General features: G+C 52.2%; 84 protein-coding genes and 1 pseudogene (1 of these 85 running past the window's edge). 32 read left to right on the top strand and 53 right to left on the bottom strand.

Going from position 1 to position 92840, the window contains the following annotated elements; genetic code table 11:
* Window positions 1-1248: the 3' portion of a phosphoenolpyruvate carboxykinase (ATP) gene (pckA, locus tag FQZ95_RS08190; RefSeq protein ID WP_001298201.1), read on the top strand. It extends 375 nt beyond the left edge of the window; the window shows 1248 of its 1623 coding nt (coding positions 376-1623); its start codon lies off the left edge, out of view; it ends in the stop codon at window positions 1246-1248.
* Window positions 1249-1300: 52 nt separating this feature from the next.
* Here pckA and FQZ95_RS08195 read toward each other — a convergent pair whose 3' ends face one another.
* The 5 genes from FQZ95_RS08195 to ompR all read right to left on the bottom strand — a co-directional run bounded on the left by FQZ95_RS08195 (window position 1301) and on the right by ompR (window position 6007).
* Window positions 1301-1927, bottom strand: coding sequence for a hypothetical protein (locus FQZ95_RS08195; RefSeq protein ID WP_032303923.1), 627 nt, complete (start codon window positions 1925-1927; stop codon window positions 1301-1303).
* Window positions 1924-2454 (bottom strand): hypothetical protein, encoded by a 531-nt coding sequence (locus tag FQZ95_RS08200; protein WP_000617565.1) that lies wholly within the window; start codon window positions 2452-2454, stop codon window positions 1924-1926. The genes FQZ95_RS08195 and FQZ95_RS08200 overlap by 4 nt, the downstream gene beginning before the upstream one ends.
* A 37-nt stretch (window positions 2455-2491) precedes the next feature.
* Complete coding sequence (locus FQZ95_RS08205; protein ID WP_160530069.1) at window positions 2492-3775, bottom strand: SMI1/KNR4 family protein; 1284 nt, start codon at window positions 3773-3775, stop codon at window positions 2492-2494.
* Between the two features lie 163 nt (window positions 3776-3938).
* On the bottom strand, window positions 3939-5291 hold the full coding sequence (gene envZ, locus FQZ95_RS08210) for a two-component system sensor histidine kinase EnvZ (RefSeq protein ID WP_001253709.1): 1353 nt from the start codon (window positions 5289-5291) through the stop codon (window positions 3939-3941).
* Complete coding sequence (gene ompR / locus FQZ95_RS08215; protein WP_001157751.1) at window positions 5288-6007, bottom strand: osmolarity response regulator transcription factor OmpR; 720 nt, start codon at window positions 6005-6007, stop codon at window positions 5288-5290. The genes envZ and ompR overlap by 4 nt, the downstream gene beginning before the upstream one ends.
* A 227-nt stretch (window positions 6008-6234) precedes the next feature.
* On the opposite strand from ompR, the gene greB reads away from it, so the two are divergent.
* From greB to rpnA, 6 genes are all read left to right on the top strand, one after another.
* Window positions 6235-6711: a transcription elongation factor GreB gene (gene greB / locus FQZ95_RS08220; RefSeq protein ID WP_000856744.1), complete on the top strand. Its 477-nt coding sequence runs from the start codon at window positions 6235-6237 to the stop codon at window positions 6709-6711.
* 96 nt (window positions 6712-6807) lie between these two features.
* On the top strand, window positions 6808-9129 hold the full coding sequence (locus FQZ95_RS08225; RefSeq protein ID WP_000980750.1) for a Tex family protein: 2322 nt from the start codon (window positions 6808-6810) through the stop codon (window positions 9127-9129).
* A 456-nt stretch (window positions 9130-9585) separates the two neighbouring features.
* Window positions 9586-9813: a ferrous iron transporter A gene (gene feoA, locus FQZ95_RS08230; RefSeq protein WP_001200455.1), complete on the top strand. Its 228-nt coding sequence runs from the start codon at window positions 9586-9588 to the stop codon at window positions 9811-9813.
* Window positions 9814-9829: 16 nt separating this feature from the next.
* A complete protein-coding gene (gene feoB, locus FQZ95_RS08235) occupies window positions 9830-12151 on the top strand; it encodes a Fe(2+) transporter permease subunit FeoB (protein WP_000737014.1) in 2322 nt (773 codons plus the stop codon).
* A 10-nt stretch (window positions 12152-12161) separates the two neighbouring features.
* Entirely contained in the window at window positions 12162-12398 is a 237-nt protein-coding gene (gene feoC, locus FQZ95_RS08240; protein WP_160530070.1) for a [Fe-S]-dependent transcriptional repressor FeoC, read from the top strand.
* Window positions 12399-12599: 201 nt separating this feature from the next.
* Window positions 12600-13493 carry a recombination-promoting nuclease RpnA gene (gene rpnA / locus FQZ95_RS08245; RefSeq protein WP_032303926.1) on the top strand — a complete coding sequence of 298 codons (894 nt, stop codon included), beginning with the start codon at window positions 12600-12602 and terminating at the stop codon, window positions 13491-13493.
* A 219-nt stretch (window positions 13494-13712) separates the two neighbouring features.
* Here rpnA and bioH read toward each other — a convergent pair whose 3' ends face one another.
* Complete coding sequence (bioH, locus tag FQZ95_RS08250) at window positions 13713-14483, bottom strand: pimeloyl-ACP methyl ester esterase BioH (RefSeq protein WP_032185313.1); 771 nt, start codon at window positions 14481-14483, stop codon at window positions 13713-13715.
* 37 nt (window positions 14484-14520) lie between these two features.
* On the opposite strand from bioH, the gene gntX reads away from it, so the two are divergent.
* The 3 genes from gntX to gntT all read left to right on the top strand — a co-directional run bounded on the left by gntX (window position 14521) and on the right by gntT (window position 17506).
* The gene (gene gntX / locus FQZ95_RS08255; RefSeq protein WP_160530071.1) at window positions 14521-15204 is read left to right on the top strand and encodes a DNA utilization protein GntX; all 684 of its coding nucleotides are present in this window, start codon (window positions 14521-14523) and stop codon (window positions 15202-15204) included.
* Window positions 15205-15262: 58 nt separating this feature from the next.
* The gene (nfuA, locus tag FQZ95_RS08260; RefSeq protein WP_000619389.1) at window positions 15263-15838 is read left to right on the top strand and encodes a Fe-S biogenesis protein NfuA; all 576 of its coding nucleotides are present in this window, start codon (window positions 15263-15265) and stop codon (window positions 15836-15838) included.
* A gap of 351 nt (window positions 15839-16189) precedes the next feature.
* A complete protein-coding gene (gene gntT, locus FQZ95_RS08265; protein ID WP_001131758.1) occupies window positions 16190-17506 on the top strand; it encodes a gluconate transporter in 1317 nt (438 codons plus the stop codon).
* 44 nt (window positions 17507-17550) lie between these two features.
* On the opposite strand, the gene malQ is transcribed toward gntT, so the two are convergent.
* Together malQ and malP are read right to left on the bottom strand one after the other, a co-directional pair.
* The gene (gene malQ, locus FQZ95_RS08270; protein WP_160530072.1) at window positions 17551-19635 is read right to left on the bottom strand and encodes a 4-alpha-glucanotransferase; all 2085 of its coding nucleotides are present in this window, start codon (window positions 19633-19635) and stop codon (window positions 17551-17553) included.
* A gap of 9 nt (window positions 19636-19644) precedes the next feature.
* Window positions 19645-22038, bottom strand: coding sequence for a maltodextrin phosphorylase (malP, locus tag FQZ95_RS08275; protein ID WP_160530073.1), 2394 nt, complete (start codon window positions 22036-22038; stop codon window positions 19645-19647).
* Window positions 22039-22661: 623 nt separating this feature from the next.
* Here malP and malT point away from each other — a divergent pair.
* Window positions 22662-25367 carry an HTH-type transcriptional regulator MalT gene (gene malT, locus FQZ95_RS08280; protein ID WP_160530074.1) on the top strand — a complete coding sequence of 902 codons (2706 nt, stop codon included), beginning with the start codon at window positions 22662-22664 and terminating at the stop codon, window positions 25365-25367.
* A gap of 42 nt (window positions 25368-25409) precedes the next feature.
* Here malT and rtcA read toward each other — a convergent pair whose 3' ends face one another.
* The gene (rtcA, locus tag FQZ95_RS08285) at window positions 25410-26426 is read right to left on the bottom strand and encodes an RNA 3'-terminal phosphate cyclase (protein WP_160530089.1); all 1017 of its coding nucleotides are present in this window, start codon (window positions 26424-26426) and stop codon (window positions 25410-25412) included.
* A 3-nt stretch (window positions 26427-26429) separates the two neighbouring features.
* Window positions 26430-27656, bottom strand: coding sequence for an RNA-splicing ligase RtcB (gene rtcB, locus FQZ95_RS08290; protein ID WP_105271518.1), 1227 nt, complete (start codon window positions 27654-27656; stop codon window positions 26430-26432).
* A gap of 187 nt (window positions 27657-27843) precedes the next feature.
* Here rtcB and rtcR point away from each other — a divergent pair, with 187 nt between their 5' ends.
* Window positions 27844-29442 carry a DNA-binding transcriptional regulator RtcR gene (gene rtcR, locus FQZ95_RS08295; protein WP_160530075.1) on the top strand — a complete coding sequence of 533 codons (1599 nt, stop codon included), beginning with the start codon at window positions 27844-27846 and terminating at the stop codon, window positions 29440-29442.
* Here the strand turns inward: rtcR and FQZ95_RS08300 are convergent.
* The 3 genes from FQZ95_RS08300 to glpE are packed head-to-tail and all read right to left on the bottom strand — an operon-like array spanning window position 29424 to window position 31400.
* Complete coding sequence (locus FQZ95_RS08300) at window positions 29424-30182, bottom strand: DeoR/GlpR family transcriptional regulator (protein WP_160530076.1); 759 nt, start codon at window positions 30180-30182, stop codon at window positions 29424-29426. The genes rtcR and FQZ95_RS08300 overlap by 19 nt on opposite strands.
* 16 nt (window positions 30183-30198) lie before the next feature.
* Window positions 30199-31029 (bottom strand): rhomboid family intramembrane serine protease GlpG, encoded by an 831-nt coding sequence (gene glpG, locus FQZ95_RS08305; protein ID WP_032185321.1) that lies wholly within the window; start codon window positions 31027-31029, stop codon window positions 30199-30201.
* Window positions 31030-31073: 44 nt separating this feature from the next.
* On the bottom strand, window positions 31074-31400 hold the full coding sequence (gene glpE / locus FQZ95_RS08310) for a thiosulfate sulfurtransferase GlpE (protein WP_000371928.1): 327 nt from the start codon (window positions 31398-31400) through the stop codon (window positions 31074-31076).
* A 189-nt stretch (window positions 31401-31589) separates the two neighbouring features.
* Here glpE and glpD point away from each other — a divergent pair, with 189 nt between their 5' ends.
* The gene (gene glpD / locus FQZ95_RS08315) at window positions 31590-33095 is read left to right on the top strand and encodes a glycerol-3-phosphate dehydrogenase (protein WP_088542085.1); all 1506 of its coding nucleotides are present in this window, start codon (window positions 31590-31592) and stop codon (window positions 33093-33095) included.
* A gap of 212 nt (window positions 33096-33307) precedes the next feature.
* On the opposite strand, the gene FQZ95_RS08320 is transcribed toward glpD, so the two are convergent.
* The 14 genes and pseudogenes from FQZ95_RS08320 to asd form a co-directional block, all read right to left on the bottom strand.
* A complete protein-coding gene (locus FQZ95_RS08320) occupies window positions 33308-33907 on the bottom strand; it encodes a hypothetical protein (RefSeq protein WP_160530077.1) in 600 nt (199 codons plus the stop codon).
* Between the two features lie 2 nt (window positions 33908-33909).
* The gene (locus tag FQZ95_RS08325) at window positions 33910-34704 is read right to left on the bottom strand and encodes a hypothetical protein (RefSeq protein ID WP_160530078.1); all 795 of its coding nucleotides are present in this window, start codon (window positions 34702-34704) and stop codon (window positions 33910-33912) included.
* A gap of 11 nt (window positions 34705-34715) precedes the next feature.
* The gene (locus FQZ95_RS08330) at window positions 34716-35504 is read right to left on the bottom strand and encodes a hypothetical protein (protein WP_125400905.1); all 789 of its coding nucleotides are present in this window, start codon (window positions 35502-35504) and stop codon (window positions 34716-34718) included.
* A 2-nt stretch (window positions 35505-35506) separates the two neighbouring features.
* On the bottom strand, window positions 35507-36217 hold the full coding sequence (locus FQZ95_RS08335; protein WP_160530079.1) for a hypothetical protein: 711 nt from the start codon (window positions 36215-36217) through the stop codon (window positions 35507-35509).
* Window positions 36218-36375: 158 nt separating this feature from the next.
* Window positions 36376-36840: a hypothetical protein gene (locus FQZ95_RS08340; protein WP_050487874.1), complete on the bottom strand. Its 465-nt coding sequence runs from the start codon at window positions 36838-36840 to the stop codon at window positions 36376-36378.
* Window positions 36841-36860: 20 nt separating this feature from the next.
* Window positions 36861-37124, bottom strand: a complete 264-nt coding sequence (locus tag FQZ95_RS26095; RefSeq protein WP_202384114.1) for a hypothetical protein — start codon at window positions 37122-37124, stop codon at window positions 36861-36863.
* A 20-nt stretch (window positions 37125-37144) separates the two neighbouring features.
* Window positions 37145-38131, bottom strand: a complete 987-nt coding sequence (locus FQZ95_RS08345; RefSeq protein ID WP_160530080.1) for a PstS family phosphate ABC transporter substrate-binding protein — start codon at window positions 38129-38131, stop codon at window positions 37145-37147.
* 25 nt (window positions 38132-38156) lie between these two features.
* The gene (locus FQZ95_RS08350; RefSeq protein ID WP_140423077.1) at window positions 38157-39665 is read right to left on the bottom strand and encodes a PstS family phosphate ABC transporter substrate-binding protein; all 1509 of its coding nucleotides are present in this window, start codon (window positions 39663-39665) and stop codon (window positions 38157-38159) included.
* Window positions 39666-39791: 126 nt separating this feature from the next.
* Window positions 39792-42239, bottom strand: coding sequence for a glycogen phosphorylase (gene glgP, locus FQZ95_RS08355; RefSeq protein ID WP_160530081.1), 2448 nt, complete (start codon window positions 42237-42239; stop codon window positions 39792-39794).
* An 18-nt stretch (window positions 42240-42257) separates the two neighbouring features.
* On the bottom strand, window positions 42258-43691 hold the full coding sequence (glgA, locus tag FQZ95_RS08360) for a glycogen synthase GlgA (protein WP_001197646.1): 1434 nt from the start codon (window positions 43689-43691) through the stop codon (window positions 42258-42260).
* The gene (glgC, locus tag FQZ95_RS08365; RefSeq protein ID WP_000253975.1) at window positions 43691-44986 is read right to left on the bottom strand and encodes a glucose-1-phosphate adenylyltransferase; all 1296 of its coding nucleotides are present in this window, start codon (window positions 44984-44986) and stop codon (window positions 43691-43693) included. Before glgC ends, glgA begins: the two co-directional genes overlap by 1 nt.
* A gap of 17 nt (window positions 44987-45003) precedes the next feature.
* The gene (gene glgX / locus FQZ95_RS08370; RefSeq protein ID WP_000192514.1) at window positions 45004-46977 is read right to left on the bottom strand and encodes a glycogen debranching protein GlgX; all 1974 of its coding nucleotides are present in this window, start codon (window positions 46975-46977) and stop codon (window positions 45004-45006) included.
* Window positions 46974-49160 (bottom strand): 1,4-alpha-glucan branching enzyme, encoded by a 2187-nt coding sequence (gene glgB / locus FQZ95_RS08375; protein WP_160530082.1) that lies wholly within the window; start codon window positions 49158-49160, stop codon window positions 46974-46976. Before glgB ends, glgX begins: the two co-directional genes overlap by 4 nt.
* Window positions 49161-49432: 272 nt before the next feature.
* A pseudogene (gene asd, locus FQZ95_RS08380) lies at window positions 49433-50368 on the bottom strand (aspartate-semialdehyde dehydrogenase); the annotation flags it as partial.
* A gap of 48 nt (window positions 50369-50416) precedes the next feature.
* Between asd and yhgN the strand changes: the two are divergent.
* On the top strand, window positions 50417-51010 hold the full coding sequence (gene yhgN, locus FQZ95_RS08385; RefSeq protein WP_001002544.1) for an NAAT family transporter YhgN: 594 nt from the start codon (window positions 50417-50419) through the stop codon (window positions 51008-51010).
* 56 nt (window positions 51011-51066) lie between these two features.
* Here yhgN and gntU read toward each other — a convergent pair whose 3' ends face one another.
* The 5 genes from gntU to FQZ95_RS08410 all read right to left on the bottom strand — a co-directional run bounded on the left by gntU (window position 51067) and on the right by FQZ95_RS08410 (window position 56152).
* Window positions 51067-52407 carry a gluconate transporter gene (gene gntU / locus FQZ95_RS08390; protein WP_160530083.1) on the bottom strand — a complete coding sequence of 447 codons (1341 nt, stop codon included), beginning with the start codon at window positions 52405-52407 and terminating at the stop codon, window positions 51067-51069.
* A gap of 3 nt (window positions 52408-52410) precedes the next feature.
* On the bottom strand, window positions 52411-52938 hold the full coding sequence (gntK, locus tag FQZ95_RS08395; RefSeq protein WP_000108321.1) for a gluconokinase: 528 nt from the start codon (window positions 52936-52938) through the stop codon (window positions 52411-52413).
* A gap of 139 nt (window positions 52939-53077) precedes the next feature.
* Window positions 53078-54073: a gluconate operon transcriptional repressor GntR gene (gntR, locus tag FQZ95_RS08400; protein WP_000730252.1), complete on the bottom strand. Its 996-nt coding sequence runs from the start codon at window positions 54071-54073 to the stop codon at window positions 53078-53080.
* Between the two features lie 223 nt (window positions 54074-54296).
* Window positions 54297-54992 carry a quercetin 2,3-dioxygenase gene (gene yhhW, locus FQZ95_RS08405; protein WP_000639811.1) on the bottom strand — a complete coding sequence of 232 codons (696 nt, stop codon included), beginning with the start codon at window positions 54990-54992 and terminating at the stop codon, window positions 54297-54299.
* A 122-nt stretch (window positions 54993-55114) separates the two neighbouring features.
* The gene (locus FQZ95_RS08410) at window positions 55115-56152 is read right to left on the bottom strand and encodes an oxidoreductase (protein ID WP_000236289.1); all 1038 of its coding nucleotides are present in this window, start codon (window positions 56150-56152) and stop codon (window positions 55115-55117) included.
* Between the two features lie 333 nt (window positions 56153-56485).
* Here FQZ95_RS08410 and yhhY point away from each other — a divergent pair, with 333 nt between their 5' ends.
* Window positions 56486-56974 carry an N-acetyltransferase gene (gene yhhY, locus FQZ95_RS08415; protein ID WP_046081070.1) on the top strand — a complete coding sequence of 163 codons (489 nt, stop codon included), beginning with the start codon at window positions 56486-56488 and terminating at the stop codon, window positions 56972-56974.
* Between the two features lie 49 nt (window positions 56975-57023).
* On the opposite strand, the gene ggt is transcribed toward yhhY, so the two are convergent.
* Window positions 57024-58769 (bottom strand): gamma-glutamyltransferase, encoded by a 1746-nt coding sequence (gene ggt / locus FQZ95_RS08420; RefSeq protein ID WP_160530084.1) that lies wholly within the window; start codon window positions 58767-58769, stop codon window positions 57024-57026.
* A gap of 119 nt (window positions 58770-58888) precedes the next feature.
* Between ggt and FQZ95_RS08425 the strand changes: the two genes are divergently transcribed.
* Window positions 58889-59329: a DUF2756 family protein gene (locus tag FQZ95_RS08425; protein ID WP_032185337.1), complete on the top strand. Its 441-nt coding sequence runs from the start codon at window positions 58889-58891 to the stop codon at window positions 59327-59329.
* Here the strand turns inward: FQZ95_RS08425 and ugpQ are convergent.
* The 11 genes from ugpQ to livK all read right to left on the bottom strand — a co-directional run bounded on the left by ugpQ (window position 59316) and on the right by livK (window position 70205).
* Complete coding sequence (ugpQ, locus tag FQZ95_RS08430) at window positions 59316-60059, bottom strand: glycerophosphodiester phosphodiesterase (protein WP_104917704.1); 744 nt, start codon at window positions 60057-60059, stop codon at window positions 59316-59318. The genes FQZ95_RS08425 and ugpQ overlap by 14 nt on opposite strands.
* Window positions 60056-61126, bottom strand: a complete 1071-nt coding sequence (gene ugpC, locus FQZ95_RS08435; protein ID WP_160530085.1) for a sn-glycerol 3-phosphate ABC transporter ATP binding protein UgpC — start codon at window positions 61124-61126, stop codon at window positions 60056-60058. The genes ugpQ and ugpC overlap by 4 nt, the downstream gene beginning before the upstream one ends.
* 1 nt (window position 61127) lies before the next feature.
* Window positions 61128-61973: a sn-glycerol-3-phosphate ABC transporter permease UgpE gene (ugpE, locus tag FQZ95_RS08440; RefSeq protein ID WP_000572172.1), complete on the bottom strand. Its 846-nt coding sequence runs from the start codon at window positions 61971-61973 to the stop codon at window positions 61128-61130.
* Window positions 61970-62857 carry a sn-glycerol-3-phosphate ABC transporter permease UgpA gene (ugpA, locus tag FQZ95_RS08445; protein ID WP_000099289.1) on the bottom strand — a complete coding sequence of 296 codons (888 nt, stop codon included), beginning with the start codon at window positions 62855-62857 and terminating at the stop codon, window positions 61970-61972. Before ugpA ends, ugpE begins: the two co-directional genes overlap by 4 nt.
* 97 nt (window positions 62858-62954) lie before the next feature.
* Window positions 62955-64271, bottom strand: a complete 1317-nt coding sequence (ugpB, locus tag FQZ95_RS08450) for a sn-glycerol-3-phosphate ABC transporter substrate-binding protein UgpB (RefSeq protein ID WP_000803190.1) — start codon at window positions 64269-64271, stop codon at window positions 62955-62957.
* Between the two features lie 232 nt (window positions 64272-64503).
* Window positions 64504-65250 (bottom strand): tetratricopeptide repeat protein, encoded by a 747-nt coding sequence (locus FQZ95_RS08455; RefSeq protein WP_160530086.1) that lies wholly within the window; start codon window positions 65248-65250, stop codon window positions 64504-64506.
* A gap of 118 nt (window positions 65251-65368) precedes the next feature.
* Complete coding sequence (livF, locus tag FQZ95_RS08460; RefSeq protein ID WP_000416895.1) at window positions 65369-66082, bottom strand: high-affinity branched-chain amino acid ABC transporter ATP-binding protein LivF; 714 nt, start codon at window positions 66080-66082, stop codon at window positions 65369-65371.
* Window position 66083: 1 nt separating this feature from the next.
* Window positions 66084-66851: a high-affinity branched-chain amino acid ABC transporter ATP-binding protein LivG gene (livG, locus tag FQZ95_RS08465; protein WP_000082101.1), complete on the bottom strand. Its 768-nt coding sequence runs from the start codon at window positions 66849-66851 to the stop codon at window positions 66084-66086.
* On the bottom strand, window positions 66848-68125 hold the full coding sequence (gene livM / locus FQZ95_RS08470; protein ID WP_001539986.1) for a branched chain amino acid ABC transporter permease LivM: 1278 nt from the start codon (window positions 68123-68125) through the stop codon (window positions 66848-66850). Before livM ends, livG begins: the two co-directional genes overlap by 4 nt.
* Window positions 68122-69048: a high-affinity branched-chain amino acid ABC transporter permease LivH gene (gene livH / locus FQZ95_RS08475; RefSeq protein ID WP_001295097.1), complete on the bottom strand. Its 927-nt coding sequence runs from the start codon at window positions 69046-69048 to the stop codon at window positions 68122-68124. Before livH ends, livM begins: the two co-directional genes overlap by 4 nt.
* A gap of 47 nt (window positions 69049-69095) precedes the next feature.
* Complete coding sequence (livK, locus tag FQZ95_RS08480) at window positions 69096-70205, bottom strand: high-affinity branched-chain amino acid ABC transporter substrate-binding protein LivK (protein ID WP_088542095.1); 1110 nt, start codon at window positions 70203-70205, stop codon at window positions 69096-69098.
* A gap of 423 nt (window positions 70206-70628) precedes the next feature.
* Between livK and panM the strand changes: the two genes are divergently transcribed.
* Window positions 70629-71012 carry an aspartate 1-decarboxylase autocleavage activator PanM gene (panM, locus tag FQZ95_RS08485; protein ID WP_000778764.1) on the top strand — a complete coding sequence of 128 codons (384 nt, stop codon included), beginning with the start codon at window positions 70629-70631 and terminating at the stop codon, window positions 71010-71012.
* A 200-nt stretch (window positions 71013-71212) separates the two neighbouring features.
* Here panM and livJ read toward each other — a convergent pair whose 3' ends face one another.
* From livJ to ftsY, 5 genes are all read right to left on the bottom strand, one after another.
* Window positions 71213-72316 carry a branched chain amino acid ABC transporter substrate-binding protein LivJ gene (livJ, locus tag FQZ95_RS08490; RefSeq protein WP_160530087.1) on the bottom strand — a complete coding sequence of 368 codons (1104 nt, stop codon included), beginning with the start codon at window positions 72314-72316 and terminating at the stop codon, window positions 71213-71215.
* 271 nt (window positions 72317-72587) lie between these two features.
* The gene (rpoH, locus tag FQZ95_RS08495; protein WP_000130217.1) at window positions 72588-73442 is read right to left on the bottom strand and encodes an RNA polymerase sigma factor RpoH; all 855 of its coding nucleotides are present in this window, start codon (window positions 73440-73442) and stop codon (window positions 72588-72590) included.
* Between the two features lie 244 nt (window positions 73443-73686).
* Entirely contained in the window at window positions 73687-74745 is a 1059-nt protein-coding gene (gene ftsX / locus FQZ95_RS08500; protein ID WP_001042007.1) for a permease-like cell division protein FtsX, read from the bottom strand.
* Window positions 74738-75406 (bottom strand): cell division ATP-binding protein FtsE, encoded by a 669-nt coding sequence (ftsE, locus tag FQZ95_RS08505; protein ID WP_000617723.1) that lies wholly within the window; start codon window positions 75404-75406, stop codon window positions 74738-74740. The genes ftsX and ftsE overlap by 8 nt, the downstream gene beginning before the upstream one ends.
* Window positions 75407-75408: 2 nt before the next feature.
* Window positions 75409-76947 carry a signal recognition particle-docking protein FtsY gene (gene ftsY / locus FQZ95_RS08510; RefSeq protein WP_001040621.1) on the bottom strand — a complete coding sequence of 513 codons (1539 nt, stop codon included), beginning with the start codon at window positions 76945-76947 and terminating at the stop codon, window positions 75409-75411.
* Between the two features lie 149 nt (window positions 76948-77096).
* On the opposite strand from ftsY, the gene rsmD reads away from it, so the two are divergent.
* Window positions 77097-77693 carry a 16S rRNA (guanine(966)-N(2))-methyltransferase gene (gene rsmD / locus FQZ95_RS08515; RefSeq protein ID WP_000743193.1) on the top strand — a complete coding sequence of 199 codons (597 nt, stop codon included), beginning with the start codon at window positions 77097-77099 and terminating at the stop codon, window positions 77691-77693.
* Window positions 77683-77952, top strand: coding sequence for a DUF1145 family protein (locus tag FQZ95_RS08520; RefSeq protein ID WP_032185343.1), 270 nt, complete (start codon window positions 77683-77685; stop codon window positions 77950-77952). The genes rsmD and FQZ95_RS08520 overlap by 11 nt, the downstream gene beginning before the upstream one ends.
* 2 nt (window positions 77953-77954) lie before the next feature.
* Here FQZ95_RS08520 and FQZ95_RS08525 read toward each other — a convergent pair whose 3' ends face one another.
* Window positions 77955-78314, bottom strand: a complete 360-nt coding sequence (locus tag FQZ95_RS08525) for a DUF2500 domain-containing protein (RefSeq protein WP_088542096.1) — start codon at window positions 78312-78314, stop codon at window positions 77955-77957.
* A 140-nt stretch (window positions 78315-78454) separates the two neighbouring features.
* On the opposite strand from FQZ95_RS08525, the gene FQZ95_RS08530 reads away from it, so the two are divergent.
* Entirely contained in the window at window positions 78455-79081 is a 627-nt protein-coding gene (locus FQZ95_RS08530; RefSeq protein WP_000964718.1) for a lysoplasmalogenase, read from the top strand.
* A 73-nt stretch (window positions 79082-79154) separates the two neighbouring features.
* Window positions 79155-81353: a Zn(II)/Cd(II)/Pb(II) translocating P-type ATPase ZntA gene (gene zntA, locus FQZ95_RS08535; protein WP_160530088.1), complete on the top strand. Its 2199-nt coding sequence runs from the start codon at window positions 79155-79157 to the stop codon at window positions 81351-81353.
* A 32-nt stretch (window positions 81354-81385) separates the two neighbouring features.
* Here the strand turns inward: zntA and FQZ95_RS08540 are convergent, their stop codons facing one another.
* Together FQZ95_RS08540 and tusA are read right to left on the bottom strand one after the other, a co-directional pair.
* A complete protein-coding gene (locus FQZ95_RS08540) occupies window positions 81386-81694 on the bottom strand; it encodes a hypothetical protein (RefSeq protein ID WP_000385055.1) in 309 nt (102 codons plus the stop codon).
* A gap of 356 nt (window positions 81695-82050) precedes the next feature.
* Window positions 82051-82296 (bottom strand): sulfurtransferase TusA, encoded by a 246-nt coding sequence (tusA, locus tag FQZ95_RS08545; RefSeq protein ID WP_000130621.1) that lies wholly within the window; start codon window positions 82294-82296, stop codon window positions 82051-82053.
* A 220-nt stretch (window positions 82297-82516) separates the two neighbouring features.
* Here tusA and FQZ95_RS08550 point away from each other — a divergent pair, with 220 nt between their 5' ends.
* On the top strand, window positions 82517-83182 hold the full coding sequence (locus tag FQZ95_RS08550) for a 7-cyano-7-deazaguanine/7-aminomethyl-7-deazaguanine transporter (RefSeq protein WP_001100467.1): 666 nt from the start codon (window positions 82517-82519) through the stop codon (window positions 83180-83182).
* A gap of 72 nt (window positions 83183-83254) precedes the next feature.
* On the top strand, window positions 83255-83812 hold the full coding sequence (dcrB, locus tag FQZ95_RS08555; protein ID WP_001245295.1) for a phage sensitivity protein DcrB: 558 nt from the start codon (window positions 83255-83257) through the stop codon (window positions 83810-83812).
* 3 nt (window positions 83813-83815) lie between these two features.
* Here the strand turns inward: dcrB and FQZ95_RS08560 are convergent, their stop codons facing one another.
* On the bottom strand, window positions 83816-85066 hold the full coding sequence (locus FQZ95_RS08560) for an MFS transporter (protein WP_123057336.1): 1251 nt from the start codon (window positions 85064-85066) through the stop codon (window positions 83816-83818).
* Between the two features lie 98 nt (window positions 85067-85164).
* On the opposite strand from FQZ95_RS08560, the gene FQZ95_RS08565 reads away from it, so the two are divergent.
* The 9 genes from FQZ95_RS08565 to FQZ95_RS08605 all read left to right on the top strand — a co-directional run.
* A complete protein-coding gene (locus FQZ95_RS08565) occupies window positions 85165-86214 on the top strand; it encodes an AI-2E family transporter (RefSeq protein ID WP_001353619.1) in 1050 nt (349 codons plus the stop codon).
* 54 nt (window positions 86215-86268) lie between these two features.
* A complete protein-coding gene (gene acpT, locus FQZ95_RS08570; protein ID WP_088542099.1) occupies window positions 86269-86856 on the top strand; it encodes a 4'-phosphopantetheinyl transferase AcpT in 588 nt (195 codons plus the stop codon).
* Between the two features lie 110 nt (window positions 86857-86966).
* Window positions 86967-88541 carry a nickel ABC transporter substrate-binding protein gene (nikA, locus tag FQZ95_RS08575; RefSeq protein WP_032172433.1) on the top strand — a complete coding sequence of 525 codons (1575 nt, stop codon included), beginning with the start codon at window positions 86967-86969 and terminating at the stop codon, window positions 88539-88541.
* Complete coding sequence (gene nikB, locus FQZ95_RS08580) at window positions 88541-89485, top strand: nickel ABC transporter permease subunit NikB (protein ID WP_000947080.1); 945 nt, start codon at window positions 88541-88543, stop codon at window positions 89483-89485. Before nikA ends, nikB begins: the two co-directional genes overlap by 1 nt.
* The gene (gene nikC / locus FQZ95_RS08585) at window positions 89482-90315 is read left to right on the top strand and encodes a nickel ABC transporter permease subunit NikC (protein WP_001008972.1); all 834 of its coding nucleotides are present in this window, start codon (window positions 89482-89484) and stop codon (window positions 90313-90315) included. Before nikB ends, nikC begins: the two co-directional genes overlap by 4 nt.
* On the top strand, window positions 90315-91079 hold the full coding sequence (gene nikD, locus FQZ95_RS08590) for a nickel import ATP-binding protein NikD (RefSeq protein WP_103253587.1): 765 nt from the start codon (window positions 90315-90317) through the stop codon (window positions 91077-91079). The genes nikC and nikD overlap by 1 nt, the downstream gene beginning before the upstream one ends.
* Window positions 91076-91882, top strand: coding sequence for a nickel import ATP-binding protein NikE (nikE, locus tag FQZ95_RS08595; RefSeq protein ID WP_032303969.1), 807 nt, complete (start codon window positions 91076-91078; stop codon window positions 91880-91882). Before nikD ends, nikE begins: the two co-directional genes overlap by 4 nt.
* Before the next feature lie 4 nt (window positions 91883-91886).
* Window positions 91887-92288, top strand: coding sequence for a nickel-responsive transcriptional regulator NikR (gene nikR / locus FQZ95_RS08600; RefSeq protein ID WP_001190062.1), 402 nt, complete (start codon window positions 91887-91889; stop codon window positions 92286-92288).
* A gap of 202 nt (window positions 92289-92490) precedes the next feature.
* The coding region (locus FQZ95_RS08605) for a DUF6531 domain-containing protein (protein ID WP_202384111.1) at window positions 92491-92840 on the top strand (350 nt) is incomplete at its 3' end.

The following is a 92840-nucleotide window of genomic DNA, read 5'->3' on the forward strand; positions in this document are numbered from 1 at the left end:
GGTGCGAACCCAGACACGCGTCTTTCCGTCCGTTTCATCACCGAAGTGGCCTGGCAGGCGCATTTTGTCAAAAACATGTTTATTCGCCCGAGCGATGAAGAGCTGGCAGGTTTCAAACCAGACTTTATCGTTATGAACGGTGCGAAGTGCACTAACCCGCAGTGGAAAGAACAGGGTCTGAACTCCGAAAACTTCGTGGCGTTTAACCTGACCGAGCGCATGCAGCTGATTGGTGGCACCTGGTACGGCGGCGAAATGAAGAAAGGGATGTTCTCAATGATGAACTACCTGCTGCCGCTGAAAGGTATCGCTTCTATGCACTGCTCCGCCAACGTTGGCGAGAAAGGCGATGTTGCGGTGTTCTTTGGTCTTTCCGGCACCGGTAAAACCACCCTTTCCACCGACCCGAAACGTCGCCTGATTGGCGATGACGAGCATGGCTGGGATGACGACGGCGTGTTTAACTTCGAAGGCGGCTGCTACGCGAAAACCATCAAGCTGTCGAAAGAAGCGGAACCTGAAATCTACAACGCTATCCGTCGCGATGCGCTGCTGGAAAACGTCACCGTACGTGAAGATGGCACTATCGATTTTGACGATGGTTCAAAAACCGAGAACACCCGCGTTTCTTATCCGATCTATCACATCGATAACATCGTTAAACCGGTTTCCAAAGCGGGCCACGCAACTAAAGTTATCTTCCTGACCGCAGACGCCTTTGGTGTGCTGCCACCGGTTTCTCGCCTGACTGCCGATCAAACTCAGTACCACTTCCTCTCTGGCTTCACCGCCAAACTGGCCGGTACTGAACGTGGCATCACCGAACCGACGCCAACCTTCTCCGCTTGCTTCGGCGCGGCGTTCCTGTCTCTTCACCCAACTCAGTACGCAGAAGTGCTGGTGAAACGTATGCAAGCGGCGGGGGCGCAGGCATATCTGGTTAACACTGGCTGGAACGGTACTGGCAAACGTATCTCCATTAAAGATACCCGCGCCATTATCGACGCTATCCTCAACGGTTCGCTGGATAACGCAGAAACCTTCACTCTGCCGATGTTTAACCTGGCGATCCCGACTGAACTGCCGGGCGTAGACACTAAGATCCTCGATCCGCGTAACACCTACGCTTCTCCGGAACAGTGGCAGGAAAAAGCTGAAACGCTGGCGAAACTGTTTATCGACAACTTCGATAAATACACCGACACCCCTGCGGGTGCCGCGCTGGTAGCGGCTGGTCCAAAACTGTAATCCGATAAGTTAAGCGACGAAATCCCCCGTTTCACCAGATACGGGGGATTTTTTATTTTCTGTCAGAATTAAACGGGACAAACAGATAATCCAGCGAGTGGCGTGTTTCACGAAAAAACGTATCCAGTTCAGGCTGCGCTTTTATCGCACTGGTGGGAATGAAAATATCGCAAAACGCTTTCGTCGCTTCTCTGGGACAACTCTTCGGTAAATGCAGAAAAAGCCACAAATAATCTTCTTCATACTCAATGCTATAAAAATCTTCCCAGCGAAGTATGCCCTGCTGATGAGATTCATAAAAAACAATCCCCTCGAAATAAAACGCATAACGCACGGGTTTCGTAAAAGTAACTTGCTTTGTTTTTGACTTAAAATCGTTAATTCTTCTGCTGATTAACAGGAACATTGATAAGAGGAGTGGCAACATTAATAGAAGAATTAACGTACTGATTGCGTTGAGTTTAAAGTCATGAGAAGGTTTCAACCATTGTGGGATCATGGGCAGTATAGCCAATAAGCCAGCGGTTCGAATTCCCCATTTAAACCCTTTAAAACGCTTTTTAATGTAACAGGTATAATGCTTAACGGCAGCGTTGAAGGCGGTTTGGGTGTAGTGGATTTGCACTGTGCCGAGGTAATGTGCGGTTTGTGGATCAAAGGGGCAAGGGGGGCTATTCATTCTACTCGCCAGGAGCGCTCACAGGCGCTTACGTCATCATTAATATATGCATTCAGGTAATCATTAAGATCTTTATAACGTGATTCCCCATTGCAGTCATAAACCCAGACCTCTGGCTCAACGGTACTATCTAGCCAAAGGAGAAAAACCATTTCATAACTGTAATCACTACCGGCAAAAAGTGACAGGCGATGAGAACGAAATAGTCCCAAGGCATGGTTATCCCAATTATCACTTGAAGCTACAGCATTCATTTTGATTTCATCAAGAAACGTATCTTCTATGTGTTCCTGCCAAAGCGTTTCCATGTCACTTATACTTAGCCAGCTTCCATGTGTAGCGCTTAACCAACGTCCACAATGTGCAAAACGCGCCTGCAACATAGGGCTGGCCTTCTGCCAGACACCGTTTTTCAATGTCGGGATCCGGCTATCAAACGCAGTGCTTGCAGGTTCAGGAACAACATTGAATGGGCCATCAAAGGCTAACCTATTATTTATCGCTTGCTGAATATGTTCCCTGATCATATTTTTCTCCGCGTTAGATCATTTCTGAACCATTAATTTATGGCTTATGTCCCCACGTCCTGAGATAGTAGTTTTCTCGTAAAATGGTCAGTTCAGGGAAACGAGTTGCAGCTTCATCAACCAATGGTGGAATACGATTATCTTTAACTTCAATGAGCAACAAAATAGCCTTCCTTACATTCTCCATCTTTGATGATGCAAAAAGCGGTAATACCAACTCAATGAATCCTCGGCTTTCATTGAAATCAGGCGCCTTACTCATCGCCCACAATAATGTTTGCTGACGGTCATCAGTGATACGTTCGAGAAGCGGCAGAAAAGTATCATATTTATTATACTCTGTTTCTCGTATAGCAAAGACAGCTGAGGATAGAGTGTCATCGTCAAGTTCAGGCATTATTATTAACAGTGAATGAATATAATCCTCAATATTCACCACACTATCTCTACAGGCAAAACGGAGATCTTTAATAGCAATATCACGTAATTCATCTGGCATTGTAAAATAGAGTCGAAAAATATCTGCAGCACAAGAAACTTTTTTTTGGCGTAATCTTATGAATGCCTCTTCACACAATTCTTTATCATTCTCTGTGCGGCAAACATGTTCCCAAAGGGCAAAAGTTTCGGGTTCTATCTGTGGAAAACGGCATAGCGAGAATAAAATGGATCTACGTAAATCCGGGATTTTCTCAGTTAAAAACCACTCACGCAGTTGAATTTGCGTTCCTGGCAAACTCCTATCGAAACCCTTCATACTCATGCCAGCAATAAAATCGTCCAGCCAGCGTTCATACCAGTTGAGGAAATTTTTATCATATATAAAATCAAACGGATAATCTTCATCACCATCAGTCAGCATTAACCTTCCGCGATACTGCCCCGTCACCACCAGGCAAATATCATAAGTACATCCCAGGGTGAGAATTGTCAATGCGCCGTCAAAAAAACTATATTCTTCATCATCTTCTGTACGGCCAGCATTCAACACATCAACATCCTGCTGCGTCATATAAAGCGGTACAGGGCTTTCTTTTGTTATATCGCCATAAATATCTGTACCGCCTAAAGATTCAAGACCGTAGGCATGTGCCGGACCGCCATTAGCGATATAGCGAAGAAAAATTCGATATTCCCGTGGCAAAGTGACGCTATGTTTTTTCTCCCAGGAAGCTATTTCCGCCTCGCTGGCAGGCTTCGGCCATTGATATTTCCAACCTTCAGAACCGAATAACTTACATTCAGGATCCAGTGCGGCAATGCGTGGGATTTTTTCTTTTATACGAGCAATCTGTACTTGTTCTTCGTTGGTAAGTTGCATCAAGCTATTCCTTTAGTGTGCTTTTACTAATCAGGATACGCTAGCCTGCAATCAGCTTACAGTACACTTTACTTCGTATGGTGCCGATGTCTGAAACCGTATTCATTCAGTAGATACTGAGTGCACAAAATAAAACAGGAGGCACCTTCGCCTCCCGTTTTATTTACCCTTCTTTTGTCGTGCCCTGCGCCCGCGTTACCGGCACAGGCAGCCAGGCGCGAATGGAAAGCCCGCCCCGCTCGCTGGTGCCAAGCTCCAGCATCCCGTTATGGTTATCCACGATACGCTGCACAATTGCCAGGCCTAATCCCGTGCCGCTAATGGTGCGCGCACTGTCGCCGCGGACAAACGGCTGGAACAAGTGCTTACGCTGTTCCGGCGCAATTCCCGGACCGTCGTCTTCTACCTGGAACCAGGCGCGATTCGGCTCCGTGCCGCTGCTGACTTTGATCCAGCCATTGCCGTAACGAGCAGCGTTCACCACCATATTCGCCACTGCACGTTTGATCGACAGCGGGTGCATTTTCACTTCAATGCTGCCGGGGTAAAGCGCGGTTTCAATTTCCCGCTCATAGCCACTTTCGGCAGCAATCACCTCACCGAGCACTGCGTTGAGATCCGCCATTTCCATCGGCATCTCCTGCCCGGTGCGCAGGTAGTCGATAAACTGTTCAATGATGGCATTGCACTCTTCGATATCTTTATTGATCGATTCTGCCAGGTAGCCATCCTGCTCGCTCATCATCTCGGTCGCCAGACGAATACGTGTCAGCGGCGTGCGCAAGTCGTGGCTTACCCCTGCCATCAGCAGCGTGCGGTCATCCGCCAGTTGCTTAACACCAGCCGCCATATGGTTAAAGGCGCGGGTAACCGAACGCACCTCCGAAGCGCCATACTCACGCAGCGGCGGCGGAATAATCCCCTTACCCACCTGCAAGGCAGCGTGTTCGAGATCGACCAACGGTCGGTTCTGGATACGAATAAATAGCCACGCCCCACCTATCGCCAATAGCATAATCGCCAACGTATAGCGGAACAGCGGGGAGAAATCGCCCTGATGAATTTCGGTCAGCGGCACGCGTACCCAGATATTGGGCGACAGCCAGGTTTTCAGCCAGACAACAGGCGAACTTTTGTTGACCTCAACGCGTACTTCCGTCGGGCCGCCCAGTTGTTGCGCCATCTGATGGCTTAAGAATTCATAGTGTTGCGCCCAACGCAGCCCTGCCTCTTCGGCAGCTTCGTTGGAATAGAGAGAGATCCCCAGCTCACGGTAGATCTCCCGACGGAAAGCGGGAGGCACAACCAACTGCGTGCCGTCCTCCAGTTGCAGTTTGTCGGTCATCAACATACGCACTTCGTACGCGAGGACTTTATTAAACTGCTGGAGGCTCGGCAAAATCGCGAAGTTCAGCACCACCAGATAAGTCGTCACCAGGCTGACGAACAGCAAGGTGACGATGAGCAATAACGTACGGGCAAATGAACTTCGTGGCGAGAAGCGCAATCGCCTCATGCTTTAGAACCGTCCGGCACGAAAACGTAGCCCAGACCCCAAACGGTCTGAATGTAACGCGGATGCGCCGGATCTTCTTCCACCATGCGGCGCAGACGCGAGATCTGCACGTCGATGGAACGTTCCATTGCGGAGTATTCACGACCACGGGCAAGGTTCATCAGCTTATCGCGGGAGAGCGGCTCACGCGGATGGCTAACCAGCGCCTTCAGTACCGCAAACTCACCGCTGGTGAGCGGCATTGGCTCATCTTCACGGAACATTTCACGCGTCCCGAGGTTGAGTTTGAACTTACCGAAAGCAATTACCGCCTCTTCCTGTGACGGCGCACCCGGCAGTTCGTTCGCCTGACGACGCAGCACCGCACGAATGCGGGCCAGCAGTTCACGCGGGTTAAACGGTTTTGGAATGTAGTCGTCAGCGCCAATCTCCAGACCAACGATACGGTCCACTTCTTCCCCTTTCGCCGTCACCATAATGATCGGCATCGGGTTGCTCTGGCTACGAAGACGTCGGCAAATCGACAAGCCATCTTCACCAGGTAACATCAAATCCAGTACCATAAGATGGAAAGATTCACGAGTCAGCAGGCGATCCATCTGTTCTGCATTAGCGACGCTTCGAACCTGGAAGCCTTGTTCGGTGAGATAACGTTCCAGCAGCGCACGCAGGCGCATGTCGTCATCGACCACCAGAATCTTGTAGTTCTCTTGCATTCTTTGTACTCCCAAAGGTTCGCAACAATTTGTAAGCGTGTATTCTTAAAAAAGCTTACGTTCGTCACCAGCTAAATCTGGTATGAATTTCAGCCTAAATTGTTACAAAGCATATTAAACAGCAGCTTAAGTATACAATTTATTCGGCGAAACATTATTGATTCTGTTGATATGATCACGTTATACCCAATGTGCGCATTATCAAACAGACAAAGGGAATCAACGAGATGAAAACGCCCCTGGTTACCCGGGAAGGGTATGAAAAACTCAAACAAGAGCTAAATTATCTCTGGCGTGAAGAACGCCCGGAGGTCACAAAGAAAGTGACCTGGGCCGCAAGTCTGGGCGACCGCAGCGAAAATGCTGACTATCAGTATAATAAAAAGCGCCTGCGTGAAATCGACCGTCGCGTGCGCTATCTCACTAAATGCATGGAAAATCTCAAAATCGTCGATTACTCCCCGCAGCAGGAAGGCAAAGTCTTTTTTGGCGCGTGGGTGGAGATTGAAAACGACGATGGCGTGACTCACCGTTTCCGTATTGTCGGCTACGATGAAATTTTTGGCCGTAAAGATTACATCTCTATCGATTCCCCGATGGCCCGCGCATTGCTGAAAAAAGAGGTGGGCGATCTGGCAGTGGTCAATACCCCTGCCGGGGAAGCGAGCTGGTATGTTAATGCTATCGAGTACGTGAAACCGTAAGGAAGAGTCTTAACCTCCTGCCGATGGCTGGCATTTTTGTCAGCCAGTCCGTATAACTATCCCCTGATTTTTGATCCGAAAAGATGAACTCAAACCATGATGAATGATTCGTTCTGCCGCATTATTGCGGGTGAAATTCAGGCGCGCCCGGAACAGGTTGACGCTGCCGTTCGCCTGCTTGACGAAGGGAATACCGTGCCGTTTATCGCACGTTATCGTAAGGAAATCACCGGCGGTCTGGATGACACGCAGCTGCGTAATCTGGAAACGCGTCTGAGCTATTTGCGCGAGCTGGAAGAGAGACGTCAGGCAATCCTCAAGTCCATTTCCGAGCAAGGCAAACTGACCGACGAGCTGGCGAATGCTATCAACGCCACCTTAAGCAAAACCGAACTCGAAGACCTCTACCTGCCCTACAAACCTAAACGCCGCACCCGCGGGCAAATCGCCATTGAAGCAGGGCTTGAGCCGTTGGCCGACCTACTGTGGAACGATCCGTCGCACACGCCAGAAGTCGCCGCTGCACAATATGTTGATGCCGATAAAGGCGTAGCAGATACCAAAGCCGCGCTGGACGGCGCGCGCTATATCCTGATGGAACGGTTTGCCGAAGATGCCGCGCTGCTGGCGAAAGTGCGTGATTATCTGTGGAAGAACGCGCATTTGGTTTCTACGGTGGTGAACGGTAAAGAAGAGGAAGGGGCGAAATTCCGCGACTATTTCGATCATCACGAACCGCTGTCAACGGTGCCTTCTCACCGCGCGCTGGCGATGTTCCGTGGGCGTAACGAAGGCGTACTCCAACTTTCGCTGAATGCCGATCCGCAGTTCGATGAGCCGCCAAAAGAGAGCTATTGCGAGCAAATCATCATGGATCACCTTGGCCTGCGCCTGAACAATGCCCCGGCGGATAGCTGGCGCAAAGGCGTGGTGAGCTGGACGTGGCGCATCAAGGTGCTGATGCATCTGGAAACCGAACTGATGGGCACAGTGCGTGAACGCGCGGAAGATGAAGCAATCAACGTCTTTGCCCGTAACCTACACGATCTTCTGATGGCGGCCCCTGCCGGACTGCGTGCAACGATGGGCCTCGATCCGGGTCTGCGTACTGGGGTAAAAGTGGCGGTAGTCGATGCGACGGGTAAACTGGTGGCGACCGACACCATTTACCCGCACACCGGACAAGCCGCAAAAGCAGCGATGACCGTTGCTGCCTTGTGTGAAAAACATAACGTTGAACTGGTGGCAATCGGTAACGGTACGGCTTCCCGCGAAACTGAGCGTTTCTATCTCGACGTTCAGAAGCAGTTTCCGAAAGTGACCGCACAGAAAGTGATCGTCAGCGAAGCAGGCGCGTCGGTTTACTCGGCTTCCGAACTGGCGGCGCAGGAGTTCCCGGATCTCGATGTTTCGCTGCGTGGCGCGGTGTCTATCGCCCGTCGTTTGCAGGATCCGCTGGCGGAGCTGGTGAAAATCGATCCGAAATCTATCGGCGTAGGTCAATATCAGCATGACGTCAGCCAGACGCAACTGGCCCGCAAACTGGATGCAGTAGTAGAAGACTGCGTAAACGCCGTTGGCGTCGATCTCAATACCGCTTCTGTTCCGCTGTTAACTCGCGTGGCTGGCCTGACGCGCATGATGGCGCAAAACATTGTGGCCTGGCGCGATGAGAACGGCCAGTTCCAGAACCGTCAGCAACTGTTAAAAGTCAGCCGCCTGGGGCCAAAAGCCTTCGAGCAGTGCGCAGGCTTCTTGCGCATTAACCACGGTGACAACCCGCTGGACGCCTCTACTGTTCACCCGGAAGCCTATCCGGTGGTGGAACGCATTCTGGCAGCAACACAGCAGGCACTGAAAGATCTGATGGGTAACAGCAGCGAACTGCGTAACCTGAAAGCGTCTGACTTTACTGATGAGAAATTCGGTGTGCCGACGGTAACCGACATCATCAAAGAGCTGGAAAAACCAGGTCGCGATCCGCGTCCGGAATTTAAAACCGCCCAGTTTGCCGATGGCGTCGAGACAATGAACGACCTGCAACCGGGTATGATCCTCGAAGGTGCGGTGACCAACGTCACCAACTTTGGCGCGTTTGTCGATATTGGCGTGCATCAGGACGGCCTGGTTCACATCTCTTCATTGTCGAACAAGTTTGTGGAAGATCCGCATACCGTGGTGAAAGCGGGCGACATTGTGAAGGTGAAAGTGCTGGAAGTGGATCTTCAGCGTAAACGTATCGCCCTGACTATGCGTCTGGACGAGCAGCCTGGCGAAACCAACGCCCGTCGCGGCGGCGGTAATGAACGTCCGCAAAACAACCGCCCGGCAGCCAAACCACGCGGTCGTGAAGCGCAGCCTGCCGGTAACAGCGCGATGATGGATGCGCTGGCGGCGGCAATGGGCAAAAAACGTTAAACCTCCTGATTGGCCTACGGTTCGAATTTGCACAAGATCGTAGGCCAGATCAGGCGTTCACGCCGCATCTGGCAATAAACGCCATGCCTGACATAAAAATGCCGGAGAATATCTCCGGCATTTTTATTCCACAACGAAACTCACACTATATTTCGTCAATATTTATCACTTCATTAACAACTGAAACCTTAATTAAACATTAACCCGCCCTGATAATTCGCCATTCAAATTATATTTTCGCTGCGATATAACCTTGAGCCACATCAACATTCACGCAGATTATTATCTAAACCAACATTCGCACACATTTTAAGTATTGCTGATAGAAACCATTCTCATTATCATTGTGTTGTTGATTATTTAATCTCTCCTTCATTGGCAAATCATCTGGTCTCATGTCGCTGTCAAACGCCCCATGAGGTAGTTATCCAGTTAATGAGAAACAAGTAGGCACCTATGCAATACACTCCAGATACTGCGTGGAAAATCACTGGCTTTTCCCGTGAAATCAGCCCGGCATATCGCCAAAAACTGCTTTCTCTTGGCATGTTACCTGGCTCCTCTTTTAATGTGGTGCGCGTCGCTCCACTTGGCGACCCCATTCATATCGAAACCCGTCGTGTGAGCCTGGTATTACGCAAAAAAGATCTGGCCTTATTAGAAGTGGAAGCGGTTTCCTGTTAATACGGTGATAACAACAATGAAAAAATTAACCATTGGCTTAATTGGTAATCCAAATTCTGGCAAGACAACCTTATTTAACCAGCTCACTGGCGCACGTCAGCGTGTAGGTAACTGGGCTGGCGTTACCGTCGAACGTAAAGAAGGGCAATTCTCCACCACCGATCATCAGGTCACGCTGGTGGACCTCCCCGGCACCTATTCTCTGACCACCATCTCATCGCAGACCTCGCTCGATGAGCAAATCGCCTGTCACTACATTTTGAGTGGCGACGCTGACCTGCTGATTAACGTGGTGGATGCGTCTAACCTTGAGCGTAACCTGTACCTGACGCTACAACTGCTGGAACTCGGCATTCCCTGCATCGTGGCGCTGAACATGCTAGACATTGCCGAGAAGCAAAATATTCGCATTGAAATTGATGCTCTGTCGGCGCGTCTTGGCTGCCCGGTGATCCCGCTGGTTTCAACTCGTGGTCGCGGTATTGAAGCGCTCAAGCTGGCGATTGATCGCTATAAAGCTAACGAGAATGTGGAACTGGTGCATTACGCACAGCCGCTTCTCAACGAAGCAGATTCACTGGCAAAAGTGATGCCTTCCGACATCCCGCTGAAACAACGTCGCTGGCTGGGCCTGCAAATGCTGGAAGGCGATATCTACAGCCGCGCCTACGCCGGTGAAGCGTCGCAGCATCTTGATGCCGCCCTCGCCCGTCTGCGTAATGAGATGGACGATCCGGCGCTGCACATTGCCGATGCGCGTTACCAGTGCATTGCTGCCATCTGTGATGTGGTAAGCAACACCCTGACGGCAGAACCCAGCCGTTTCACCACTGCGGTAGATAAAATCGTGCTCAACCGTTTCCTCGGTCTGCCGATTTTCCTCTTTGTGATGTACCTGATGTTCCTGTTGGCTATCAACATCGGCGGGGCGTTACAGCCACTGTTTGATGTCGGCTCTGTAGCACTGTTTGTGCATGGTATTCAGTGGATTGGCTACACACTCCACTTCCCGGACTGGCTGACTATCTTCCTCGCACAAGGCCTGGGGGGCGGTATTAACACCGTTCTACCACTGGTGCCGCAGATCGGTATGATGTACCTGTTCCTCTCCTTCCTTGAGGACTCCGGGTATATGGCGCGTGCGGCGTTTGTGATGGACCGCCTGATGCAGGCGCTGGGCTTGCCGGGGAAATCCTTTGTACCGTTGATCGTCGGGTTCGGTTGTAACGTACCGTCGGTAATGGGTGCGCGTACGCTTGATGCGCCGCGTGAACGCCTGATGACCATTATGATGGCACCGTTTATGTCCTGCGGCGCACGTCTGGCCATCTTCGCAGTATTTGCGGCCGCCTTCTTCGGACAGAACGGCGCACTGGCGGTCTTCTCGCTGTATATGCTGGGTATTGTGATGGCGGTGCTGACTGGCCTGATGCTCAAGTACACCATCATGCGCGGTGAAGCGACGCCGTTTGTCATGGAGCTACCAGTCTACCATGTACCACACGTTAAAAGCCTGATTATCCAGACCTGGCAGCGTCTGAAAGGCTTCGTTCTGCGTGCTGGTAAAGTGATTATCATCGTCAGCATTTTCCTGAGCGCTTTCAACAGCTTCTCTCTGAGCGGGAAAATCGTCGATAACATCAACGACTCGGCGCTGGCTTCCGTCAGCCGGGTGATCACCCCGGTCTTCAAGCCGATTGGCGTACATGAAGATAACTGGCAGGCAACGGTTGGCCTGTTTACAGGCGCAATGGCGAAAGAAGTGGTGGTGGGTACGCTCAACACCCTCTACACCGCAGAAAATATTCAGGACGAAGAGTTCAATCCGGCGGAATTTAACCTCGGTGAAGAGCTATTCAGCGCGGTAGATGAAACCTGGCAGAGCCTGAAAGACACCTTCAGTCTTAGCGTACTGATGAACCCCATTGAAGCGAGCAAAGGCGACGGCGAAATGGGTACCGGAGCGATGGGCGTGATGGATCAGAAATTTGGAAGCGCAGCAGCTGCTTACAGCTACCTGATTTTCGTTCTGCTGTATGTACCGTGTATCTCGGTGATGGGCGCTATCGCGCGTGAATCCAGCCGTGGCTGGATGGGCTTCTCCATCCTGTGGGGGCTAAATATCGCTTACTCGTTGGCAACATTGTTCTACCAGGTCGCCAGCTACAGCCAGCATCCAACCTACAGCCTGGTATGCATTCTGGCGGTTATCCTGTTTAACATCGTGGTTATCGGTCTACTGCGTCGCGCGCGTAGCCGGGTCGATATCGAACTGCTGGCAACACGCAAATCGGTAAGCAGTTGCTGTGCAGCCAGCACCACTGGCGATTGCCACTAAGGATACAGCAATGGCTTCGCTCATTCAGGTGCGTGATTTGCTGGCATTACGGGGCCGTATGGAAACGGCCCAGATAAGCCAGACATTGAACACTCCGCAACCCATGATTAACGCCATGCTGCAACAGCTGGAAAGTATGGGCAAAGCCGTGCGAATTCAGGAAGAACCTGACGGCTGCCTCTCTGGCAGTTGTAAAAGCTGCCCGGAAGGCAAAGCCTGTCTGCGTGAGTGGTGGGCGTTACGTTAACCTTGTTTTACTGCCTGTTTTGAAAGCCCGGTATGCGTTTGCAACCGGGCTTTTTTGCGTGCGGCTTTCCATAATAATGCAACTCTTGCAGTACAACGTAAGTTCCTCTGAAAGCGTCTCGCAGAGATGAAAACTCGCTAATGCACAGGTGTGGAGTGGCGCGTAGAGTCGCGGCATTCAAACAACAGGTGAAGGAACGCCATGAGCAAAAAGCAGAGTTCCACCCCACACGATGCGCTGTTCAAACTCTTTTTACGCCAACCGGAGACGGCGCGCGATTTTCTTGCGTTCCATTTACCGGCACCTATTCACGCGCTCTGTGATATGAAAACCCTCAAGCTGGAGTCGAGCAGCTTTATTGATGACGATCTGCGTGAAAGCTATTCCGACGTGCTGTGGTCGGTGAAAACGGAACAAGGACCGGGATATATCTATTGTCTGATTGAACATCAAAGCACCTCAAACAAACTGATCGCATTTCGCATGATGCGTTACGCCATTGCCGCAATGCAAAATCACCTGGATGCCGGATACAAAACGTTGCCGATGGTGGTGCCATTGTTGTTTTACCACGGCATTGAAAGCCCATATCCCTATTCACTGTGTTGGCTGGATTGTTTCGCCGATCCCAAACTGGCCAGACAGCTTTATGCCTCTGCATTCCCGCTGATTGATGTCACTGTCATGCCTGATGATGAAATCATGCAGCACCGACGTATGGCGCTGCTGGAGTTAATCCAAAAACATATACGTCAACGCGACCTGATGGGGCTGGTAGAGCAAATGGCCTGCTTATTAAGTAGTGGATACGCTAATGACAGACAAATCAAAGGGCTGTTTAATTACATACTGCAAACTGGCGATGCAGTACGTTTTAATGATTTTATCGATGGTGTGGCCGAACGTTCACCGAAACACAAGGAGAGTTTAATGACTATTGCGGAAAGATTGCGGCAAGAAGGGTTTCAGAAAGGTATACGTACCAACGCCCTAAATATTGCCAAAACCATGTTGGATGCCGGAGTCTCTCTTGAGGACGTTCTGCGATTTACCAGCCTGACGGTTGAAGACCTTGCTGAAATAAATCATCAATAACGTTAAGGATGGTTTTAATGACGGATGCAGAAAGAGAATATCTTATTAGTTACCTGATTGGTTATTTATTGGGTCGACGCCTGGAAGCCCTGGATATCGCCAAAAGAATGCTGTAATCCGGAGTCCCTCTTGCAGACATCATGCGCTTTACCGGGCTGTCAGAAGAAGAGTTGGCTGCGGCGAGCCAGTAAAGTTCTGTCTCGCCATTTCAACAGCTGTCTACACCCTCTGCTTCAACGCCACCAGCAGGTGACAGAACTCGTCCGGATGCGAAATAAACGGCGCATGGGCCGCTTTGGCGAAGATGTACGACTCGCTGTGTGGCCAGAGTTTATCCAGCATCGGCACTACTTTGCGCGGCACCAGACCATCGAGATAGCCATACAATCGCAAAAACGGCATGGACACGTTTTGCAGCGGCTGGCGGAGATCGACCGTTTTCAGTATTTCCAGCCCACCATTGAGCACGTCAACCTTCGGCATCGGCAGCGCCAGAACGGTTTTCTTCAGCGCTCGCGCATCCTGGCGTGCCGTTTCTGTACCCATGGTTTGTAACGCAAGGAACCGTTCTACCGTGCGCTGAAAATCGTCACTGAGTTGCTGCTGGAAACCTGCCAGCACGTCCGGTTTGATCCCCGGCCAATCGTCACGAGCACTAAAACATGGCGACGACGCCACGGTGACCAGCGCCTGAACCCGCTCGGGATGGGTTAACGCAATCTGGCTTGCCACCAGTCCGCCCAAACTCCAGCCTAACCAGATAGCTTTGTCCGGCGCTTGTCGCAGCACGACTTCAGCCATATCAGCAAGTGACATCGCACCAAATCCCTGGCTGCGCCCGAAGCCGGGCAGATCAACGAGATGCAGCGTAAAATGCGAGCTAAGTTCCTCATCAATGCAACGCCACACTTCGGCATTCAGTCCCCATCCGTGCAGCAGCACAAGATGAACATTCCCCTGACCTTTGGTCTGCCACCAGATGTTATTCATCCGCTATTGTTCTCTTTTTACTTACAAGGATGAACATATGCTAACAGTACCGGGATTATGCTGGCTATGCCGAATGCCCCTGGCGTTAGGTCATTGGGGGATTTGTTCGGTATGCTCTCGCGCCACCCGTACAGATAAAACGTTATGCCCACAATGTGGATTACCCGCAACACACTCCCATCTTCCCTGTGGTCGCTGCCTGCAAAAACCACCGCCGTGGCAAAGACTGGTCACGGTTGCCGACTATGCACCGCCGTTAAGTCCGCTCATCCACCAGCTTAAGTTTTCCCGGCGTAGCGAAATCGCCAGCGCCCTGTCACGTCTGTTACTATTGGAAGTCTTACACGCTCGTCGCGCCACCGGTTTGCAATTGCCGGACCGCATCATCAGCGTGCCGTTATGGCAGCGGCGTCACTGGCGTCGGGGATTTAATCAGAGCGATTTGCTGTGTCAGCCGTTATCACGCTGGTTGCACTGCCAATGGGATAGCGAAGCCGTCACACGTACACGGGCCACTGCGACCCAGCATTTTCTTAGCGCCCGGCTGCGCAAACGCAACCTGAAAAATGCCTTTCGCCTTGAATTGCCGGTGCAAGGTCGCCATATGGTGATAGTGGATGATGTCGTTACCACCGGAAGTACCGTCGCAGAGATTGCGCAGTTGCTTTTACGCAATGGTGCGGCGACTGTCCAGGTCTGGTGCCTTTGTCGAACCTTGTAGAGCCTCGATGATGGGCGTATTATAACCAACTAAAATAGTCAACTATTAGGCCATTACTATGATCCGTATTTCCGATGCTGCACAAGCGCACTTTGCCAAACTGCTGGCAAATCAGGAAGAAGGGACACAAATCCGCGTATTTGTGATTAACCCTGGCACGCCTAACGCTGAATGTGGCGTTTCTTATTGTCCGCCGGACGCTGTGGAAGCCACCGACACTGCCCTGAAATTTGACCTGCTGACAGCGTATGTTGATGAGTTAAGCGCGCCTTACCTGGAAGATGCAGAGATCGACTTTGTTACCGACCAGTTGGGTTCTCAGCTGACGCTGAAAGCCCCAAACGCCAAAATGCGCAAAGTAGCTGACGATGCGCCGCTGATGGAGCGCGTGGAGTATATGCTGCAGTCGCAGATCAACCCACAGCTTGCCGGTCACGGTGGTCGCGTTTCGCTGATGGAAATCACCGAAGACGGTTACGCCATTCTGCAATTTGGCGGCGGTTGTAACGGTTGTTCAATGGTCGATGTGACGCTGAAAGAAGGGATCGAAAAGCAGCTGCTGAACGAATTCCCGGAGCTGAAAGGTGTACGCGATCTCACCGAACACCAGCGCGGCGAACACTCTTACTACTAAGTTATCCTCTCTTTTATAGATTGCCCGATGCGACGCTAAAGCGTCTTATCGGGCCGTCTGCCAGGCGTTGGCGCTACATTGCCTCGGCAAATCCAGTCCCTACGTTTCCCCGCGATAATATGACCAACCTCTCATAATTTAAATTTACCCCGCTCTGGTGATTCTCAAACGCCAGATGTTACCCGTATCATTCACGCGGGTACCAAACATACTCCTGACATCTGACTACAATAATTAGTTTTAGTGGGTATCAGTCGTGGTGCCGCAATATCTCTGTTCCCGATTGGGATAATTAGAGTTTGTCGTCAGAAAATTGACGTTACCCATAACAAATGAAAGGCCAGGTAAATCATGCCATTAGTCATTGTTGCTATCGGTGTAATCTTGTTGTTGCTCCTGATGATCCGCTTCAAAATGAACGGATTCATCGCTCTCGTCCTCGTGGCGCTTGCTGTTGGATTAATGCAGGGAATGCCGCTGGATAAAGTTATTGGCTCCATCAAAGCTGGTGTCGGCGGGACGCTCGGTAGCCTTGCCCTGATCATGGGTTTTGGCGCGATGCTGGGCAAAATGCTGGCAGACTGCGGTGGTGCACAACGTATCGCCACCACGCTGATTGCCAAATTTGGTAAAAAACACATCCAATGGGCGGTAGTGTTAACCGGTTTTACTGTCGGTTTTGCCCTGTTCTATGAAGTGGGCTTCGTGCTAATGCTGCCGCTGGTGTTTACCATCGCGGCTTCCGCGAATATTCCGCTGCTGTATGTTGGTGTACCAATGGCGGCTGCGCTGTCTGTGACCCACGGCTTCCTGCCGCCACATCCGGGCCCAACTGCGATTGCCACCATTTTCAATGCCGATATGGGTAAAACCCTGCTGTACGGGACTATTCTGGCAATCCCGACCGTTATTCTCGCGGGTCCGGTTTACGCTCGCGTGCTGAAAGGTATCGATAAGCCAATCCCGGAAGGTCTGTACAGCGCGAAAACCTTCAGCGAAGAAGAGATGCCAAGCTTTGGCGTCAGCGTCTGGACTTCTCTGGTGCCGGTTGTGCTGATGGCGATGCGTGCAATTGCCGAAATGATCCTGCCGAAAGGTCACGCTTTCCTGCCAGTGGCGGAGTTCCTCGGTGACCCGGTAATGGCAACGCTGATTGCCGTGTTGATTGCGATGTTCACCTTTGGTCTGAACCGTGGTCGTTCAATGGATCAGATTAACGACACGCTGGTTTCTTCCATCAAAATCATCGCGATGATGCTGTTGATCATCGGTGGTGGCGGTGCGTTCAAGCAGGTGCTGGTAGACAGCGGCGTGGACAAATACATTGCTTCCATGATGCACGAAACCAACATTTCTCCGCTGCTGATGGCCTGGTCGATTGCCGCCGTACTGCGTATCGCGCTGGGTTCCGCAACCGTTGCGGCAATCACTGCGGGGGGTATCGCGGCACCACTAATTGCAACGACGGGTGTTAGCCCGGAACTGATGGTTATTGCGGTTGGTTCCGGTAGTGTGATTTTCTCGCACGTGAACGATCCGGGCTTCTGGCTATTCAAAGAGTACTTTAACCTGACTATCGGCGAGACCATCAAGTCCTGGTCGATGCTGGAAACCATTATCTCGGTGTGCGGTCTGGTAGGCTGTCTGCTGCTGAATATGGTGATTTGATAACACTGACTGCCGGATGCATCGCATCCGGCATCAATCGCACTCTATTTCTTCTTCCCTACCGCCCTGCGCCGCTTGTCCAGATCCTTAATCAACTTGTTCACGCCATCATCGGCAAACATCGTCTCAAGCGTTGCGGAAAGCTTGCGTCGCCAGTTTTTGTACTGGTAGCTGGTGCCAGGAATATTTACCGGTTCCGCCATATCCAGCCAGTCTTCTGGCTGAAGCCCTAACAGAGCACTGTTACTATCAGCGATATAACGTTGCAAACCACGATTAAGCATCGGCGTCATCGACATTAACGATGCCTTATGCCCCGCACGTTTTGGCAGGCAACCATGTTTATGCAGTGCATCCAGTAACCCTTGCTTCGCCAGTTCGCGATCCTGATACAGACCGCGCAATACCACTTCATCCGGGTACAGCCCCAGCGTTTTGCCCAGTGTTAAATCCCCGCTCTCCCAGTAGCCACGCAGTGTAGGCAGGTCGTGTGTCGCCGCAACCGCCATCGACTGCTCCGGATACGCTTTCGGCGCGCGGAATGTCTTCTCGTGGTCACTTTCGAAATAGAGCACTTTGTAGGAATACACACCGCTGCTGCGCAGTTTACCGACAATCTCTACCGGTACAGTGCCGAGGTCTTCACCAATCACCATGCAGCGATGGCGCTTACTTTCGAGTGCCAGAATCGAGAGCAGATCATCTACCGGATAGTGAACATACGCGCCCTGATCTGCCGTCTCGCCATACGGTATCCACCACAAACGCAGCATCGACATCACATGGTCAATTCGCAACGCGCCGCAGTTTTGCATATTGGCACGCAACAGCTCGATAAACGGTTCATAGGCACGCGCGGTGATGATATGCGGATCCATCGGCGGCAATCCCCAGTTCTGCCCCAGCGGGCCGAGGATATCCGGCGGCGCGCCCACCGACGCTTTCAGGCAATACAACTCCCGGTCGCACCAGGTTTCTGCTCCACCCTCTGCTACGCCAACCGCCAGATCACGGTACAAGCCAATCGGCATTTCATGGCCCTGGCTTATCTCCCAGCAGGCGGCAAACTGGCTGTAAGCCAGCCACTGCAACCAGAGATAAAAATCGACGTCATCACGATGTTCTTCGCAGAACTGACGCACTTCTGGTGAATCCACGTTCTGATACATCTCTGGCCATGCAGGCCAGCCCCAGCGCATTGCGTCTTCTTTCACTTGCTGGGCATGTAACGCGTCAAACGCCGCCTGCCAGAACAGGCTGTCGCCCTGCTCTGCAACAAACTGGCGAAACGCGGCCATCTGCTCATCATCACGTTGCGCAAAACCTTTCCACGCCATCCGCAATGCTGTCATTTTCAGCGCAGTGACGGTGGAGTAATCGACCCAGTCGGCATCCCGTGCCTGTTGCAGCGTCTGTTGCGTGGTCGGTAACTGCCACCAGGCCTGAGCCTCTTCGCTAAGATGGAAATCTTCGACGGCGTTAACGTCGATATAAACCACATTTAGCCAGCGACGAGAAGACGGGCTATACGGACTGGCACTTTCCGGATTTGCCGGATAGAGCGCATGAATCGGGTTCAGACCGATGAAAGCCCCGCCACGTTTTGCCACATCCACCAGCATCACTTTGAGATCGCCAAAATCCCCAATACCCCAGTTTTTTTCCGATCGCAGCGTATAAAGCTGGACGCAGGCGCCCCACAGCTTTTGTTTATTCAGCAACGCCTGCGGTTCGTAACAGCGTTTCGGGGCGACAATCACCCGACAATGCGCGCGCTGGTCGTCCTGGGTGAGTGTCAACGTGTGATAACCTTCCGGCAACTTCGTCGGTAAATTGAACGCTTTGCCCCCCGTTACATGGCCTTTGTACTGCGTTCCTTCTTCGGTGGTCAGCAGCCAGCTATACTCGCCGCTGCCCTCCACCGCCATCGGCATTTTTTTGCCGCTGGTATAGACCATGACATTCGGGACTGGCGTTACCGCCACTTTCGTGGCGGTACGTTGATGCATCGCGTCAAGCAAACGCCGTTTGGTTTCGGCGCTAATCGACTGCGGTTTACCGTGGGCATTGATGTAATTGGGGCTGATCCCCGCCGCCAGCGCGGCATTATCCAGACGTTTGCTTTCCATCGAGCTTCCTTAGCGTTTTGCCTGCCAGATACGAGCCTGATAATCGCGAATAGAGCGATCCGAGCTAAACATACCGCAGCGGGCGGTATTGAGGATCGCCGCGCGAGTCCAGGCCTCCTGGTCGCGGTACAGCACATCCACCTGCTTTTGTGCCTCTACATAGGCTGCGAAATCCGCCATTACCAGATACGGATCGCCGCCCTGTTTGCCGATACTGTGCAGCATCTGGTCGAAGGCATGCTTATCGCCGTCGCTGTATTTACCGCTTTCCAGCTCTTTCAATACTGCGTCCAGCACCTTATCTTTCTTCCGCCATTTCACCGGGTCGTAGCCTTTGGCCAGAATTGCCTTCACTTGTTCCACGGTATGACCAAAAATAAAGATATTTTCTTCACCAACTTTTTCGGCGATTTCGACGTTAGCACCATCCAGCGTACCGACAGTAAGCGCACCATTGAGCGCCAGTTTCATATTGCCGGTACCGGAAGCTTCTTTACCTGCAGTCGAAATTTGTTCGGAGATATCCGCCGCCGGGATCAGTTTTTCCGCCGCCGAAACGCAATAATCCGGCAGGAACACCACCTTCAACTTATCGCCAACCTGTGGATCGTTGTTGATCACATCAGCCACTTTGTTGATCGCAAAGATAATATTCTTCGCCAGGTAGTAGCCCGGTGCCGCTTTCGCGCCGAAGAGGAAGACGCGCGGTACGCGGTCAGCCTGCGGGTTTTCACGAATCTCTTTGTACACCGCCAGAATATGCAGCAGATTCAGGTGCTGACGTTTGTACTCATGCAAGCGTTTGATCTGAATATCGAAAATCGCCTGTGGATTGATCTCAATACCGGTACGAACTTTCACAAACTCCGCCAGACGGACTTTATTCGCCTGCTTGATCTCGCGATATTGCTGGCGGAATTTCGCGTCATCAGCGAATTTTTCCAGATTGATCAGCTGATCGAGATCGTTAGCCCACTCTTTTTTCAGTGATTTATCCAACAGAGCCGCCAGTGCCGGGTTGCACTGTTTGATCCAGCGACGTGGGGTAATACCGTTGGTGACGTTATGGAATTTGTTCGGCCATAGCTGGTGATATTCCGGGAACAGATCTTTCACCACCAGATCCGAGTGCAGCGCCGCAACACCGTTTACCGCGAAACCGCCAACCACACACAGGTTCGCCATATGCACTTGTTTGTCGTGTACCACCGCCAGTTTGGCCCACACTTTTTCATCGCCCGGCCAGTTTTTTTCCACCAGCGTTTTAAAGCGTGTATTAATTTCGTTAATAATCTGCATGTGGCGCGGCAGTAAGCCTTTCACCAGTTTCACATCCCAGCGTTCCAGCGCTTCTGGCATCAGGGTATGGTTGGTGTAAGCAAAAGTTTTGCTGGTGATGGCCCAGGCGTCATCCCAGCTCATCTGATGCTCATCAATCAGCACGCGCAGCAGCTCTGGAATGGCAATAGTCGGGTGGGTATCGTTCAGTTGAATAACTTCGTAATCTGCCAGCTCGTGCAGTTTACGCCCCGCCAGATGATGGCGACGCAGAATATCCGCTACCGAACAAGCACACTGGAAGTATTGCTGCATCAGGCGCAGCTTTTTACCGGCAGTATGGTTGTCGTTTGGATAGAGGACTTTGGTCAGTTTTTCCGCGTTGATGCCCTGTTGTTCGGCACGCAGGAAATCTCCGTCGTTAAATTTTGTCAGATCAAACGGATGCGCATGCGTCGCCTGCCACAGACGCAGCGGCTGCGCCACGCCATTACGATAACCGACAACGGGAAGATCCCACGCTTGACCGGTAATGGTAAATTCCGGCTCCCAGCGTCCGTCTTTCGTCACTTTACCGCCAATTCCTACCTGCACATCCAGTGCTTCGTTGTGGCGGAACCACGGGTAGTTACCGCGATGCCAGTCATCCGGCGCTTCAACCTGTTTGCCATCGACAAAAGACTGGCGGAACAAGCCATATTGATAGTTAAGACCATAACCCGTCGCAGACTGACCGACAGTTGCCATTGAGTCGAGGAAGCACGCAGCCAGACGTCCCAGACCACCGTTACCCAGCGCCGGGTCGATCTCTTCTTCCAGCAGGTCAGTCAGGTTGATGTCATAAGCCTTCAACGAATCCTGTACATCCTGATACCAGCCAAGATTCAACAGGTTGTTACCCGTCAGGCGTCCAATCAAAAACTCCATTGAGATATAGTTAACATGTCGCTGATTGGCCACCGGTTTAGCGAATGGCTGGGCACGTAGCATTTCCGCCAGGGCTTCACTCACTGCCAGCCACCACTGGCGAGGGGTCATTTCAGCCGCAGAATTTAAGCCATAACGCTGCCACTGACGTGAAAGCGCTTCCTGAAATTGCTTATCGTTAAAAATAGGTTGTGACATAGGAGTTCCACTTTTCTTAGATTTTCAACACAACGTTATCGCTAGTTTGCCAGGCTCGATGTTGACCTTCCTCATCCTGCGGGGGATTAGGCAGGGAGGAGTTGCGGGGATGAGCAAGGAAATGTGATCTCGACCACTTAAACCTAGTGCAATCCACAGGATTAGCAGCAAATCAATGCCATACAGCGCAGAAAATCTGTATCTAAGTGCAAAAAATGGCCGTTGTGTATTTTCAAAAGGCGGAAGGTAACTCTATAAATTAAGTAAAGGAGTGAAACAGTTTCATAAGTAAAACATTCAGTTTGCTCCATCTCATTCTTAATAGGTTTATTAAGATCCTCTTTTTAGATGGCTCTTTCATCAGGAATTGAGAAGACTCCCTTGCTTAAATGAAACTGATGAACATGAGGAAAATACCGTAAAACCCAGTATTCACGCTGCATCAGCGTCGTTATTAGGTGAGTTGTTAATAAACATTTGGAATTGTGACACAGTGCAAATTCAGACACATAAAAAAACGTCATCGCTTGCATTAGAAGGGTTTCTGGCCGACCTTATAACCATTAATTACGAAGCGCAAAAAAAATAATATTTCCTCATTTTCCACAGTGAAGTGATTAACTATGCTGATTCCGTCAAAATTAAGTCGTCCGGTTCGACTCGACCATACCGTGGTTCGTGAGCGCCTGCTGGCTAAACTTTCCGGCGCGAACAACTTCCGGCTGGCGCTGATCACGAGTCCTGCGGGCTACGGAAAAACCACACTCATTTCTCAATGGGCGGCAGGCAAAAACGATTTGGGCTGGTACTCGCTGGATGAGGGCGATAACCAGCAAGAGCGTTTCGCCAGCTATTTCATTGCCGCCGTGCAACAGGCAACCAACGGTCACTGTGCGATTTGTGAGACGATGGCGCAAAAACGGCAATATGCCAGCCTGACGTCACTCTTTGCCCAGCTTTTCATTGAGCTGGCGGAATGGCATAGCCCACTTTATCTGGTCATCGATGACTACCATCTGATCACTAATCCGGTGATCCACGAGTCAATGCGCTTCTTTATTCGCCATCAACCAGAAAATCTCACCCTGGTGGTGCTGTCACGCAATCTTCCGCAACTGGGCATTGCCAATCTGCGTGTTCGCGACCAACTGCTGGAAATTGGCAGTCAGCAACTGGCGTTTACCCATCAGGAAGCGAAGCAGTTTTTTGATTGCCGCCTGTCATCGCCGATTGAAGCCGCAGAAAGCAGTCGGATTTGCGATGACGTTTCCGGTTGGGCGACTGCGCTACAGTTAATTGCCCTCTCCGCCCGGCAGAATACCCACTCAGCCCATAAGTCGGCACGCCGTCTGGCGGGAATCAATGCCAGTCATCTTTCGGATTATCTGGTCGATGAGGTTTTGGACAACGTCGATCTCGCAACGCGCCATTTTCTGTTGAAAAGCGCCATTTTGCGCTCAATGAACGATGCACTCATCACACGTGTGACCGGCGAAGAAAACGGGCAAATGCGCCTCGAAGAGATTGAGCGTCAGGGGCTGTTTTTACAGCGGATGGATGATAGCGGCGAGTGGTTCTGCTATCACCCGCTGTTTGGCAACTTCCTGCGCCAGCGCTGCCAGTGGGAACTGGCGGCGGAGCTGCCGAAAATCCACAGTGCCGCCGCAGAAAGCTGGATGGCCCAGGGATTCCCCAGCGAAGCGATTCATCATGCACTGGCGGCAGGCGATGCGCTGATGCTGCGCGATATTCTGCTTAATCACGCCTGGAGTTTGTTCAACCACAGCGAACTTTCGCTACTTGAAGAGTCACTTAAAGCCCTGCCATGGGAGAGTTTGCTGGAAAATCCGCAGTTGGTGTTATTACAAGCGTGGCTGATGCAAAGCCAGCATCGCTACGGCGAAGTAAACACCCTGCTGGCTCGTGCTGAACATGAAATCAAAGACATCAGAGAAGGCACCATGCACGCAGAATTTAATGCTCTGCGCGCCCAGGTGGCGATTAACGATGGTAACCCGGATGAAGCTGAACGGCTGGCAAAACTGGCACTGGAAGAACTGCCTCCCGGCTGGTTCTACAGCCGCATTGTAGCAACTTCGGTGTTGGGTGAAGTATTGCACTGCAAAGGGGAACTGACCCGTTCGCTGGCGTTAATGCAGCAAACCGAACAGATGGCACGCCAGCACGATGTCTGGCACTACGCTTTGTGGAGTTTAATCCAGCAAAGCGAAATTCTGTTTGCTCAGGGTTTCCTGCAAACCGCGTGGGAAACGCAGGAAAAAGCATTCCAGCTGATCAACGAGCAGCATCTGGAACAGCTGCCAATGCATGAATTTCTGGTACGTATCCGAGCACAACTGTTATGGGCCTGGGCACGGCTGGACGAAGCCGAAGCATCGGCACGCAGCGGGATTGAAGTTTTGTCGTCTTATCAGCCACAGCAACAGCTCCAGTGCCTGGCAATGTTGATTCAATGCTCGCTGGCCCGAGGTGATTTGGATAACGCCCGTAGCCAACTGAATCGTCTGGAAAACCTGCTGGGAAATGGCAAATATCACAGCGACTGGATCTCTAACGCCAACAAAGTCCGGGTCATTTACTGGCAAATGACCGGCGACAAAGCTGCCGCCGCTAACTGGTTGCGTCACACAGCCAAACCGGAGTTTGCGAATAACCACTTCCTGCAAGGTCAATGGCGCAACATCGCCCGTGCACAAATATTGCTGGGCGAGTTTGAACCGGCAGAAATTGTTCTTGAAGAACTCAATGAAAACGCCCGCAGTCTGCGGTTAATGAGCGATCTCAACCGTAACCTGTTGCTGCTTAATCAACTATACTGGCAGGCCGGTCGCAAAAATGATGCCCAGCGTGTGTTGCTGGAGGCATTAAAACTGGCGAATCGTACCGGATTTATCAGTCACTTTGTCATCGAAGGCGAAGCGATGGCGCAACAGTTACGCCAGCTGATTCAACTCAATACGTTGCCTGAGCTGGAACAGCACCGCGCCCAGCGTATTCTCCGAGAAATCAATCAACATCATCGGCATAAATTCGCCCATTTCGATGAGGATTTCGTTGAACGTCTGCTAAATCATCCGGAAGTACCAGAATTGATCCGTACCAGCCCGCTGACGCAACGTGAATGGCAGGTCCTGGGGCTGATTTACTCCGGTTACAGCAATGAACAAATTGCAGGCGAGCTAGAAGTGGCGGCAACCACCATCAAAACGCATATCCGCAATCTGTACCAAAAACTCGGTGTCGCCCACCGTCAGGCCGCGGTACAACACGCGCAGAAACTGCTGAAGATGATGGGATATGGGGTGTGAGTTTAGCCGGATAATACGTCGGATCCGGCTTACATCTCTGCATCATTCAATGCTCACCCGCGTTACGCTGTCTGCTTCAGTCAGACTAAACCGCACTGGCAAAAAACGCTCCACCACCGCGATATTGGTCAACAGATGGCATGAGGGATGGGCGACCGTAAATTCTCCCGCCCCCGCCAGCGCCATTGGCAGCACCAGCTGGTCGGCGAGATATTCCCCCACCGCCGCCGGGCTTGCAAGGTAGCGTTTAACTTCTTGCACTAACTGTGCCGCGACCACCTCGGCACTGACTCGCTTTTCACCGACGACAAAAAAGCGTTCAGTGATATTTTCACTTTCGACTTCAAGCGAGACGGTATTACCCGGCCCCTGGTCGCGCGGCAGGTTATGAATATTTTGCTCATGCAGGGAAAAACTACCCGCCAGCGTAGCGATTTCACGCTCAGCGACATGGCGTGGCACACCAGCCAGTAGCACCTCTCCACGCATCTGCACAATGTTCCCGCGCTCGCCAAGTTGCAAAGTGTTAAACGATGCCACGGGCGAGACTTCCGTCGCCACCACCCCGCCTCCGGCAGGATAAAAACCGTGGCGTAACAGCGTGGTTTGCTGATGAATTCCTATTTTTGCCAGCAGCGGCTCCAGCACCCGGCGGATAAAATCTGCAGGCGGGGCCGACGGGTTATCGGTACCTCCGCTCACTTCAACACGAGAAGGACCATCGGCAAACCACAGCGCGGGCAGTACCGTTTGTAGTACCAGCGTGCAACTTCCGGCGCTACCAATAGCAAAGCGGTAGTCGCCACCGCGCACGGTACCGGGCCGGAAGACCAGACGCTGCGACCCCAGCTCCGCGCCCTCCACCGTTGCTCCGCAAATTTCCGTCGCCGCCTTTACAGCCGTCAGATGCTGGCGCAACAGCCCCGGTTTCGCCCGCCCGGCGCGAATGCCGGTGATGGTAAATGGCTGGCCGGTTATCATCGACAGACTCAGCGCCGAGCGCAGGATCTGCCCGCCGCCTTCGCCCTGTGCGCCATCCAGCGCAATCATCCTTTTCATCATTTATCCTTTTACACACACCACCTGACGCAGGGTGTAGATAACTTCCACCAGATCGCTTTGTGCCGCCATCACCGCGTCGATATCTTTATACGCCATCGGGATTTCGTCGATCACTTCGGCATCTTTACGGCATTCCACATGCGCGGTGGCACGAATTTGATCTTCCACGCTGAACAGTTTTTTCGCTTTAGTACGGCTCATTACCCGCCCGGCACCGTGGCTGCACGAACAGAACGACTCTTCATTTCCCAGCCCACGGACAATAAAGCTTTTCGCCCCCATCGAACCGGGAATAATTCCATATTGACCAGCACACGCAGACACCGCGCCTTTACGCGTCACATAGATCTCTTCGCCAAAGTGCTGTTCTTTTTGCACATAGTTGTGGTGACAGTTGATCTCTTCCATCGCCAGTGTTTGTGGCTGTCTTACCGTTTTCTGCGTAACGCTCTGCAACGCCGTTACCACGTTTTCCATCATCGCATCGCGGTTAAGGCTGGCAAAAAGCTGCGCCCAGGCCACCGCTTTCAGGTAATCATCAAAGTATTCCGTACCTTCCAGAAAGTACGCCAGGTCACGCGATGGCAACGTTTCAAGCGTTTCCTGCATCTCTTTTTGCGCCAGATCGATAAAGTAAGTCCCGATTGCATTACCAATTCCGCGTGAACCGGAGTGCAGCATAATCCACACCTGGTCCGACTCATCAAGACAGATTTCAATAAAGTGGTTTCCCGTTCCCAGCGTTCCCAGGTGTTTATAGTTATTGGTATTAAGGAAACGCGGATATTTTTGCGTTAACCACTGATAACCGGCTTCAAGCTCAGCCCATTTCGCATCGACGTTAACAGGCGGATTCTCCCATGCGCCTTTATCACGACGGCTACGATTATTGGAACGTCCGTGCGGCACGGCAGTTTCAATCGCCTGACGCAGCTCCGCCAGGTTTTCAGGCAGATCTGCCGCCGTTAACGCAGTTCGCAGTGCGTTCATTCCACAACCGATATCTACCCCCACCGCCGCCGGAATAATCGCCCCTTTGGTCGGGATCACGCTACCAATGGTGGAACCTTTACCCAGATGTACATCAGGCATTACCGCAATATGTTTGAAAATAAACGGCATCTTCGCCGTATTTATCAGTTGCTGACGCGCATCGTCTTCTACCGGTACGCCTTTGGTCCACATTTTTACCGGGACATTTTCAGTGGTCAGTAATTCGTAATTCATTTTGTTTTTCTCTTTTCGTTGTTTGCTGTCCTGATAATTGCAACCGTCGTGCCAGAAAATTAAATGAGTAGATTAATTTCTTAACTAATTGTTTTTAATAGATTAAATCTTTACGTCCGTAAACGGAGATTTCCCGCAAAGCCAATTCGCCGATAATGAAATATCGTCTTTTATAAGGATATCTAAGATGCGTAAAACAGTGGCTTTTGGCTTTGTCGGCACCGTACTGGATTATGCCGGGCGCGGCAGTCAGCGATGGTCGAAATGGCGTCCGTCACTCTGTCTATGCCAGCAAGAATCGTTAGTCATCAATCGACTGGAATTGTTGCACGACGCCCGCTCACGCTCGCTGTTTGAAACGCTTAAACGCGATATCGCCAATGTTTCGCCAGAAACAGAAGTGGTGAGCGTTGAGATTGAACTGCATAACCCGTGGGATTTCGAGGAGGTTTACGCCTGCCTGCATGATTTCGCCCGTGGTTACGCGTTCGAACCTGATAAAGAAGACTATTTAATTCACATCACCACCGGTACCCACGTCGCGCAGATTTGCTGGTTTCTGCTGGCGGAAGCGCGTTACCTGCCCGCCAGGTTAATACAATCTTCGCCACCGCGTAAAAAAGAACAGCCCAACAGCCCTGGTGCGGTGACGATTATCGATCTCGATTTAAGCCGTTATAACGCTATTGCCAGCCGCTTTGCCGAAGAACGCCAGCAAACCCTCGATTTCCTCAAATCCGGCATTGCCACGCGTAACGCCCATTTCAACCGCATGATTGAGCAGATCGAAAAAGTGGCGATTAGATCCCGCGCGCCGATCCTGCTCAACGGCCCAACCGGTGCGGGAAAGTCGTTTCTGGCACGACGCATCTTCGAGTTAAAACAGGCGCGGCATCAGTTTAGCGGCGAGTTTGTGGAAGTGAACTGCGCCACTCTGCGTGGCGATACCGCCATGTCCGCGCTGTTTGGTCATGTGAAAGGCGCGTTCACCGGGGCGCGGGAATCTCGTGAAGGATTATTACGCAGCGCCAACGGTGGCATGTTGTTTCTTGATGAGATTGGCGAACTGGGCGCAGACGAACAGGCGATGTTGCTGAAAGCCATTGAAGAGAAAACCTTTTATCCGTTTGGCAGCGATCGCCAGGTGAGCAGTGATTTTCAGCTGATCGCCGGAACGGTGCGCGATTTGCGCCAGCTGGTTGCCGAAGGCAAATTTCGCGAAGACCTGTACGCGCGGATTAATCTCTGGACCTTCACCCTGCCGGGGCTACGCCAGCGCCAGGAAGATATTGAACCTAACCTGGATTATGAAGTGGAGCGCCACGCCTCACTTACCGGCGACAGCGTGCGTTTTAACACCGAAGCGAGGCGCGTCTGGCTGGCCTTTGCGACATCATCTCAGGCAGCATGGCGCGGTAACTTTCGCGAACTTTCTGCCAGCGTCACACGCATGGCGACGTTTGCCGATAGTGGGCGTATCACCCTTGAAACCGTAGAAGATGAGATAAACCGTCTGCGCTATAACTGGCAGGATAGCCGCCCTTCCGTGCTTACACAGCTACTGGGCGCTGAAGCGGAAAACATCGATCTCTTTGACCGCATGCAACTGGAAAACGTTATCGTCGTTTGCCGTCAGGCAAAGTCGCTTTCCGCTGCCGGGCGTGAACTCTTTGATGTTTCGCGCCAGGGCAAAGCCAGCGTCAACGACGCGGATCGGCTACGCAAATACCTGGCGCGTTTTGGTCTGACGTGGGAAGCCGTGCAGGATCAGCACAGCTCCAGCTGAATATGATGGTCTGTCAGCACCTGCATCACGCTCGCTGGTGGCGGGGCGTCGGTGTAGACGGCATCGACCATGCTGATGCTGCCCATATTGACCATCGCATTACGGCCAAATTTCGAGTGATCGACAACCAGCATAACGTGGCGCGAGTTCTCAATAATAGCGCGTTTGGTGCGAACTTCATGGTAATCGAACTCCAGCAGCGAGCCGTCGCTATCGATGCCGCTGATCCCCAGAATCCCGAAATCAAGGCGGAACTGGGAGATAAAATCGAGCGTCGCTTCGCCAATGATCCCACCATCGCGGCTGCGTAATTCGCCACCTGCAAGAATGATGCGAAAATCTTCTTTTACCATCAGCGTGTTAGCGACGTTGAGATTGTTGGTCACAATGCGCAAATTGTTGTGATTAAGCAGCGCGTGCGCCACCGCTTCCGGCGTGGTGCCGATATCAATAAATAGCGTCGAGCCGTTAGGAATTTGCTCCGCCACTTTGCGGGCAATACGCTCTTTTTCTTCGGTCTGGGTGGCCTTACGATCGTGCCACGGCGTGTTAACCGAACTGGAAGGCAGTGCCGCGCCGCCATGGTGACGCAGGATCAGGTTTTGCTCCGCCAGCTCGTTGAGGTCACGACGAATAGTCTGCGGACTGACGGAGAAGTGTTCCACCAGTTCTTCGGTGCTGACATAACCCTGCTGTTTAACCAGTTCAATAATACCGTTGTGACGTTGTGTTTGTTTCATTTATAAATCCCTGGAATTATTTTCGTTTTCGCGCATTGAGCGAATCAACAAATGCCATCGCTAAACCCACGGCTAACCCGGCGATGTGTGCTCCGTTCGCCATCGACATCCCAAACAAATCAAACCATCCGGCGACAATCCAGATCAGTGCAAAGATGATTAACCCACGTTGCAGGTAAATGCCACTTTGCGGATCGCGTTCGCCGCGTAGCCAGACGTAACCCATCAGTGCATACACCACGCCAGAAAGCCCGCCAAACCACGGCCCGCTGAATTTTTGCTGCACATAGCCGCTTAACAGGGCGCTAATCAGAGTAATAACAATTAGCTTACCGCTACCGAGACGTTTTTCCACCGCACCGCCGAGATACCACCACCAGAGCAGGTTAAAAAGGATATGCATCAGCGAGAAGTGCATTAATGCATGAGTGAAGTAACGCCAGAACTCAAATTTCAGTGTCGGATCGAATGGCCAGGCCAGCCATAACATTACTTCCTGATCGCCAAGGATTTGCATGGCAATAAACACCACCACGCAGGCGATCATCATCACCCAGGTCACCGGACCTGCGCGTTCACGCAAGGCAGCAAAGAAGGGATAACGGCGATAATGCAGGCCGCTGCCGGTATGGCCCGCCTGCCAGCTGGCCGCCAGATAACGCGGATCTGCCGGGTTTTCGAGAAAACGCGCCAGCTCCACCCGCACGCGTTCGGCCTGGGACTCATCCGCCAGCCAGACATCGCTTTGGTTATGTTGTTGAATCGTGAGGATAACACCCTGCGTCGCCATGTAATCAACAAACGCCTGCGCCACGCGGGGGTTAGCAAAAGAGGTAATCATCAACATCGTTGCTGTCGCTTATTCCACACAAAAGGGGACAGTATAAAGCGTTACGCGCCGTACGCCACCTCTGCGGGAAACTGACGTTGCCAGGCTTCAAAGCCGCCATCAATGCTATAGACCACATCGTAGCCCTGTTGCAGCAGATACTGCGCCGCGCCTTTGCTGCTATTACCGTGGTAACACATCACCATCACCGGAGTGTCAAAGTCGTTATCACGCATAAACGCGCCCAGCGTGTCGTTGGTTAAATGGAAAGCCTGCACCGCATGCCCCATAGCGAAACTCTGTGGATCGCGAATATCGACCAGCACCGCCTCTTTTTCCTGCAACTTCTGGTGCGCGTCGGCAACGTTAATACATTCGAACTGATCCATGCGTCTCTCTTTCTTTACAAACAAGTGGGCAAATTTACCGCACAGTTTACGTCGAAGCGGCAGATAAACGCCATAATGTTATACATATCACTCTAAAATGTTTTTTCAATGTTACCTAAAGCGCGATTCTTTGCTAATATGTTCGATAACGAACATTTATGAGCTTTAACGAAAGTGAATGAGGGCAGCATGGAAACCAAAGATCTGATTGTGATAGGTGGCGGCATCAATGGTGCTGGTATCGCGGCAGACGCCGCTGGACGCGGTTTATCCGTGCTGATGCTGGAGGCGCAGGATCTCGCTTGTGCGACCTCTTCCGCCAGTTCAAAACTCATTCACGGTGGCCTGCGCTACCTTGAGCACTATGAATTCCGCCTGGTCAGCGAGGCGCTGGCTGAACGTGAAGTGCTACTGAAAATGGCTCCGCATATCGCCTTCCCGATGCGTTTTCGCCTGCCGCATCGTCCGCATCTGCGCCCGGCGTGGATGATTCGCATTGGTCTGTTTATGTACGATCATCTGGGTAAACGCACCAGCCTGCCGGGATCAACCGGTTTGCGTTTTGGCGCAAATTCAGTGTTAAAACCGGAAATTAAGCGCGGATTCGAATATTCCGACTGTTGGGTAGACGACGCCCGTCTGGTACTCGCCAACGCCCAGATGGTGGTGCGTAAAGGCGGTGAAGTGCTTACCCGGACTCGTGCCACTTCTGCTCGCCGCGAAAACGGCCTGTGGATTGTAGAAGCAGAAGATATTGATACCGGTAAAAAATACAGCTGGCAGGCACGCGGTCTGGTGAACGCCACCGGCCCGTGGGTGAAACAGTTCTTCGACGACGGGATGCATCTGCCTTCGCCTTATGGCATTCGCCTGATCAAAGGCAGCCATATTGTGGTGCCGCGCGTGCATACCCAAAAGCAGGCCTACATTCTGCAAAACGAAGATAAGCGTATTGTGTTCGTGATCCCGTGGATGGACGAGTTTTCCATTATCGGTACCACCGATGTGGAGTATAAAGGCGATCCGAAAGCGGTGAAGATTGAAGAGAGTGAAATCAATTACCTGCTGAAAGTGTATAACACGCACTTTAAAAAGCAGTTAAGCCGGGACGATATCGTCTGGACCTACTCCGGTGTGCGTCCGCTGTGTGATGATGAATCTGATTCGCCGCAGGCCATTACCCGTGATTACACCCTTGATATCCATGATGAAAACGGCAAAGCTCCGCTGTTATCGGTATTCGGCGGTAAGCTGACCACCTACCGCAAACTGGCGGAACACGCGCTGGAAAAACTGACGCCGTATTATCAGGGCATTGGCCCGGCGTGGACGAAAGAGAGCGTGCTGCCGGGTGGTGCCATTGAAGGCGATCGCGACGATTATGCCGCCCGCCTGCGCCGCCGTTACCCGTTCCTGACTGAATCGCTGGCACGTCACTACGCGCGCACTTACGGCAGCAACAGCGAGCTGCTGCTCGGCAATGCGGGGGCGATAGGCGATCTTGGGGAGGATTTCGGGCATGAGTTTTACGAAGCAGAGCTGAAATATCTGGTCGACCACGAATGGGTCCGCCGCGCCGACGATGCCCTGTGGCGTCGCACAAAACAAGGCATGTGGCTGAATGCGCAGCAACAATCCCGTGTGAGTCAGTGGCTAGGGGAATATACGCAGCAGAGGTTGTCGCTGGCGTCGTAAATTAACGTAAGGTGGCCGGGTCAGATTTCAATCTGACCTGAGACTGATGATAAACAAAAAACTGCCTGATGCGCTACGCTTATCAGGCCTACGTGGCTTATGCAATATATTGAATTTGCATGGTCTTGTAGGCCAATAAGACGTTCATGTCGCATCCGGCATGAACAAAGCGCACTTTGTCAACAATCTGACCTACTTTTTGAGTCAGGGAATTACCGCAAAGCCCACGCCATCATACCCAACGTAACAAAACTCAGGCACGTTCCCCACTCACTCCACTTCCGTATCTGGCTTCTATTTTTGCTACGCCACTGGCAATAATATCCCAACGCAAAACCAAGCTGTGCGCTTATTGGACCGACAAAGTCAATCCACGGTTGAGACCAAAATGGCGAAAAATTCAGTGGGAGCCAGACAACTGTCAGAAAGAAACTGCGCATACTCTCCAGCAACGCAATATTCGCTGGCGCGACATAGAAAATGATATTCCACAGGAGCAACCAGAAATAAACTGGTGCAAATACCAGCCAACAATGCAGTCTGCTTTTCAATTCAGATTGAGTTATACGAGCAAATTGCCAACCAACGTAACATATGGCGCAGAACAAAAGCGTATATTCAGCCAATAACCCAAGTTGTAATTCCAGAAGGGAAATACGCCTGTGCATGAACGAATTTGAGAACAGCATCTCCATCAGAAAACTCAGTGTGATACCAACAACAACCAGCGCAACCACCGTCGGCCACACCAACAACGGCACAATAACAAAGCCGAGATATAGCGGATAAATATAAAGTCTGATTTGATTCATCTTTATTGTCCTGATGATTCGGATGATTCGGATGATTCGGATGATGCGTCATACATGGCGCATAAACACTCATCAATCATCCAGTCGTCTTCCCAGACTTGATATTCTGTCATTGGTTCGGGCTGTTTTAGTGGGTTCTCAATCGCTTGCCGCGCTCTTTCTTTCAGCAAAGGATGATTATTTCTAGCCCAGGTATTGATTTGGGTGGTAATAGTTTTATTATCATCACTCTGCTCAAAATCGCTATTTTCGACGTATTCTTTACTGTTACGCCAGAGCAAACATGCCATAGACGCCGTCGGCCAGTAACCGGAAATGGACATAATGGCGTCAAGTAAGGGTTCAATCTTTATACCACCGCGATAAAACATTTCTAATATTATTTCCAGTTCCACGACCTCCTTAGCCGACACCCAATCCTGCATATATAAATAGGCGAAATCGCTAATTATTTGTAGTTCATCCGTTCGCCAGTTCTGGTTATCTGCCTCTGCTATTCTCTGTAAACAGCAGCCTTCATAAATGCCTGGAAATTGCCTTTGGGCAATAAATTCAAACAATCTGGGTAATAAATAGCGAATCTCATCATCATTTTGTGGGTTAGGGCCAATACTTGTTCCCCAGGCATGTAATAAAGGAAAAGGTATGGCACGCAGTGAAACCCCTCTTAAGGCTTGTTGTTGTTCTTCGCTAAAACAGTAAGGACAACAAACATGAAATCTCGATGGCACAGGATAACGACGAAAAATATAATATATCTGCTCAATTAATGCCTGCATGGCGGGGCTGGGTTGCATTGTGAATCTCCTTATTCATTACGATCCATCGTCCACAGCAATTGATAATCAACAAGCGCACAAAGGCTTTCGTCAATCAGGTAGCTCAGGTCAACACTGTACTCCGTATGTCCACCGCCGGGAAGCGATGGCGAACATTCAATCGCCGCCGCGGCGCGTTCTGCCAGCGCATGGCATGATTGCGTAATCCAGGCGTTAATTTGCTGCGTTATCACTTCCCCATCCGGCTTGCGTGAGATAAAAGCGTTGCGTAATTCACCGTTTGGACGCTTGATATACAAAAAATAGGCCAGCGAAGCGATGGACCAATAGCCACCCGTGTTCAGCGCCTCATCTAATAAGGCCGTTATAGGTAGTCCGGCAAAATGAAACATTACGAAGGCAGATTCAAGATCGGTCAACGTCGGGGTAAGTAATAGATCGTGAATATACTGGCGGGAAAAATCGGTAAGTACATCACGCTCCTCCGGATGCCAGGTGTCCAGGGAAATAGCGCCAATACGTTTCAGACATAACTCTTCATTAATGGCAGGACAATGACCGTGAGCCAGTAATTCCAGCAGTCTCGGAAGCAAGTAACGGATCTCATCATTCTGTTGTTCAAAGGGCCTCGCGCTACTGTTCCATTCATATATCATTTCAACGGTTAATTGACGTAATGGTGTTTGCCGTAACGCCTGCGCCATCTCTTCGCTGACACAGCAAGGAACGCAAATATTGAACTGCTGCGGTGCAGGATAAAAATGAAATATCTCCCACGCATGGGCAATAATATTCTGCATAGCGGGACTGGGTTGCATAATTACCCCCTCGCCCGCTGGTCGCGTATAAACGGTTGATAAACAAAACGAGCATTCGCCGCGTTCAGGCGAATAAGGGCGCTACGCGAAAGGGAAAAGCTGGGGCGAATGCAACTATTGCAGTCTCGACAGCTTTCCTCTGCGCAATTTTCCACTGAGTAATGACGCGTGTAGAGTTTCAGTTCGGCCTGCTTATCGCTAAATCCGCGTAAACTGTTATCGTTATGAAATTTCCAGGCATCTTTAAAGACCTGAAAGATATAGACATCCTCAATCCAGGAGTCACATTTTTTAAGCGGGCGCTTTGCTATGATCACCCGCTCATCCGGGTTTAGCATCGCCGTAAAATGAACGGTGAAGTCATTTGTCGTATTCAGGTCACATTGAACATCTGGTACATCACTGATATAGGGGTCAAATCCAAAATCAGCACCACAGGCACAAAGACGACTGATAGTGGCGGTATCGAGGGAAAATCCCGGCCATACATTGCTAGACGTTAAGCCAATATTTAATGTGACATTATATCGAAGCAATCCCTCAAGACCGTCAGCACCGACGAACTTTTCCCCTTCATCCAGGACCTGGTTAATGAGTTGCTGAACAATGCCTTCATCCCAGTATGCCGATTTGCAGTTGGCAATCGTAATATCAACACCTGTGAAGGGGTCAGTACCGGCGAGGCGTGCAAATAATGTATCAACTAATTCCATTTGGTTGTCCTTTATTATTAACTGACACTTTAAACTGTCAGGATAAAACTATCCTATAGATGATATCTATTCAAAATCCGTGCAATAAATGATAAAAAAGTGTGCAAGGCCATTTAGAATGTCAGTGGTTTGTTGATAAATCCATTATTTCATAACGTTCATTCATTAACGCTATGTAGAAACACAGAAATATGGGACTCTATCCATCGTATCATTTCGTTGTGCCTGAAGCAGACATTCTCACCGTTAATTTTTCCACATAATCCAAAACCATCAAAATAGATATCACACTTTTTATTTTGATATGAGGTGATATTAACGCGCCACCTCAGATCAGCAACATTTTCCTCTTGCTCAGCATAATCCATCTGTAATAGCTCAACAATTTTCTTACTTTCTTTATCGTAAAGGTGAGTGATTTCAACCTTGTATTTATAAATTTCATTCAGCCGTCCTTCATCAATTGAAACTGGCGAAGTGTAACTCTGCGGATAATTTGTAATCTCTAGTTTAGAGACGCGATTACCTATGTGGCATAAATCGTTCACTTTGCCTTCGGCAGTTGCTGATCCGGCGTAAATCATAAGCAAAACCGTTAAAGCTTTTTCTATTATTTGTTTCATGTATATATACCAGGTCACTTTTACCCTTTCGATCTTGCCCAGATGATTTGCTCATCATCACCTATAGTAACTTTATTGATGTCCGCTGGCACTATTACACTATAAGAAATTTGACTGGAGCTTCCGTTATCTGCAAACAACTCAGATAAATTAATCCCGGGGTTAATTTGCTCTCTATCACAAGCTAATGTGTAATGCTGGAAAGGCGGTGAAATACTCTGGTGTGCAGCATTACTCTCAGGAAGAAAGAGTAATCCATTGCTGATAGGTAATAAAATCTTCATATCTGCCCCTGTTTACTTTATTATTTAATATCTGATAACGTTTTATACAGCGACACATACCCCACATCCTCTACCAATTGCTGTCCCTGCGGGCTTAAAAACCAGTCGACGAATTTCTGCGTTTCCAGCGCAGGGGTTTCGTGCGTCACCATATAAGCATCAATTATGTACGGATAAGTGCCGTTACGGATATTTTCCTCTGTAGGCGCAATGCCATTTATAGCTAGCAGTTTGATCTGTTTGCGCATTTTGAGCATATTGTCATTCATACGTGTGACGTAATAGTGGAAGGTGTATCCAATGGAAGATGTTGTGTTTTGGTAGTCGGCGACTTCGGTAATTAAACCGCCCATAAGATCGATAACAGTGGATTTTTTGGCTGGCAGCATTGGAGTATCTTGCATAACCAGTCCCTTCATAACCGTTTGGCTTCCAGAATCTTCTGGCCGCTGCCAGACTTTTATACTTTCGTCACCGCCGCCCACTTTATTCCAGCGACTCACTTTACCGCTAAAAATGTCTTTGACCTGCTGTTCGCTAAGTGAATTAACCGGGTTTTTGATATCAACGATAAAGACAAAGGCTTCGCGGGCAAACGCGGTATATTTCAGTTTAACGCCTGCTTCTTCTGCACGTTTTTTCTGTCCTTCCGACGGTTGTGCAACAAAAATAACCGTCGCGGTACCCTTGATCAGACTATCGTAGGCTTCAGCTGTTCGGGTTTGTTGCAAACCATACGCCTGCCAGGCCAGCGAGGTTCGATCCTTATCTTTTGGCTCGGGTACTAATTCATAATACGCGGAAGCATACAGCGGGTATAAGGCTGTAGCGCCGTACACTCTCGGCCATCTTGACCAATCATCGTTGTAACGTAATTCAGGTTGCCCCCGCAGAGACGTCAGTCCATGACTCTCTTCTTCCCTGACGCTGTTATAGTACCCTTCCCGGTCGACACATCCCGCCAGTAACGCCGTACCTAATAGTAAAACACCGGTGAATTTATTCATTGCGCTGATTCCTTTCTCTCGAGCGTTATTTCATTGTTGGATACAGCGGCACATAACCCACATCTTCCACCAGACTCTGCCCCTGCGGCGTTAAAAACCATTCGACCAGTTTTTGTGTTTCTGACGTAGTATTTTCCCGCGTTACCATAAAGGCATCGACGATATACGGATATTTGCCGTTACGAATATTTTCCGCAGTCGGTGCAATACCGTTAATAGCTAGCAGTTTTATATTTTTATCGGCATTCATTTGTGTTGCGTAATAGCGGAAGGTGTAGCCTATTGAGTTGTTTGTATTACGGTATTCGGCAACAACTTTAATCATTCCCTCCATCATGCTTGCCACTTCGGTTTCCTGCGGCGAGATCATGCGGACATTTTTCATGACCTGCGATTGCATCACTGTCTGGCTGCCAGAGTCTTCCGGGCGTTGCCAGGTCTGGATCTCCTGATCGTTACCGCCAACAGTACGCCAGTTGGTAATTGCGCCACTGAAGATGTCACGCACCTGTTGGTCAGTCAGGGAATTAACCGGGTTATCCGCATTGACGATGAAAACGAATGCTTCACGGGCGAAAGGAGTGTAGTTCAAAGTGACGCCCGATTCCTCTGCGCGTTTTTTCTGCCCACCGGAAGGTTGCGCCACAAAAATAATATCGGCATCACCTTTAACAATCCTGTTATATGCATCGGGGGTACGAGAGTTCTCCAGATATTCCCAGGTGTGGAAATCTTCCGGTATAACGCTCAACGCATAAAAGGCAGAAGCATAAATTGGGTACGCCGCCGTAGCACCATCGAGTCGCGGCCAGTTTTGTGTAAACTGAATTTGCGGTTTACCACGCAGTGGCGTCAGTTGATTATTGAGTTTATCGGGTCGCCAGGCCCAGGTATCAATATTTTCACGCACACCGACGCCGGGATTAAGCTGTTTATATAAATAAGCCTGATAACCAGCGACAAAAACCAGCATGAGAAGGATAAACAGGAGGGAATTACGGCAACGTAACCCGTACGTGCCGGTTAAAGGATGTCTGGTTGGCCAGCCATACCCCAGCGAAAAACTGATATGCGCACCAACGGGTATAATGACTATCCACCAGAACTCACCTCCGACTAATGAGACTAACAATACGCCCAGCCAGGGGAGAATCAGATCTGCCAACCAACCCGCTCCCAGCTGGCGAAATTGATAATCTGCCAGATGTAGCGTGATTATCCAGCCAACCAGAGTTAACAGTGCAGGTAAAAGAAAAAAGCATTGCCGCCAGACGGCTATTTCTCTGTTTTCTGGTGCGCTATCACCGGCCCACACGCGACCAGAGAAAAATAGGATTATCGCCCCCAGCGTCAGCATAAAGACGTTGAGTAGAAGATAAATTGTTGGCGTAAAGAGTAAATTGCAAGCCTCAAGAATAGCGGCAAGCCCGGCCCCCAGCATGGCAATAACCGCTGCCAAAAATTGCGCCAGTATGGGGATGCCGAAAAAAGTCATTATCAGCGAGGTCAAAATCCATTTTCTGTTTTGCATTATTCTTTCCATTCTTTCTGAATGGCGAAATTATACTCCCCCGAGTCCCCTTGCCCCTCTGGACACTTCTCCGAAATAAAGGCGAAAAAAAACGGGACCGATTTGGCCCCGTTCTATTTTTTAGTGAACTTACAATCTCACTGGATCAATATGCCAGATATGATCAGCGTACTCTTTGATTGTACGATCAGAAGAGAAGTAGCCCATATTGGCAATGTTCAGCATCGCTTTTGCGGTCCACTCTTCCTGAAGCTCGTAAAGTTCGTCGACTTTATCCTGACAATCGACATAGCTGCGATAATCCGCCAGTACCTGGTAGTGATCGCCGAAGTTGATCAACGAATCAACCAGATCGCGATAGCGCCCCGGTTCTTCCGGACTGAATACACCGCTGCCGATTTGCGTCAGCACCTGATGCAGCTCCTCATCTTTCTCGTAGTATTCACGCGGTTTGTAGCCCTGACGACGCAGTTCTTCCACTTCTTCCGCAGTGTTACCAAAGATAAAGATATTGTCAGCACCGACATGATCCAGCATCTCGACGTTCGCACCGTCCAGCGTACCGATAGTCAGCGCGCCGTTAAGTGCAAACTTCATATTACTGGTGCCGGAAGCTTCCGTCCCTGCCAGAGAAATCTGTTCAGATAGATCGGCCGCCGGAATGATCAACTGTGCCAGGCTAACGCTGTAGTTCGGGATGAACACGACTTTCAGCTTGTCGCCAATCTGCGGATCGTTGTTGATCACTTTCGCTACGTCATTGATCAAATGGATAATGTGCTTCGCCATGTAATAGGCTGAAGCCGCCTTACCGCCAAAAATATTCACGCGCGGTACCCACTTCGCATCCGGGTCGGCCTTGATGCGGTTATAGCGGGTGATCACGTGCAACACATTCATCAATTGACGTTTGTATTCGTGAATACGTTTGATTTGCACATCGAACAGCGCTTTCGGATTTACCACCACATTCAGCTGCTGGGCGATATACTCCGCCAGACGTTTTTTGTTATCCAGCTTCGCCTGATGCACTGCATGGTTGACCATCGGAAAATCACAGTGCTGTTGCAGCTCACTCAGCAAACTAAGGTCGGTGCGCCAGTTACGGCCCAGGTGTTCGTCCAGAACGGCTGAAAGCGATGGGTTCGCTACCGCTAACCAGCGACGCGGGGTCACACCATTGGTGACATTGGTAAAACGTCCAGGGAAGATTTTCGCAAAATCAGCAAACAGCGACTGCACCATCAGGTTAGAGTGTAATTCTGATACACCGTTAACCTTGTGGCTCACCACAACCGCCAGCCAGGCCATACGCACGCGACGACCGTTGGATTCATCAATGATCGACGCCCGTCCCAGCAGGTCGGTATCGTTCGGATACTGTTCCTGCAAGGTTTTCAGGAAATAGTCGTTAATTTCAAAGATGATCTGCAGGTGACGCGGCAGAATTTTACCCAGCATATCAACCGGCCAGGTTTCCAGCGCCTCGCTCATTAGCGTGTGGTTGGTGTAGGAGAAGACCTGACAACACACTTCAAATGCGTCGTCCCAACTAAATTGATGCTCATCAATCAGCAGACGCATCATCTCAGGAATCGACAACACCGGGTGGGTGTCGTTGAGGTGAATCGCGATTTTATCCGCCAGGTTATCGTAGGTTTTATGCAACTGATAATGGCGACTTAAAATGTCCTGGATGGTCGAAGAAACCAGGAAATATTCCTGACGCAGACGCAGTTCACGCCCGGAGTAGGTGGAGTCGTCCGGATACAGTACGCGGGATACGTTCTCGGAGTGGTTTTTATCTTCCACTGCCGCGAAGTAGTCACCCTGGTTGAATTTACCGAGGTTAATTTCGCTACTGGCTTGCGCACTCCACAAACGCAGCGTGTTGGTCGCGTCGGTGTCGTAACCTGGGATAATCTGATCGTAAGCCACTCCCAGAATCTCTTCGGTTTCGATCCAGCGCGTTTTTTTACCTTCCTGCTGAATGCGACCACCAAAACGGACTTTATAGCGCGTGTTGTGGCGTTTGAATTCCCACGGGTTACCGTATTCCAGCCAGTAGTCTGGCGACTCTTTCTGGCTACCGTTAACGATGTTCTGCTTAAACATACCGTAATCATAACGGATACCGTAACCACGCCCCGGCAACCCTAACGTCGCCAGAGAATCGAGGAAGCAAGCCGCCAGACGTCCCAGACCACCGTTACCGAGGCCCGGGTCATTTTCTTCATCAATCAGCTCTTCGAGATTTAATCCCATCGCTTCCAGTGCGCCCTGTACATCTTCGTAAATTCCTAGCGACAACATGGCGTTGGAAAGCGTACGGCCAATCAAAAATTCCATCGACAGGTAGTAAACCTGACGCGTTTCTTGCGACAACTGGGCACGGTTTGAACGTAACCAGCGCTCCACGAGACGATCGCGCACAGCAAATAATGTTGCGTTCAGCCATTCATGTTTATTGGCGACGACCGGGTCCTTGCCAATCGTAAACATCAGCTTGTAAGCGATAGAATGCTTAAGAGCTTCTACGCTAAGCGTGGGCGATGAATATGTAAACGGAGCATTCATATAGGCGTTTCCTGAAAACTATTTCAAGCGATAGTAAAGCTCACGGTACGACTTCGCCGCGACCTGCCAGCTAAAATCCATTGCCATAGCCTGACGTTGCACAAACCGCCACAGTGAAGGACGGGACCACAGTACAAAAGCACGTCGAATAGCCCGTAACAGCGACCAGGCATTACTATCTTCAAAGACAAACCCACTGGCGACGCCATCTGCAAGGTTCTCAAGAGAACAGTCAGAAACCGTATCAGCAAGCCCACCGGTGCGCCGCACTAACGGCAGCGTACCGTACTTCAATCCATAAAGTTGCGTTAAGCCGCACGGTTCAAAACGGCTGGGCACCAGAATGACGTCCGCGCCGCCCATAATGCGATGCGAAAATGCTTCGTGATAGCCAATCTGAACGCCCACTTGTCCGGGATATTCCGCGGCCGCGGCAAGGAAACCTTCCTGCAACACCGGATCACCCGCGCCGAGTAGCGCCAGCTGTCCGCCCTGCTCCAGAAGGCCTGGTAAGGCTTCCAGCACCAGGTCGAGACCTTTCTGGCTGGTCAGACGGCTCACCACTGCAAAAAGCGGCACTTTATCGTCAACCTTAAGCCCCATTGCGATTTGTAACTGGCGCTTATTCTCCGCTTTATCTTCCAACGTATCGCGGGTGTAACGCGAGGCCAACAGTAAGTCCGTCTCTGGACTCCAGATTTTTTCGTCCACGCCGTTTAGTACGCCGGAAAGACGCCCTTCACGGTGACGCTGCTGCAACAGACCTTCCATACCGTAGGCAAACTGCGGTTCGGTGATCTCGCGAGCGTAGGTCGGGCTGACCGCCGTAATATGATCGGCATAGTACAGACCAGCCTTCAGGAAAGAGATTTGTCCGTTGAATTCCAGCCCATGAATATTAAAGAATGACCATGGCAATTGAATGTCATTCATGTGATGTGCATAAAACATGCCTTGATAGGCCAGGTTGTGCACAGTAAACACCGACTTCGCCGGACGCCCACGCGCCGCCAGATACGCAGGCGCAAGGCCCGCATGCCAGTCGTGCGCATGCACCACATCAGGGCGCCAGAATGGGTCAAGCCCGCTGGCCATTTCTGCCCCAACCCACCCCAACAGCGCAAAACGCAATACGTTGTCAGTGTAGGCAAATAAGTTGGTATCGTGATACGGGCTTCCCGGACGATCATAGAGATGCGGCGCGTCAATCAGGTAAATGCCAACCCCGTTGTAATGGCCGAACAACAGCGTGATATGCCCAGCGAAGGTATCACGGCGAGATACCACCTGCGCATCGGTTACGCCACGGCGAATATCGGGAAATGCAGGCAACAGTACGCGAGCGTCAACGCCGTCTGCGATTTGTGCTGCGGGTAATGCCCCAATAACATCAGCCAGACCGCCGGTTTTAAGCAGCGGGAACATCTCTGAACATACATGTAAAACCTGCATTATCGCTCCTGTTTATGCCCTAACTTCCGTAGCATTTCGCGCGTTACCAGCACGATGCCTTCTTCTGAACGATAGAAACGACGTGCATCTTCCTCTGCGTTTTCACCAATCACCATGCCTTCCGGAATAACACAAGCACGATCAATGACGCAGCGGCGCAGACGGCACGAGCGACCTACCCATACTTCCGGTAACAATACGGCGGAATCAATGTTGCAGAATGAATTCACGCGAACGCGCGAGAACAGAACGGACTGCACCACCACCGAACCGGAGATCACACAACCGCCGGAAACCAGTGAGTTAAGGGTCATCCCGTGGCTACCGGAGCGATCTTGCACGAATTTCGCTGGCGGTAATGATTCATTGTAGGTACGAATTGGCCAATTGCGATCGTACATATCCAGTTCCGGCACCACTGATGCCAGATCGAGGTTCGCTTTCCAGTAAGCTTCAAGCGTACCCACATCGCGCCAGTACGGCTCGGCATCCGGGTCGGATTGTACGCAAGAGAGCGGGAACGGGTGCGCATAGGCCAGACCGGCTTCGGTGATTTTGGGAATCAAATCTTTACCAAAGTCGTGGCTGGAGTTCTCATCGCGATCGTCTTCTTCCAGCAGTTCATACAGATAGTCGGCGTCAAAGACGTAGATACCCATGCTCGCCAGAGATTTGCTCGGATCGTTCGGCATTGACGGCGGGTTAGCGGGTTTTTCAACGAATTCGATAATTTTATCGTTCTCATCAACCGCCATAACGCCAAATGCGGAGGCTTCTTCAATCGGTACAGGCATACAAGCGACGGTGCAACGTGCGCCTTTTTCGACGTGGTCGATAAGCATACGCGAGTAGTCTTGCTTGTAGATATGGTCGCCCGCCAGGATCACCACATATTCCGCTTTGTAACGGCGAATAATGTCGAGGTTTTGCGTGACCGCATCTGCGGTGCCGCGATACCAGTTTTCCCCTTTCATTCTCTGCTGCGCTGGCAACAGATCGACAAACTCGTTCATTTCTTCATTGAAGAATGACCAGCCGCGCTGAATGTGCTGCACCAGAGTATGGGACTGGTACTGGGTGATCACGCCCATACGACGGATCCCGGAGTTGATGCAGTTAGACAGTGCAAAGTCGATAATGCGGAACTTACCGCCGAAGTGTACGGCCGGTTTTGCTCGCTTATTGGTTAAATCCTTCAGGCGGGTACCACGTCCTCCCGCCAGTATCAGGGCAACAGATTTCAATGGCAGCTGGCGCGCCAACATTAAGTGATCGTTCTTCTCTAAACTAACCATGACTAACTCCTTTTTTATCATCTCTGGAACACACACAATCCGTGTGCAGGTCCCTGCCAGACAGCCGTAATCACTGGGTTATCCTCTCCAGCGAATGGGGGAATGGCGTGCCACTCCCCAGCAGGTAAAACAATCTCTGTTACCTCAAGCGTGGCGTTAATTGCGATCAAAAAGCGATCCGAGAGCAGAATTTGCAGCTGTTTCGGCCCGTTTTGCCACTCATCCGTGCTTAAAGGTTGAGCATATCGATTTAGCCAACGGACATTGCCGTCGCCTTCTTCCCACCAGCGATTCTCCACCAAAGCGGGAATGCGCTTGCGCAGATGGATTAACGCGGCGGTAAATGCGGTTAAACCACTGCTTGCCTGCGACCAGTCCAACCAGGTTAATTGATTATCCTGACAGTAGGCATTGTTATTGCCATGCTGGCTATGACCATGTTCGTCACCGGCCAGTAACATCGGCGTACCCTGGGAGAGCAACAACGTTGTTAACAGGGCGTGAATGCTGTCGCGCCGCCGTTCAACCAGGTCAAGAGTACCGCCTAATCCTTCTTTACCATGATTGTTACTGTAATTGTTGTTGGTCCCGTCGCGATTTTCTTCTCCGTTTGCTTCATTGTGTTTATGGTTGAAGCAAACGCAGTCGCGAAGCGTAAAACCGTCATGCGCGGTGACGAGATTAATCGCAGCACTCGGCAGACGACCATTACGTTTAAAAACATCGCTGGAGGCAGCAAAACGCCCGGCAAACGCCCCCAGAGGCAAATCATAATGCAGCCAGAAACGACGGGCAGCATCACGGAAATGATCGTTCCACTCAGCAAACAGTGGCGGGAAATTTCCCACCTGATAACCACCAGGCGCAATATCCCACGGTTCGGCAATTAACTTCACCTGCGAGAGCACCGGGCAGTTCTGAATTGCGGTAAACAACGGAGCATCCTGACGGAACTCAGGCGTACGGCCCATGACTGCCGCCAGATCAAAACGGAAACCATCGACGTGGCAGGTTTCTACCCAATAACGCAGGCAGGCGCTGGCATAATCCACCACCGCCGGATGACTCAAATTGAGCGTGTTGCCACAGCCTGTCCAATTGTGATAATCACCGTCTTCTCTTATCCAATAATAGCTACGGTTGTCGATCCCACGCAGAGAGAATAACGGACCGTCGAGGTCCAGTTCCGCACTATGGTTAAGCACGATATCAAGAATGACTTCGATACCCGCTTTATGCAGTGCTTTGATTGCATCGCGAAACTCATTCAGCGCCGTTTCTGGCGAGCAGGCATACGCCGGATGCAGCGCAAACATCGCTACCGGGTTATAGCCCCAGTAGTTACTTAACCCCATACGTTGCAGGCGTGGTTCGCTGGCAAATTGTGCCACCGGCAGCAACTCCAGCGCAGTAATGCCCAACTGTTTCAAATAGTTGATCATCACCGGATGCCCCAGGGCTTTATAAGTGCCGCGGATATCGACCGGGATCTCCGGGTGCAGATACGTTAATCCTTTGACATGGGCTTCATAAATGATAGTGCTGCCCCACGGCGTGCGCGGCGGGGCATCATCCTCCCAGTCATAGTGATCAACCACCACTACACATTTCGGCGCAATGGCGGCGTTGTCGCGATAGTCAGGTTCATTATGACCTGCGTGCAGCAGCGGGTTATCTTTAAACTCCCCGTCAATTTGCCGCGCGCAAGGATCAATCAACAACTTCGCCGGGTTAAAGCGATGTCCCTCGGCGGGTCGCCAGGGGCCATGAACGCGATAACCATAACGCAAACCCGGGCGCGCATCCGGCAGATAACCGTGCCAAATGTCGCCACTGTGCCCTGGCAAGTCATAGCGATGTTCCTGGCCATTGGCGTCAAAGATACACAGTTCTACCCGCTCGGCATGAGCGGAGAAAAGTGTGAAGTTGACGCCCTGACCGTCGTAATGCGCGCCGAGGGGTGCGGGTTTGCCAATGGCGAGTTGTGTCATTCTGCCTCCCGAACCAGCCAGATAGTGGCCAGCGGTGGTAGCGTCAGGCTCAGTGAATGCTGACGACCATGGCTGGCAATCTCATCGCTGTGTACCGTGCCGCCATTGCCTGCATTACTGCCGTGATAGTGCATGGAATCGGTATTGAGGATCTCACGCCATTTACCCGGCTGGTTAATGCCGAAGCGATAATCATGACGCGGCACCGGAGTAAAGTTACTGGCAACGATGATTTCGTTACCCTCTTTATCGCGACGCACAAAGATCAGCACCGAGCGTTCTTTGTCATCCACCACCAGCCATTCAAAACCGTACGGGTCAAAATCCAGTTCATGCATCGCTTTATGGTGGCGGTAGGTGAGGTTCAGATCGCGCACCAGACGCTGGACACCGTGGTGCCAGTTATCGCCGCCTTCCAACAGATGCCAGTCGAGGCTGGCGTCATGGTTCCACTCGCGGCCCTGGGCAAATTCGTTCCCCATGAACAGCAGTTTCTTGCCCGGGAATGCCCACATCCAGCCATAGTACGCGCGCAAGTTAGCGAATTTCTGCCATGCGTCGCCTGGCATCCTGTCGAGAATCGATTTTTTACCGTGGACCACTTCATCATGCGACAACGGCAGGACGAAGTTTTCAGTGTAGTTGTAGAGCATCCCGAAGGTCAGTTTATCGTGATGATACTGACGATAAACCGGGTCGAGCTTCATGTAGTCCAGGGTGTCATGCATCCAGCCGAGATTCCACTTGTACCAGAAGCCCAGACCGCCCATGTCCTGCGGACGAGAAACGCCAGGGAAATCGGTAGACTCTTCCGCCATTGTCACCGCACCGGAAACCTGCTCACCAAGAATACGGTTGGTATTACGCAAGAATTCAATCGCTTCAAGATTCTCGCGCCCGCCAAATTCGTTCGGGATCCACTCCCCCTCTTTGCGGCTGTAGTCGCGATAAATCATTGATGCCACCGCATCGACGCGCAGCGCATCAATACCAAAACGTTCGATCCAGTAAAGTGCATTACCGACAAGGAAGTTACTGACTTCACGGCGACCATAGTTGTAGATCAGCGTATTCCAGTCCTGATGGTAGCCTTCGCGCGGATCGCTGTGTTCATACAAGTTCGTGCCATCAAATTCGGCAAGCGCAAAGTCATCGGTCGGGAAGTGGCCTGGCACCCAGTCGAGAATCACGTTCAGACCAGCTGCGTGTGCGGCATCAATGAAATAACGGAAGTCGTCGCGGGTACCAAAACGGCGGGTCGGTGCATACAGGCCGGTTGGCTGATAACCCCAACTGCCATCGAACGGATGCTCGTTAATGGGCAGCAGTTCGAGGTGGGTAAAGCCCATCCATTTAGCATAAGGCACCAGTTGATCAGCCAGCTCGCGGTAGCTCAACCAGAAATTGTTGTCGGTGTGGCGACGCCAGGAGCCCAGGTGAACTTCATAAATAGAGATTGGCGCATCAAACTGATTTGCCTTTTTGCGCTCTTCAGTCTGCACTACCTTTTCCGGCAGCCCGCAAATAAGAGACGCGGTTTCCGGGCGCATTTGCGCTTCGAAAGCATAAGGGTCGGACTTCAGACGCAAGTTGCCATTGGCATCAATCATCTCGTATTTATAGAGCTGACCGTTATGCGCCCCAGGGATAAACAGTTCCCAGATGCCGCTCTCTTTACGCAGGCGCATCGGGTGACGGCGACCGTCCCAGTAGTTGAATTGACCGACTACCGAGACCCGGCGGGCGTTTGGAGCCCAGACAGAAAAACGCGTACCCGTGACGCCATCCATAGTATCTGCATGCGCGCCTAAGGTTTCATATGGGCGCAGATGCGTACCTTCAGATAATAGCCAGACATCCATTTCCTGGATTAGCGGACCAAAACGGTAAGGATCATCAATCAGGTTTTGCTGACCATGCCAGACAACAGCCAACTGATAGCGGAAAAAATTCTTACGCCGCGGAATGACGCCGCTAAAGAATCCACGTGAGTCGAGACACTCCAGTTTTGCGAGTTTGCGCCCGGTTTTCGGTTCAATCACCCACACATCGGTAGCGTCGGGTAAAAGGGCACGGACTTCCAGTCCCGCGGTGGTTTTATGCATCCCCAGTACGGAAAAAGGATCCGCAAAATGGCCTGCAATTAGCGCGTTAATCACGTCTCTATCGATACGATCGGACATGCTTGTCTTCCTGTTTTATTGTGTCACCCCATCCAACTGGATTTTTGACTTCTGGTTGTGACATTTTTTTGACCTGAACGGCGCAGCACTCTGTGCATCCTCTCTGCGTCGTCCTCACTTCAGGTAAGGCTGTGAATACTCATGTATTCAGCCACCCTTAAAGAATAGCCAATGCTCTATTTAACTCCCGGTAAATCATGAAACATCTGCGCTTACTCCTGTATTACGCACTAACAGGGGCGGCATCGCGCCCCAGATTTAATGAATAAAGATTACGCCAGTTGACGAAGCATCCGACGCAGCGGCTCCGCGGCCCCCCACAGCAGCTGGTCGCCCACAGTAAAGGCTGACAGGAACTCCGGCCCCATATTCAGCTTACGCAGACGGCCTACCGGCGTGGTCAGCGTGCCGGTAACGGCAGCTGGGGTTAGCTCACGCATAGTGATTTCCCGATCGTTCGGAACGACTTTCGCCCACGGATTGTGCGCAGCCAGTAGTTCTTCCACGGTCGGAATAGACACATCTTTTTTCAATTTAATAGTGAATGCCTGGCTGTGGCAGCGCAATGCCCCGACACGCACACATAAACCATCTACCGGAATTACGGAAGATGTGTTGAGGATCTTGTTGGTTTCCGCCTGCCCTTTCCACTCTTCGCGGCTCTGACCGTTATCGAGCTGTTTGTCGATCCACGGAATCAGGCTACCCGCCAGCGGCACGCCAAAGTTATCCACCGGCAGCTCACCGCTACGGGTTAAAGTTGTGACTTTGCGTTCGATATCGAGAATAGCAGAGGACGGGGTCGCGAGTTCATCTGCCACATGGCCATACAGATGGCCCATCTGGGTTAATAACTCACGCATATGTCGCGCACCACCGCCGGAAGCGGCCTGGTAGGTTGCAACGGATACCCAATCAACAAGATCATTGGCGAATAAACCACCCAACGACATCAACATCAGGCTTACGGTACAGTTACCGCCAACAAAAGTCCTGATGCCATTATTTAATCCGTCGGTAATAACGTCCTGATTGACGGGGTCAAGAATGATGATGGCGTCATCTTTCATGCGCAGAGATGATGCTGCGTCAATCCAGTAACCTTGCCATCCGCTTTCACGAAGCTTTGGATAGATTTCGTTGGTATAATCGCCGCCCTGACAGGTCACAATGATATCGAGGGCCTTTAGCGCCTCCAGATCACCTGCTTTGTTAGCACGCAGAAAGTCCGCGGCAATTATCAGGGAATTTGAGTTATGAATGAAATCATTTCTGCAGCAGTTTTATTGATCCTGATTATGGATCCGCTCGGAAACCTACCTATTTTCATGTCCGTACTGAAACATACTGAACCGAAAAGACGGCGGGCAATCATGGTGCGAGAGTTGCTTATTGCTCTCCTGGTGATGCTGGTGTTCCTGTTTGCGGGTGAGAAAATTCTGGCATTTCTTAGCCTGCGGGCAGAAACCGTCTCCATTTCTGGCGGCATCATTCTGTTTCTGATCGCCATTAAGATGATTTTCCCCAGTGCTTCAGGAAATAGCAGCGGGCTTCCGGCAGGTGAAGAGCCGTTTATCGTGCCGTTGGCAATTCCGTTAGTCGCCGGGCCGACTATTCTCGCCACGCTGATGTTGTTGTCTCATCAGTATCCGAATCAGATGGGACATCTGGTAATTGCTCTGCTGCTGGCCTGGGGTGGCACCTTTGTCATCCTGCTACAGTCTTCGCTATTTTTACGTCTGCTGGGCGAGAAAGGGGTGAATGCACTTGAACGCCTGATGGGATTGATTCTGGTGATGATGGCAACTCAGATGTTCCTCGACGGCATTCGAATGTGGATGAAGGGGTAACGAGGAGAGTTTTTCGAAAAGAGCCCGGTAGCGTCACAACTACCGGGCGAACAAACTTAACTCAACAGCTGGAACGCAATCATCCCAACGATGGCACCGACAGTACCGAGGATGGTTTCCATCATGGTCCAGGTTTTCAGCGTTTCGGCTTCAGTCGCGCCGGTAAATTTACCGAACAACCAGAAACCGGCGTCGTTAACGTGGCTGACAACAATCGAACCACCGGCGATACAAATCGACAGCGCCGCCATTTGCGCACCGGAGTAGTTCAGCTGTTCAATAACCGGCATCACCAGCCCTACCGCCGTTAAACAGGCAACGGTGGCAGAACCCTGAATGATGCGCACTGCAGCTGCCAGCACGAAGCAGGTGATGGCAATCGGCAGGCCCATGCCGGTTAACGCTTCGCCCAGCGCCGGACCTACGCCAGAGTCAACCAGCACCTGTTTGAACACGCCGCCTGCACCAATCACCAGCAGAATAATCCCCGCCGGTTGCAGCGCGTGACCGCAAATCTCCATCACTTTGTCTTTCGGCATACCCTGACGCATCGCCAGGCCGTAAATTGCTACCAGGCAAGCGACCAGAATTGCGGTAAACGGATGACCGATAAACTCGAACCATTCGTAAGCGGTAGAGCCTTCCGGCACAAAACGCGCGGCAATGGTTTTCAGCCCCACCAGCACCAGCGGCAGCAGGATCAGCGACAGGCTGAATCCGAAGGACGGCATTTTGCCTTCGCCGAGATGCGGTTCGCTGATATCGTCAGGAATATGCAGCTCCACGTAGCGGCTGATGAAATTACCCCACAGCGGCCCGGCAACAATCATTCCCGGGATTGCCGCACACAGGCCAATCAGGATCATCCAGCCAAAGTCAGCGTTCATCTGCGATGCCAGCAGCATTGGCGCTGGCCCCGGTAGTAAGAACGCCGCTGCTGCCGCCACACCCGCGAATAACGGGATAACCAGCTTCACCAGGTTCGTGCCGGTATGGCGCGCCATTGAGAAAGCAACGCTAATCAGCAGGACAATCGCCACTTCAAAGAACAGTGGTAGCGCACAAACCAGGCCCGCAAGGCCAATGGCATAATGCGCACGACTGTGACCGAAGGATTTGAGCATTTTGACGGCAATCTGATCGACTGCGCCGGTTTCATGTAGGATCTTGCCAAACATGGCTCCCAGGGCGACAACTACCGCCAGGAAGCCGAGGGTGCCTCCCATCCCTTTTTCCATCGTCGCTGCGATTTTATCGAGCGGCATACCGGAAAAAAGTCCAGCCCCCATAGACACCACCATCAAAGCCAGGAAAGCGTGCATACGCGCCTTCATGACTAAAAACAGCAGCAGTAAAACAGACCCTACTGCTGTTAAAACAAGCGTTAATGTAGTCACTACTTATTTGCCTTTATTAATAACCTCAATGGTGCTTGCCACAACACCTTCCAGCGGTTGATCGATATCCACCACCAGTACATCGGTTTCGTCCGCACCCGGCTCCTGCAGCGTTTCAAACTGCGTCACCAGCATTTGGGTTTTAAAGAAATGGCCTTTGCGCGCTTTCAGACGGCTTTCAATTACATCAAAATCGCCTTTCAGGTAGATGAAAGAGAGATTCGGATTACCTTCACGCAGCAGGTCGCGATAGTGCTTTTTCAGTGCAGAACAGACGATCAGCGACACTTTATTGGTGCGCTGCATGGCAAACGCGGCGTCGTTAAGCGCCTGTAACCACGGTTTGCGATCGTCGTCATTCAGCGGTTCGCCAGACGCCATTTTTTCGATATTGCAGCGCGGATGGAGGAAATCGCCATCAAGAAACGCGGCATGAAGTTGATGCGCCACTTCACTGGCGACTGCAGATTTGCCGCTGCCCGATACGCCCATCAAGACGTAAATGTGGTGATCATGGTTAGTCGTGCTCAAAGTGGTGCCCCCACAATACAAGAATCAGAAAATGTTACGGGTAACTGTTATCGGTAACATTGTCCAGCCGGACAAAAACAGAAGCAATATCCATCCGTGCCTTAAGTGTATAAGTGTGAGCTACTTCAAATTTGTGAGCTTAAATAGATCCGCCCGGTGACAAGGTGAAACCTAAATCTAACATTTTCGGTGTCACAGATTCGCCACGAATACGCGCCAGCAGGCGCTCAGCGCCAATGCTGCCCATCCGCTCACGCGGCGTCAGCACGCTCGCCAGCCGTGGCTCCATCACCTGACCAATGTCATGACCGTGGAAACCGGCAATCGCCATATCGTCAGGAACTTTCAGCCCCAGACGCTGACATTCAAACGCCGCGCCGACCGCCAGGTCATCATTAGTACAAAATACGCCATCCAACTGCGGATATTCCCGCCGCGCCTGGCGAATCAGTTCAATACCGGAAGAGTAAGAAGAAGATTGCTCGACCATCACGCTATACGGCACCAGGCCTGCATCCAGCATCGCCTGCTCATATCCCTTCTGTTTGATGATAGTACGTTCGTCGAGGCGTGCGCCGAGATAGGCAATGTGACGATGCCCGCGAGCAATAATGGCGGTGGTCATCTGGCGTGCCGCTTCAAAGTTATCAAAACCGACGGCGATATCGAGGCACGGCGACTTACTGTCCATCAGCTCCACCACCGGAATACCCGCTACTTCAATCATCTTTAAGGTGCGGGGCGTGTGGGTACGTTCGGTGAGAATAAGTCCGTCGATATTCCAGGAAAGCATTGATTCGAGGCGTTCTTGCTCCATTTCCGGTTTATAACCGTAGTGCGCCAGCATCGTCTGATAACCGTGTGCGTCGGTGACGCTTTCGATACCGCGTAATACTTCAGCGAAAACCTGGTTGGTGAGTGAAGGTAACAGGACGCCAATCGCCCGGCTGGTGGCATTAGAGAGGATATCGGGCGCGCGATTGGGAATATAACCCAGTTCATCAAGAGCGGCGGCAATCTTGCCACGTAGAGCGACGGAAACCTGCTCCGGGTTGCGTAAAAAACGGCTGACCGTCATTTTGGTCACGCCAACACGGTCAGCCACATCCTGAAGTACGGGTCTTTTCTTTTTCATCGTCCTGAAGGTACAAAAGAGATAGATTCTCTTAGTTTAACACGGACGCATCAGAACCTTCCCCGGGAAAACAGTGCTTGTTTACAATTATTAGATATACACTAAATCAATTGCATCGCATTGTGCTAACGACGCGGCAAAACCCCGGAAGCGTACATCAGCACGCGACCGGAGCGAGCAAGGAAGCCTGCAAAAAGGCAGGCTTCAAAGATGCCGTTGAGTTTTAAACCGGCGGCAGATCGAACAGTAACACTTCGCTGTCGCTGTCAGCGTGGATGGAGATTGCCTGCTCATCCCAGATTGCCAGACCATCGCTGGTCGAAGCTTTTACGCCGTTAATGGTGACATTACCTTTCACCACCTGGATCCAGACGCGGCGTTCAGCGGCAATCTGATGCACCGACTGCTCATCTTTCAGCAGCGCCCAGCGGTATAGCTCCATATCCTGATGCACTTTCAATGAACCATCACGCGCATCCGGCGAGAGCACCAGTTGTTTGCCCTGTACGGCATCGAAGCGACGCTGTTCATAACGCGGCGTAATACCGTTTTCTTCTGGCATGATCCAGATCTGATACAGATGCAGACGCTCGGTGCTGCTTGGGTTGTACTCTGAGTGACGAATACCCGTACCCGCACTCATAATCTGGAACTCTCCCGCCGGAACCTGCTCTTTATTGCCCATGCTGTCCTGATGCTCAACAGTACCTTCCAGCACGTAGGTCAAAATTTCCATATCTTTATGCGGGTGAGTGCCGAAGCCCTGCCCTGCTTCAATCACGTCGTCGTTAATCACGCGCAGCGCGGAGAAGCCCATAAAGTTCGGGTCGTAATAGTTGGCAAAAGAGAAAGTATGCCAGGAGTCCAGCCAGCCATGATTTGCATGACCACGTTCATTTGCTTTGCGTAAGTAGATCATTTGTATTCGCCCCCTGAATGATTTCGATGGGCTTAGTGTGGACCCGATCCGCCTGGGATGATAGAGGGTGAAAATTGACCCCTCTGTTCAAAAAAATTGAACTATTCGAGAGGTCATCAAACTTACTTCGCAAGAGTCACTGTGGAGGGAGAGGCTTGCTCAAATCCGCGTTCAAGGATTTCCAGATTGGTAAGAACTTCAGATTCCTTGACGTAATTTGGTGCACCGTTGGTGATGGTTTGATACAACGCATCATAAACGCGCCCATAATCGCCCATCTCTGGCTTCATCTCTTCTCTGACCGTCACGCCCTCGTCATTGACATACTCCAGCACACCGACCGAATCATCCGCCGCGAATCCCGGTTCGCCCGGCATAATGTTAGCCTTCAGGCTGGTTTCCTGCTGGTCGATACCGTATTTAATAAACGAACCTTTCTTCCCGTGAACGATAAATTTCGGATAATCGATTTTCACCAGATGGCTGGTTTTGACGATGGCTTTTAGATCGCCATAAAACAGCTGCGCTTCGAAGGTGTCGTCAGGATTGGCTTTATTACGCAGGCTGCGGATGTCATAAGCGACGTGATCCGGGCGACCGAACAGCGAGATAATCTGGTCGAGGGTATGCACACCAAGGCCATAGAACGCGCCATCCTGCGGCAGTCCAGGTTTGGTTTCTGCCACTGGGCGGTAATAGTCAAAATGGCTTTCCACTTCAACAATCTCTCCCAGCTTGCCGCTTTCAATCGCTTTTTTCGCCGTCAGAAAACAGGAATCAAAGCGACGATTCTGATACGGCGTGACGGTCAGCCCTTTACTTTTCGCCAGCGCAAAAAGTTCTTTCGCCTGGGCAAGCGTCGGAGTAAACGGTTTTTCGACCAGCACATTTTTCCCAGCCTCCAGCGCGCGCTTCGCGTACTCGAAGTGGCTGTCCGCATGGGTGCAGACAACAACCAGCTTAACATCGGGATCGTTTAGTACTTCGTCGAGATCGCTGGTGAAATGGATATGAGAGTAAATGGGGGCCTGTTCTTCCGGCTTCGCATGGCGGCGAAAAATATGCGCGACATGCCAGCTATCCTTGCGGTTAAGTACATACGGCAGATGGTAACGGGTGGTGCTTTTGCCGAAGCCAATAAAGGCGCAGTTGATGACCATGATTTCGTCCTTTTTAAGGTGATTATTTACACCTTAGCGCAAAGCGGACGTGGTTCCTACTGGAGTGCGCATAACGATCACAAGCACTTCCCGTGGATAAATTGAAAACGAAAGATCAAAAAAAAAGCCAGCACCCGGCTGGCTAAGTAATACTGGAAGCAATGTGAGCAATGTCGTGCTTTCAGGTTCTCCGCGAGGGTCTTCCTGATCGCGAGACAATAATAATCATTCTCATTCGCACTTGTCCAACACTTTTTGCAAAAAAATGCATTTGACTCGCATTTGAAAGTCAATGATGTTGAAAGGGACATTTACCCCAAAGAGGACAAAGGAATGAGTGAGATAGTAATACGCCACGCAGAAACACGGGATTACGAGGCCATCAGGCAAATTCACGCCCAGCCGGAGGTGTATTGCAACACACTACAGGTGCCTCATCCTTCCGATCATATGTGGCAGGAGCGACTCGCCGATCGTCCCGGCATCAAGCAACTTGTCGCCTGTATTGATAGAGACGTCGTGGGCCATCTCACCATTGACGTGCAACAACGCCCACGCCGCAGTCATGTTGCCGACTTTGGTATCTGTGTCGACTCCCGCTGGAAGAACCGCGGCGTCGCCAGCGCCCTGATGCGAGAGATGATTGCAATGTGCGACAACTGGTTGCGGGTAGATCGTATTGAACTAACGGTGTTCGTTGATAACGCGCCAGCAATTAAGGTCTATAAAAAATTCGGCTTTGAAATTGAAGGGACTGGCAAGAAGTACGCATTACGTAATGGTGAATATGTCGATGCGTATTTTATGGCGCGGGTGAAATAGAGAATTTGTAATCTAAAAGCCCTCGCCTACCGGGAGAGGGCTTAAGATATTAATACCCCGCCGTTAAATCATCTACCGAACGTGGGTCGGATGCACCGTACAACTCACCGTCAGGCCCAACCATAATGCTTTGTGTACTGCCCATCGCCTCTTTCAGCGCCACTTTCTGACCTTTTGCTTCCAGCAGCTTGAGCGTATCCGGGCTAAATCCTTTCTCGACACGCAGCTCGTCCGGCAACCACTGATGGTGGAAACGCGGCGCATTGGTGGCTTCGGCGACATTCATGCCATAATCGATGCTGTTCACCACCATTTGCAGCACAGTGGTGATAATCCGGCTACCGCCTGGGCTTCCGGTGACCAGCCAGGTTTTACCATCCTTGACCACAATGGTTGGTGACATCGACGACAGCGGGCGTTTATTCGGCCCGACGGCGTTAGCATCACCACCCACCAGCCCGTAAACGTTCGGTACGCCCGGTTTGGCGGAGAAATCATCCATCTGGTTATTGAGCAAAATACCGCTCTCGCCCGCGACAATGCCCGTACCGAAGGTGGTGTTCAGCGTATAGGTCACCGCCACGGCGTTACCGTCTTTATCCACCACTGAGTAATGGGTAGTTTGATTACTCTCATAAGGCGCAAGCTTGCCAGGACGAATTTCGCTGGATGGCTTCGCTTTATTGATATCGATTTGATCGGCAATAGATTTGGCATAGGCTTTATTGGTCAGCGCCTGCCACGGTACTTTGACAAAATCCGGGTCGCCAAGATATTCCGAGCGATCGGCGTAGGCATGTTTCTCCGCTTCTGCCATGATTTGCATCGCGTCGGCGCTGCCAAAGCCGTATTTCTGCATATCGAAGTTTTCCAGAATATTGAGGATCTGTACGATATGAATCCCGCCGGAGGATGGCGGTGGCATGGAGTAAACCTGATACTCGCGATAATCGCCACTTATTGGTGTACGTTCGACCGCTTTATAGGCCGCTAAATCTTCTTTAGTGATCAAGCCACCGTTTTTCTGCATCTCCAGGGCGATTTGTTCCGCTATCGTGCCTTTGTAGAATTCATCCGGGCCGTTTTCGGCAATCATCTCCAGGCTCTTTGCCAGATTCGTCTGTACCAGCTTGTCGCCCTTTTTCAGCGGCTCGCCCTCTTTCCAGAAGATAGCTTTGCTGTTTTCGTGATTTGGTAGCACTTCACTGCCGTAGGTTTTGAGATCGTCAGCCAGCGCGTCGTTAACGATAAAACCATCGCGTGCCAGTTTAAACGCGGGCTGCACAACTTTGTTCAGCGGCATGGTGCCGTATTTCTCCAGCGCCAACGAGAAGCCCGCTACCGTACCTGGTGTGCCAGAAGCAAGATGCGAAGTGAGAGATTTTTTGCTGTCCGGGTTGCCCTGATCATCAAGGAACATATCGCGGGTCGCTTTGGCGGGTGCCATTTCGCGGAAATCGATAGCGGTGGTATTGCCATCTTTAGTGCGGATCAGCATAAAACCGCCGCCGCCCAGATTCCCTGCCTGCGGATGCGTTACCGCCAGCGCGTAGCCCACTGCCACGGCAGCATCAACGGCATTCCCGCCCTGTTTAAGGATATCTACCCCCACCTGAGTGGCAGTGGCGTCCACAGATGCTACCATCCCCTGCTTCGCGCGTACCGGATGGAAGACATCCTCCTCCACGCCATACGAGACTGGCGGCGGCGCAGGTGGCGCGGCGACAGCACTAAAACAACTTCCTGTGAGCAGAGCAGCAATAGCCACCCGGCGTAAAAACGTCGGTTTTATCATCGTTATTCTCCAGAGATTAAGGGGCAACCCCAGCTAAGCCTGGTATATAACTCTGAATTAATCCTGATGATTGCAGGAAAGGAGTAAACTTAAAGAATATCTTCAGAGGAGGATACGCGATGAAACGACTTCTGCTTTTGACGGCACTCCTGCCGTTTGTCGGCTTTGCACAGCCCATTAATACTCTGAATAACCCCAACCAACCGGGATATCAGATCCCCAGCCAGCAGCGGATGCAAACTCAAATGCAAACGCAGCAAATCCAGCAAAAAGGGATGCTGAATCAGCAACTGAAAACGCAAACACAGTTGCAACAGCAGCATTTAGAAAACCAGATAAACAGTAACTCGCAGCGGGTATTGCAGTCACAGCCGGGGGAGCAAAATCCCGCCCGGCAGCAAATGCTGCCCAACACCAACGGCGGGATGTTAAACAGCAACCGTAATCCGGATAGTTCGTTGAATCAGCAGCATATGTTGCCAGAGAGAAGAAACGGCGACATGCTGAATCCGCCCAGCACGCCGCAGCCTGATATTCCGTTGAAAACTATTGGGCCGTAAAGTTCGGGCCAATCACATCAATCGCATCGGTACAGATGCAATCCACGCCCCAGCGCAGCAACTCTGCCGCGCGCTGGGGTTTGTTGACGGTATAAACCAGAATCCGTAATCCAGCGTCTTTCAACTGCATCACTCGCGCTTTATCGAGCAACTTATGATTGAGATGAATAGAGACGCAGCCCAGCCGCGTGGTCAGTTCGCGCCAGTCGTCGCGCCACTCATCCAGCAACAAACCGCGCGGCAGTTCCGGTGCAGCCTGGTGCGCGGCTTCTAAAGCATCAATCTCAAACGATGACAGCAGCGGCGGCGTCATACCAGCCCACAGTTCGCGCGCCGCCAGCGATACCATTTTGCCCGTTAATGGACCAGTGCCAGTGGTGGGTTTGATTTCAATATTTGCCATCATCCCATGTTCACGGCAGCGTTCCGCCACCTGCGAAAGCAACGGCAGCGGCTCACCTTTAAACGCTTTGCTGTACCAACTGCCCGCATCCACGCGCAGTAAATCCTGCCAGTTCAGTTCGCCCGCGACGCCCCAGCCGTTACTGGTGCGTTCGAGATTGTCGTCATGAAGCAAGAAGATCTCGCCATCTTTCGATAACTTCGCATCAAATTCGATCATCTTATGACCGTATTTTGCCCCCACGTCGATTGCCGCCAGGGTGTTTTCCGGGGCCAGTTTACCGCCGCCACGGTGGGCGACGATGCGGGGATAAGGCCAGTTACTCATACTCGTTGTCCTGTTTCACCATCAAAAAGATGTAGCTGATTTTCCGGCAGATGCAGCCACAGCGTGCTGCCTGCCGTCGGGCGCTCCTGATGCGCCAGTCGCACCACCAGCTTCTGTTCGCCCCAGCGTCCGTGCGCCAGGTTATCTGCGCCGAGGATCTCCAGCGTGTCCATCACCAGCGGTATGCCACCTTCTGCCTGCGAGCTTAACGCAATATGTTCCGGGCGAATGCCGAGAGTCATTTTACGTCCGGCATACTGACGGTAGCCACCGTTTAGCGGTAGCGCCAGCCCCCCATCCAGTTCGAAATGCGTGCCATCGTTATTCACGCGGCCTGTCAGCAGATTCATCGCCGGACTACCGATAAAACTCGCCACAAACAGAGTGGCGGGCTTTTCGTAGACTTCAACTGGCGTGCCAATCTGTTCGGCAACGCCGCCGTTCATCACCATTACCCGCTGAGCGAGCGTCATCGCCTCAACCTGATCGTGAGTAACGTAGAGTGAAGTCGTTTTCAGGCGACGGTGCAGTTGTTGCAGCTCAAGGCGCATCTGCACGCGCAGCTTGGCGTCGAGGTTAGAGAGCGGCTCATCAAACAGGAACACCGCCGGATCGCGCACAATCGCACGGCCCATCGCTACACGCTGACGCTGACCGCCAGAAAGCTCACGCGGACGGCGCTTGAGCAGGCCATCCAGCTCCAGAATACGCGCCGCTTCTTTAACACGTTCGGCAATTTGTTGCTTGCCCATGCCGCGAATTTTCAGCCCCCACGCCATGTTTTCTTCGACACTCATATGCGGATAAAGCGCGTAGTTCTGGAACACCATCGCAATCCCGCGATCTTTCGGCTCCATTTCGGTCACGCGTTGGTCGTTAATCCAGATATCGCCTTCGGTGACCCGCTCCAGCCCGGCAACCATGCGCAGCAGCGTGGATTTCCCGCAGCCAGACGGCCCGACCATCACGATAAATTCGCCATCCGCCACATCAAGGGTCAGTGGTTTAATAACCTGGGTTTTGCCATCCCAGCTTTTGGTTACTGCCTGTAATTTCAGTCCTGCCATCTTATTTCTCACTATCGACCAGGCCGCGCACGAAGGCACGCTGCATCACTAAAACAATCACCACCGGAGGGATAAGCGTTAACAACATCGCCGCCATCACCGAATTCCATTCCGTGGTGCCTTCGCCTGTAGCGATCATCCCTTTGATCCCTGCCACAGTGGTGCCGAGATCAACGTCGGTAATAATCAACAACGGCCACAAATACTGGTTCCAGCCGTAAATAAAAGTGATCACAAACAGCGCCGCCAGATTGGTTTTCGACAGCGGGAAAACGATGTCGCAAAAGAAACGCATTGGTGACGCGCCGTCGATCCGTGCGGCTTCCACCAGCTCATCCGGTAGCGTCATAAAGAACTGGCGGAACAGGAAGGTAGCGGTTGCCGAGGCCATCAGCGGCAGCGTTAAACCAGCGTAGCTGTCGAGCATATTCAGGTTGGCGATGACTTCTACTGTCGGGAAGATACGCACTTCAACTGGCAGCATCAGGGTGATAAAAATCATCCAGAAGAAGAGGTTACGCAGCGGAAAACGAAACCAGACAATGGCAAATGCCGAGAGCATCGAGACGGTAATTTTGCCGAGCGTAATGCTGAACGCCATAACGAAGCTGTTAAGCAACATCCGCCAGAACGGCGCGCTATTTGTGCCTACCCCGTTCACCCAGATGTTGTGGATGTTTTCCAACAGATGCGTGCCGGGGATGAGCGTCATCGGCGCGGCGTAGACGGCCTGTTTATCCAGCGTCGCCGCGACAAACGCCACGTACAACGGGAAGAGGATCACCGCGATCCCGAGGATCAGCATGGTATGGCTGAATATTGTCAGCCACGGACGGTTCTCAATCATTGGTAACGCACCTTGCTTTCAACATAGCGGAACTGCACCACCGTCAGCACGATGACGAGGAACATCAACACCACCGACTGCGCGGCAGATGAAGCCAAATCCAGCCCGGTAAAGCCTTCGCGGTAGATCTTATAAATCAGCGTCGTGGTAGCCTGTACTGGTCCGCCGGACGTGGCGGCGTCGATCACCGGGAAGGTATCGAAGAAGGCGTACACCAGGTTCACCACCAGCAGGAAGAAGCTCACCGGCGCAATCAGCGGCAGCGCAATCTTAAAGAAGCGGCGAATCGGGCCTGCACCGTCGATGGCTGCGGCTTCAATCAACGAACGGGGAATGGATTGCAGCGCGGCATAGAAGAACAGAAAGTTGTAGCTGATTTGCTTCCATACTGAGGCAAACACCACCAGGAACATTGCCTGACCGCTGTTTTGCGCATGGTTCCAGTCGTAGCCGAACTCAGCGAGAAAATGAGTGATCAGCCCGCGACCAGGGTTAAACAGGAAGATCCACAATACGGCGGCAACGGCGGGAGCCACGGCATACGGCAGCAGCATTAAGGTTTGATAGAAACGGCTGCCGCGCACGATGTACTCCACCAGCGCCGCGAAGAACAGCGACACCAGCAAACCGCTGACGGTGACAAAGGTGCTGAATTTTATCGTCGTCCAGAAGGAGTCGAGATAGTAGCTGTCATGAAACAGCGTGACGAAGTTATCCAGGCCGACAAACTGGCTGGAAAAGCCAAACGGATCGACGCTTTGTAGCGAGTACCACAACGCTTCGCCCGCAGGCCAGATAAAAAAGATAACGGTGATGATGAGCTGCGGTGCGACCAGCAAATAAGGCAGCCAGCGCGAGCGGAACACCGGACGGGATGATGACATTACGGTTAATTCCTGAACTGTGCCGGATGTGCTTCGCTTATCCGGCCTACACGCGATGCCAGGTCAGATAAGCGAAACGCATCCGACATTACACGGATTAAGACTTCGTAGATTTCTCAAAGCGGCGCAGTAACTGGTTCCCACGCTCAACGGCGGTATCCAGCGCCTGCTGTGGCGTCTTCTTACCAGTCCACACGCTTTCCAGCTCTTCATCCACAATCACGCGGATCTGCGGCATATTGCCCAGACGCAGCCCTTTGGTGAACGGCAACGGCGGCTTGTTCAGCATCTGACGCGTCGCGGTATCCGCCCCTGGGTTTTTCTCGTAAAAGCCCTGCTCACGGGTCAGGTCATACGCCGCTTTGGTAATTGGCAGATAACCGGTTTTCTGATGCCACTCGGCAGCATTTTCTGGCTTCGCGAGGAAGTCGAGGAACTTCGCCACGCCGGTGTAAGTTTCTTTATCTTTGCCCTGCATCACCCACAGGCTGGCCCCGCCGATAATGGCGTTTTGTGGCGCATCTTTCGCATCGGCGTCGTACGGCATCATGCCTACGCCGTAGTTGAATTTGGCGTACTCGCGAATGTTGGCAAGAGAACCCGAAGAGGCGGTCGTCATCGCGCAATCACCGTTATAGAACTTCTCGGTAGATTCATCCTTACGCCCTACGTAACTGAAATCGCCCTTCTTGTTCATCTCTTCGAGCATGGCGATGTGTTTCACCTGCTCCGGCTTGTTGAACTCAAGCACCGCGTCCGTGCCGTCAAAGCCGTTGTTTTTGCTGGCAAACGGCAGACCGTTCCATGCGCTAAAGTTTTCCAGTTGGATCCAGCCCTGCCAGCCGCTGGCGTAGCCGCACTTCATACCGGAGGCTTTCAGTTTCGCGGCATAGTCTGCCAGATCCTGCCAGGTTTTCGGCGGCTGTTCCGGGTCTAATCCCGCTTTCTTGAAAGCATCTTTGTTGTAATAGAGAACAGGAGTCGAGCTGTTGAACGGCTGGGAGAGTAAATGTCCGGTTTTGCTGTCGGAGTAGTAGCCTGAAACCGTCGGCACAAACTGCGACTCATCGAATTGAATCCCCGCTTCTTTAAACACGTCATACACCGGTTTAATGGCTTTCGACGCCATCATGGTGGCGGTGCCAACTTCATAAACCTGCAAAATAGCCGGCGCGTTGCCGGTACGAAATGCGGCAATCCCCGCACTTAAATTCTGTTCGTAGTTGCCTTTATAGGTCGGTACAATTTTGTAATCCGGGTTTTCGGCGTTAAAACGTTGAGCCAGAGAATCCACCTCTTTACCCAGTTCCCCTTCCATAGAATGCCAGAACGGAATGGTCGTCACTGCCTGTGCATTCCCCATTAACGCCAGTCCGAGCGCCAGTGCTGAAGCTGTATAATGTAACGGTTTCATCGTTTATCTCTCTTGTTGTACCGAATGCGCGAATTCACGCGTTTTATGCTCGCGGGGTAACATGACATGCTCGAATTACAGAAAAATAACTTTTTTGTTACATTTGTAAGATAGTAAGGTGTCAGAAAGATGACAAGGCGGTGACGGTACGGGTGAGGGAAAATGGGAGATGGGGCACGGATAATGCTACGTTCACAAAAATTAACGCGCCAGAGACTCTCTGGCGCAGCGCCTATCGAACAATACTCTGCTTCAGCCGTTCGTTGGCAGTCTTAATCCATTCCCGGTGGTGTTTTCTATAATGAGGTCTTGAGCGTTTAGCCGTATCAACTACAGCAACATACTGCTCGTTGGCTTCACGTAACCGACTCATTTTCGCCAACATTTCCGCATAGTAAATACGTGCCTGCGGGCCGGGGTAATAAGAAACAAGCACCTCAAACTCGCTTTCCGCATCAGCGTATTTTTCTTGTGCGGCTAACGCTCTGGCAAATAACAAATGCCCGTCTGCCGACTGAAAATCGGGGTTATAACGCATCACATCTTCCAGCGTCTGCTGACAGGCGGCGAACTCCTGAATAGCAAATTGCGCCTGCGCCAGGCTTAACATCATTACCGCTTCATGGGCGAAAATTCCGCTTAACGCCTGCTGATAATGGGGAACGGCTTCGTGATAACGCCCAAGGCGCGCCAGTTCGTTAGCTAACGCATAATGGTTTTGATTGGTCTCGGCAATCGCCAGCTCTTCGGTTAAATTGTGCAGGTGGCGTTCCGGGCTGATTTTGTCCTGCAGGCGCATCAGCAAAGTACGCCCGTGACGGTCAGCGCCCGTTTCAGGCAGCATAACCATGACGAAATACGCCACGCAGCCAATCACCGGAAAACAGAAGATAATAAAAATCCAGTATCGCTCTTGTCCGGAGCGATAAGCGTGAATACAGCAAAGCAGTTCAAGCATGACGACAACGGCATAATGCATGGGAGGGAACCTTTCCGTGGCAAATAAGTGGTCTGGTTTTAATCCTCCCGGTCAGTTGAAACAAGTCTGTATACGGACGAAGAACCCGGCAGAAGCTGGCTGCCGGGTATTCGATAATTTACCCGCCTAAATACGCACTTCTCACCGCTTCGTTTGCCAGCAGCGCATCGCCGGTATCGGAGAGCACCACATGACCGTTTTCCAGCACGTAGCCGCGATCAGCGAGCTTTAGCGCCTGGTTGGCGTTCTGCTCGACGAGGAAGATAGTCATCCCCTGCTCGCGCAGTTGCTCGATGGTGTCGAAAATTTGCTGGATGATAATCGGCGCAAGACCGAGCGATGGCTCATCAAGCAACAATAAACGCGGGTTGCTCATCAGCGCGCGACCAATCGCCAGCATCTGCTGCTCACCGCCGGACATGGTGCCCGCCCGCTGAACACGGCGCTCATGCAGACGTGGAAACAGTTCATACACCCACTTTATGCGTTCCTGGAACTGGTCACGTTCAGCAAAAAAACCGCCCATCGCCAGGTTCTCTTCCACCGTCATCCGCGAGAAGACGCGGCGTCCTTCCGGGACAATCGCCACCGCTTCGCGCATGATTTTCGCCGTCTGCCAGTCGGTAATGTCTTTATCATCAAACACAATTCGCCCGCTGGTGGCACGCGGGTCGCCGCATAATGTGCCGAGCAAGGTGGTTTTCCCCGCCCCGTTAGCGCCAATGAGGGTGACAATCTCGCCCTGATTGATATGCAGGCTCACCTCATGCAGCGCCTGGATTTTGCCGTAGTGGGCGCTGACTTTGTCAAAGGACAACATGACTTTTTCCATCTTATGCCTCACCTAAATAGGCACGGATCACGTCCGGGTTATTACGGATTTGCTCCGGTGTACCGTTTGCCAGCGGCGTCCCCTGATTGACCACGTAAATTCTGTCTGAAATCCCCATCACCAGCTTCATATCGTGTTCAATCAACAAGATAGTGGTGTTGTGATGGTTACGCAGTTCGGCAATCAGCTCATCCAGCTCTTTCGTCTCTTTCGGGTTAAGACCTGCTGCCGGTTCGTCGAGCATTAAAATCTCCGGTTGCGTCACCATACAGCGGGCAATCTCCAGACGGCGCTGGTCACCATAGGCCAGGTTACTCGCCTGACGGTTGGCATGTTCCAACAAACCAATGCGCTCAAGCCAGGTAGCGGCGCGGTCGAGCGCTTCGCTCTGGGCGCGACGGAAAGAGGGTGTTTTCAACAGGCCGGAGAACAGCCCGGTTTTCAGTTGCTGATGCTGTGCCACCAGCAGGTTTTCAATCACCGTCATTTCACGGAACAGACGTACATGCTGGAAGGTGCGCACCACGCCCATGCGGGCGATTTGCTGGCCGGGCAAACCTTCCAGATGCTGATCGCGCAGTAAAATAGTGCCGCCGGTGGGTTTGTAGAAACCGGTCAGGCAGTTAAAAACCGTGGTTTTTCCGGCACCGTTAGGGCCGATTAACGAGACGATCTCCTGCGGGTACAGTTCAAGATTGACGTTATTCACCGCCAGCAGGCCGCCGAAGCGCATCATCAGGCCGTTAACAGATAATAATGGCTGACTCATGCCTGCTCTCCTTTCGCTGCGCCGTTTTTCAGCTTGAGTTGCGGGCGCGTCATGGGCAGCAAGCCCTGCGGACGCCAGATCATCATCAGCACCATCAAACCACCGAGCATTAACATGCTGTATTCGTTGAAATCACGCATCAACTCGCGCGATACCACCAGCAAAACAGCCGCCAGAATCACTGCAAATTGCGAGCCCATACCGCCGAGCACCACTATCGCCAGCACAAACGCCGATTCGGCAAAGGTGAAAGATTCCGGGCTGACAAATCCCTGACGCGCCGCGAACAGCGTTCCGGCAAAACCGGCAAACGCGGCACTGATGGTAAAAGCGGTCAGCTTGATACGACGCGGACTTAAGCCCAGCGAACGACAGGCGATTTCATCTTCACGCAACGCTTCCCACGCGCGGCCCAGCGGCATTCGCAGTAAGCGGTTAATGACAAACAGGCTTAACACCACCAACAGTAATGCCACCAGGTAGAGGAAGATGACGCGATCGGACGGGTCGTATTTCAGGCCAAAGAAATTGCTGAACGTATCCCAGCCGCCTTCGCGGGCGGTGCGACTGAACTCGAGTCCGAAGAGAGTCGGTTTCGGGATCTGACTGATTCCGTTCGGACCGCCGGTGATTTCCGTGTTATTGAGCAGCAATATGCGCACAATTTCGCCGAAACCGAGAGTAACGATCGCCAGATAGTCGCCACGTAAACGCAACACCGGGAAGCCGAGCAGGAAGCCCGCCGCCGCCGCCATCAACCCGGCAATCGGCAGACAGGTCCAGAAGCCCAGACCGTAATAGTGATTGAGCAGCGCAAAAGTGTAAGCGCCGATGGCGTAAAAGCCGCCGTATCCCAGCACCAGCAGACCAGAAAGACCAACAACCACGTTCAGCCCGAGACCGAGAATAATGTAGATCATGGTCAGAGTGGCGATATCCACCGTCCCACGCGACACCATAAACGGCCACGCCACCGCAAGCACCAGCAGCGCCACGAGGAACAGTTTCTGCTTCACCGTGGAGCCATCAATCGCGGGCAGAATAAACTTCGGCCCGGAAACGCTTTTTAGCCCTTTCTGAAACGCAGGTCGCACAAGCTGGAAGAAAAAGACCACCGCAGTGCCAATAAACACCCACTGCCATCGGATGTCTGAAGCCGTATCGACCACCAGTTTGGTGCCGTCCAGCTCCAGTTGCACACCCATAAAGACGCCCGCGAGAACAAAGAACATGGCGGCAGAGAGCAGCGCCATTGCAATATGCATCGGTTTCATACTTTCTCTACCTCCGGGCGACCCAGAATACCGGTCGGCATCACCAGCAGCACCAGAATCAGCAGGGCAAATGAAACCACATCCTTATATTCCGTACTCAGATAGGCAGAAGAGAGCGCTTCCGCAATCCCCAGGATCAGGCCGCCAATCATCGCTCCAGGAATACTGCCAATCCCACCGAGTACCGCAGCGGTAAAGGCTTTCATCCCGGCCATAAAGCCGATGTAGGGGTTAATTACGCCATAGAACTGACCGAGCAACACGCCGGCCACCGCCGCCATCGCCGCGCCAATCACAAAGGTCAGCGCAATCACCCGGTCAGTGTTGATGCCAAGCAGGCTCGCCATTTTCAGATCTTCCGCGCAAGCACGACAGGCGCGCCCCATGCGGGAATAGCGGATGAAAATTGTCAGCGCCAACATGGCGAGGAAGGTAACAATCCAGATCACCGCCTGCATGGTGGTAATAGAGGCAGAGAAGTTTTCACTATGGCCCACAACCCACTGACCGTTAAACAGGCTGGGTAGCGCCACGTCGCGCGAACCTTCGGTCAGGCTGACGTAGTTTTGCAGGAAGATAGACATGCCGATTGCCGAGATGAGCGCAATCAGGCGCTTAGAGTTACGCACCGGGCGGTAAGCCACACGTTCGATACTCCAGCCATAGGCGCTGGCAATGACGATTGCGCCGACGAATCCCGCCGCCACCAGCAGCCAGCCGGTATCAATGCCCAGCATCATCAGTGCGGCGATGATCATAAAGGAGACGTAGCTGCCGATCATATAAACCTCGCCGTGGGCGAAGTTGATCATGCCGATAATGCCGTAAACCATGGTGTAGCCGATGGCTATCAGCGCGTAGGTACTGCCCAGCGTGACGCCGTTAAACATCTGCTGCAAGAAATACAAAAACTGCTCAGACATAAGGTAACCTTTCTAAAACCGCCCGCATTTCACGGGCGGTGGGATGATCACTTGGCTGCCGTCGATGAACCGTCGGCGTGCCACTGGAAGACACCAAAATCAAATCCCTTAAGATCGCCTTTTTCATCCCAGTTCAGCGGCCCAATCACGGTGTTTGCACCGTTAGCTTTTAAATCTTTCACCAGCGCCAGCGGCTCATCGCTGCCGGTACGCTCAAGGGCAGTCGCCAGAGATTGCACCGCCGCGTAGGTGATCCAGACATATGGCCCGGACGGATCTTTCTTGTCTCCTTTCAGCGCATCAACGATGCCTTTGTTTGCCGGGTCCTGGTCATAGCGTTTTGGCATAGTGACCAACATACCTTCGGCGGCATCACCAGCAATGTTCGACAGCGACGCATTACCCACCCCTTCCGGCCCCATAAACTGAGTTTTCAGGCCAACGGAACGGGCCTGGCGCAGCATCTGCCCCATTTCCGGGTAGTAACCGCCGTAGTAAACGAAGTCGATGTTTTCTTTTTTCAGGCGGGCGATCAGCGCGGAGAAATCTTTCTCACCAGCGGTAATACCGTCGAAGAAGACGACGTTGGCATTGGCTGCTTTCAATCCGTCCTGCACCGAACGCGCCAGCCCTTCGCCATACTGTTGTTTGTCGTGAATGATAGCGATGCGCTGGGGCTTCACCGTCTCAAGAATGTATTTTGCCGCTGTTGGCCCCTGGGAAGAGTCCAGCCCGGCAGTACGCATGATGTGTTGATAACCGCGTTGAGTCAGCTCCGGGTTGGTCGCCCCCGGCGAGATCATCAAAATACCTTCATCTTCGTAGATATCTGATGCAGGTTGGGTAGAAGAAGAACACAGATGACCAATAACGTATTTAATGCCGTCGTTAACGATTTTGTTGGCGACCGCAACGGCTTGTTTCGGGTCGCAGGCGTCGTCATATTCCACGCCCACCAGCTTATCGCCTTTAATTCCCCCTTTGGCATTAATGTCTTTAATCGCCTGACGCGCGCCGTTAAATTCCATATCGCCCCACTGGGCAATCGGACCGGACATCGCGCCGACAACGGCAACTTTAATATCGTCGGCCATAGCGGTGTGTGAAATTGTCAGTGCAATCATCCCTGCGATGATAGTTTTCGCATTCCGTTTCATAGTCAAAAATCCCCATTCGTGATGTTGTGTTGCTTTGTTTTTATGTGTTAACAAATCAGACTGTACTTTTTTTATACTGCACTGTTTTTGCCTGTCTGATTAAGGGTTTAGCGCAGTATTTTGTGATAATAGCGATTAAAATCCCTATTTTTCAGTCGATTAAGAACAGATAATATTCTGAATTTATTGATAGATAAACAGAAAAAAGCGCCGTTGTCAGCATAAAATAACGGTACAAAGGGCGGAATAATTCACTACCATTCAGGGGATTATGCTGGACATTTTTCATTCTCTAATGTTTTTAATTTGTAATTATTGCTGTTAAAAAATTAATCACCTGCCAAAAGAAATAAAAAAGAGAAAGCCTCCGATTAAATTATTTCGCTACACTGGTTCCACTTTTGTGATTTACACGGGTTCCCCATGAAGCTGACCATCATTCGATTAGAACACTTTAGCGACCAGGACCGGATTGATCTGCAAAAGATCTGGCCGGAGTACTCCCCTTCCTCTTTACAGGTTGACGATAACCACCGCATCTACGCCGCGCGTTTTAACGAGCGCCTGCTCGCGGCCGTGCGGGTAACCTTAAACGGCACCGAGGGGGCACTGGATTCCCTGCGCGTGCGGGAAGTCACCCGCCGTCGCGGTGTGGGGCAATATCTGCTGGAAGAGGTTTTGCGTAACAATCCTGGCGTTTCAGGCTGGTGGATGGCAGATGCAGGCGTGGAAGATCGCGGCGTGATGACGGCGTTTATGCAGGCGCTGGGGTTTACGGCACAACAGGGCGGCTGGGAGAAGCGTTAATCGTCAAGTTTGATTTCAAAAGTGATGACCAACGAGAAATGGCCTGATGCGCTACGCTTATCAGGCCTACAATGTGTGCTGCAATTTACTGATTTCTTTGGATCTTGTAGGCCGGATAAGGCGTTTACGCCGCATCCGGCATGAAGCATGCGTACTCGATATTAGCAATTTGGCGGCAACCCAAAGTTGCCGATTAATGATTACTTCGCATCGGTCGCCGTGCCGTTGGCGTGCCAGTCAAATACGCCGAACTCAAAGCCTTTCAGATCACCTTTCTCATCCCAGGTCAGCGGCCCCATCACGGTATCCACGGAGTTCGCTTTCAGGTATTTGGCGATTTCAGCCGGATCGTCAGACTGATTCAGGCCCGCCTGCAAAGATTGCAGCGCGGCGTAGGTGGTCCAGACGAACGCGCCGCTTGGGTCCTGTTTTTTCGCTTTGATCGCGTCAACAATTGGTTTGTTCGCCGGAACCTGATCGTAGTTCTTCGGCTTGGTTACCAGCAACCCTTCAGCTGACTCGCCCGCAATGTTAGACAGCGAGACGTTAGCCACGCCTTCCGGCCCCATAAACTGAGTTTTCAGCCCTGCCGCGCGTGCCTGACGCAGGATCTGCCCCATTTCCGGGTGGTAACCACCGTAGTAAACGAAGTCGATATTCTCTTTCTTCAAACGCGCCACCAGCGTTGAGAAATCTTTTTCCCCGGCGGTGATGCCGTCAAAGAACACCACGTTAGCATTGCCTTTCTTCAGGCCGTCCTGCACCGCACGCGCCAGACCTTCGCCGTACTGCTGTTTGTCGTGAACGATAGCAATACGCTGCGGTTTCACTTTCTCAAGAATATATTTCGCCGCCGTCGGCCCCTGGTCGGAGTCCAGACCGGTGGTGCGCAGGATCAGCTGATAGCCACGGGCGGTCAGCTCTGGCGCGGTTGCCGCTGGGGTGATCATTAAAATGCCTTCGTCTTCGTAGATGTCTGACGCTGGCTGTGTTGATGAAGAGCAGAGGTGACCAATCACGTATTTAATGCCGTCGTTAACGACTTTGTTCGCCACCGCAACCGCCTGTTTTGGGTCACAGGCATCGTCATATTTCACGATTTGCAGTTTGTTGCCTTTGATACCACCTTTAGCATTGATATCCGCAACCGCCTGCTCAGCACCAGTAAACTCCTGGTCACCGTACTGGGCCACCGGACCGGACATTGCGCCCACGACCGCGACTTTAATATCTTCTGCCAGAGCTATATTGCTGAATGCCAGCGCGATACATCCTGCCAGTAACGCTTTACCCTTTATATTCATCCTGAGAATCCCCATTCTTCTGGTTATTACGTGTATTGTGATGTTGTTGTTCAGCACTTTATTTCGTTTTATGCATGGCTACCCGTGCTTTAGCAGCATACTCTGCTAAAACATACCCGATTTTTATGATATTGGAATAGCTATTTTGACAGTTTATTAACAATCTGCGTGGGGATTGGCGTTTTGTCGGAGGGGGTCATTGATTATTGCAGAGGCCCAAAAAATAAAAACCCCGGACTCTCATCCAGGGTTCTCTGCTTAACAGCGGTAATTACGCTTCAATAGCAGCGCGAAGTTTTTTCATCGCGTTCTTTTCCAGCTGGCGCACACGCTCAGCGGAAACACCGTAACGGTCAGCCAGCTCCTGCAGTGTGGACTTGTTGTCTTCGTCCAACCAGCGTGCGCGGATAATGTCCTGGCTACGCTCATCCAGGCCCTGCATCGCGTCGGTCAGACGGTTTGCCGCCTGCTCTTCCCAGTTATCATCTTCAATGCCGTCGGCAAAGTTGGACGATTTATCCTGCAGATAAAGCACCGGAGCCATCGGCTGGCTGTCGGAATCGTCATCGGAAGACAGGTCAAAGGTCATGTCCTGTGCCGCCATACGCGATTCCATCTCACGTACGTCTTTGCTGGTTACGCCCAGTTCACGGGCTACCATTTCGACTTCATCCTGATTAAACCAGCCCAGACGCTGCTTGGTTTTACGCAGGTTGAAGAACAGTTTGCGCTGCGCTTTGGTGGTCGCAACTTTGACGATACGCCAGTTGCGCAGAACGTATTCGTGGATCTCTGCTTTGATCCAGTGAACGGCGAAGGAGACCAGGCGCACACCCACTTCCGGGTTAAAACGGCGCACTGCTTTCATCAGGCCGATGTTACCTTCCTGAATCAAATCCGCCTGTGGCAGGCCATAGCCCGCATAATTACGAGCAATATGAACAACAAACCGCAGGTGAGACAGGATCAGCGTTTTTGCTGCTTCCAGATCGCCATGGTAATGCAGCTTTTCAGCCAGCGCCCGCTCCTCGTCAGCCGACAACATCGGCCACGCGTTAGCTGCCCGGATGTAGGAATCCAGGTTACCAACAGGGGCTAAAGCTAAACTTTGCATTTTGTCAGTCATTCAAATCCTCTCAATCGATATCTTCTGGCGCTTCAGTGGTAGCAACAACTGTGCCAGAGCTTAAGAGCAACGAGGTTATTATTCACTGTTTTATCAGACCGTGATTTTATCCACAAGTTCAATGCAACGCTGTGAATAAATTACGCACAAAATGTGACATAGAGATGAAATACCGGGAAGAGACAACGGGGTCTCTTTCCCTGCTACGGAACCCATTGCAGGGAAAGAGTATAACACGCTTTTATTATTCAGGCGTAAAGTGGCGTAAATGTTGTACCGTGGCAAGCCAGGCTGCCACCCAGCCAATCATCGAACACACCAGCAGCAAAAGCAGACATTCATCGAAAGATAAGCCATTGATATCAAACCTCGTTCCGAAAACCTGTGCCACTTCCGCAACCGCCGAAGACAAACGCAGGACCAGAATTTCCGACAAAATTAATGACAGCAATGCGCCAGAAAATCCCAGCAATGCGCCACCGTACAGGAATGGGCGCAGGATGAAACCATCTGTCGCACCAATCAGTTTCTGTACGTTAATGGAGTCACGGCGAGCAAAGATGCTCAGACGCACACTGTTACCGATGACGAGGAACACTGCCGCCACCATCAATACGCCGATCATTGCCGAAACGCGCCCGACCAGCCCGGTCAACGCCGCCAGACGGGCAAACCAGCTGTCATCCATTCGCACTTCGTCAATGCCGTTGATCTGGGTGATACGATCGCGCAAGGTATTCAGTGACTCGGTCCCCTGAAAATCGAGTTTCGGGATTACCACCGCCACTGCCGGAAGCGGGTTTTCTTCCAGCATATCCAGCGCACCACCAAAACCAGACCAGTTACGGAACTCGCCCAGTGCGTCTTCACGAGAAAGATAGTTTACTTTCTCTACGCCTTGCTCGGCCTGCAACTGTGCCACCACACCCGCAGCGGCGTCATCATCCAGCGTTTTTTGCAAATAAACAGTGATTTGCGGTGACGGATAATACTGCGTCGCCGCCTGGTTAACGTTTTTGTACACCATATAACAGACGCTGGGCAGCGTCAGGGAGATGGCGATAACCATCACCGTTAAAAACGTGGCGAACGGTTTACTTTTCAGATCCTGCAATGCGCCGTGGAAGGCATAGCGCACCTGTTCGTTGAAAACGTTGGTTTTGCGATTTACCGGTTTTGGCGAGGATTTCGCCCGTTTTGGCGCGTTACGACCGCCGTCGCCAGAGCCGCCGACCGATTTACGGAAGCGATCCAGACGCCCGCCAAACTGCCGGATATGATTGATTGCATCGCGCTTATTCATGGCCCACGCCTCCATGCAAGTGACCATCGCTCAGGGTGAGCATGCGATAGGAACGCCGCGAAATCAGGTTGATGTCGTGCGTTGCCATCAATACGGTTACCCCAACGCGGTTAAATTCTTCAAACAGACGTAGAATTCCTTCTGACAACGCGTCGTCAAGGTTACCGGTCGGTTCATCCGCCAGCAGTACCGCGGGCTTGTTCACCACCGCGCGGGCAATGCCAACACGCTGTTGTTCACCGCCGGAAAGCTGAATAGGGAAGTTCTTCGCTTTGTCCAGTAGCCCGACTTTATCCAGCGCCGCCGATACACGACGACGAATATCGTCACCGCTGGCACCGGCGATAATCAGCGGGATCGCCACGTTATCGTAGACAGTACGGTCCATCAGTAGATGGTGATCCTGGAAAATCATGCCAATCTGGCGGCGCAGAAACGGAACTTCACGGTTTTTCAGACGCGTGATGTCATGGCCGCTAAACCAGATTTTCCCGGCGCTGGGCCGCTCAATCCCACAGATCAGCTTCAGGAGGGTACTTTTCCCTGCGCCGGAATGACCGGTCAGAAACGCCATCTCACCCGGCTGCATATGGAACGTAACGCCCTGCAGCGCCTGTCTCCCACCGAGATAAGCCTTGCTGACATGTTCAAAGCGAATCATTGTTAATCCTCTCGGGCAAAAAGTGCCTCTATAAAGTCGTCCGCCTTAAACGGACGCAAATCCTCAATACGTTCGCCGACACCAATGTAGCGGATAGGGATACCAAACTGGTCAGCCACCGAGAAAATTACCCCGCCTTTCGCCGTGCCGTCCAGTTTCGTTAGCGTGATGCCGGTTAAGCCAACGGCTTCGTGGAACAGTTTGGCCTGGCTTACTGCATTCTGCCCGGTACTGGCGTCGATAGTCAGCATAACTTCATGCGGAGCTTCAACGTCGAGTTTCTTCATCACGCGGACGATTTTCTTCAACTCTTCCATCAAGTGCGATTTGTTCTGCAGGCGTCCGGCGGTATCGGCAATCAGAACGTCGATGTTACGCGCTTTAGCGGCCTGAATGGCGTCGAAGATAACAGAAGCGGAATCCGCACCGGTATGCTGGGCAATCACCGGAATATTATTACGCTGACCCCAGACCTGAAGCTGTTCAACCGCTGCTGCACGGAAAGTATCGCCCGCCGCCAGCATCACTGATTTACCCTGCTGCTCAAACTGACGCGCCAGCTTACCGATCGTCGTGGTTTTACCCACACCGTTGACGCCCACCATCAGGATCACGAACGGCGTTTTACCTTCAACGTTCAGCGGTTCATCGACTTTCGCCAGAATCTCACCCATCTCTTCTTTCAGTAGGCCATAGAGCGCCTCGGCATCACGAAGCTGCTTGCGGGTCGCACCTTCTGTTAGATTGGTGATAATTTTACGCGTGGTTTCCACGCCCACATCGGCGATGAGCAATTGCTCTTCCAATTCTTCAAACAGATCATCGTCGATTTTTTTACCGCGGAACAGGCTGATAAATCCGGAACCGAGGTTTTCTTTGGTTTTTAACAGACTGCGTTTCAGGCGCGCGAAGAAACCTTCTTTGGTCGGTTTTTCCTGCTCCTGAGCGATTTCTTCCACCGGCTGCTCTTCTTCTGCCGGAGGAACCACCATCACCGCCTCTTCTGCCGCTTCGGCAGCCAGCGCCTGTGCTTCCAGCTCTTCGTCGGTGATTTCGTCTTTAGCCGCTTCTTCTTCCGCCGCTTCGACAATCTCTACGGTTTCCGCTTCGGCCTGCCACTCTTCTGGCGAAACCTCTTCGGCTTTGACGTCTTCCGGCAACGGCAGCTCTTCACGCTCGATAGCCACAGGCTCTGGCGTAACTTCAGGTTCAATGACTGACGCTGGCGTTTCTTCAACTATCGTTTCCGGCTCAGTAATAACTTCCGGTTCAGCAACAGCTTCAGGCTGCGCTTTTTCACTTTCAGCAACCTGTTCAGTAACTTCCACAACGTCGGCAGCAAAAGTTTCCGCCTCGGCTTCAGTATGCGCCTGCGGCTGCTCTTCAACGGCTTGTTCAGAAGCCTTCGCAGGCTCTTGCGCCGGAACGATTTCTTCTACAACCGGTTGTTCGTTCTGGACTTCTGTCTCTTTTTCCGGGGTCTGCTCTTTTTGACCAAAGCCCAGCCAGGAAAAAAAGCCACGTTTTTTTTCTTTCGCCATTTGCGACTACACTCCTCGCTGTTGCTTCATGGCACAGCGTTAACGCTATGTACATAGCAGCTAAAAAAATGATGAAATAGTCTATCACTTAACTTAATTCACATCACCGCCTGCAAGTATGTGTTATCTGGCGGATTGAGCAATTTATCATGAAAAAACCGAATCATTCCGGCAGCGGCCAAATCCGCATTATTGGCGGGCAGTGGCGAGGCCGTAAACTCCCGGTTCCTGATAGCCCAGGTCTGCGCCCCACCACCGACCGCGTACGCGAAACGTTGTTTAACTGGCTGGCTCCGGTCATTGTTGACGCCCAATGTCTGGATTGCTTCGCCGGGAGCGGCGCGCTGGGGCTGGAAGCGTTATCGCGCTACGCTGCGGGGGCCACGTTGATTGAGATGGATCGCGCGGTTTCTCAACAGTTAATTAAGAATCTGGCGACACTAAAAGCAGGTAATGCACGCGTGGTGAACAGCAACGCGATGTCATTCCTGGCGCAAAAAGGCACACCGCATAATATCGTTTTTGTCGATCCACCGTTCCGCCGTGGCTTGTTAGAAGAGACGATAAATTTACTGGAAGATAACGGCTGGCTGGCTGACGAAGCCCTGATTTATGTCGAAAGCGAAGTCGAAAACGGGCTCCCCACCGTTCCGGCGAACTGGTCATTACATCGGGAAAAAGTGGCAGGTCAGGTGGCTTACCGCCTGTATCAACGCGAAGCACAAGGAGAAAGTGATGCTGATTAATATTGGTCGTGTGTTAATGCTCTGTGTTTGGGGATTTTTAATCCTCAACCTGGTGCATCCCTTCCCGCGTCCGCTGAATATTTTCGTTAACGTGGCGCTGATTTTTACCGTGCTGATGCATGGTATGCAGCTGGCGCTGTTGAAATCCACTTTACCGAAAGATGGCCCGCAGATGACCACCGCCGAAAAGGTGCGCATTTTCCTTTTCGGCGTGTTTGAACTGCTGGTCTGGCAGAAGAAATTTAACGTTAAAAAATAACCTTATTGTTTGCTGACAAAGCTGACAAAGCGCGTTCCTTTATAGCTCAGCATACCTTTATCGCCCACTGTCAGGGCATGGTACTGCTGGGCGTCGAGGCGAAACGTCTGTTCCATTCCTCCGCTTTGCGGTTTGAAGCTCGCCTCATAGCGCATGCTGGTGCCTGCCGGAGTTACTTCCTGCTGGCGCGAACGGCGATCGTTAATCGGTTTTTCCCGCTTATTGCTCACCACCACCAACTTTTGCTGGAGTGGCGCTATATCATTATCAGCTTTTTCCCGTCGCTGTTGCATAAAACGAAACGATGCGGCGACGATGATTAAGCCAATGATAACAATAAAGAAAAGAGGTGGTTTGCTCATCTTAATCCCTCATCGGAAAATGCGGAAATAAGCATACCCTGCCAGTTATGGTGTTGTCATCCGTCCACCCTCGCCACTAAACTGGAAGCAAGACCGTAGGCATTCCGCTTACGAAAAAATAACGAATTCAAGGAACTAAGATGCTTTGGTCGTTTATCGCTGTCTGTCTTTCCGCATGGCTATCTGTGGATGCATCGTATCGTGGGCCAACCTGGCAACGCTGGGTATTTAAACCATTAACCCTTCTTCTCCTGCTGTTGCTGGCCTGGCAAGCGCCGATGTTCGACGCCATTAGCTATCTGGTGCTGGCGGGACTGTGCGCCTCACTGCTGGGCGATGCGCTAACCCTGTTGCCACGTCAACGTCTGATGTACGCCATCGGCGCGTTTTTCCTCTCGCACCTGTTGTACACCATCTATTTCGCCAGCCAGATGACGCTCTCTTTCTTCTGGCCTTTGCCGCTGGTGTTGCTGGTGCTGGGTGCGCTGTTACTGGCGATTATCTGGACGCGTCTGGAAGAGTATCGTTGGCCTATCTGCACGTTTATCGGCATGACGCTGGTGATGGTATGGCTGGCAGGTGAACTGTGGTTCTTCCGTCCAACCGCTCCGGCACTTTCTGCGTTTGTCGGCGCTTCGTTGCTGTTTATCAGTAACTTTGTCTGGCTGGGTAGCCACTATCGCCGACGCTTCCGTGCGGACAACGCGATTGCCGCCGCTTGTTATTTTGCCGGTCACTTCCTCATCGTCCGCTCGCTGTATCTCTGATAAAACTTGACTCTGGAGTCGACTCCAGAGTGTATCCTTCGGTTAATGAGAAAAAACTTAACCGGAGGATGCCATGTCGACTCCTGACAATCACGGCAAGAAAGCCCCTCACTTTGCCGCGTTCAAACCGCTACCCACGGTTCAGAACGCCAACGACTGTTGCTGCGACGGCGCGTGTTCCAGCACGCCAACGCTCTCTGAAAACGTCTCCGGCACCCGCTATAGCTGGAAAGTCAGCGGCATGGACTGCGCCGCCTGCGCGCGCAAGGTAGAAAATGCCGTGCGCCAGCTTGCAGGCGTGAATCAGGTGCAGGTGTTGTTCGCCACCGAAAAACTGGTGGTTGATGCCGACAATGACATCCGTGCCCAGGTTGAATCTGCGGTGCAAAAAGCGGGCTATTCCCTGCGCGATGAACAGTCCGCCGACGAACAACAAGAATCACGCCTGAAAGAGAATCTGCCGCTGATTACGCTAATCGTGTTGATGGCAATCAGCTGGGGTCTGGAGCAGTTTAATCATCCGTTCGGGCAACTGGCGTTTATCGCGACCACGCTGGTTGGGCTGTACCCGATTGTGCGCCAGGCATTACGGCTGATCAAATCGGGCAGCTACTTCGCCATTGAAACGTTAATGAGCGTAGCCGCCATTGGCGCGCTGTTTATTGGCGCAACCGCCGAAGCTGCGATGGTGTTGCTGCTATTTTTGATTGGTGAACGACTGGAAGGCTGGGCCGCCAGCCGCGCGCGTCAAGGGGTCAGCGCGTTAATGGCGCTGAAACCGGAAACCGCCACGCGCCTGCGTAATGGCAAGCGTGAAGAGGTAGCAATTAACAGCCTGCGTCCGGGCGATGTTATCGAAGTTGCGGCAGGTGGGCGTTTACCTGCCGACGGTAAACTGCTCTCACCGTTTGCCAGTTTTGATGAAAGCGCCCTGACCGGCGAATCCATTCCGGTGGAACGCGCGACGGGTGATAAAGTTCCTGCAGGCGCCACCAGCGTAGACCGTCTGGTAACGCTGGAAGTGCTGTCAGAACCGGGTGCCAGCGCCATTGACCGGATTCTGAAACTGATCGAAGAAGCTGAAGAGCGCCGCGCACCGATTGAGCGGTTTATCGACCGTTTCAGCCGTATTTACACGCCAGCGATTATGGCCGTCGCCCTGCTGGTGACGCTGGTGCCGCCGCTGCTGTTTGCCGCAAGCTGGCAGGAGTGGATTTATAAAGGGCTGACGCTGCTGCTGATTGGCTGCCCGTGTGCGCTGGTGATCTCAACACCTGCGGCGATCACCTCCGGGCTGGCAGCAGCAGCGCGTCGTGGGGCGTTGATTAAAGGCGGTGCGGCGCTGGAACAACTAGGTCGTGTTACCCAGGTGGCGTTTGATAAAACCGGTACGCTGACCGTCGGTAAACCGCGCGTTACCGCGATTCATCCGGCAACGGGTATTAGTGAATCTGAACTGCTGACACTGGCAGCGGCGGTCGAGCAAGGCGCGACGCATCCATTGGCGCAAGCCATCGTACGCGAAGCACAGGTTGCTGAACTCGCCATTCCCGCCGCCGAATCACAGCGGGCGCTGGTCGGGTCTGGTATTGAAGCACTGATTAACGGCGAGCGCGTGTTGATATGCGCTGCCGGAAAACATCCGGCTGTTGCATTTGCTGGTTTAATTAACGAACTGGAAAGCGCCGGGCAAACGGTAGTACTGGTGGTGCGTAACGATGACGTGCTTGGCGTAATTGCATTGCAGGATACCCTGCGCGCCGACGCCGCAACTGCCATCAGCGAACTGAGCGCCCTGGGTGTCAAAGGGGTGATCCTCACTGGCGATAATCCACGCGCAGCGGCGGCAATCGCCGGTGAACTGGGGCTGGAATTTAAAGCGGGCCTATTACCAGAAGATAAAGTCAAAGCGGTGACCGAGCTGAATCAACATGCGCCTCTGGCGATGGTCGGTGACGGTATTAACGACGCGCCCGCCATGAAAGCTGCCGCCATAGGAATTGCAATGGGCAGTGGCACAGATGTGGCGCTGGAAACCGCCGACGCAGCATTAACCCATAACCACCTGCGCGGCCTGGCGCAGATGATTGAACTGGCACGCGCCACTCACGCCAACATCCGCCAGAACATCACCATTGCGCTGGGGCTGAAAGGGATCTTCCTCGTCACAACGCTGTTAGGGATGACCGGACTATGGCTGGCGGTGCTGGCAGATACGGGTGCGACGGTGCTGGTAACAGCGAATGCGTTAAGATTGTTGCGCAGGAAGTAAAAGTGTTGCCTGATAGCCTCTGGCTATCAGGCTTAGTGCTGAGGCGGGAACGGCGGCATAGTCAGGAAAGCATAATAAAGCGCTAACATCAGAATGACGGAGATAACACAGCATGCAGCAACCAGGCGGGATGCTATGGATGGCCTTTTGAACATCAACCACAGGGCATAAGCAAGCCCGACACCGTTAAGTAAAGGTAAAAAAATCATTAGCCAGAGCCAACCCCAGGCAAGTACCCCCAGCCATCCCCCCACGACGATAAAAACAGGGATCAGCCAATTGGGGGTGAAGATCGCGAGCAATCCCAGCAATGCCAGACAAACTGGAATTAAATAATCCATTTGTGCATTCCATTACGTTTGCGTGCCGGATGCGGCGTAAACGCCTTATCTGGCCTACACAGGGCATTGAACTCGTAGGCATGATAAGACGCGACAGCGTCGCATCAGGCATCCACACACAACCGCCGGATGCGGCGTGAACGCCTTATCCGTCCTACACAGAGCATAGAACTCGTAGGCATGATAAGACGCGACAGCGTCGCATCAGGCATTGTGCACCGTATCGCCAGATGCAGCTTGAACGCCTTATCCGTCCTACAAACCGGTTTCAAGCAGCAACATTGAGTGCGATCGGTCCCCTCACCCTAACCCTCTGGGGAGAGGGTTAGGGTGAGGGGAACAGTCCGTGATCCACCTTAACCACCTTTACGAATCAAATAACGATAAGGCAGTCCATCGGTCTCTTTCGCAACCAGTTCGTGTTCCATAAAGGTACAAAACCCAGGAATATCGCGTGTCGTCGCCGGATCGTCAGCAATAATCAGCAACGTTTCACCTGGCTGCATATTGCGCACAGTTTTGCGCACCATCATTACTGGTTCCGGGCAGCGCAGGCCAAGTGCGTCGAGTGTGTGGTCAGGGCTGGAAAAGAGATCGGTCATTTTCTTCTCATCACATAAAAAAACGGCGCTAGTTTACGCCCTGTGAGTCCGTAAGCAAACCAGGTTAACGATTGCGTGAAAATTAACCATTGCATTGTCAACGTAAAGCAGTATCATGCGGCGGCTCGAAAAAAGGGTCAGCACGTTATTATGTTAAGGTAACAGACGTGTCGTACGTATTGGGTTCCCTCACCCCAATGGTTAATCAAAAAGGTACAATATGAACGTTTTCTCGCAAACTCAACGCTATAAAGCGTTGTTCTGGTTATCGTTATTTCATCTGTTGGTGATCACCTCCAGTAACTATCTGGTTCAGCTTCCCGTATCCATTTTTGGTTTCCATACCACCTGGGGCGCGTTTAGCTTTCCGTTTATTTTCCTTGCTACCGACCTGACTGTGCGTATTTTTGGCGCACCGCTGGCCCGTCGTATCATCTTTGCGGTGATGATCCCGGCGTTACTGATCTCCTACGTCATCTCGTCGCTGTTCTATATGGGTTCCTGGCAGGGATTCGGCGCGCTCGCCCACTTCAACCTGTTTGTCGCCCGTATCGCCACCGCCAGTTTCATGGCCTACGCGCTGGGGCAAATCCTCGACGTGCACGTTTTTAACCGCCTGCGTCAGAGTCGTCGCTGGTGGCTGGCACCGACGGCTTCCACCCTGTTTGGTAACGTCAGCGACACGCTGGCCTTCTTCTTCATTGCCTTCTGGCGCAGCCCAGATGCCTTTATGGCTGAACACTGGATGGAAATCGCGCTGGTCGATTACTGTTTCAAAGTGTTAATCAGTATCGTTTTCTTCCTGCCAATGTATGGCGTATTACTCAATATGCTGTTGAAAAGACTGGCAGATAAATCCGAAATCAACGCTTTGCAGGCGAGTTAAAGGTTCGTTATCAGAGTTGTGATAAGATGGATGAATGAGCCGTTATGGCCGTTTATCGAAAGGAAGAAGTCAATGCGCAATCTGGTTAAATATGTCGGAATTGGCCTGCTGGTTATGGGGCTTGCGGCCTGTGATGATAAAGACACTAACGCTACGGCGCAGGGTTCGGTCGCGGAAAGTAACGCTACCGGGAATCCCGTCAACCTGCTTGATGGCAAGTTAAGTTTCTCGCTGCCAGCGGATATGACCGACCAGAGCGGTAAGCTGGGAACGCAGGCCAATAACATGCATGTCTGGTCCGACGCCACCGGGCAGAAAGCAGTCATCGTCATCATGGGCGATGATCCGAAAGAAGATCTGGCGGTGCTGGCGAAGCGCCTGGAAGATCAGCAACGTAGCCGCGATCCGCAGCTGCAAGTGGTAACCAATAAAGCCATTGAGCTGAAAGGTCACAAAATGCAGCAGTTAGACAGCATTATCTCCGCGAAAGGCCAGACGGCGTACTCTTCCGTTATTCTGGGTAACGTGGGTAATCAACTGCTGACCATGCAAATTACGCTGCCAGCTGACGATCAGCAAAAAGCACAGACCACCGCAGAAAACATCATTAATACGCTGGTTATTCAGTAAGTTTTAAGATGATGAGATGGCCTCAGGTACTTCCACCGGAGGCCGTTTTTTTAATCGCCACGTCAGTAATAACGCGATTGCGACCAGTCCCGCCGCCGCCAGATAAATCACCGGGACGCCCGCCCAACTCATCACCAGACCAGCCAGTGGTCCGGTCACGCCAAGCGATAAATCCATAAATACGGTGTAAGTTGCCAGCGCCGCCCCCTGATTTTGCTGCGGAACCGCTTTTACCGCCACTACGCCCAATGCCGGGAACACCAGCGAAAACCCCGCCCCCGCGAGTAAGACGCCAATTTTCGCCATCCACGGCATAGTCGCCACGCCAACCAACAGCAGGCCAATAATCTCAACGCTAAAGCAGAGCATCGCCACATTTAAGCCGCCGATACGGTTAATGCCGTTAGGAAATAACAAACGCGTACCGACAAACGCACAGCTAAACAGCGTCAACGCGAAAGCCGCACCGTCCCAACCTTTAGCGTCATAAAACAGCGTGATAAAAGTGGCGATAACGCCAAATCCGGCGGAAGCCAGTGCCAGCGCCATGCCGTACAGCCAGACGCGCCCAAGCACCGCGCGAAACGGCAGCGGTTTGCCTTTACTGGCTTTTACCGTCGGACGCGGGATCGCCAACAAAATGGCCACCAGCGCCACGCCCATAATGATTAACGCTAACGCCTGCAAGCCGCCCCAGTGATAAAACACGACACCTAACGGCGCACCCATCGCCATCGCCCCGTAAGTGACAATGCCGTTCCACGAAATCACCCGCCCGATATGCAGCGAACCAACCACGCCAACGCCCCATAGGGTCGATCCCGTTCCGGCAAAACTTTGCCCAATCCCAAGGATCACGCGCCCCAGGCACAGTAATAACAGGCTGATGACGGGCAGACTGGCGGTTAATCCTGCCGTCAGATACCCCAAACCGCTCAAAAAGCAGCCGCATAAACCGAAGACGACAATCTTTTTGGGTCCCAGCAAATCGGCGTAACGTCCGGCATGAGGGCGGCTCAGCAAAGTGGCGAAATATTGCAGGCTGATAACCAATCCTGCCCAGAAAGCGCTAAAGCCCATCACATCATGGACATAGCCCGGTAATACAGCGAGCGGCAACCCGATGGTGAGGTAGCTGGCGAAGTTAAACATGACAATGGAGACAATGCGCAAATTCAGGCGCAATCCGTTTAGCGCGGGTTCGGCTACGGGTTCGGGCATGAGGATCACCACATTTTTACAACAGTGTTTCATTTTTACCACGTGCTGACGTGAAAATCAGCAGTAAGAATCAGAATATTGCTGGCGTGACTCCCGCTACACTTAATACAAAAAGTCACAAGGAAGCCCCAATGGAAACCCCTCAACCCGATAAAACGGGCATGCACATTCTGCTTAAACTGGCCTCGCTGGTAGTAATCCTCGCGGGCATTCACGCAGCGGCAGATATCATTGTGCAGCTGTTACTGGCGCTGTTTTTTGCCATCGTCCTCAACCCACTGGTCACCTGGTTTATTCGTCGCGGTGTTCAGCGTCCCGTTGCCATTACAATTGTGGTCGTGGTGATGCTGATTGCGCTTACTGCGCTGGTCGGCGTACTGGCGGCATCGTTTAACGAATTCATCTCTATGCTGCCGAAGTTTAATAAGGAGCTGACGCGCAAACTTTTTAAATTGCAGGAGATGTTGCCTTTTCTTAATTTGCATATGTCACCGGAGCGAATGCTGCAGCGGATGGACTCGGAAAAAGTGGTTACCTTCACCACGGCGCTAATGACCGGGCTTTCCGGGGCAATGGCGAGCGTGCTTTTGCTGGTGATGACCGTAGTTTTCATGCTGTTTGAAGTGCGCCACGTCCCTTACAAAATGCGTTTTGCGTTGAATAATCCACAGATTCACATCGCCGGGCTACACCGCGCCTTAAAAGGTGTTTCGCACTATCTGGCATTGAAAACACTGCTAAGTTTATGGACAGGCATTATCGTCTGGCTGGGGCTGGAACTTATGGGCGTACAGTTTGCGCTGATGTGGGCGGTACTGGCGTTTTTGCTTAACTACGTCCCCAATATCGGCGCGGTAATTTCCGCCGTACCGCCAATGATTCAGGTGCTGCTGTTTAATGGCGTTTACGAATGTATTCTGGTCGGCGCATTGTTTTTAGTTGTCCATATGGTCATCGGCAATATTTTAGAACCGCGGATGATGGGCCATCGCCTGGGGATGTCCACCATGGTGGTATTTCTTTCATTGTTAATTTGGGGATGGCTGCTCGGCCCGGTAGGGATGCTACTTTCGGTACCATTAACCAGCGTGTGTAAAATCTGGATGGAAACCACCAAAGGCGGTAGCAAACTGGCGATTTTACTGGGACCAGGCAGACCGAAAAGTCGGTTACCGGGATGAGGCGACAAGTGATACGATACGCACTTTCATTTTCCATTAAACGTTGGCCCTGATATGTATCGGATAGTTCTGGGGAAAGTTTCGACCTTAAGCGCAGCTCCACTGCCACCGGCTTTACGCGAGCAAGCACCGCAAGGTCCACGGCGCGAACGCTGGCTGGCGGGGCGTGCATTGCTTTCACACACGCTTTCCCCGCTACCGGAGATCATCTACGGCGAACAAGGCAAACCCGCATTCGCATCGGAAACGCCGCTATGGTTCAACTTAAGCCATAGCGGTGACGATATCGCCCTACTGTTGAGCGATGAAGGCGAAGTCGGCTGCGATATCGAAGTGATTCGCCCGCGTGCCAACTGGCGCTGGCTGGCGAACGCAGTGTTCAGCCTCGGAGAACATGCCGAGATGGACGCCGTGCATCCAGATCAGCAACTGGAAATGTTCTGGCGCATCTGGACACGCAAAGAAGCTATCGTTAAACAACGTGGCGGCAGCGCCTGGCAAATCGTCAGCGTAGACAGCACCTATCAGTCCTCGCTGTCAGTCAGCCATTGTCAGCTTGAAAATTTAAGTCTGGCGATCTGCACCCCTACTCCCTTTACGCTCACCGCCGACAGTGTGCAATGGATCGATTCAGTTAACTGATCAGCCCATCCGACTGCCCATCTATTGATCCAGAACAGGTTATCAGTATGACGAATACTTAAAATCGTCATACTTATTTCCGCCATCTATTTTAATCCATTGGGGTTACCATGTTCTCCACACTCCGCCGCACTCTATTTGCGCTGCTGGCTTGTGCGTCTTTTATCGTCCATGCCGCTGCACCAGATGAAATCACCACCGCCTGGCCGGTGAATGTCGGGCCACTAAACCCGCACCTTTACACACCCAACCAGATGTTCGCCCAGAGCATGGTTTATGAACCACTGGTGAAATATCAGGCAGACGGTTCGGTGATCCCGTGGCTGGCAAAAAGCTGGACCCATTCAGAAGATGGCAAAACCTGGACCTTCACCCTGCGTGATGATGTGAAATTCTCTAACGGTGAACCGTTTGATGCAGAGGCCGCGGCAGAAAACTTCCGCGCTGTGCTCGACAACCGTCAACGTCACGCCTGGCTGGAGCTGGCAAACCAGATTGTTGATGTCAAAGCTCTCAGTAAAACCGAGCTGCAAATCACCCTGAAAAGCGCCTACTACCCTTTCCTGCAAGAACTGGCCCTGCCCCGTCCTTTCCGCTTTATCGCCCCTTCGCAGTTTAAAAACCATGAAACCATGAATGGGATTAAAGCGCCGATTGGCACCGGGCCGTGGGTTTTGCAGGAATCGAAACTGAATCAGTACGATGTCTTCGTCCGTAACGAAAACTACTGGGGCGAAAAGCCGGCGATTAAGAAGATCACTTTTAACGTCATCCCAGACCCGACTACCCGCGCAGTAGCGTTTGAAACCGGCGATATCGATCTACTATACGGTAATGAAGGGCTATTACCGCTCGATACCTTCGCCCGCTTTAGCCAGAACCCGGCTTACCACACCCAACTGTCACAGCCGATCGAAACCGTGATGCTGGCGCTCAATACTGCCAAAGCCCCCACCAACGAGCTGGCCGTACGTGAAGCGCTCAATTACGCGGTAAACAAAAAATCGCTGATCGATAACGCGTTGTATGGCACCCAGCAGGTCGCCGACACCCTGTTTGCCCCTTCCGTGCCCTATGCCAATCTCGGCCTGAAACCGCGCCAGTACGATCCGCAGAAAGCGAAAGCGTTGCTGGAACAAGCAGGCTGGACGCTGCCCGCAGGCAAAGACATCCGCGAGAAAAATGGTCAGCCGCTGCGCATTGAACTGTCGTTCATCGGCACCGATGCGTTAAGCAAATCAATGGCCGAAATCATTCAGGCTGATATGCGCCAGATTGGCGCGGATGTCACGCTGATCGGCGAAGAAGAGAGCAGTATCTATGCTCGTCAGCGCGACGGTCGTTTTGGCATGATTTTCCACCGTACCTGGGGCGCGCCATACGATCCACACGCCTTCCTGAGTTCAATGCGCGTACCGTCGCACGCTGACTTCCAGGCACAGCAAGGTTTAGCCGACAAGCCACTGATTGATAAAGAGATTGGCGAAGTGCTGGCGACACACGACGAAACCCAACGTCAGGCACTGTATCGCGACATTCTGACCCGTCTGCATGACGAGGCGGTTTATCTGCCCATCAGCTATATCTCAATGATGGTGGTTTCAAAACCGGAACTGGGTAACATCCCCTACGCGCCGATCGCCACCGAAATCCCGTTCGAACAGATTAAACCGGTGAAACCTTAATGTTGCGTTATGTATTACGCCGCTTTCTGCTGCTGATCCCGATGGTGCTCGCCGCCTCGGTGATCATTTTTCTGATGCTGCGCCTCGGCACCGGCGACCCGGCGCTCGATTATCTGCGTCTGTCTAACCTGCCGCCGACGCCGGAAATGCTGGCGTCTACCCGCACCATGCTGGGGCTGGATCAGCCGTTGTACGTGCAGTACGGAACCTGGTTGTGGAAAGCGCTGCATCTTGACTTTGGTATCTCATTCGCCAGCCAACGCCCGGTGCTGGACGATATGCTGACCTTCCTGCCCGCCACGCTGGAACTGGCGGGCGCGGCGCTGGTATTAATTCTGCTCACTTCCGTGCCGCTCGGCATCTGGGCGGCGCGCCATCGCGACCGCCTGCCGGATTTCGCCGTGCGTTTTATCGCGTTTCTTGGCGTTTCAATGCCTAACTTCTGGTTGGCGTTTTTACTGGTGATGGCATTTTCAGTGTATCTGCAATGGCTGCCCGCGATGGGTTACGGCGGCTGGCAGCATATCATTTTGCCTGCGGTTTCCATCGCTTTTATGTCGCTGGCGATTAACGCGCGTCTGCTGCGCGCCAGCATGCTGGACGTCGCCGGTCAGCGTCATGTGACCTGGGCGCGGCTGCGCGGCCTGAACGACAAACAGACCGAACGCCGCCATATCCTGCGCAATGCCTCGCTGCCGATGATCACCGCCGTGGGGATGCACATTGGCGAACTGATTGGCGGGACGATGATTATCGAAAACATCTTTGCCTGGCCGGGCGTCGGGCGCTATGCGGTGTCGGCGATTTTTAACCGTGACTATCCGGTGATCCAGTGCTTTACGCTGATGATGGTGGTGGTTTTTGTGGTCTGTAATTTGATTGTCGATTTGCTCAACGCCGCGCTGGACCCGCGCATTCGTCGTCATGAAGGAGCGCACGCGTGAACTTTTTCCTCTCTTCTCGCTGGTCGGTACGCCTGGCGCTCATCATTATCGCCCTGCTGGCACTGATTGCGCTCACCAGCCAGTGGTGGCTGCCATACGATCCCCAGGTCATTGATTTGCCGTCGCGTCTGCTTTCTCCGGATGCACAGCACTGGCTGGGCACCGATCACTTAGGACGCGATATTTTCTCACGGCTGATGGCGGCGACCCGTGTGTCGCTTGGCTCGGTAATGGCCTGCCTGCTGTTGGTGCTGACATTAGGGCTGATTATTGGCGGCAGCGCCGGGCTGATTGGCGGGCGCGTTGATCAAGCCACCATGCGCGTGGCGGATATGTTTATGACCTTCCCGACGTCGATTCTGTCGTTCTTTATGGTCGGCGTACTCGGCACCGGGTTGACCAACGTGATTATCGCCATCGCCCTTTCGCACTGGGCGTGGTACGCGCGCATGGTCCGCAGTCTGGTGATTTCACTGCGCCAGCGCGAGTTTGTGCTGGCATCACGGCTTTCTGGCGCAGGCCATGTGCGGGTGTTTATCGATCATCTGGCGGGCGCGGTGATCCCTTCACTGCTGGTGCTGGCGACGCTGGATATCGGCCATATGATGCTACACGTCGCGGGGATGTCCTTCCTCGGTCTCGGCGTGACCGCCCCGACCGCCGAATGGGGCGTGATGATTAACGATGCACGTCAGTATATCTGGACCCAGCCGCTGCAAATGTTCTGGCCGGGACTGGCGCTGTTTATCAGCGTGATGGCCTTTAACCTGGTGGGTGACGCACTGCGCGATCATCTGGACCCTCATCTGGTGACGGAGCACGCACACTAATGCCGCAACAGATTGAACTACGTAATATCGCGCTACAGGCCGCGCAACCGCTGGTACACGGCGTATCGTTAACCCTGCAACGCGGACGCGTGCTGGCGTTAGTCGGCGGTAGTGGCAGCGGGAAGTCGCTGACCTGCGCTGCGACGCTGGGCATTCTGCCCGCTGGCGTTCGCCAGACGGCGGGGGAAATTTTGGCCGATGGCAAACCGGTTTCTCCCTGCGCCCTGCGCGGTATCAAAATTGCCACTATCATGCAGAACCCGCGCAGTGCCTTTAATCCGCTGCACACCATGCACACGCACGCGCGGGAAACTTGCCAGGCACTGGGGAAACCCGCCGATGACGCCACGCTTATTGCCGCTATAGAAGCGGTAGGGCTGGAAAACGCCGCACGCGTGCTGAAGCTATACCCGTTCGAGATGAGCGGCGGCATGTTGCAGCGCATGATGATTGCGATGGCAGTGCTATGTGAATCACCGTTTATCATCGCCGATGAACCGACCACCGATCTTGATGTAGTAGCGCAAGCACGCATTCTGGATCTGCTGGAAAGCATTATGCAAAAACAAGCGCCGGGAATGCTGCTGGTTACCCATGATATGGGCGTGGTAGCGCGTCTGGCAGACGATGTGGCGGTAATGTCTCACGGTAAGATTGTTGAGCAGGGCGATGTCGAAACGCTGTTTAATGCCCCCAAACATGCGGTAACGCGCAGCCTGGTTTCTGCTCACCTCGCGCTTTATGGTATGGAGCTGGCATCATGACTTTACTTAACGTCTCCGACCTTTCACACCAGTACGCACACGGTGGATTCAGCGGTAAGCACCAGCATCAGGCAGTGCTCAATAACGTTTCGCTGACCCTGAAAAGCGGTGAAACCGTCGCCCTGCTGGGACGCAGCGGCTGCGGAAAAAGTACCCTCGCGCGGCTGCTGGTCGGGTTAGAGTCGCCCTCACAGGGAAATATTAGCTGGCGCGGCGAACCGTTGGCGAAGCTCAATCGCGCGCAACGTAAAGCGTTCCGCCGTGATATTCAAATGGTGTTTCAGGACTCCATCAGCGCCGTGAATCCGCGCAAAACCGTGCGCGAGATCCTGCGTGAACCGATGCGCCACCTGCTGGCGCTGAAAAAATCGGAACAACTGGCGCGCGCCAGCGAAATGCTGAAGGCGGTCGATCTTGACGATAGCGTGCTCGACAAACGCCCACCGCAGTTAAGCGGCGGTCAGCTCCAGCGCGTCTGCCTGGCACGTGCGCTGGCGGTCGAACCGAAACTGCTGATTCTGGATGAAGCCGTTTCCAACCTTGATCTCGTGTTACAGGCGGGCGTCATTCGCCTGCTGAAAAAGCTGCAACAGCAGTTTGGCACCGCCTGCCTGTTTATCACCCACGACTTACGTCTGGTGGAGCGCTTCTGTCAGCGGGTGATGGTGATGGATAACGGGCAAATTGTCGAAACCCAGGTGGTGGGAGATAAATTAACCTTTTCCTCTGACGCCGGACGTGTGCTACAAAACGCGGTATTACCCGCATTCCCAGTGCGCCGTCGCGCCACAGAAAAGGTTTAAGTCAATGCAACGAGTCACCATCACCCTTGATGACGATTTACTGGAGACGCTGGACAGCCTGAGCCAGCGTCGTGGTTATAACAACCGTTCCGAAGCTATCCGCGATATTTTGCGTAGCGCTCTGGCGCAGGAGGCCACCCAGCAGCACGGCACACAAGGTTTCGCGGTGCTGTCGTATGTGTATGAACACGAAAAACGCGACTTAGCCAGCCGTATTGTCTCCACCCAGCATCATCACCACGATCTCTCTGTTGCCACGCTGCATGTACATATCAATCACGACGATTGCCTGGAAATCGCCGTGTTGAAAGGTGACATGGGCGACGTGCAACATTTTGCCGATGACGTTATCGCCCAGCGCGGCGTGCGGCACGGGCATTTGCAGTGCTTGCCGAAGGAAGATTAAGCCTATTATTGGGTCCTTTGGTGAACGATCAACAAAGGGCCACTAGCACACCTGATTCCTCTCTAAATACCCTATCCGAACCTTCTCTTTTGTAACGTTCTAAATATATTCCTAAAAATCTTCAATTCATTGTGACCACAAGTTTTTCTTCGCTTTTTCGTATGAAGATACTGTCATTAAAATAATAGAAAAGGATTTTACGATGAGCGGAAAACCGGCGGCGCGTCAGGACGACATGACGCAGTATGGTGGCCCCATTGTCCAGGGTTCTGCCGGGGTGCGCATTGGTGCCCCCACCGGGGTGGCCTGTTCGGTGTGCCCCGGCGGGGTGACGTCCGGCCATCCGGTCAATCCGCTGCTCGGTGCGAAGGTCCTTCCCGGCGAAACCGACCTTGCCCTGCCCGGACCGCTGCCGTTCATCCTCTCCCGCACCTACAGCAGTTACCGGACAAAAACGCCCGCGCCGGTGGGTATTCTCGGCCCCGGCTGGAAAATGCCTGCGGATATCCGCTTACAGCTGCGCGATAACACACTGATACTCAGTGATAACGG

This window comes from Escherichia sp. HH41S (assembly GCF_009820115.1).
Taxonomy (GTDB): Bacteria; Pseudomonadota; Gammaproteobacteria; order Enterobacterales; family Enterobacteriaceae; genus Escherichia; species Escherichia coli_F.

Excerpts from the sequence above, each read along its gene's own strand:
- FQZ95_RS08225 (WP_000980750.1), top strand. The coding sequence starts at position 6,808 with ATGATGAATGATTCGTTCTGCCGCATTATTGCGGGTGAAATTCAGGCG.
- ugpC (WP_160530085.1), bottom strand. The coding sequence starts at position 61,126 with ATGGCAGGACTGAAATTACAGGCAGTAACCAAAAGCTGGGATGGCAAA.
- rtcA (WP_160530089.1), bottom strand. The coding sequence starts at position 26,426 with ATGAAAAGGATGATTGCGCTGGATGGCGCACAGGGCGAAGGCGGCGGG.
- ggt (WP_160530084.1), bottom strand. The coding sequence starts at position 58,769 with ATGATAAAACCGACGTTTTTACGCCGGGTGGCTATTGCTGCTCTGCTC.
- rsmD (WP_000743193.1), top strand. The coding sequence starts at position 77,097 with ATGAAAAAACCGAATCATTCCGGCAGCGGCCAAATCCGCATTATTGGC.
- greB (WP_000856744.1), top strand. The coding sequence starts at position 6,235 with ATGAAAACGCCCCTGGTTACCCGGGAAGGGTATGAAAAACTCAAACAA.
- feoA (WP_001200455.1), top strand. The coding sequence starts at position 9,586 with ATGCAATACACTCCAGATACTGCGTGGAAAATCACTGGCTTTTCCCGT.
- FQZ95_RS08205 (WP_160530069.1), bottom strand. The coding sequence starts at position 3,775 with ATGCAACTTACCAACGAAGAACAAGTACAGATTGCTCGTATAAAAGAA.
- livG (WP_000082101.1), bottom strand. The coding sequence starts at position 66,851 with ATGAGTCAGCCATTATTATCTGTTAACGGCCTGATGATGCGCTTCGGC.
- rpoH (WP_000130217.1), bottom strand. The coding sequence starts at position 73,442 with ATGACTGACAAAATGCAAAGTTTAGCTTTAGCCCCTGTTGGTAACCTG.
- FQZ95_RS08200 (WP_000617565.1), bottom strand. The coding sequence starts at position 2,454 with ATGATCAGGGAACATATTCAGCAAGCGATAAATAATAGGTTAGCCTTT.
- FQZ95_RS08425 (WP_032185337.1), top strand. The coding sequence starts at position 58,889 with ATGAAACGACTTCTGCTTTTGACGGCACTCCTGCCGTTTGTCGGCTTT.
- FQZ95_RS08335 (WP_160530079.1), bottom strand. The coding sequence starts at position 36,217 with ATGGAATTAGTTGATACATTATTTGCACGCCTCGCCGGTACTGACCCC.
- ugpB (WP_000803190.1), bottom strand. The coding sequence starts at position 64,271 with ATGAAACCGTTACATTATACAGCTTCAGCACTGGCGCTCGGACTGGCG.
- livH (WP_001295097.1), bottom strand. The coding sequence starts at position 69,048 with ATGTCTGAGCAGTTTTTGTATTTCTTGCAGCAGATGTTTAACGGCGTC.
- FQZ95_RS08195 (WP_032303923.1), bottom strand. The coding sequence starts at position 1,927 with ATGAATAGCCCCCCTTGCCCCTTTGATCCACAAACCGCACATTACCTC.
- yhhY (WP_046081070.1), top strand. The coding sequence starts at position 56,486 with ATGAGTGAGATAGTAATACGCCACGCAGAAACACGGGATTACGAGGCC.
- ugpE (WP_000572172.1), bottom strand. The coding sequence starts at position 61,973 with ATGATTGAGAACCGTCCGTGGCTGACAATATTCAGCCATACCATGCTG.
- glgC (WP_000253975.1), bottom strand. The coding sequence starts at position 44,986 with ATGGTTAGTTTAGAGAAGAACGATCACTTAATGTTGGCGCGCCAGCTG.
- rpnA (WP_032303926.1), top strand. The coding sequence starts at position 12,600 with ATGAGCAAAAAGCAGAGTTCCACCCCACACGATGCGCTGTTCAAACTC.
- ftsY (WP_001040621.1), bottom strand. The coding sequence starts at position 76,947 with ATGGCGAAAGAAAAAAAACGTGGCTTTTTTTCCTGGCTGGGCTTTGGT.
- FQZ95_RS08300 (WP_160530076.1), bottom strand. The coding sequence starts at position 30,182 with ATGAAACAAACACAACGTCACAACGGTATTATTGAACTGGTTAAACAG.
- livM (WP_001539986.1), bottom strand. The coding sequence starts at position 68,125 with ATGAAACCGATGCATATTGCAATGGCGCTGCTCTCTGCCGCCATGTTC.
- panM (WP_000778764.1), top strand. The coding sequence starts at position 70,629 with ATGAAGCTGACCATCATTCGATTAGAACACTTTAGCGACCAGGACCGG.
- FQZ95_RS08525 (WP_088542096.1), bottom strand. The coding sequence starts at position 78,314 with ATGAGCAAACCACCTCTTTTCTTTATTGTTATCATTGGCTTAATCATC.
- ompR (WP_001157751.1), bottom strand. The coding sequence starts at position 6,007 with ATGCAAGAGAACTACAAGATTCTGGTGGTCGATGACGACATGCGCCTG.
- bioH (WP_032185313.1), bottom strand. The coding sequence starts at position 14,483 with ATGAATAACATCTGGTGGCAGACCAAAGGTCAGGGGAATGTTCATCTT.
- FQZ95_RS08320 (WP_160530077.1), bottom strand. The coding sequence starts at position 33,907 with ATGAATCAAATCAGACTTTATATTTATCCGCTATATCTCGGCTTTGTT.
- glgA (WP_001197646.1), bottom strand. The coding sequence starts at position 43,691 with ATGCAGGTTTTACATGTATGTTCAGAGATGTTCCCGCTGCTTAAAACC.
- ftsE (WP_000617723.1), bottom strand. The coding sequence starts at position 75,406 with ATGATTCGCTTTGAACATGTCAGCAAGGCTTATCTCGGTGGGAGACAG.
- malQ (WP_160530072.1), bottom strand. The coding sequence starts at position 19,635 with ATGGAAAGCAAACGTCTGGATAATGCCGCGCTGGCGGCGGGGATCAGC.
- nfuA (WP_000619389.1), top strand. The coding sequence starts at position 15,263 with ATGATCCGTATTTCCGATGCTGCACAAGCGCACTTTGCCAAACTGCTG.
- FQZ95_RS08520 (WP_032185343.1), top strand. The coding sequence starts at position 77,683 with ATGCTGATTAATATTGGTCGTGTGTTAATGCTCTGTGTTTGGGGATTT.
- nikD (WP_103253587.1), top strand. The coding sequence starts at position 90,315 with ATGCCGCAACAGATTGAACTACGTAATATCGCGCTACAGGCCGCGCAA.
- rtcR (WP_160530075.1), top strand. The coding sequence starts at position 27,844 with ATGCGTAAAACAGTGGCTTTTGGCTTTGTCGGCACCGTACTGGATTAT.
- FQZ95_RS08540 (WP_000385055.1), bottom strand. The coding sequence starts at position 81,694 with ATGGATTATTTAATTCCAGTTTGTCTGGCATTGCTGGGATTGCTCGCG.
- FQZ95_RS26095 (WP_202384114.1), bottom strand. The coding sequence starts at position 37,124 with ATGAAGATTTTATTACCTATCAGCAATGGATTACTCTTTCTTCCTGAG.
- nikR (WP_001190062.1), top strand. The coding sequence starts at position 91,887 with ATGCAACGAGTCACCATCACCCTTGATGACGATTTACTGGAGACGCTG.
- dcrB (WP_001245295.1), top strand. The coding sequence starts at position 83,255 with ATGCGCAATCTGGTTAAATATGTCGGAATTGGCCTGCTGGTTATGGGG.
- FQZ95_RS08530 (WP_000964718.1), top strand. The coding sequence starts at position 78,455 with ATGCTTTGGTCGTTTATCGCTGTCTGTCTTTCCGCATGGCTATCTGTG.
- acpT (WP_088542099.1), top strand. The coding sequence starts at position 86,269 with ATGTATCGGATAGTTCTGGGGAAAGTTTCGACCTTAAGCGCAGCTCCA.
- malT (WP_160530074.1), top strand. The coding sequence starts at position 22,662 with ATGCTGATTCCGTCAAAATTAAGTCGTCCGGTTCGACTCGACCATACC.
- glgB (WP_160530082.1), bottom strand. The coding sequence starts at position 49,160 with ATGTCCGATCGTATCGATAGAGACGTGATTAACGCGCTAATTGCAGGC.
- FQZ95_RS08560 (WP_123057336.1), bottom strand. The coding sequence starts at position 85,066 with ATGAAACACTGTTGTAAAAATGTGGTGATCCTCATGCCCGAACCCGTA.
- yhhW (WP_000639811.1), bottom strand. The coding sequence starts at position 54,992 with ATGATCTACTTACGCAAAGCAAATGAACGTGGTCATGCAAATCATGGC.
- ftsX (WP_001042007.1), bottom strand. The coding sequence starts at position 74,745 with ATGAATAAGCGCGATGCAATCAATCATATCCGGCAGTTTGGCGGGCGT.
- malP (WP_160530073.1), bottom strand. The coding sequence starts at position 22,038 with ATGTCACAACCTATTTTTAACGATAAGCAATTTCAGGAAGCGCTTTCA.
- tusA (WP_000130621.1), bottom strand. The coding sequence starts at position 82,296 with ATGACCGATCTCTTTTCCAGCCCTGACCACACACTCGACGCACTTGGC.
- glgX (WP_000192514.1), bottom strand. The coding sequence starts at position 46,977 with ATGACACAACTCGCCATTGGCAAACCCGCACCCCTCGGCGCGCATTAC.
- glpE (WP_000371928.1), bottom strand. The coding sequence starts at position 31,400 with ATGGATCAGTTCGAATGTATTAACGTTGCCGACGCGCACCAGAAGTTG.
- FQZ95_RS08550 (WP_001100467.1), top strand. The coding sequence starts at position 82,517 with ATGAACGTTTTCTCGCAAACTCAACGCTATAAAGCGTTGTTCTGGTTA.
- zntA (WP_160530088.1), top strand. The coding sequence starts at position 79,155 with ATGTCGACTCCTGACAATCACGGCAAGAAAGCCCCTCACTTTGCCGCG.
- glpG (WP_032185321.1), bottom strand. The coding sequence starts at position 31,029 with ATGTTGATGATTACCTCTTTTGCTAACCCCCGCGTGGCGCAGGCGTTT.
- ugpA (WP_000099289.1), bottom strand. The coding sequence starts at position 62,857 with ATGTCATCATCCCGTCCGGTGTTCCGCTCGCGCTGGCTGCCTTATTTG.
- feoC (WP_160530070.1), top strand. The coding sequence starts at position 12,162 with ATGGCTTCGCTCATTCAGGTGCGTGATTTGCTGGCATTACGGGGCCGT.
- nikA (WP_032172433.1), top strand. The coding sequence starts at position 86,967 with ATGTTCTCCACACTCCGCCGCACTCTATTTGCGCTGCTGGCTTGTGCG.
- FQZ95_RS08330 (WP_125400905.1), bottom strand. The coding sequence starts at position 35,504 with ATGCAACCCAGTCCCGCTATGCAGAATATTATTGCCCATGCGTGGGAG.
- glgP (WP_160530081.1), bottom strand. The coding sequence starts at position 42,239 with ATGAATGCTCCGTTTACATATTCATCGCCCACGCTTAGCGTAGAAGCT.
- FQZ95_RS08345 (WP_160530080.1), bottom strand. The coding sequence starts at position 38,131 with ATGAATAAATTCACCGGTGTTTTACTATTAGGTACGGCGTTACTGGCG.
- livF (WP_000416895.1), bottom strand. The coding sequence starts at position 66,082 with ATGGAAAAAGTCATGTTGTCCTTTGACAAAGTCAGCGCCCACTACGGC.
- gntX (WP_160530071.1), top strand. The coding sequence starts at position 14,521 with ATGCTAACAGTACCGGGATTATGCTGGCTATGCCGAATGCCCCTGGCG.
- glpD (WP_088542085.1), top strand. The coding sequence starts at position 31,590 with ATGGAAACCAAAGATCTGATTGTGATAGGTGGCGGCATCAATGGTGCT.
- FQZ95_RS08455 (WP_160530086.1), bottom strand. The coding sequence starts at position 65,250 with ATGCATTATGCCGTTGTCGTCATGCTTGAACTGCTTTGCTGTATTCAC.
- FQZ95_RS08410 (WP_000236289.1), bottom strand. The coding sequence starts at position 56,152 with ATGGTCATCAACTGCGCCTTTATTGGCTTCGGCAAAAGCACCACCCGT.
- FQZ95_RS08565 (WP_001353619.1), top strand. The coding sequence starts at position 85,165 with ATGGAAACCCCTCAACCCGATAAAACGGGCATGCACATTCTGCTTAAA.
- livJ (WP_160530087.1), bottom strand. The coding sequence starts at position 72,316 with ATGAATATAAAGGGTAAAGCGTTACTGGCAGGATGTATCGCGCTGGCA.
- nikE (WP_032303969.1), top strand. The coding sequence starts at position 91,076 with ATGACTTTACTTAACGTCTCCGACCTTTCACACCAGTACGCACACGGT.
- FQZ95_RS08325 (WP_160530078.1), bottom strand. The coding sequence starts at position 34,704 with ATGCAACCCAGCCCCGCCATGCAGGCATTAATTGAGCAGATATATTAT.
- gntT (WP_001131758.1), top strand. The coding sequence starts at position 16,190 with ATGCCATTAGTCATTGTTGCTATCGGTGTAATCTTGTTGTTGCTCCTG.
- nikB (WP_000947080.1), top strand. The coding sequence starts at position 88,541 with ATGTTGCGTTATGTATTACGCCGCTTTCTGCTGCTGATCCCGATGGTG.
- ugpQ (WP_104917704.1), bottom strand. The coding sequence starts at position 60,059 with ATGAGTAACTGGCCTTATCCCCGCATCGTCGCCCACCGTGGCGGCGGT.
- FQZ95_RS08340 (WP_050487874.1), bottom strand. The coding sequence starts at position 36,840 with ATGAAACAAATAATAGAAAAAGCTTTAACGGTTTTGCTTATGATTTAC.
- feoB (WP_000737014.1), top strand. The coding sequence starts at position 9,830 with ATGAAAAAATTAACCATTGGCTTAATTGGTAATCCAAATTCTGGCAAG.
- gntR (WP_000730252.1), bottom strand. The coding sequence starts at position 54,073 with ATGAAAAAGAAAAGACCCGTACTTCAGGATGTGGCTGACCGTGTTGGC.
- livK (WP_088542095.1), bottom strand. The coding sequence starts at position 70,205 with ATGAAACGGAATGCGAAAACTATCATCGCAGGGATGATTGCACTGACA.
- yhgN (WP_001002544.1), top strand. The coding sequence starts at position 50,417 with ATGAATGAAATCATTTCTGCAGCAGTTTTATTGATCCTGATTATGGAT.
- envZ (WP_001253709.1), bottom strand. The coding sequence starts at position 5,291 with ATGAGGCGATTGCGCTTCTCGCCACGAAGTTCATTTGCCCGTACGTTA.
- rtcB (WP_105271518.1), bottom strand. The coding sequence starts at position 27,656 with ATGAATTACGAATTACTGACCACTGAAAATGTCCCGGTAAAAATGTGG.